Raw genomic sequence first — 115,343 nt, 5'->3', positions numbered from 1 at the left:
ATTTGGTTCGATGCCAGGTACTCATTTCGGGCACCCAGGCCAAAGATTTTGCGGGTATTCCAAACAAAGGGAAAACTTTTAACAGCGATCATATTTTTATTTTTCACCTGAACCGTACCAATAAAATAGATCAAATTGAAATTCAGTGGAACCACGAAGATTTTGTAAAGCAGTTAAGTGCTTGATGTTTCTCCGCGTTTTACTTGCACTCTGAGCTATCATAAAAGTTTTGATCAGGCTAATTGTAAAAGGTTAATAATTAGCCTGATCAAAAAAGTAAATAATTTTTATTTTGTAAGCTGGTCGGTACTGCCCTTATTCTATTACCGCCTTTTTGTTGGTGTTTCCTGCCTGGGTTCTATCTCTATTAATGCCCCAAACAAATATTCTCCTAAGCAGAATATTGCTAAACATAGCTTAAAATATTTCATAATTTCCTCTTGACCATTACCAATTTTCTACCCTCTGTGGGTAAGAATATCTTTTCTTAAACCGGGAATATATAATTTGCTATATTATAATTTTTCTTATAGATTTATACCTTGTTCCGTTTATATTTAGTAATTAAATACTCTTCTGCTTATATTACCTCTTACCGCGGAGTAAGTGCTAAAATATTTTCGGTTTATTAATAGCACACTTTCTCCTATGCATAAAAATTTACTTTTATTACTTCTTACTCTTTTCTTTTCTATTTCCTGTTTAAATGCCCAAACCCAATTAACGGATTTTGCTTCTAAAACAGAGGATAAGAGTTCCAGTCCTGGTGGTTTTATTTCGTATAAAAATCTAATTTTCTTTGAAGCCACCACAGAAGATGCCGGCCGGGAGATTTGGATGAACGATGAAAGCAGTGCCAAACCCAAGCTTTTAAAAGATATTTTTCCGGGAGAGGGCAGCAGCATCCAATATTCTTTTAAACAAAGCGCCGTAGTTTTTAAAGATAAATTGTTTTTTATTGCCAATAACGGCGAAAATGGCAATCAAATATGGTCCTCGGATGGAACGGAGCAAGGAACAAATCAAATTTCGAATCTAAGTAATCTTAATTTTTTAAAACTAACCGTAGCGGGTAATTACATTTTCTTTCTGGTACAAGAAGGCGAATTACTTCAGGTATGGCGCAGCGATGGAACGGCCTCCGGCACCATCATGCTCCAAAAAGATTTACCTATTTGGAATACTCCCACTTTTGAAGGAGAAGCCAATAATTTATTTTTCTTCACTTTTCAGCCCAAAGGAAGTAATAATAGCCGGGTTTGGCGCAGCAATGGTAGCACTACTGGTACCTTTCCCATAACGGAAGAACTGGACGGAAATGGTGCTAATCCAAACGGGTCGGCAGCTCCAACTCAGTATATTGAGTTTAAAAATGAATTATACTTTGTGGTTAGAAGCCCGGTCTTATTCTCTTATCCAACCTCGGTGGGCATTATTAAAACGGATGGTTCAATAGAGAATACAGTACCCATTAAAGCTGTACACGATGCAACTGATCTCCTTAATTTTGCCGATGTATTAAAGGTCAATGATAAGCTCTATTTTTCTTTTTATGATGTTGATTATTTTCGTTTGTTTATTTGGGAATCGGACGGAACTGAAGCAGGAACAAAAAAAATATTTGACCAGTCAGGCGATAAGTACTACGGGATTTCTAATTTAAGCACCGACGGTAAAAATTTAACTTTTATGGGTAAGAGTAGGGGCGGTGAAACAGCATTGCTGAAGTTAAAATTAGATACTTACCAGGTAGAAGAAATAAAAGAAATTGCCACTAACTTAGAAAGACCTTTTATTTATACTGATTATAGTCTTTTTCAAATAAAACAGGTTACAGCCAACCGCTTTGTTTTTTTTACCCCTTCTTTCCCGGTGCAAACCTGGGCTACGGATTTAACTCCGGCCAATACGTTACCTCTTACCAATTTAAAAGATGTACGGAGAGAAATAGTAAATTTTAACCAAAAGATTTACTTTCCTGCTTTCTCCGAAGACGAAGGATTTGAACTTTGGCAATCTGAGCTTGATTTTTCTAATGCTCATTTACTAGCTAATATTAACGCATCTAAGTACGGGTTAGATAATGCCTTTACTGTACTCTTAAACGATAAATTATTCTTTACCGCCGATGATGGAGTTCATGGATTGGAGTTATGGGTGTACAATAAAGTCACCGCCGAAAAGCATTTAGTAAAAGATATTTGGGCAGGAAGTCAATCAGCCGAACCCCGGCAATTAATTGTATTTAATAATCTCCTGTACTTTGTAGCAAATACCGAAGAACATGGTTCCCAACTCTGGCGCAGCGATGGTACCGCAGAAAGCACTAGCAAAATCAGTAGTTTAAATGAAATCTCTAAATTCTCCTACATCAACCAACTTCTTGCTACTCCGGATAAAATTTATTTTAGTGCCCGCGTAAACGATTATTATGTTTTATATGGCAGTGATGGAACCCAAACCGAGCTAATTAAAACTTTTAAAGAAGTTAATTATACTTCCATGAAAGAGATAGTAGCTGCCGGTAAGTTGGTGTATTTTACAATTGAAGGAGGCGGAGAAGACTTATGGCGCAGCGATGGCACTCCAAACGGAACATATAAACTGAAAGATTTAATTTCTATAAATTATTTAACGGCCGTAGAAGACAAAGTTTACTTTGTCGGTAAAGCAGAAAACCAGAAAGAAACGGAATTGTGGTATTCAGATGGTACCCAGACCGGAACTAAGCAAGTAAAGAACATAGGGAAAGGATATTCTTCTAACCCCGCTAATTTAGTCAGCTTTCAAGGGCAAGTAGTATTCACCGCGTACACGACAGAATACGGAAGAGAATATTGGAAATCTGATGGGTCAGCAGAAGGGACAATTTTAATTGCGGATATTAATCCGGGAACTGCCAGTTCAGTTTTAAGTTCTACGGACTATACTCTCTTTCAAGGCGCACTCTACTTTTCGGCAAATGATGGTTCCCATGGAACGGAACTTTGGAAAACGGATGGAACAGGTACGGGCACAATACTTATCCAGGATATTAACGAAGGCGCAACTGGATCGTTTCCGAAGAATTTAGTAAATAATGCTGAGCGTCTGTATTTCCGGGCTTATTCTCCGGCAAACGGAACGGAAATATGGCAAACCGAAGGCACTTCTTCTTCTACCAGGCAAGTGTTTGATTTAAATAGCGGTTCAGCCGGTTCTACTCCTTCTAATCTTACTTTTAGCGAGCAGGACTTGTTTTTCCTGGCAGAGTCCAATCACTCGGGGCGGCAGCTTTGGCTTTATAATAAAGGTATAATTACCGGCTTAGAAGATCCGATTAAAAGTTCAGCTTTGAAATTATACCCGAATCCTACCTCAGATTATCTTTATATTGAAAAAGGAAATTCCCGTTTTGATACTATAAAAATTATTAATACAAAAGGCCAACAGTTACTTACCTTCAAAGATTCTTCCGGAAAACTTAATGTAAAAAGTTTAGAGCCAGGTATTTATTTGTTGGTAGGAGAATCAAAGAAAGAAGTAATAGTGAGAAAGTTTATTAAGCAGTGATCTCCGGAATAGCTCTTACCTAATCAGCACCAGAGTATAGTAAGCTGGAAATCCGAAAACAGGGTTAAATGCCTAAGTGAGTGAAAAAAGTAAATTTATTCCTTATTACCTGGCGTTCTTAATAAAAGATAACCAAACTAAAACCTAAAGCAAAATATAAAGCATTATAGGTTTTAGTACAAAGGTTAAAGAATAGAATTAATACCAGGTAGTAGTTACTAAATACCCTAAGAGTATATTAAAAGAAGCCAATCCGATAGGTATTGAATGCAGAAATATCGGAAACCTGCTGGAACAATAGTTTGATGATGGCTACTTCTTTCACTTTTGTCTTCCTGAAAGGAACTAACCGGCAGAAAAGAAGAACGGCTTGTTGGTAGTAAGGGGGATTACCTGCTATAACTTTCCAGACCACCTTGCGGCAGTCCCTCTAAATTGGTTAGGTCCTTTCAGGATGACGGAAGTAAGTAGAAAAACTGTTCCAAACTACTATTTCCGACAATCCTGTTTTTTGAAACTGCTGGGCTCTCTTGTTATTTTTCTTTTAGCACGCTTCTACTTTCTATCTGGTGGGGTTTAAAGATTCCGTTGTTAGGAAAGCGGCTTGTTCTATTCCCCGAATTAAACGCTGATCACCGGCCAGCCAAACAATATCCCCAAACTGGAATACCGTTGAAGGATCCGGGTTTAAAATTCTTTCGCCGTTTCGTTCAATTCCTACAATTAATCCGTGGGTCCTTTCCCGGATTCCGGACTCCCGGATGGTCATTCCAAAATAAGGAAACTTTTTATCTACAATTAGCTGGCGGAGCCCAACAGATGGTTGTGCTGTTTCTGTATCTTCTTGGGGGGTACTTACTTCAATAAAAGTTTTAAAATGGCTAAGCTGCTCATCGGTTCCTATTACCGTTATTTTATCTCCCGGAAATAATCTTTCCTTACCCGCCGGAACCGGAATGGTAAGCCGGCCTCGGTCGATTTGAGCGATGCTTACTCCAAATTTCTCCCGGATACCGAGTTCAATCAGCGTTTTGCCCACGTAAGTCGATTCGGGGCTAACTACAAAATGAGCTAAGTGCGCATCCCAGGGCAAGAGCTTTTTAGCCGGTTCTTCTGCTTCCCGGGCGTTAAAATTAGTGATAAACCGTTGTTCAATGCGTTCGTAAGTTTTGCGTAACCGTTGCCGGAATAAAGGAAATATAACCCCGATTAAAATAAAGGCCATAAGCAAGGCCACCCGGATAGAGTATAACTGATCCAGCATAAAACCAACCAGCAGCAAAGCCAGAACAATACGGGCTATTTCGAGGGCTACCAACGGTCCGCGGGAGTATTTTTTATCTTGCCACAACCGGGAATAAGCCCGGTTTCTGATTCTTTTTATGGCCAAAGCATAAATAAATGGCCCCATTAACGATAGCGAGATAATAGCGGCCGCCAAGCGCCCCCAAGGTTCTACCGGAATAGCATTGGTAATAAATGGTACCAGAAAATTAGTGGTAAGCAAAATAATACTGATCAACACCACCGAATTAGTAATAATGGGCTGAGCGAAAGAGCGCAAAACTACTTGCCAGTCACTAACACTGCTAATGGTTTGGGCATCGGAACTGTAATTAATCAGGAATTTTTTCCAACTCTCGGGTAATTTTCTTTCTACCCAGTTATAAAAGGGCTCGGAAAAACGGATCAGGAAGGGAGTGGTAAAAGTAGTAATCGCCGAAACGGCAACGGCAATCGGATATAAAAAGTCGCTGGTTACTTTTAGGGTTAAACCTAAGGTAGCAATAATAAAGGAAAATTCTCCGATTTGGGCTAAACTTAACCCGGTTTGAATGGCCTGTTTTAAAGGCTGCCCGGAAGCAAGGGCTCCCAAACCGCTGGTTAAAGCTTTGCCAAAAATAGTAATGAAAGTTATGATAATTACCGGGCCAGCGTATTCCACCAACATTTTAGGGTCAATCAGCATGCCCACAGATACAAAGAATACTGCCCCAAAAAGCTCTTTTACCGACTTCGTTAAATGTTCAATTTTTTCGGCGTAAATGGTTTCGGCCAGAATAGAACCCATAATAAAGGCGCCTAAAGCCGGCGAAAAGCCCGCATTGGTAGCCAGTATAACCATTAACAGGCAAAGCGCCACCGAAATAACCAACAAGGTTTCCTCGTTCATTAACTTCTTGGCTTTTCTTAAAAAAGTAGGAACCAGGTAAATGCCCCCTAAAAACCACACCGAAAGAAAAAAAGCCAGCTTTACTACCGAGTTTAACATAGCAGTTCCGCCAAACTGTTGGGTCACGGCTACCGTGGAAAGTAACACCAGCAATAAAATAGCTACTAAATCTTCTACTACCAGAATACCAAATACAATACTCGCAAACTTTTGACTTTTAACTCCCAACTCATCAAAAGCCCGGATAATAATGGTAGTGGAGGAGATAGATAAAATGCCGCCCAGAAAAACACTGTCCATAAACGACCAATTCAATAACTGCCCGGTAATGTAGCCAAGTAACAGCATACCAACTACTTCGGTTACAGCAGTAATAGTGGCTGTACCACCTACTTTGGCCAGTTTTTTAAAACTGAACTCCAACCCCAGACTGAAGAGAAGAAAAATAACGCCGATCTCGGCCCATATCTGAATAGATTCTACCTCGGCAATAGAAGGAAGATACGGAAAATTAGGGCCAACTAATAAACCCGCAATAATATATCCTAAAACTAAGGGCTGTTTTAACCATTTAAACAGGAGCGTAGTTGCTCCTGCTACTCCTAAAATAAAAGCTAAATCTATTATAAGTTGAGGTACGTGGATCATATAAAAATTTTTTGATTGAAAACAGCTCTGCGAGAAAAAGCTGGCTTAAAGAACTATAGAAAAGAGTGGTTAACCCAAGGTAAGAACAAGGGAAAATAACAAATCAGCGGGGTTAGCGGATAAGGAAGAAAAAGTAAACGCTAAGGAGCGTTTGGTTGAATAGTAATGGTGAAAATTTTGGAAATTAAGCTTTTTCCTGGCGCTCTGGCTGCATATAGAATTAAGTTTAGCTGCTGAGAGATAAAAGAAAAGCCTTGAACGGAATAGCTATTAGCAACAAGCTTGAATGCTGCCACCGGCAACTTAAACGATAGAGGCTGGAGAGGCAAAATAGCTTCCAGGGAGGTTCTCTTTTTAAAAACCTTTAAAGAAACTTTTTGGGTCAGGCTTTTTGCATTTAAGCTATATGCTGCTTTAGCAACTACTTTAGTGGCAGTGGCCGGAGATATAGGCGAGAATGAAACTTGGGTCCGATCTAAAAAAAATAGAAATGCCGCCAGAAAAACTACAACAATCGTTAGATGTCGAAATACGGGACGGATATATTTCGGGGTAGTTTTAAACATTATGAATACAAAGTTAAAATTTTCCTCTACGGTATCAAATGTCGCCCCATTTTAATAAACTTCTGGAAAGGAGCTAAAGCAGAACTTCTTGCCTGGGTGCCTGATTCGGAGCCAAGTCAAGTAACCAGAAGAAGCATAAAGACGGAACAGATTGTAAGCTTGTATAGCCTTAATAATAGGGAATGAAAATTTTTTTAAGGTTGATTATAACAATTAGGATGTTTACACACTTTAATATTTTGCTATTCGATTACTTGGATTCAAATAGCGGGCATTGTAATATTGTGCCGCCTGCAAAATGAATATAACTTTAGACGAGATACAAGCCCCGATTGCCCAGGAAATGCGCGAATTTGAAATTAAATTCCGCCAGTCGATGCGTTCTAAAGTGTTGTTGCTCGATAAGATAATGAGCTACATTGTAAAGCGAAAAGGTAAGCAAATGCGGCCCATGTTTGTTTTCTTTTCGGCTAACTTGTTTGCCGGCGGCATTTCGGATGCTACTTACCGCGGAGCAGCCCTTATTGAATTACTGCATACGGCCACCCTGGTGCACGACGATGTGGTAGACGACGCCAATTACCGGCGCGGCTTTTTTTCGGTAAATGCGCTCTGGAAAAATAAAATTGCCGTTTTAGTAGGTGATTATCTGCTCTCAAAAGGACTGCTCCTTTCGTTGCATAACAATGATTTTGAATTGCTTAAAATTGTTTCGAACGCGGTGCGCGAAATGAGCGAAGGCGAATTATTGCAAATAGAGAAAGCCCGCCGCCTGGATATTACCGAAGAAGTGTATTTTGATATTATCCGGCAAAAAACTGCTTCGCTTATTGCTTCCTGCTGTGCAGTAGGAGCCGCTTCGGCGGGCGCCGACCTTACTCATATCGAGAAAGCCCGTTTATTCGGCGAAAAAGTAGGTATTGCCTTCCAGATTAAAGACGACTTGTTTGATTACGGTACCGCCGAAATTGGCAAACCAGTGGGCATCGATATTAAAGAAAAGAAAATGACCTTGCCGTTGATCTATGCCTTGCAACAAGCAAGTTGGCTTACCAAGCGGCAAATGATTTACAACGTTAAAAACAACAATGGCAAAAGCCAGGTAGTAGCCAAAGTAATTGATTTTGTTAAAAGTTCGGGTGGCCTGGAATACGCTATTTCTCTCATGCACCAGTTTGCCAACGAAGCCCTGGAAATTTTACATACCTTCGAACCTTCCCCTTCCCGAACCTCGCTCGAGCAACTTATCCGGTTCACTATAGAACGCGACAAATAATAAGTAGTGGAAGGACAATAGTCCTCAGAAACAGAATTTTTTTTAACGGGTTTACGGTTTTTTATTTTAAATATTTACTATTTACTGGAAAAATAGAGAGGCATTGTTTATGCGATTTAGTACTAAGTAATTTCAAACCGTGTCAAAAAGATACCATAGGTTTTGCTTGGTAGTAAGTGTTTTCTTTGGAGCCTTTCCAAGTCTCCATGCTTAGGTACTATCTAGTTTGATATTTCAAGTTTGCCTCGTGGCCGGCGGGCCTCGGTTGGCTCTCTCGGGCAGTTTAGCGAACCTTGGCTCACTGCGTTGCGCCATGCTGCTCTGCAGCACCGGAACGCTAAAATGCCCTCAACAGCCAACCTGGTGTCATTGCTGGTAGCTGCTGCTTTTCTTCTACATCTTGTATAATGTAAGAAGTAGAAGAAGGGTTTTAATGGGCGGCTACTAATGATGAGAATTAAACTTTCTGTTCTGCTTCCCCTCTCCTCAGAATCTAATAAATTCGGCTTCATACCATCTAATACTACTAAAAAAGTAAAAGCCGTAGCTAATTGCAAAGACACCAGTTTGGCTGTGGAGCACCTGCTAGGGTTCCGGTGCCGCAGGCATTCCGCAGACGGAGTCGAGGAAAGGAAGGCTAGCGAGGGCGGAAGAGCCAAACGAGGCCCGCCGGCCACGAGGCAAACTGGTTACTTCTAAAATAAGATGGAACCATCACATGGAGGCTTGAAAAGGCTCCAAAGAACAACATTAAAGTCTGTTATAGTAAATACTGCTTACTATTGATATAATATCTCAAAATCAATTTTATATACATGCTATCAAGATTGTAGCGAAGAAGAGTTAACATTTCATTACTTAAATACAAAAGTTTAGCATCTAATATCTTGATACCTGTGTCTCTTTACTTAACTGTATTTAAAACTAAACCGCACTTTCTGCTTAACCGACCGGTAAATAGGTGCTTCTACAAAATTATATAAAGCCGCTGCCAGCACATTAAGGAATAAAAATATAATCAGCTTATTCGTACTTAGATGGAAATACAGAAACTCGTAAAACAAACCGGCGTGTAGTAGGGCAAAAGCGTAAGAATGGCGACCCAATATTTGAAAAATCCAGCTGCTTAGTATCTGGTTAATAAAAGTGTTTTCGGTTAATAAACCATAAAAAAATAGTACAATTGCTGGTGGCAGCAAAAAGTTATTCAGAAGAACAATAAGCGGAATATTGTTGAAAATTGTAATAGCTTGATGGGTAGAAAACGTGATGGCAATTAAAGAAATAAATAATAAAGCCAGACCAACTAACGTAAGGCGCGTAAAAGCCGGTTCTTTTTTCCAGTAGTTATTTTTATAGTAATTAGCCAGCCAGTAACCACAATAAAATTCAAAGCAGCGTCCAAAGAAAGTGTACTCCAGCATAAACTCGGGATGCGGCATAAAGGATTTACTACCTGCTAATTGGGCCAGGTAAACCAAGGCAAAGCCAGCCGCATACAAGCTAATAAGAGTTTGCCTAGCGTACTTCCGAAAACATATAAAAAGTAAGGGTGCCAGTAAATAAAAAATCTCTTCCACTGAAATAGACCACGCCTGACTAATACCGGAAAATTTTTCCTGATTAAAATACCCTTTTAAAAAAGTAAGATTTATAAACCAATGCCAGGCATTAAAATCTTTTTGCCAACAAAGTACCAGAACGGTTAAGATAAGATAAGCTGGGTAAATACGTGCTAAACGTTTTAAGTAAAAAGGCACGAATTGATTCTTTGCAAAAGAAAGAGTTTCCTGGTAGCGGGTTGTAATAACAAAACTACTTAACACATAAAAAACAGCAAGGCTGGAATGCCCCGCCATTTTTATTGTTAAATATAATTCTGGAGGTAAAACGGATTTTCCTAAATCAACGTGGCCGCTAAAAACCAGATAAGCAGCTATAGCCCGGATGCCGGTGAGTGCCGGGAAATAAGCGTTTTTAACCGGAGATTTAACAACAGTTGAAGCCAATCAAGTAGCCGAAGTTTGAGGGTCTTGAATAAAATGACATAAGTATTTTACTCAAAACTCATATTAAAAAATACTACTCATTTACCAGCTTTTCAATGGTCTGGTTAAAATCCTGCACAAACTCATCGTAGTATTTACCTGTGCCTGGTCCCGAAAAACCGGTATGAATTTTCCGGACATCGCCTTTTTTATCGATGAAAATTGTAGTCGGAAATCCTAAAACGTGATTGAGCATGGGTAAAGTTTTGGCAGCTTCGTCTTTGTCGCGGGAACCGGCAATTAGTAAATCGTAACCTACTTGCAAGCGGTCGCGCATTCTTTCTACCCGGGGTTTAGCCTGCTCAAACTCCGGACTTTGTTCGTAAGCCAGTCCAATAATTTCAATACCCCGGTTTTTATTGTTTTCGTAGAATGGTGCCAGGAACTTGGTTTCGTCCATGCAGTTGGGGCACCAGGAGCCGAGTAATTGCACCACTACCACTTTGTTGCGGTATTTCTCGTCGTTGAGCGATACTTTCTGGCCATTTAAATCCGGGAAGGAAAAACTAATTTTGCTGTAGCCTTTTTTCAAATACGTTAAGGTGTCGGCGGCAGGTAACACGGCTTTTTCGTTGCGTACACCCGTCCAGGATGCATAGCCGGATTTACCCGCCCAGTAATCGCCTTTTATTTTGTTGGTATCATCGGGCTTGGCTTTAAATAAGTAAGCGTGCGATCCATCGAAAGTAGAAAGACGCAATTCTTCTTTGTCTACTTCCCCGGCTAAATAGCGATAATCTCCGGTAGTACTCAAGAAAGTGCCTTTTAATTGGTTACCCTGCTGCTCAAAAACGCCAACGGCTTTTTCTTCAGTGCCATCGTCGTATTTAAACAGCACATCCCACTTGCCGGTATAATTATAGGTAGCTGGTTTTGGTTTTTTTGAGAACCGGTAATCTTGCCCTAACTTAGCGCTAAAAGAAACCTGGTAAGGCTCTTCCAGATGATACCGGGTCCATTTGCCTTTCATCCCGTCTTGCTGATCGTTGATATGCGCCTTTAAATCGGCATCAAAAATATGGAGAGGAATTTTAACCGAATCGCCGTCAATGGAAATTTCGTCGAGTAAGATTTTTTCTTCGCCGTTAATTAAATAAGCTACCGTTTTGCCATCTTGCTGTTTTACAACCTGCATTAGAAATGGTAGTTCCTGGTTCGAAATAGTAAGCACAGCCCGCCACATACCAGGTTTTAGAACTTTAGGTTCAGGTTTACAACCAAAGGCAAAAAATAAAATAAGTAATGCGAAGATGTAAGGATATAATTTTAAAGATGCAGAAGATTTCATGCTACAATAATTAAAAAGCAAAAACTATAAGCGAGGCATTTACTGGCCGCAAAAGTAAAAAAGAAAAAATCAGGTTTCTATAAATGTCTACTGATTTACTAGAATTAATCAGCTTATACGGTTTTAACTGAAAATAGGGGAGGTAAAATATTTTAAGTGAGGATTTAGCTTCAAGTATTTAGTTACTAAGTAACTGGACAAAATTAGTTTGATATACTGGATGTCGAGATCAACAAAATATTAGATTGGTACTCTGTTACTTATACCAACAAAAGTCTAATATCTAATATCCAGATACTTGTGGCTCTTTACTTATTATAATAGTACTTTTTATATCGGCCTTGATACATTTGGAAAAATAAAATTGCCATTCCCAAAGCAGCAACAATAAGTAATAATGGGTTTAATAATATTTTACCAAGAGAAATAATATTTACCTGACTATGTTGATTAGCATAATTGAGCAAAACAACAGAACTATTGTACAATATATGACTGCTGATACTTAGCCAGAGGCTTCCCGATAAATAAAATATACCTCCGAATACTACTCCAGCCAGGAACCTGGGCAAGAAACCTTGGAATTGGAAATGCAACAGGCTAAATAGAAAAGCTGTAATAAATACGGCAAGCCAGGGTTTAGGCAGGCATTTATACCATAGTGGCTGCATGGTGCCCCGAAAAAATACTTCCTCACAAAAGGCGGGGATAAGAGAAAAAACAGTCAGGTTTAGCAGAAGTTGTTGCCAACTATCCATTTTAATATATTGCTGAAATTTATTGCTCGCATCTACCTCTTCTTTCTTCATCCAATTAAACAAAGGCATCTGGATGTTCACTTCGGCTAACCAGTTCATCAGAATAATACAACAGCCCATAATAAGAACCGATAGAAGAAAAGACTTAAAACTAAAACCAGTATCTAATCGCCAGTAGCTGGATAGTTTGCCTTGACTGAATACTCTGAAAGCAAGGTATGACGGTATTAAAAAACCAAAAATGGAAATAACAATAAGAGATAATTTAGTGGCCGGACCAGAAGTAAACTTCAGTAATTGCATACTGAAGAAGGAACCAATAACAATAGAGAAACAATAAAAGCTGAATAATAACAGAAGTTGCCTTTTAGAAGATAGGTGTAACATTTAATTGAGGCTTACTGAATCAGGTTTTCTTAGGCTAAAGTTATAATTAAATATGCCTAATCTTAAACAGGTAATTTGACTATTCTTTTAAGTAAAAAACAAATTTAAATTTTAATCTAGCTGGTATTTAAAACAAGAAACTAAATAGAACGTTTTAATAAAGTTAATAAAGTCTAACGTTGTTTCATGAAACAGTTCCTACAAAACATAGAATACTGAATCAAACTATGTTTTTTATTTGTTATGATTTTAAATAGTAAAATAGGTACGGGTTAAATAGTACTTTTATTTGGGGTTATATATATTTGCGCCAATTAAATTGGCATTGGTCCTAAATAAGTTCCGGCCGAGATAAAACAATTTTCACATCAGTAACCAATAATTATAAATATGGCTTTTGATATAGATATGATTAAGGCAGTGTATGCCGGATTAGGGGAGAAGATTGCTGCCGCCCGCCAGGCGGTTGGCCGTCCGCTTACCCAAACTGAAAAAATATTATACGCACACTTACATAATGGCTCAGCTATCCAGGCGTACGAGCGGGGCAAATCGTACGTAGATTTTGCTCCGGACCGGGTAGCCATGCAAGATGCTACCGCTCAAATGGCATTGTTGCAGTTTATGCAGGCGGGCAAACCCAGAGTAGCGGTTCCTTCCTCGGTACATTGCGATCACTTAATTCAGGCTCGGGTAGGAGCGAACGAAGATTTATCTGAAGCTTACACCGAAAACAAAGAAGTATACGATTTCTTAGCCTCTGTATCGAATAAATACGGCATTGGTTTCTGGAAACCAGGTGCTGGTATTATTCACACGGTAGTTCAAGAAAACTATGCTTTCCCGGGCGGAATGATGATTGGTACCGACTCGCACACACCAAATGCCGGTGGGGTAGGTATGATTGCGATTGGCGTGGGTGGCGCTGATGCTGTAGACGTAATGGCCGGTATGGCCTGGGAATTAAAGTTTCCGAAAGTAATTGGAGTAAAACTAACTGGTAAAATGAGCGGTTGGACGGCTCCTAAAGACGTAATTTTAAAAGTGGCCGGTATTCTAACCGTAAAAGGTGGAACTGGAGCCATTGTAGAATATTTTGGCGAAGGCGCCAACAACATTTCTTGTTCCGGTAAATCTACCATTTGTAATATGGGGGCCGAAATTGGAGCAACTACTTCGGTTTTTGGTTACGACAACGAAATGAGAGAATACTTGATTCATACTGATCGGGCAGACGTAGCCGAATTGGCTGACCAAGTGGCCGAACACCTGCGTGCGGATGATGAGGTATATGCAAATCCTGAGACTTTCTACGATCAGTTAATTGAAATTAATTTGAGTGAGTTAGAGCCGCACGTAAACGGTCCTTTCACTCCGGATGCCGCCTGGCCGATTTCTCTTTTCGCAGATGCCGTGCGGGAGCATAACTGGCCTTCTAAATTAGAGGTAGGTTTAATTGGTTCTTGTACCAACTCGTCTTACGAAGATTTAACCCGCGCCGCTTCATTGGCGCAACAAGCCATTGACAAAGGTTTAGCAGTAAACGCCGAATATACTATTACTCCTGGTTCGGAAGTAGTGCGTTACACGGCGGAGCGCGATGGCATTCTGAATACTTTCGCGGAAATAGGAGGAGTAGTATTAGCCAACGCTTGTGGCCCTTGTATTGGTCAGTGGGCGCGTCATACCGATGATCCGAGACGTAAAAACTCTATTATTACTTCTTTCAACCGGAACTTTGCGAAACGGAACGATGGTAACCCGAATACCCACGCTTTTGTGGCTTCGCCGGAAATTGTAACCGCCTTTGCTATTGCCGGAGATTTAACTTTTAACCCACTTACCGATACTTTACCCAATAAAAACGGGGAACAAGTAAAACTCGATGAACCAAAAGGTATTCCTTTCCCGGAAAGAGGTTTTGCGGTAGAAGATGCAGGTTACGTAGCGCCAGCCGACGATTCGAGCAAGGTAGAAGTAGTGGTTGATCCAAATTCAGATCGATTACAGTTATTAGAAGGCTTCACTCCTTGGTCGGGTACCGATTTAAGCGGTTTGCGGTTGTTGATTAAAGCCCAGGGAAAATGTACCACCGACCATATTTCCATGGCTGGTCCTTGGTTAAAATACCGTGGTCACCTGGATAATATTTCCAACAACATGTTAATCGGTGCGATTAATGCGTATAACGGAGAAGCCAATAAGGTAAAAAATCAGCTTACTGGTGCTTACGGCGAAGTTCCTGCCGTAGCGCGGGCTTACAAAGCCGCTGGTATTGGATCGGTAGTTATCGGCGACGAAAACTACGGCGAAGGATCCAGCCGGGAGCACGCTGCGATGGAGCCGCGCCATTTAGGCGTATTGGCCGTACTGGTAAAATCGTTTGCCCGTATTCACGAAACTAACCTGAAAAAGCAAGGTATGCTGGCTTTAACCTTTGCGAACAAAGAAGATTACGACCTGGTTCAGGAAGATGATACCTTGGACATTATAGGTTTAACCGAGTTTGCTCCGGGTAAATCATTGCAGGTAGCATTGCATCACGCTGATGGAACTACCAATACCTTTGAAGTACTCCATACTTACAACGAAGGTCAGATTGCCTGGTTCAAAGCCGGTTCTGCCCTTAACTTGATCCGGTTGCAAGAGCAAAGCGCTCCCGCTCCCATGCAAGGTTAAGAAGTAGTTTAGTAAATTTAGATTTAAAAAGGCTCTCGAAAGAGGGCCTTTTTTGTTTTAAGTGGTTTTCCTTGACTCCGTCTGCGGAATGCTTTCGACATCGGAGGCCTAGCAGGTGCTCGATAACCAAACTGGAATATTGTTGCTTATAGCTAACGTTGATCTTACTTTGGCCGAAAATGAAGCAGGTTAATTAACTTGTCTTCGTTTTACTGTCTTTGTTAACCTTACTAGCGCAAGTCTTAGCAGAGCGAAACTTGTAACTTACAGACAAATGCCAGTCTCCCGACTGGCGGAAACCAGGCCATTTCACGTCAGTCGGGAGACTGACTGGGGTTCTTACGCCCAAGTGACGCTTCGCTTAACACTTGCGCGAGGTGGAGTATTTCATTAAAATAGAAGAGAAATTTACTAATTCTATCATCTAACCCTTTCGTCCCTAATTTCAAGAGCCAGGTAGCTACTGGCAATAATACCAGTTTTGCTGTTTAGGGCCTTTTAGCGTTCCGGTGCGGCAAAGCAGCATGGCGCAGTGTGCAACGAGCCAAGGTTCGCTAAACTGCCCGAAACAGCCAAACGAGGCCCACAGGCCACGAGGCAAACTTGAAATCTCAAACTAGTTAGCACCGAAATCTGGTGACTTGCAAAAACTCCAATGATAAATAGTACTCAAAATCATTTCTAAAATTTATCGTAATACCTCCACCCGGCGGGTAATAAGCCCATCTTGGCCCTGAATCCGTAAATAGTAAATGCCATTAGCCAGATTACGTAAGTCGAAGGCCTGTTTACCATTTTGGTACGTTACTTTATCTAATACCTGCTGGCCAACAACATTCACCAGGCTAATAGTCAGCCCTTGCGTAGCATCAATTCCTTCGGAGATAGCAATTGTTAAAAAATCATAAGTAGGAATAGGATAGACCAGAATATCGCTTTCCTGCCACTGCCGGATGTAGTCCAAATACTTAATCTCCACGGTTTGGGTAAGGGAATCCAGGCAGCCGTATTGATTAGTTACTTGTAAGGTTACCAGATACTTTCCGGGTTGTGTGTATTGAATAGTTGGATTTTGTTCCTGGCTGTAGGTGCCGTTGCCAAAGTTCCAGTTCCATTGTTTGGCACCCACCGTCTGATCTGTAAAATGAACCCGGCCATTTGCACCCGGAAATACCGGATTGGGAGAAAAAGCAAAACGTGCCGGACTATTGGCTGGAACTATTGGCATTGCAGTTAAGGGGCTTTCGTAAAGAGAATCTACGTTGCTGATGTAATAAGTGGTAGCTTGTTGCAAAGGCGGGATGGTAAAACCCGGGCCTGTATTTAATAATTGCTTTCCAGTTGAGTCGGCGTAGAATTTAAAATTTTTTCCACCGGTTGGCCGAATAATTAGAGTTTCGCCTTGGCAAACTGAATCTATTTGTTTTACCAGTACCGGGCCGGATTTTAATAGCTGGTATTTAGCTCGGGCAGCTTGGGCAGTTTCTTTTAAATCGATCAAAGCTTCTGCCCCCAGTATAGCAAAAGCTACGGTGGTGGTTTCCCCGGTAAGTAAATTCGGGAGCACCCCGCCTACTACTTGCGATACATCGTTATTGGAACCCTCGGTATTTTGGTTTTGGCGGGAGGAATTACTTATAACCCTAAATTTTTCGGTGTTACTAAAACCATCAGCTAGGTTAACCGCCTCCGGGCCACTAGCTGGGTTACGGATGGCATAAGTAGTTGGCGGTTGATCTGTGAGTAATGTAATACCCGCGTACACCTCTGGCTTGTCCGGTGTAAAAGTATATCCTGTTCGGGTTACCGAATCCCAAACAGCGGCATTGTTGGTATAATCACCAATATCCCAATCGGCAAATAAGCCGGCGTGCAGGTTGGTTAACGGCTCCGAAGTAGTATTAGTAAGTTGATATTCCAGGATGATGTACGGCGTATTCTGCCAGGCGAAGGCCCGCTGTTTTACTTTTACACCCACTGAACCAACCCTGGGGTATCTATCTTTAAACGCGCCGTATGCTTCCTCGTCGGCGCGTTTACTATTTTCTACAAACCGGATTCCTTGGGTAATGGTAAAATCTTCGTCGGACTCGGGAGGCGTAGTGCGCAGGTGGTCGGATACTTTTTCGGGAGAATTACCTACCAGCAAGCCACCTTCGCTCAGCATTTGGCCAAAATTCTTATAAATCACACTTTCTCCTTGTTTCAGGTTAGCCCCGTTAAACCCAATATTCCCCAGGCTAGTAACGGTTGCATCTAAATCACCGGTTTTTAATGTTACGTAATTTGAATTAAGAAGAAGTGTAAAATACTGGTAGTCCGTATAAGTGCCATCGCTAAAACCATAACGAAAACTTACCTCTTGGTTGGCCGGAATATCTTTGCTGATGAGAACCTGAAATGGTTGCGCGGTATTTGTTTTAGAAGTTAAGCTACCCATTGCCCCGGCACTGTAAGTGCTCCGAATAACAGAAACATAAGGCGACGAAGAAGAAAGGGTAATGATTAAACTTTGAGTGGGCGTTAATACGTTCTCAAATGTTCCAATAATTGGTAAAACGTTGCCCGCATAAATACGCTGATAATCGTAGGTGTTTTCGGTATTTCGGACTGCCTTGGGTTGAGCCGTAGTTAAAGCCTGGTATACGTTTAAGCGGCCATGACCTAGTTTTTCCAGGTAGGTATTGTTGCTGCCAACTGCGTAAATGTTATCGGTCGTTACCCGCAGGTGTTCTGCTACTTGCCGGGCAGTATAATTCGGGAATTTTTTCCGGAGCAGGCCGGCAGCTCCGGCTACCAGAGGGGAGGCCATGGAAGAACCTCCTACCCTCGCATAAGTATTAGTTCCGGTACTACTGGTAGTTGAAATACTTATACCGGGTGCGGTGAGGTCGATGGCGTAGTTAAAGGTTTGACTAGCTACTTTTACATCATTCTGATCTACGCTACTAACCGCTAATACATTTTCGTAAGAAGCGGGGTAAAAAAAAGTTTCTTTAGGCGTATTGCCCGCAGCAGCTACTATTATAGCATTTTTATTAATAACGGCATAGTTAATAACATCCTGCTCAAATTGAGAATAGGGATTTTCTCCGCCCCACGATAAGTTAATTACCTGGCAACCATGATCGGCGGCGTATTTAATGCCCTCATAGCCACCAAAAGAGCCATTTTCATCCGAAGAAAAAACTTTAATTGGTAAATAGCGGCAATTAAATCCAACGCCTGCCATACCAGTATTATTATCGGGGGTACCAGCGGCAATGCCGCTTACAAAAGTACCGTGTCCGCCCGCATTCGCATCATTGTCATTGTCGGCTGTATCCCAACCAGTAAAATTATCAATGTAACCATCGTTATCATTATCTACTCCATCAATTGGATCGGCGTAATTATGCTTTAAATTTTTGATTAAATCTTCGTGGTCCAGACGAGTTCCCGTGTCCAGAATTCCGATAACAATAGTTGAATCACCCTTTTCAGTATCCCAACCCTTGTACGCGTGAATTTGTTTTAAATAATATTGGTTTCCGGTTACGGAATCAGCTAAAGGGTCATTGGGCTGATATAGCACCTCGGGTACATAAACGGGTTCTACCTGATCTACCATGCCGGTGCTGAGCAACATGCGGCGTAGTTGCGGAAAAGAATATTTTAAATTCTGAAATTGAACTTCGTACCATAACGATAAATCAACCTGACCGGGTTTTAAGTTGGAGATAGTAGTGGTTTCGGGAAATTTCGGGCGATACGAAGTAGTTTTTATTTGTGCCAAAACCTGCTGCAAGGAATTAAAGGGCGCACTAGCCTGCCGCTGGGGGGTACCGGTGGAGCGGGAATTGGGTTTTAATTTGATTAATAAGTATTTGGGTTGGGTACGGGCCGTAGTTGTTTCCTGATTAGCGGAACGTAAATTTTGCGCCGAAGAAGCAAACCAGTTTAAACTTAAAACAGAGAAAAAAACGAGAAAACAAAAAGAAAAACGGGTAATCATGTCAGCATAGAAGAATCAGGAATATAAGAAAAAGCCAAAGTTGAAAAAGAATCGTTTAAAACTGGATAATAGCCTGAATTCACGTAAATTTAAGAAAACCGGCCACTCCGAAACAATACGAATTTCAACCGAAAAGTATCTAAAAATGGCTATTATTAACAAAGAAAAAAACCAAACGTTGTTACAGCAAGCCATCCGCGCCCTGCACGAACGTACTTTTTTTGCGGCTTACCCCGAAAACCCTACTCCGGAGGTATACGGCGAAACCGCCGATCTGGAAGGGCGGACTGCCTACGAAGCCTATTTACATAAGCCGTTTACAGAGTTACTGCAACCTAATCCGTCGGATTGGGTGGGGCAGGAGGAGTCGCCTTATTTACAGCAAGCTTTGGGTATTACGTATCCGTTTTTTGAAGCAAACACATTAATAGAACGGGCCGAAAAGGCTTTTCATACCTGGCGAAAAGTAGATCCTGCGGAACGGGCAGTTTTGCTGGTAGAAGCCTTGGAACACGTAAAAAAGCAATTTTTTCAAATTGCTTACGCTACCATGCACACCACCGGTCAATCTTTTTTAATGTCTTTTCAAGCATCCGGGCCACATGCAGCAGATCGGGCTTTAGAAGCAATTGCGGCCGGTTTAGAAGAGCAAACCCGTTTCCCGGCGCAGACTGAGTGGGAAAAGCCTATGGGGAAGTATAGCATAAAGCTGCAAAAAAGTTGGATACCAGTGCCGAAAGGTATTAGTGTGGTTATTGGTTGTTCTACCTTCCCGACCTGGAATACAGTACCGGGTATGTTTGCCAGTCTGGTAACGGGTAATCCGGTAATTATTAAACCGCATCCGAAAGCCGTTTTACCTATTGCGTTGATAGTGGCTCAAGTGCAAAAAGTATTACAGGAACAAAACCTGGATCCAACTATCTGCCAGTTGGCAGTAGATGCCCAAGATAATTTAATTACCAAAGAACTGGCCGAACACCCCAAAGTTAAATTAATTGATTATACCGGTAGCACCACGTTTGGCAATTACCTGGAAAAACTACCCGGTAAAATGGTTTTTACCGAAAAAGCAGGCGTTAATTCGGTTATATTAGATTCAACAACCGATTTAGATAAAGTATTGCAGAATCTGGCTTTTTCAGTCTCCTTGTATTCCGGACAAATGTGTACCGCTCCGCAAAATTTCTTTGTTCCCGAAACCGGAATAAAAGTAAATGGTGAAGTCATTCCTTACGAAGTAGTCACCCAAAAATTGAGCGATGCTATAGAGGGCTTAGTCAATAATCCTAAAGCCGGTCCGCAAATTTTGGGAGCCATTCAGAATGTTGCTACGGAGCAGCGCGTGAAGGATTCGGCGCAAGGCCACGGAAAAGTACTGTTATCTACTTGCAATATTAAAAATCCGGCTTTTACCGATGCCCGGATTTGTAGTCCTGTTTTATACGAGGTTACCTCCGCCGATAAGGATATTTATAACCAGGAGTTGTTTGGCCCTATAGCTTTAATTATTAAAACAAAAAATACAACTGAATCCATTGCTTTAGCCCGGGAATTAGCTGAAACGCAGGGAGCCATTTCGTGCGCCGCTTATACCACCGATCCTGAAATTAAAGAGCAGATAAAAGATGAAATGAGTCTGGCTGGTACACCCGTAAGCTTTAATCTTACCGGCAATATTTACGTGAACCAAAATGCGGGTTTTTCAGATTTTCACGTAACGGGCGGTAATCCGGCGGGTAACGCTTCTTTCACCAACCCCGAATTTGTAATTAAGCGTTTCACCTGGGTAGGTTTCCGGGAGCCCGCTGCTGTTTAGTAGATGCCTTTTACTAAAATCCAAAATACGAAACCCAGGAAAAAGTTTATTGTGTATTCGGCCTTTTAGAACTAAGTAATTGGCCAGAATTAAATTTGGTAGAGTATGATTATTCGCTGTCTTATTCAGGAGGAACCTATTTAACTCAATCAGACCAAAAATTTAGTAAATTATTGATCTAATTGAGTTAAATAGGTTGAATTTTCTTATTAATACTACTTCCTGGGAAAAGCTGCTGCTTAAGTGCCTAGCCTAAAACTTTTCGGTTAAAATTTTCTGCTACTAATCTAACTTAAAAGTTTTTTTAAATTTTGTATGCTGGTGGAAATGCTGGCAAACGGATCGGCAGGCATATCGTGCTCCACAAAAAAGTGCTGCAAACCCGCTAGCTTTGCCTGATCAAAAATGGGTTTAAAATCGATGGTACCGCTGCCTACTGGCTGAATGGTTTGCCGGTCTTGAGTTAAATCTTTTACGTGCCACAAAGGGAAACGCCCCGGATGTTGCTTAAATAAAGCTACCGGATCGTAGCCACCTTTTACTGCCCAGGCTAAATCTAATTCCATTTTTAAGTTATTAGGGTCGGTTTGGGACAGTAGCATATCGTAAGGAACCTGGCCTTCCACTTTTTTGAATTCGGCATCGTGGTTATGGTAGCAAAAGATTAAACCAGCTTTTTTAGCCGCTTCCGCCGATTTATTTAAAACGTCGATGGAAGATTTTATCTCATCTAAAGTGCCAATTGGCGTATTGGCGCAAACCAGGTATTTCACGCCACCAGCCGCTGCTTCGTCGATCAGTTCCTGGTAGTTATCGCGTAAGTTACGCATAGGCGGAATAGAAATAGGTTTGCCATCGGCACCGGTTGGCATTTTAGCACCTGGCGGTAACTTAAAAGGCGCACCTAAAACGTGGTGCGATTGCCAGGTTAATCCTATGTCTTTGGTGAAGGCGGCAAATTCCTGGGGTTTCATGCCGTAATACCCGCCTTTCTTGCTGAAAGCCGATTCAATTTCCTGATAACCTAAGGCGGCTACTTTCTTTAAAATACCTGTTACATCCTGATCGATTACGTTAAATAAAGTAAATAAACCTAAACCAATCGGCCGCATTGCCGCTGAATCAGATAAAAAATTGGCTGATAACTTATTAGCCGTTAGCAAACCACTCAAGGCCATTGCTCCGGTTTGCATTAAAAAATTTCTTCTCTTCATTTATATGATGGTTGTTTGTTATTAGTTGTTCGTTATTGACTTCTATTATTCTGAAATTCGGTTAGAGTATTAAAATTTACTAAAACCCTTAATTCTTCGTTTGACCTACCGCATTTACGGGAGCTTTCGTTTCGTTTTCCTTGGCTTTGAAAATAACATTCGTCACCACAAACAGTGATTGGCCGGCAGGAGCTTTGCTGTTTTTAAAGACAAAATACAAATCTTGCAAATTGGTAGTAGTCGTTAGCGGAACAGTTATAAATTGAGGCGGAGTAGACATAACCGGAGTAGTAGTCGGTACAATTTCTTTGGACGTACCCAGTAACTTTCCCGTTGGCAAATCCTGATGCACCTCGATAATGCCACCGGCCGCATTTACTTGTTCTTTTGGAGCCATTACCACAAAAGTAAGCTCCTGAATACCCGATAAGTCTAATTGCTCAAAGCCAATGTGCGCACCAGAACCCGACACAATTACTAAATCAAGCGGTGGATCGGCTAATTTTAACTTCTGAATACTGTGCGTGAATTTAGCAGAACTGGCTAATACATTCGGGTTGCGTAGTACCCGGGTTTGTTCCGCGGAAATACCTGGTATGCCATTCGCCCCCTGGTCGCGGTAAGAAGCGCGTAAGACATAAACGCCTTTTCCTTTATCAGTAGTGGGTAAAACTGGTGTATAGTTACCCTTAACTGGTAAAGATTTAGTAGCGGTTTTCTCAGTAGCTAAACTCAATACATATTTTACCATCTCCGTAGCATCGTTCAACGCTAACTGCGGATGGGCACTCATGGGAACTTCGCCCCAAACTCCTTTACCACCCGAAATTACTTTTTTCGCCAATCGCTCGGTGGCACCATTATCGTTTTGATATTTTAAGGCTACCTGCTTATAAGCTGGCCCTATAGATTTTTTATCAATACTATGGCAGGCTTTGCAATCGCTGCTTTCCATTAACCGGAGCCCGGTAGCAAATTGCGCGGAACCTTCGGCATCTCGGTGTCCGGGAGCAATTGCCGCCTGGTCAAATCCTTCCGGCAGGTAATCAATGGTAACCGCCACCTGCGCCGGATTAATTTTGCCAGTTGCTAAGCTGCCGTCTTCTTTATCGGTAACTTTTACCTGGTAGGCCAACGGTTTACCCGGAATGAAGAAACTCTTGTTGCCCTGGGTAATATCAAAGGCTAATACCGGCGGGTTGTTACCGGCTTTTATTTCTAAAGATTTGCTGCTCTTTTCCCCTTTGGCGTCGGTTACGGTAAGAGTTGCTTTATAAACTCCCGGCTTAGTAAAGTTTATGGTTGGGTTTGCCTGGGTAAAGGTTTTATAAGTACCGGCAGCAGAAGTAATTTTCCAATTGTATTGCAAGGCATCCTGGTCAAAATCCAGGGTACCTTTCGATGACAAGTTTACAGCTAAAGGTAAAGCTCCGGCCAGTTTGTTGGCGGCTATTTCTACGGCTGGTTTGCGGTTGCCACCGTTGTATTCTATCCGGACTAATCGCGCATCGTCGTTGGCCTGAAACCAGCCGGAACCATATTCCAGCATGTACATATCGCCTTCCGGGCCAAATTCTAAATCAACGGGGTTACTAAATTTATAATTCGGCATAAAACGCTCCATCGACGCGTAATTTCCGGCTTTATCCAAAGTTACGGCCATTATCCAGCCGCGCATCCATTCGTAGATAAATAGTTTTCCGTTGTAATAAGCCGGAAAAGCGCGTTTGGCTTGCGGGAATAAATCCTGATAATAAACGGGCCCGGCCATGGCACTACGGCCACCGGAACCCACTAATGGAAACTCTTTGGAGGCACCGTAGGGGTACCAGATAAAAGCACTCTGTGCGGGAGGGAGTTGATTTAAACCCGTGTTGTTGGGCGAAGTATTCAGGGGCTTGGCGGCTTCAAATTTAGCTCCGGCCTGGTTATTAGTAAAATTAACCTTGCTGTAAGCTTTGTTATTGCCTACAAAATACGGCCAGCCAAAGTTACCCGCTTGGCGCGCTTGCCCTACTTCGTCGTTGCCTTCCGGACCTTGGTCGGAAGGATCGTTGGCATCGGGACCAATTTCGCCCCAATATACGTAACCGGTTTTGCGATCCACGGAAATGCGGTACGGGTTCCGATGGCCCATGGTGTAAATTTCTGGACGGGTTTTTGGCGTACCTTTCGGGAATAAATTGCCGGCCGGAATAGTATAACTGCCATCTGATTCCGGGTGAATACGCAAAATTTTACCCCGCAAATCGTTGGTATTGGCCGAAGATTTTTGCGCATCCCAAGGGCTGCGTTCCGGGCGTTCGTCAATAGGAGCGTAGCTGGTAGCCCGGGGGCTGGTATTATCGCCGGTAGATATGTACAAATTACCTTGGGCGTCAAAAGCCAGGGAGCCGCCGGTATGGCAGCATTGTTCCCGTTGGGTAGGCACTTCCAGCAGCACTTTTTTGGAATCCATTATTAGCTCATCGCCCCGAAGTTCGTAACGGGTTAAAATATTTTTAGCTTCCGAACCAGCCGCGGAGTAATACAGATAAAGCCAATGGTTCTGTTCAAATTGCGGGTCTTGGGTTAAGCCCAGTAAGCCATCTTCGCCTTCCGTTACTTTACCTTCTTTATCGGTGTACTTGGTACTTACCGGAATAGTAGCAATTACTTTAGTTTGATTAGTACCCGGAGAATACATTTTTACTTTACCCCCCCGTTCAATAAATAATACCCGGCCATCTTTTAAAACCGTAAGCTCCATGGGTTCGGCTAACTTTTCGTCGAGTACTACTTTAGTAAAACGGTTTTCTTCCGGCATTTTGGGAGTTCGGACCTGCGTGTAGTTCAAGGTTTTTAGTTTTTCGCCGCCCATGGCGTAGTTAAGGCCCGCAAATAAGTGCTGCAAAAACAAAGGTTCGGAAAAAGAAGCATCGGTATGGCCACCAGCAGTATAAAAAGCTCGTCCGCCGTCAAATTCCTGAAACCATGCCATCGGGTGGTTGTCGCCGTTGGTACCGCCCCGATAGGTTTTCTCATCGATTTTAAGCAATACTTTTATATCCGGGCTGATATTTTTATAGGCGTAGAATTCGTCTTCGCGTTCCCAGTGTTCGGGTAAAAAACTCGTTGCCGGATTAGTTTTATCTACTACCACAAAAGTACCTTTCTGCACGTTATCCGGCATTGGATGATTATCGAACCAAGCACCGGCTAATTTCACGTACCAGGGCCAATCGTACTCGGTATCGGCGGCAGCGTGTACACCCAGATAACCGCCCCCCGCCTGAATGTAGCGCTCAAAATTGTTTTGTTGCTCAGCGTTTAAAACGTCGCCGGTTGTGCTAAGGAAAACTACTGCTTGGTAGCGTTTTAAATTTTCTTCGTTAAATTTACTCGCGTCCTCGGTGGTATCTACTACAAAGTTGTGTTCCCGACCCATTTTCATAAAAGCAGCTTTGCCTGCCCCAATAGAAGAATGCCGGAAAGCAATAGTTTTACTAAAAACCAGTACGCGCGGTGGTTCCTGGTAGAGAGCGAAGGAAACTAATCCGGTTAAGGCTACTAGAAAAAGAAAAATAGCTAAGGATTTTAAACGGTAAAAGTATCTTTTCATGAAGGTGACGTAAGTGCAACAAATAAATAGGGAACCAAAAGCTTTAATTAAAGTAAATCATTCAATATCAATGTGCGTAAACATTACGCAATATACCTAATTATTTAAAAGTGCGTAATTTTTACACATTATTTTTTCATAAGTTTATTTCATGAGTACCGATTCCGACTTTTTAGATTTTATTCATAAAGGCTACGAGCAGCATCTTCCGCATTTATCCATTGATTGTGCCGTTTTTGGGTTTCACGAAAATCAACTCAGGTTGCTGTTAACCAAAGTAATACGCATTAACCAGTGGAGTTTACCGGGTGGTTTTATTCGGCGCGAGGAATCGGTGGATATGGCTGCCCAACGCATTTTGCGGGAAAGAACGGGACTCGATAATATTTATCTGGAACAATTTAAAGTGTTTGGGTCGGCGGACCGCAATAATACCCCCGACACCAAAAAAATAGTAAAATCGGTAGATAATAATATTACTGACGATAATTGGTTATTGCAGCGGATGGTATCGATGGGATATTACGCCCTGGTGGATATTGCAAAAGTTACACCTACGCCGGATACGCTTTCGGAAGAATGCCGCTGGTGGGATTTAACTACTTTACCGCCCTTGCTTTTTGACCACTCCGAAATTGTAAAAGATGCTTTAAAAGCTTTACGGCAGCATTTAGCCAATAAACCCATCGGTTTTAACCTACTACCCGAAAAATTTACCATGACCGAGTTGCGGCGGCTCTACGAAACTATTCTAGGCCGAACGATTGACCGGGGAAACTTCGAAAAGAAAATACTGAAATTAGGAATATTGGACCGGCTGGACGAAGTAAAAAGCAATGTTACCTATAAGGCACCTTTCTTGTACAAATTTAATACGGTTAAATACCAGGAGCTTTTAGAGACTGATGCCGGGTTTGGGTTTTAAATTTTTTAATTGTTATGAGGGGCTTTTTGTGAAGATACAAACGGCGGCACCAGCCATTGTCCATGTTCAGGCGTAAATTATTTGCTTACTTTGGGCATTAGCAATGTGCTTACTGAAATTTTTTGTGTAAGTTCTAGTATATTAAAAAGTTAGGGTTGATTTACAAATAAGTACGAAGAGAAACGCGCCAGAATCTAACTACAAGATAAACTAATCTAAGGCTGGTTCCGGCTGAGTAATTTCGAACGCTATTGCCGGATTTTTAATTTGTAACCAGGCAAAAAGTTCTTTCGCTTGCGCAAGCCTTGCGGGGGGAGGCAATTCTAACTTGTTGCCGTTTGTATAGAGGTTTAGTTTTAAAAACCGGGTAGCATTAGAATAGGATATTTTCTGAAATTCGGAGTATGGAATTTTCTCTGTTTTATTCGAAAATCCTTTCTTTACCAATAAATAAGAGTCATGGAACTCAGCCACCGATTTAAAGTACTTTGTAAAAAATACCAGGATAATAACTTCTATAGCCAGGCTTAGAAACAGGGCCACGCCAAAACCTACAAGTTTTAGCAAAAGCTGGTACGTAAGAAAGCAAACGACAAAAGAGAGGGTAGGAAATTTCCAATCAGCTTGCGAGTATTTGTATAGAGCCATTTAATTAATTTCTGCTTTTTAATGTAAGCTTTAAAGTAATATCCGAATGGCTGGTTTCCAATTTTGAGTAAACAATTTTATTATATTAAAGCCGTAAATTTCAGGGTATTTACCACTAGCAGTTTTTTAACAGGCGGTAATTAACGGATCCAAACAATAGTAATTCCGTTGCCGAATTATTTTACCGTTTTTGAACTCATAAACTTGACGAAAGAAAATCCATTATCCCATTGAACTTCTGGATCCCATTGATGCCATCAAGCAAATTATGGAAGTAAAAGGCTGAAATAACAAAGAATTGGAGCCATTTATTGGGCCTAAATCACGGTTGCCAGAAATATTAAACCGGAAGATATACTTTACCATTCCGCAAATTTACCGACTCCATAAGTGTAAGCTTCCCCGAAATAGTACTAACTCTAGAAGAGAATAATTTAACTTAGAACAGGATTTTGAAGTTATAATTTGATTATAACGGCTACCTCGCTACGGGCTGTTGCTCTGGCTTTTTCCACGCTTCGGCATTTTTAATTTTTAATTGCCGGGAATCAAACTCCGGATTTAAACCAGCATTTTTCTGGGTTTGGTAATCTTTGAGTGCCCGTAATGCTGGTTTCTGCAACAAAAGAATGGCAATGATGTTTAGCCAGGCCATAACGCCTACTCCAATATCACCTAAAGCCCAAGCCGATTCAGCGGTTTTGATCGAACCAAAAAAGGTAGCCCCCAGAATAAATGCCCGCAATAACCCCAGTAGTACTTTAGGAGTGCCTTTCGCCATTAAGTAACTTAAGTTTGTTTCGGCAATATAGTAATAGGCCATAATGGTAGTAAAAGCAAACAATAACAAAGCTATAGCCACAAACCCGCCCCCCAAAGCTGGAAAGTGGGTATTAACGGCTTGCTGGGTATATTCCGACCCAATGGGTATACCAGGAACCTGCTCTACCAGGAAACCACCGGCCGGATTAAGCACGTTATATTGCCCAGTAAACAAGATCATAAAAGCTGTAGCCGTACAGACAAACAACGTATCGACGTACACCGAAAAAGCCTGAACCAGCCCTTGTTCTACCGGGTGACTTACTTCGGCGGCTGCCGCCGCGTGCGGAGCCGTTCCCTGGCCAGCTTCATTTGAATAAATACCCCTTTTTACTCCCCACGAGATGGCCATGCCAAATACTCCGGCAAAAGCCGGTTCCAGATCAAAAGCCGAGCGTATAATCAAAATTAAAACGGCAGGTATTTGGGTGATGTTCATCCCGATGATAATAATAGCCATTAAGATATAAGCGCCCGCCATAAACGGAACAATCCATTCGGCTACTTTCCCAATTCTTTTTACGCCGCCAAAAATAATCAGGGCAAGAACCAGCGTTATTGCCCCGCCTGTAATAGCCGGAGGAACCTCAAAAGCATTTCTTATTCCCAGAGCAATGCTGTTGCTTTGCACCCCAGGTAACAAGAAAACCATGCTTACGATGGTGGCCAAAGCAAAAACCACCGCGTACCACTTCATCCCCAAACCTTTTTCGATATAAAAAGCCGGTCCCCCCCGGTATTGGCCGTCTTTAACCTCTTTATAGATCTGGCCCAGGGTTGCTTCTATAAAAGCGGAGGCACTCCCTAAAAAAGCAATAACCCACATCCAAAAAATAGCTCCCGGTCCACCCATGGCAATAGCGGTAGCTACGCCGGCAATATTACCAGTACCCACCCGGCCAGCAATGGCAATGGAAAATGCTTGAAAAGAACTAACGCCCTTCTGCGAGGATTGATTATTGAAAAGCAAACGAATCATGTCGCGTAAATAACGCACCTGCAAAAACCGGGTGATAACGGAGAAATAAATGCCGGTACCCAGACAAAGTAGAATTAAAGCGTTACTCCAAACAATATTATTAATGTCAGTAATTAATTTTTCCATACTTTAATATAACCCAAATAACAGGTACTAATAAATTAGTTATTGGGCTTTTCGTATTTGCCCCCTTCTTTTTGAAGGCAAGTTAAAAAACTTTACAGGTATTTTGAGTTGCCCTTTCATTTAGTATCTTCTTAGGTGATTAAATAATTATAATTGTGAAGCTAATTGGAGCGAAAACAGGAGAGCGATAAAGTTTATATCTAATCTAAAAATCAGGTAATTAAACCAATAAGCAGAATCGGAAAACTTAAAAAATGATTATCCAGGAAGAAGTTTACCTAATTTGTCGAATGTTAATTATATCCATACCCAGCTTTTAATTTAAAAGCAACTCTTTCTTGAGCTGCCTTTTAAAGATACCGGTAAAGCAAGAAAGACTTAATGCTATCCGGTTTTTCGCCATTTCTTTTTTATTGTTATTCGAGATGAAACCTTTTAAATCTATTTAAATGAATCCTTAATGATTTTTACGATTTAACTAAAACGCTCTGTTTATTATTAATTGCAAACAAAACGTTAAACTTGGGGTATATAATAAAAAATTAAAAAACATCTATTGAAAGCTGCCAGGGCGCATACGGCTGTTTTGCTTTTTACCCGCACTTCTACCGAAGAAGCACGGGCAAAAAAATTTACCCCTAGTACCCGCCGAAACAAAGCCATCATCCGCCAGCTTATTAATCGAACAAAGCTTCTCGTACAGCAGGCCGGGCTCCCCTTAATCGTTATAGATTCAACCAAACAAAAAGGAGAAACCTTTGGCGAACGTCTGCAGCATGCTATTCAGCAAGTAGTTAATGCTGGTTACGAGCAAGTTATTTGTTTAGGCAACGATTCGCCCGGCCTAACACCCGGACTTCTACGCCTAGCGGCCGCTAAATTGCAGCACCAGGATTTTGTTTTTGGTGAGGCGGCGGATGGCGGAGTCTACCTCATTGGTCTGCGGCAGCCAACCCAATTTAAACTTAATTTTACTACCATACCTTGGCAAACCGCTCAGGTATTTCAAGAGTTATGCCGGCAAACCACCTTATTCCGGGTAACAATACTAGAGCCCATCCTGGCCGATGCCGACAATACCGCTGCAATTCTTGCTATTAGTAACACCTGTACCACAAGTCGTTTTTTAATAATTTTGCGGTCGTTGCTTCAATTATGCAAAGCAACTGCTGTAAGTTTTACTCCGTTGTTAGTTGCCGCCCGAATATCAACCCCAGGCTTACGGGCGCCACCCAGGGGAATGTAGCTTCTGGCTTTATTCCTTTGTTCAACTAATTTATTCTATCAACGTGAGAAAACTTTTACTCTTGTTCGGGTATTTTATACCCATGGCCGCTGCTTGGGCGCAGGGCGCTATTGAAGTTACTGTCCTAAATCCTAAACTGGAACCCGTACCGGGGGTATCCTTAACCATAACCAGCGAGGCTATTAGCTTCAGCGCAACCAAAAGCACCAACAGCAAAGGCTCTGTTACCTTCTCGGGCCTCAGCACCGCCGGTACCTATATTATACTTTTTACCGAAAACGAGACGTATAGTGCTGTTTCTTCCGAACCAGTAAGTCTGCGCTCTAACTTTAACCGCACCGTAACCCTAGTACTCCCATTAAAGCAAGAACGGGTTTTAGCGGGTGTTACGGTGTATCCGGATAATACTACCCGCATTAACCGGTACAATGCCGAGGTATCTTCGGAAATGCGCATTGCCGAAATTCGCGAGTTGCCGGTAGAAGGCCGGGATCTTTCCCGGATGCTATTTCGGTTGCCCAATGTTACGCAAGCCACGGGTTTTTTCCCGGAAGCGCCCAATGTGAGTATTAACGGGGCTAATCCCCTTTTTAATAATTATTTGATTGACGGGCTGGATAATAACGAGCAATTTTTGGGTGGCTCCCGCTTTAGTGTTCCAATTGGGTTCGTTCAAAACGTATCGGTGCTTACCAACAACTACTCAGCGGAATTTGGAAATACGGGCAATGGCATCATCAACGTAACATCTAAATCGGGCAGCAACGAACTACAAGGCGAGGCCTTTTTCCTAACCCGGCCTGGCTTTCTGGATGCTTCCTCGCCATACGCGCAGCGCGACCTTTCGGGAAATCAAGTGAAAGATGGTTTTCAGCGGTATCAGGGGGGCTTTGGTGTAGGTGGCGCTATTGTAAAAGGAAAAACTTTTTATTACCTCAATTATGAGCACACCACCGATTTAAAAGATAATATTTTGAGCAGCCCGGCTTTAGGTGTGAATGAAACCATCCGGGGTAAAAATTACTTCAATTATGTTTCCGGTAAATTAGATCATTACTGGAACGACCGTTTTCACTCCACGTTCCGCGTAAATACGGGTATTGTGGGCATTGGTCGCCAGGCCGGTGGTTTAACAGGTGGGTTGAATTTTCCATCTTCGGCGAGCGACCAGGTGCGTAATACGCTGAATTTAGCCAGCACGAATGTGTATACCTCCGGCAATCTTACTTTAACTACGAATGTGCAGTACGCCCGTTTTCGTTGGGATTATGCCGCACCAGATAATCCTACCAGTCCAGATGTAACCATAACCGGACCAACCGGCGAAACAGTGGCCGTGCTGGGGCATCCGGGTTATGCTTTTGAGAGTATCCAGCATACATTACAAGCTCAGCAGAAAGCATCCTGGTCTGTGGGCAGCCATAGTTTTAAAGCCGGAGCCGAAATATTGAGCACGGATCAAGCGCTTTATGGCGGGGGTAATCCAAACGGCAGCTACCGGGTGCAACTCACCCAACCCCAATTAGATAATTTGCGGACGGCGAACCGGGGCTCTGCATTAAGCGTGACGGATATACCCGCGGATGCTTTGGTAACCAACTACTCCGTTGAATTACGCCCCGCTTCTTTCGGTAAACGGCAGAATATCTTTAGTGCTTACCTGGAAGACCAGGTGCAGGCAACCGAGCGGCTGAATCTGAACCTGGGCCTTCGCTACGACTATGATAATCTTTCCCGGGGCGGTAACGCCAAAGGGGACTTTAATAACCTGGCTCCCCGCTTGAGTTTTAATTACCAACTTACGCCCAACAGCACCATTCGGGGTGGTTTTGGCTTATTCTACGATAAAATCCTGTACACTATCTACAGTGATGCCTTGCAACAAAACAACAATTCACCTGATTTTAAACAACAGATTGCCTACTATGTAGCGCAAGGACTGTTACCCGCCGATACGGACGTAGACCGGGTTACCTTTAACGGTAATCTTACGGTAGGGCAAAGCAATAATGCCGGTTTACCTTTTGCTTACCTGCAAGGTCCACCGGCTGAAAATTTTTCCGATCAACGTAATCTGTTCAGCAACGAACGGCGAATCTTAAATCCGAATGGTTATGATAACCCCTTTACACGGCAATTTTCCTTAGGTTACCAATTGCAGGTAGCACCTAATAAGCTCTTTTACGTGGATCTGGTATATAATCAGGGACGTAGCCTGTTCCGGACTGTTAATTTGAACGCCCCGGCAGCCTGGGACTACAACCGCAGCCAGCAAAACGGTATTGCCCGCAGCAGTGCCTGGGCCGATTCTACCCGGGCTCTTCCGATCTACGGTAACTATGCATTAATTAATGGCAACCGGGTAGAAGGTGTGGCGCGCAGTTTGGTAATGACGGAATCAGAAGGTAAAAGCAACTACTACGCCGCCAGTTTTAACTTGCAGAAAGATAAAGCAGATGATAAGTTCTCCTACCGTTTAATCTACACTTTGTCATTCCTGGAAAACAATACCGAGGATATTAATTTCCGGGCCATGGATGCCAACAACTTTCAGGCGGAATGGGGACCGAGCATTAACGACCGGCGCCATGTGATTAATGCTATTTATAATTACTATCCAATTTCCAACTTAACACTAACCTTGGCGGCCTTACTGCAAAGTGGCCAGCCTATTAATCGTATTCCGGATGCTACCCAGTACAGAGTGGTAGATAGCCGGGGCAATTCTCTTATGAATGCTGCCGGCAACCCAACATTTACAAATGATTTAAACGGGGATGGCTCCGCCTTTGGGGATGCCTACGTTGGTAACTCCGATCGTTACCCAGGCGAAGAACGCAATTCTGATCGGTTGCCATGGTCCAACACTTTCGATGCCAGCGTGCAATATTTTGTGCCTTTTGGTACCACTGGCAAAAACGGACTGGAAATTCGGGCGGATGTGTTTAATTTGTTCAACGCCGAAAACCTGAGCGGCTACAGCAATAATGCCACGCAAAGCAACCAGATTCAGGTAGGACCTGCGAGCAGTGGTTTGCTGGTGCGCCGGAATGCGGCTCCTCCCCGCCAGGTACAATTTGGTCTCCGGTACATTTTTTAATATTCGGTTATTTTTCTCTTTTGGAGGGAAAGGTAACGAATACCTTACTTGAAGCGCATGAAATTTAAATACTTTACTACTACTGCCTTATTTCTTTCCTTATTTTTGAGCAGTTGCAACAGCGAAAACAGGCAGCAAAAACAATTGAATATTGCGGAGGAAAGTTGGCCCAACCTAGAGCAAGCTGCTAAGGGTACTACCGTACAAATGATGATGTGGCAAGGGGATCCGCTCATTAATAAGTACATGGAGGATTATGTTAAGCCAAAATTACGGGCTCTGTACAACATCACGCTCGACATTTCTTCTGGCCAAGGAAAAGACATTGTGGGTTTTGCCTTAGCCGAAAAAGAAACCGGAAAAAAAACGAGTGAGATCGACGTGATCTGGATTAATGGCGAAACCTTTTACCAACTGCGTCAGCTGGATGCACTTTATGGTCCGTTTACCGAACGGTTACCCAACAACCAATTGGTGAACTGGCAAAGTTCATTTATTGCCCGCGATTTTCAACAGCCTGTTAAGGGCATGGAAGCGCCTTGGGGAAATGTACAACTAGCTTTTATTTACCATTCCGGTAAAGTAACGCAGCCGCCCGCTTCGTTTAACGCTTTGGAAACTTACATTCAAAATAATCCCGGCACCTTTACTATTCCCAATGAGTTTACCGGCATGACGTTATTAAAATCCTGGATGATAGCCTTAGCCGGTAAAGAAGAACTAGCCGGATCATTTAGTGCCGCCAAGTATACTAAGTACAGCCAACAGCTATGGCAAAAGCTGAACCGCCTCAAACCGTATTTCTGGAAACAAGGGCAGACTTTTCCTGCTACGCTCGCGCAACTGCACCAGCTTTACGCCAACGGAGAAGTAAATTTTACTTTTAGTAATAATGATGCTGAGGTAGACAACAAAATTTTACAAGGTGTTTTTCCGCCGGAATCCCGGGCCTACGTTCCCGAGCCGGGCACTATTCAAAACTCCCACTATCTGGGTATTATGAAAAAAGCGGCTAATGTACCTGGTGCGCTCGTGGTGATTAACTTTCTGCAGTCGCCGGAGGCGCAGTACCAGAAGGCCAGTCCAGCCGTTTGGGGCGATGGTACTATCCTCGCATTCTCCAAACTACCCGATGAATGGCAACAAAAATTTAAAAATATCTCCGCCCGCCGGCAAGCCCCGGATCGTTCCAAAATACAACACCGGGCTTTCGAAGAATTGGCTCCCGAATACATGATCCGTTTGTATGATGATTTCAGAACTAAGGTTATTGAGCAGAACTAAGAAAACCACTGGTTTGTATTGGCGCTTCTTGTTTTTGTTGCTGGCCGTGCTACCCGTTGCTGGAGGTTTAGTTTATGGCTTAGCCAATAGCTTCGGCTTAACCGGTGTGCTGTCTACTGGTTTTACCCTTGAACATTGGCACCAGGTATTGAGCAGCAGTGCTTTGTTGGATTCTTTGGCTTACAGTATTTACATTGCATTGGTAGCTAGTAGTTTGGCAACTGTTTTGGCCTTGTTTTTAGCTTTATATTTTAAAAAAAGTCTGCATCGGGGCGCACTCAGCTATTTATTGTTCCTGCCCTTAACCATTCCGGCCATGATCATGGGTTTCTTAATCTTTGAACTACTTACTAAATCCGGATTGCTGTCCCGGATAGTTTATCAAGCAGGATGGTTAATAGACTTACAGAATTTCCCTAGCCTGGTTCATGACTCCTGGGGTTTTGGAATTATTCTGGCGCATGTATGCATGGAAGTGCCTTTTTTAACGCTGTTATTTCATGCTATTTACCAGGAGCAGGAACTCCATTTACTAAAAGCGGTTTCCGAAAACCTGGGAGCAGAAAAATTTTACTTTCTCCGGCATGTGGCGTTCCCCATCCTTTTAAAAACCGCCGCCCCAAACCTAATGCTTTATTTTATTTTTATTCTGGGCTCTTACGAAATACCCTTGCTCATCGGCAGTCAGCAGCACCAAATGGTAGCCGTGTTGGCCGTACAAAAATTTCAGCGTTTTAACCTGCTCGATATTCCGCAGGGGTATGCCATTAGTGTAGCTTTTACTGGCTTGGTGCTGCTCTTGCTTTTACTATTTTTTAAAAATGTGAGCCGCCATGTTTAGAAAAATATTGCTGTCAACTCTCCTTTCAGCTGTCCTGCTGCCTTACGTGTTCTTCGGAATCTTATCGCTGGGTCAAAAATGGTTTTACCCGGATATTTTGCCGCAACGTTTTACCCTGGATAACTGGCAGCAACTACTGGTTAGGCAAGGAGAACTCCAGGTTGGGTTGTTGCTCTCGCTGGTATTGGGTGTGGGAGTTGCCTTACTATCAACCCTCATGGGCTTTGTGGTTAGTAAAGAAATTGCGTGGGCCAAACATAAAAACCGTTGGTTGCTATTGGCTTACTGGCCATTTGTGTTGGCGCCTGTGGTGCTGGCCATACTGGTACAACGCTTCTTTCTATTCACTAACTTGAGCGGCAAAGTCATTGGCGTATTATTAGGGCAGCTCATGCTGGCTTTTCCGTACGCAGTTATTTTGTTCCAAAGCTTCTGGAACAACCAGGTGCTGCAACTCGAACAACAATCTCTTACCTTAGGCGCTTCAGCGGGCTATACTTTACGGCATATCCTGCTGCCATTGGCCAAACCGCTGCTGCTCATGTGCTTTTTCCAGACTTTCCTGATTTCCTGGTTTGAATATGGTCTGACCCAATTTATTGGTTTAGGTAAAATTAAAACCCTTACCATATTGGTATTTAAATACGTGAACGAAGCCAATATTTTTTATGCCGCTTTGGCTTCCTTGCTCATTATGGTGCCACCCGCCATTTTATTATGGTTTAATAAAAAATTTGTTTTTAAAGGAATGTAATGCTGCAAGTAAACAATCTATTTAAAACGTATGCTAATCATCCGGTGTTGGACCAGGTTTCGCTGGAGCTAGCCCCAGGACAAATTCTAGCGGTACTGGGACGCTCCGGTTGCGGCAAAACCACTTTGCTTAAAGTTATGGCGGGTTTGCTCCCGGCCGAAGCAGGTACCATAAGTTGGGCCGAACAAAACATGGACGCCGTACCCGTTCAGAACCGGGAAATGGTGTACCTATTTCAGGAACCGCTTTTGTTTCCGCACCTCTCGGTTTTTGAGAACCTTGCCTACGGTTTGCGTGTTCGTAAAGAAACTGAAGTTGCTGTGCAGCAAAAGGTGTCGCGTATGTTGGAGGAATTGGAACTACAGGAACACGCTCCGAAAATGCCGCATCAGCTTTCCGGTGGTCAGCGCCAACGGGTTTCTTTTGGACGAGCCATTATATTTTTACCCCGGGTTTTGTTGTTGGATGAGCCCTTTGGTAACCTCGACGCCCAGACCCGTGCTACCATGCAAACTTTGTTTTTACGACTAGCTAAAAAATTTAACATCACGGCTTTGTTTGTAACGCATGATGTAAAAGAAGCTTTACTGGTTGGTGATAGATGGGCGTATATGGCGGCCGGTAAGTTTCAAATGTATGCTTCCAAAGCCTCTTTTATGGATGATCCGGCAACGGGTGTTCGGGAGGAACTAGCCTTTTGGCAGGCTCTGGAACAAAACAATATTTAGTAATCATGACGAAAGATTTTAACCATATCGAATCTGTGTACTGGGTTTTCACCCAATTGTGTAACGACGAATGTGACCATTGTTATAATAATTCCGGACCTAGAGGCGAACGCATTTCGGAAGCGGAATGCATGGCGATCATTCAAAATTTGCCGAACCACATGGACCGCTTGATTCTTTCCGGAGGCGAACCCCTGGCTGATAAAAAACTGCTCTACCAAATTTTAGATCGCCTGCAAGAGCGTTATCAGGGCCGTGTCCAAATTATGCTGCAAACCAACGGAGATCTGCTTAATGAACAAATTTTGGATACTTTACTGGAAAAAGGGGTTACCCGCTTCGATATAGCCAGTATTGACCGTTATCATAAACACGCGGGTGGTCGTTTGATGGAGCTGGCCGATATTTTTGCCAGTCGGGGAGTAAATGGTGATGACCACGACCCCTTGGTTAGCAAGGATACCTACCTCACGCAACATAAAGCTAGTTGGGGTTATTGGGGAGCGACTATTGATATGTGGCTGGGAGGAAACTGGGCGCGCGGGCGGGCCTTCCAAAAAGGCCTTTGGAAAGAAGATCCGGATCATAATTTTTGTGCTATTCTCTCCGGCGGCAAAGGCTTTTTAACCGGTGCCCCGGATATTCCGCAGGAAATATCCATTCAGCTTTGGAAAATTAATCCTTGCTGCCCCGGTACTAAAATTCCTCTAGGGGATGCCCGCACCGAGAAAGTAGCGGATGTTTTGCAGCGGGTTTCTAAATCCGAAATCTGGCAGAAAATAAACGAGGGAAATCCGCTGGGTATGGGAGAAAGTATCGGTATTACGGAAGCACATGCCAAAGCTCGGACAGCTGAACTAAAGAATATTTGCCTCTGGTGCGATGAGTTCTTTGAAAAACATTATCAAGGAGAACAAGTAAATCGCGTTTGCACCAGTTGTCACCAGTAAGCATTTAGTAACACCTTTCCTGTTATTCTTTTTCAACCGTGCCTTATAGACCTCAACTATAACTCTTGAAAGATTGGGTGCGCGTAATTCCGAAAGAAAAGACTTAATCGTATTCTAAATTTACTATTATAGGTTTAACGTTTAAATTGTGCAAGGACAAGTTAATTTCCTGGAGTTCCTGGGAAGATTTACGATTAATTTGCCGAAGTTCCTGAGTCAGATTTCCCGCTTCCTGGAAAGTAGAATGAACAATTTGCCAACTGGATATTACTTGCCGGACAATCAAGAATAAGACCAGCAAAGCCGAAACAACTAAAGGAATCTGGGGAAGAGAAATAATAATAGGCATCCTTAATTCCTTAATTAGAGTTCTTATAAAATCTACGATCGTAGCTATTCTCTGCCACCGTTTTACTAACCGCCGAAATCGTATGCAAATACGGCTGTTGTTCTGTGCTACTCTCCAGATATTGGCAGGTAAACGCACTTCCTTCTTCCCAGGTGTAGCTAGTAGAGGCGTGCTGTTTTTTAACAATTGGTTTTATCGAAATAGAATGGTTTTCTATCGAAGTAAGCGGAGTTGTCCTTTGAGCTGAAATGGTAAAAAGGAGAAAAAGTTGCTTCATAAAAGTAATTTTTCTTAGTAAATATTAAATTAAGCTAATATTTGTTATGGCAAATAAAAAGCCAATTTATGTTAATGTTTGTAGAAGCTGTATTTACTATTTCTTAGTAATTCTTGTATCTCAATAGTATTGCGCAGTAATTTACTATTATTCAATAAATTAAAAGATTAGAATGCGATTAAAAAAATTATTTTTTCCTTAAATGGTTTACTAAATATTTAAAGTAAAATTAGCTTAATCTTATATTTCGTAGAATATTCTTTGGTTATTTAGCTGCTTTGTTTCTGAGAAAAGTAATTTGTCTGACAGCTTATTGTAAATTCTTTTTACGGCGGCCCGGCTTAATGGTATTCGTGTCAGGTTGGGTTCTGATCTGGATGCTAATTACTATCGATTTCATTTTTACCCTTACGCTTATAAAAACAATTCTACTTTCGCTAATTACTTTTAAAATCTTTACTCCTTTAAGACCTGCGTGGTGGCGGGTTGTTTGGTTTCTTTTTTAGCTGTCACTTACTTTTTTCGTCTAGGTTCAGAATAAAGTTTGAGGTAGAACATTTGGGGTAATTTAGATGATACATTTACAACTATTGTAGCTTCTAAAGATGGCGGGTGTTTACTAAATGGTTCCTCCATTACCATTATCAGCCACATAACCTAGATAATTATCTTGCAGACCTAAGAAAAAGGTAGCTTCAAGACGTTCTTTTTCTTAAATTTTCTAAATGAACCCCAAAAAAGTAATTTTTAAATGGGTTTATTTAATTCATTCACTTTTCATAACAATTCAGTAAGCAAAAAGGATAGCCGAGTTTTTTAGCTTCGTTTATCTTTTATCTGGTAAGCAGCGTTTAGAGTTTGTTTTGTGGCAGTCTTTAAAACTTTTTCAACCATTGCTCTGCTTCTTTGTATCCTTCTGCTTGATTATTTACTACTTGTTCTAATAGCTGCTTTGCCTTTTGTTTATCACTTACCTGATTTCGTTGCATGTAAGTTAGAGCTTGTAAGAAAAGGCCGGGATTGTTAGGGGTATTTTTAATATTAGCCAGATTCTCAAATGCCTGCAAAGCTTTATCATATTCTTTAGTTGCCAGGAAAATAAAGCCGCTATATTTTTCAGCCTCACTTAACTCAGGGTGATTTTTGTAGATTTTCTGAAAAAACTTTAAAGCTTTGTTATAATCTTGATTGTTGTAGGCACTGATCCCTAACTGCAGACTGTCCTGAGCGGTGTTTCTTTTCTTTATTTTACCGGCTATGCCAAACTGAAGAGTATCCGCGGGATCACTTTTAGTTTGATTCAGGTGCTGCAAATTCTCTTTAAAGTAAGAATTTGCCAAAACTTGAATATTATTTTTAGGTTGGAAAAAGCCGAAATAAGTAATTAATACTAGAGCAATACTAGCTGCTATTGTAGCTAGTATTTTAAAAACTTTGCCTGCGTAAAGAGGAATTACTTTAGCCGGTTGAGGTGTTTCTAATTCAAAATACTGCTTGTTTAACGATTGCAAGGTACTTTTTAAAGCTTCGTTCTGAACTTTACTTTTTTCCAATAACGGCATCTCTTCCTCAATGGTACGGTACACCTTAAAAGCAAGCGCGAGTTCTTTATCAGAAGCTAAAGCCTCTATAAAACGCACTTTTTCTTCCTCACTCATTTCTCCATCGAGGTAATCTGCTATTTTCTCATAGTAATCATCCATTATTTTACCATTTTAAGGAGTTAAACTGTGAAGATTGTTTCATTAATGCAATTAATTTGGCGATGCACCCTGACTTCTTTTTACGCGCAAAGCCATAACTAACCCGTAGAATTTGTGCTACTTCTTCCATCGATTTACCACTCCAGCTCAAATGCAGTAACTGCTTACAAGCATCGCCTAATTCAGCCACCTTTTCTAATAGTAAAATATGCCGCTGCTCTTGTAAAATATAGTCTTCCGCAAGCTTAAAACTATCTTCTCCTAAGTCAATCTCGCCATCATCTATTATAACAACTAAATGTTTATTTTTTTTCTTATTTAATTCATTAATCCACTTGTTTTTACAAATAAGATATAGAAAAGCATCTAAGGGACACGTTAATTCAAAGTTTTGATTGCTGGCTTTATAGTATAAAGATAATAAAGCATCATTAAAGACATCGGCTGCATCTGCCTCCGTTCCACTATTACGTAGAATCATTCTTTTAATTTTACCCGAAAACTTACTATATAACTCATCCAGCAAGATTCTGTCGTTCTTTAATAAAGCTTCAATATATTTCTGATCAGGATGTTTCATTCTGACCAAAATAAGTAAAGTTTTATCTTTAAAAAAGTATATTGTTATTCACTTCTACTGTATCCTGGGTTATTCATTTAATTTAGAATTATTCTATTTTCTGCCGGGTAAAAGCATTTAGTCCTTCTTTTTATAGTGCTTAATCAGCGCTCTTTCGGATTGTGTTATCTTGTTTACTTGTTCGCATTTTATTCTGATAAATTTTAGTAAGCTTTTATATTAAGCCTTTATATAAAATGCATTAAAGAGCGTGAATTAACTATATTTAATTATAAATCCGGAGTGTTTAGCGTTTGTTACCCAGTACTTTACAGAAAAAGTAAATTTTAAATGCTAGTAGTTTAAGACAGTAAGAGTTGGTTTAAGACAGAATAATCTATGAACTTAAAATTGTACTTCTTCTTCTTTTTCAGGCAATTTGATTTTTAAACAATTTGATGAATCATTAATTTATTTCATAAACTGCGGGTATAAATAACCCAATTAGTTATCCGGCTGTTTTTATCGAACATAAATGCTATTTTATCTTTCGGATAAACCCAATACGCACCAGTAGCACCCGGAAAGGTATAGCCAGGTTCTCCGTATTTGTCTACTACCGTAGAAGCAGGAGTGCCCCGCTTTATTTTTCGGACGGTTTGTTTAAAGTAGTTATCCTGGGTAAAACGAACCAGGTAGTTTCGGGTGGTTGACTGGATAGCTAATTCAAAATGGTCGAGGTGTTCGTTCCACTGTAGGGTAAGGTTAGGGTTTCTACTAATTTTTATCTGTGGGGCTTGAGCGGGCAAGGCAACAATAGCCCGTTCTCCGTCTATTTGTTCCGGCTGATTCCGCGTGAAGTTTGCCGAATTATTTGCCACTTCTTCATCCTTGAACCAATCTCTGATCCAAACAGTTAAACTTGCAGTTAAAGACTCATCTAATTTGTTATATAAGTCTAAATTATATTTAGCCATATAAGCATTTTTGGCTTGGGCCGCTTCAAAATCTTTTTCTGCTTTGTTTAATTGATTGTCTTTGTAATAAGCAATAGCCCGAATAGTATAAGCATCTGCTGGGAGGCGAGCGGGATTTATTTCATTAATTATACCTATGGCAGCTGCCTGGTTTCCTTGTAAAGAATAAATGCAGGCTAAGTTAATATACGACGGGAAATACTGAGGGTCAATGCTTTTTGCTTTCTCGGCGTACTTGCGTGCATCACTCAATAATTCCAGATACTGCTTTTCGCTATTTTCATCTAAAAATTCACGTTGCGGGGAGGCAATCCTGCTTTGCGGATCCAATTCAACCGGATACACAAAGTTAGAATGTTCAGAGTCAGAGAAATATAATAATGCTTGCTGGAGCTTAGCAGCAGCCAGGTTGTTTAAAATTTCCCGGCTAGGAAAACGATTTACTAAATAATCAAAACAAGTAGCGGCCGATCCGTATTCCTGAACCAGGTACAGAAATAACCCGGCTTTAAAAACGGCAACCATTTGTAAAGCCTCTTTTTGCATTTTGTTATAAACAGCTTTTCGGGCTTCTTTCGTTGGGTAACCTTCCAAGCGATCAGAAAGATTAAAATGTTCATACAGCAAATCTAAAACGCGGGGAAACACTCGTCCGGTAGCATAACCAGATAGTTCGCCGTAGAAACACCCGTAAAAATCGGCTTCCGATTCAAAGCGGTTTATTAATTCTTTAGAAACTTTGGTATTGTTCGGACCAATTCCAAATGTGTAAAACCAATCGTGTTTTTCGTAATGGTGGGCCAATTCATGACTTAATAAAACAGCCAAGGCATTGAGCGAATCTTTGCCTAGCTTCGTGCATAAATCATACGCCTCTTCGTCTAACTGGATAATGGGTTGGTTACCGGGTTTGTACAAAGCAATTACTTTGTCTTTATTAAGGCTACGAGCAATAATTTCTAATTCGGGTTTAGGGCGGTTATTGGCAAAAGCATAAGTTAAGCGATCAAAAACCTGGAAAGCAACCTGGTATTTAGAAGAACTTTGTGGTAGCACTACCTGGCAATTTGCTTCGAATGAAAAGCCAATTGTAAGTAATATAATACTAATAGTAAATTTACAAACTCTCCTGAAGCTTGTAAAGCCTTTATTATTTATCAAAAAAGCGCTTGTCCAAGTTTTCATCCGTACTTCAACCTTATCTTTTTGTATGATTTTACTTTACAAGTACTCCTGATTTTTTAAGGTTACCAGAGCAGGAAATGCTTTAAAATTAAAAGTTATTACTAGTATTTTTAATGTTTTTTATATTATATTTCATTGAGCTAGAGTTAAATTACAAGTAAATTTTTGTAAAAGCTACTGTAGCAATGTTTTAATGTGAGTGTTGATTTAACTTAAAGATTTCTTTTCCTTTCATTCCTGATTTTATGATGAAATCTTTACTTCTAACTGCTCTCTTTTTACTAATTTTTACCAGGTTAGTCTCTGCTCAACAACAGCCATTTGAAAATCAAAGCCGATCCGCTAAAAAATGGTACCAGCAAGCATTACGGTTGCAGCAAAAAGGTAATTATACTAGTTCTTTAGTGTTGTTCGAGAAAGCATCTCAGCAATTTAAAAAGCAGCGGCTCTGGCGCAAACATATAGATTGCGATAACGAATTTACTCATAGTTTAATCTTACTGGGCCGGTACAATGAAGCTTTAAAAAAGGCCGGCCAGACGTTACAGGAAAGTTTAACGAACCTAAAAGATACCACTCTGGTGGTAGTACCCTACACCAACCTGGGTACTATTTATTTTGAAAAGGGCGAGTACGATAAAGCTTTAACTTATTATAATAAAGTATTGCAGATTCAGCGTACCTTATTCGGCGATGATCATCTTAAATTAGTAGACTCGTATATTAACTTAGGTAATGTTTATACCAGTAAAGCAGAGTACGATAAGGCCTTAGCCTACTTCCAGAAATCAGTACAAATTCGCCGTTCTTTTCTGGGTAACACCCATCCGGATTTAGCTTATTCTTATTTTCTTATCGGTAATATTTATTTTTATAAAAGGGAGTTTGATAAAGCTCTGGATAACCATCAGAAAGCTTTAAAAAGCCGGCTGGCCCACTTCGGTAAAATTCATCCGGAAGTAGCAAATTCCTATAATAGCTTGGGTAGTGTATATCAGCACAAAGGCGAGTACGATACAGCATTAGAATACCATTTAAAGGCATTACAGATGCGGCGTACTATTTATGGCGAAAAGCATCTTAGAACAGCAGATTCCTACAACAACCTGGGTAGTTTGTACCGGGTTAGAGGGGAGTACACTAAAGCTTTAGAATATCTGCAAAAGGGTTTACAGATTCGGAGAGCCACTTTAAAGGAGAGCCATCATTCTGTTTCAGAATCTTATATTCGATTGGGCAGCCTGTACCAAGTTACGGGGGAATATGAAAAGGCTTTAGAATATCATCAAAAAGCGTTGCAGGGTTTTCTGGCTACATTCGGAAAAGTTCATCCGGCAGTTGCAGATTCTTATAAGGAATTGGGAAATACTTATTTCGATAAAGGCGAGTACGATAAAGCCCTGGAAAATTACCAGCAAACCTTAGAAATTCGGCGGGTGGTGTCCGGCGAAGCACATACCAGCGTAGGTAATTCGTACTACGTAATCGGCAACGTTTACGCCGCGAAAGGAGAGTATGATAAGGCTTTAGAGTATTTCCATAAAGCATTACAAATCCGGGTGGCTGTTCACGGTGAAATGCACCATAATGTAGCAGATTCTTACAACAACCTGGGCAATATTTACCAGGCAAAAGGCGATTATACACTGGCTTTGGAATATCATCAGAAAGCGTTGCTCATCCGGCTCAAAGTTTTAAATGAATCGCACCCGAAAGTAGCAGATTCTTATAATAATTTAGGTAAGTTATATTATGCTAAAAAGGATTACGGAAAGGCTTTAGAATACCATCAGAAGGCAGTAAACACTTATCTTAAGTCTCTAGGCGAATCACATCCCGGGGTGGCGGAAGCCTATAACAATCTGGGCAATATTTACCAGGCACAAGGCGACTATAAATTAGCTTTAGAGTATCATCAGAAAGCCTTGCAAGGTTACCGGAAAACATTTGGAAATGCCCATCCGGGCGTGGCCGATACCTATAATTACCTAGGTAATGTTTACCGCCTTAAAGACGAGCCCAGAAAATCTTTACAATTATTTCAGAAGGCTATAATGGCCAATGTGCCTTCCTTTCAGGATTCTTTAATTTCGCACAATCCTATTCTTGCCGGGCATACTAAACCTTATCTCACTCCCGTAACTTTACTTTTATCGCTGCAGTCGAAGGCAGAAGTATTGGAACATTTATTTAACCAATCGCACGCCATTAAAGATTTAATTCTGGCGCTGCAAACTTCCTGCTCCGCAGATTCTGTAGCTTATAAAATTCAGCAAAATTATACCGGCGAAAACGATAAAGTAGCTTTTACGGCCAGTGCCATGAAGCTATATCAACAGGCATTGCCTTTGTGTTTAAAAGTGTATCAATTAACCAAAGATCAACGCTATTTAGATAAGGCTTTCTACTTTGCAGAACGGGGAAAAGCCAGTGTGCTTACTGCTTCGCTGGCCGAATCAAAAGCTAAAACGTTTGCCGAAATTCCTGATTCCCTGTTACAACAAGATCAACTATTTCGTAGCCAAATGGCTCAGTTCTCGCAGCGTTTGGTGAAGGAACTTGCTAAAGGAAAAGAGGCAGATAGTAGTAAATTAGTGTTCTATCAGAATAACTTGTTTCGGGCGCATCTGCAACAGGAAAAACTGGTAAATCAACTCGAAAAGAAATACCCTAAATTTTATAGCCTCAAATACCAACTGCAAGCAGTAACACCAAAGCAATTGCAAGGGGTGTTAGATGAAAAAACAGCTTTGTTAGACTACGTACTAACAGATACTCTCCTGCAGGTATTTATTATGGGCCGTAAATTTTACAAGGTAGAATCTGTTGTTTTAGATAGCCTTTTTCAGCGGCGGTTAACTGCTTTCCGTGAAAGTATACTTTATAAGGATCATGATTTGCACCAGCAAGTTGCCTACGCCTTATACCAATTATTTATTCCTGCTTCTCTTCCTAAATCTATTAAATCATTAATTATTATTCCGGCAGGGGAGTTAACCACTTTTCCTTTTGAGGCATTGCTCACCAAACCGAGAGAAGTTAAGGAAGATAAACGAAAAGCGTATTTATTAAAAAAATATAACGTTAGTTATGCCTATTCGGCCGGGCTGTTATACGAGCGATTAATTCAAACCCAGGAAACAGAAAATAAACAATTATTGGCGATGGCTCCTGTATTTGAATCCCCTGCCCGGAGTAATCAGCGCGCCAATATCCAAACCAAACTTTTTCACCAGGAGAATTACGAAGAAAGTGAATTAGAAAGAGTAAATAATAGAAATAATATTACCTCTCAGATTATAAATCAGCAATTAGACAATGTAGATATTGAAAGAAATAAAAAATATTATTCGGATGTCCGCAATAATATAATACCAGAAACTTTGCTGCTGGAAGGGAAGTACCCCCGACCTTTACCTGCTTCGGAAAGAGAAGTTAAAAATATTGCTCAACTGTTCCAGGCCAAGGGAGTGCCGGCCAAGGTTTTCCTACATCAACAAGCCAGTGAGAATCAAATAAAAAGCCTGGAAACGGCTCAATATAATTTCATTCATTTAGCTACTCATGGTTTTGTGAACGAAAAGTACCCGGAGCTTTCTGGTTTGGTACTTGCCCCGGACAAAACTGACCAGGAGGATGGAATTTTGTATACCGGAGAAATATACAACTTGCATTTAAAAGCCGATTTGGTTACGCTCTCCGCTTGTGAAACCGGTTTAGGAAAAATTGTTCCGAGCGAAGGGGTTATTGGCTTAACCAGAGCCTTATTGTATGCCGGAGCAAAAAATATAATGGTGTCTGTCTGGAAGGTATCGGATGAGTCTACGGCTGATTTAATGGAAGACTTTTATCGGCAACTACTTTCTGGAAAAAGTAAAGCAAGGGCTTTGCATGCAGCCAAACGTAAAATGCTTAAGCAGGACCGGTATAGCCAGCCGTATTACTGGGCGCCTTTTATTTTAATTGGTAAATAGACCTGTAGACTGGTTGTTGAAAATAATACTCACTTTTGAACACCTTATTTCTTCATCCTTCTACCGCAGTCGTCGTCTGATCTCATCTTCGGTGTAGCGTTCATTTTTCCAGCCTAAAATACGTACCTTCTGGCTTGGGTTGGCATGCGCGAACCATTGGGTAATTATTTCCTTAATTGCGGGGTATTTCCGGTTAAGAGTAGCGTAGTCGGTGGCCTCCATAATTTGCTGGGTGGGTTTAGCTGGTACAGCAATTACTTTGGGGTCGGGCAAGCCGTCGCGCTCCAGCAATAACATACCAATGGGTAAAACTTCTATTACCGTACCACTCGGCTGACTTTCAGATAATACTAAAATATCCATGGCTTGTTCATCGCCGGCTTTTTCGCCGGGTGTTTTAGTAGACGGAATAAACCCAAAATTGCCAGGATAAGGTAAAAATTGAATGGATTGGCCAGTAGTATTGCGAAACTCTTGCGTTTTAGAGTCATATTTTAGTACCTGATTGGTACCGGCAGGTATTTCAACTACAGCTTGTAAGTACTTTTTTTCGGTAAAGGCGGGCAAATTCTCATAATCTGTTTTACAAGCTATTACTCCCAAGGCAAGTACCACCCACCAGCCATAACCAGACCTAAACTGACTCATTGTTTTAAAGTATTACTAATAAATTGAAAAGGATTATAAGCCGCTAAATTTAAAGCAAACCGGATGTTTCGGGTAAAATCTTTGAAGCTAGATGGAATATTATTTTTGTAATTACTACCTACTACCGGAAAATACAATTGTAAAAGTTTACTGCCGCGCAAACTAAGCCCGCTACCATAATAAAATTTAGTTTGTTTATTGGTAAAAATCGGATCGGTACTAAAAGAAGCCAAGCCCAAATCGGCGTAAGTGCTAAAGGGAGTAACTGGTAAATCAGCCGCTACGTTTAGGGTAGTTAACCACCGGTCGGCATAAACGGGCAGGTAGTTTTTAAATGCTCCTTCCCGGTTGTCGGTTTGGTGCACAAATGCCGTAAGCGCGCGGCTCTGCTGCGACCGATCCAGGAAAATACTTTCTTTTTTATAATCCTGGCTGCCGCTCAAACCTAACCAGAACTGCTCATAACCCAAACCTTGTGGCTTATTGCCGAAAAACTTGCCCGCAAAAAATCGGATTTGCCACTTTTTACCTTTTTGATACTCGTGGTCGTACTCTAAAGTTAGCTTACCTAATAGGGGTTTGTTTTGGGTAGTAATGTTCTGATTCACAATAAAAATAGTAGCTTCTGCTTTCGCGGCCAGCCGGGTTACGGCGTTGTTGCTCGATATACGGTATTGCACCGAAGGAATGGTATAAGCAAAAGTATACTCAAAATTAGTTTCCGGCCTATCTAATTCTACCTGTTGAAGCGAACTCACGTGAGTGGAGCTGAAGCGTAACTGATTATCCGGCGCATACCCGCTGCTTTTGGGCCAATTTATAGTAAGAAAAGGCTCATATTTAATAAAACGCTCGAATCGGGAAACCTGAAAGCCCAACGTAGTACTTCCCATATTTTTTCTGGGTAAGATATTTAAGTTGAATGCGCCCATGCCGTTTACCTTGTTTTGCCCGAAACTGTACAGTGGTATAACCGCATAATTTACTTTTTTTTGAATGAGCGAACTGTTATAAACTGCTAAACCCAACATAAATTTATCGTAGGTATTGGCCCCAACTACAGGCAGGTAATACAGCTGTTTGCGGTCGGGTTGTTCTATTCCGGCCAGAAACTGCAATTTGAGTTTTTCCTGTAAAGGAAATGAACCTGTTAATTTATATTGGTTATTGGTGCGGTTTATTTCGGGTACAATATTTTCCGGGTCAATTAAAATTTTACGGGCATCGGCGGCATTCTTAAAAATTAACTTTTGGTCGTGCACCATTGGGCCGGTCCAATGCAGTTCCAGAATTTTGTTGTCCGCATCTACCGCCGCAACGGGTACAGCAACAGGAAAGGCCGACCGGTTTTGGATGGTAACCTGTAAAGTAGAGCCGGAGGTAGTAACATTCGTTACTGCCGCATCAACCGGAGAAGTGGTTTTAATTAAGTTATGAAAAAACCAGTCCAGTTTTTCCCCGCTTTCCTGTTCCAGTACCGCCTGTAAATCTTCGGGGTAAGGATGTCGGAACTGCCACTTCTGAAAATACGCTTGCATGGCTTTATCAAAGCGTTCCTGGCCTAAATAGCCCGCCAAGTATTTAAACAGGATTCCCATTTTTAAATACACAATGGCTCCGTAGTTGGTAGAAGTAAAATTAGCCGAGGGTAACTGTACCGGCTGATCTAAACCCCGGCTCGCTGCCATTTGATATAATAGTAAATTTAAGGTGTTGGCATGCACATTTTCCAGCCCGAACAGACTCCGGAGATTTTTATTCGTTACCAGAAAGGATAACTGACTATAGTTAGGATCTTCTTGCTCGCTTACGCGAAACTCATAATAAGAATTTATTCCTTCGTCCATCCAGGCATAATCCCGTTCATTCGTGGCTAGTATGCCGTAAAACCAGTTATGACCTACTTCGTGCACAATTGCTTCGGGGTCGGTAACGGTTACCATGGGATATTCCATGCCTGAACCAGCACTTAAGGCACCATCTACAGCCGTAGCTTGCTCATACGGGTATTCGCCCACCCACTCAGAGTAATTTTTTACCGCCCGGTTAATATCCTTTAAACTGTTTACCCAGGCCGTAGCATTTTTATTTAAAAAGAGCAGCCAGGTAGTAACCGTGCGATTTGAATTTGGTAAAATTACCTCACTTTTTAAAACGTTAAAACGCTTGTCGGCAAACCAGGCAAAATCATGAATATTAGCTTGAACATACCGTAAGGTTTTGGTTTCGGTAGCCGAAGCAGGAAAAAATAAGTCCTCGGTAAAAGTAGTTTTAGCGGCTGTTTCTGCCGCTAGGGCATCCATCCGAGCCCGTTCTTCGGAATTTTGCAATACACCCGTAGCCCCCACAATGTAATTAGCGGGTAAGGTAATCGCTACCTCAAATTTGCCAAACTCACTGTAAAACTCGCCCTGGTCTAAGTAGGGCATGGGGTGCCAGCCTTTTTTATCGTAAACCGCTGGTTTCGGAAACCACTGTGTTATTTGGTAGGATTGGCCTAAGTGCCCGAACCGCGAAAAAGAGCCCGGAATTTTTACAGTAAACGGAGTAGTAATAACAACCCGCTGACCGGAAAGCAAAGGCTCATTTAAAATAAGCTTGCCAATATCCGGATTTTGTTCGTCGTATTCCAGTTTAGCCGACTGGCCATTAACTTTAAAATCTAAATTAGTAATGTATCCTCTTTCTTCCGGCGCGGCAAAGTAAAAATCTGATTTTTTTAAACGAAGCAATTGCTTGCCCAGGGCTGTTTGGTTGTTTTGGTAAGCGTTCGGCCATAAATGAAAGTAAATAAAGGTTAACTGATCCGGCGAATGGTTACTATATTCTAATTCTTCGGTGGCGGTTAAAGTATGTTTTTGATCGTTGAGGGTTACGTTTATTTTATAGTTTACTTCTTGCTGCCAATAAGCTTGCGCGAAAATTTTTGCTGGAAACAGCAGAAAGAACAACCAAATTAATTTTTTAATCATACACCTAAATTAACGCATCAGGCTCAAAAATGGAGAGAAAGAAGCTATTTATTTGCCTTACTATCTGTGCCAAATTACTCCGTACAAAGTCGCGAGTAGATGCCAACGTTAATATATCTTCCGTTTTTGTACTCATACTCCCGGAAGGTACCTTCGTGCTGAAAGCGAAGTTTTTGGAGTAAAGCCACCGAAGCGTGATTTAAAGTTTCTACGTAAGCTTCCAGACGATGAACGCGTAGTTCGTTAAACCCAAAATCGAGGCAGGCATCAACGGCTTCGTACATTAAGCCTTGATTCCAATAAGCCGGCAAAAGCCAGAAACCTAGCTGCGCCTTACCGTGCTGGCGCGAAATATTGTTAATGCCACAAGCCCCAATTAATTCGGGGTTATTAGCGGTACAAAGTCCCCACCAAATACCCGTTTGCTGTATATACAAGGCATAATACCAATTAATTTGCGCCTGGGTAGCTGCCAAAGAATCATAAGAAACACCGTAGTACTGCACCACTCTTTCGTCGGATAAACCTTTAAATACTTGTTCAATATCGTCTTGGGTTATTTGCCGGAGTACCAGCCGTTTGGTGTAAAGATTAGGAAACATAAAAAGCAAAATGCTTATTTAAATTGAATGTTTAAGAAAGTAAAAGTAAGTTGTTTTAATTGAAGTGTTAATTTTTTAATTTAAGTTAAATAAACGATTGTAAATAAGAAAAGCGGCCATTTGCCGCTTTTCTTATTTACAATCGTTTACCAATTAAAAGCGAAAGAACACTTATTGGTTAATAAAGTAAAAATTTATTTGCTAGGGTAAAGGCTTAATCATTACATCTTTAAAATAAACCTTACTGTCTGGGTCGTGGCCTTGCAAGGCTACCGTACCACTGGAAAGCATTTTACCCCCGGCATTTTTTACGGCTACACTGTCTGGTTCGGTATAATCTACTACAGTCCGGTCGTTTATTTTTATGGTAATGCGTTTGCCTTGCACCTCAATTTGTTCGGTGTACCACTCATTGTCTTTTACAATTTGTTCTTTCACGTCCTGCACGGCGTACAAACTTCCGGTCCGGCGCCAATCGGTGTGGGAGTTATTTACCTGTATTTCGTAGCCTTTAGAGGGCCAGCCGTTTTCCTGGTAAGCCGTATGAATAAACATACCCGAGTTAGAGCCGGGAGTGGTCATTACCTGAGCCTTAAAAATAAAGTTTTTGAATTCGTGATTTTGCACCGGCCCTTCGTAGAATAAGTGGGCCCGCGGTCCGTGTACCACTATACTACCATTCTCTACGCTAAAAGTACTGGGGTTTTCGGCGGCCCGCCAACCATTAAGAGTAGAGCCATCGAACAGACTTATCCAGCCCTTTTTATCATCTTTACTTCCTTTGTTGGCGGTAGTACAGCTAACGATAAAAAAAGCTAACACCCATAGGTTTAAAAATTTCTTCATGTTTTTTGATTATAATGGTTATTGTTTTTGGGAAGTTTCAAGGCTTAGTAAGCGTTAATTTAGGTAAAAGATATATTTGAAAGCACAATTTTTACTATTGCTATAAAGAAAAAGTAAGTTTAAGAAAATAAACCATTCTAATTTATTTCTCTTCTGGCTGCGGCAGATTGCTTACCAAAGTAATAATAAATTCGTGGAGATGCCAGTGCATGTTTTCAATTTCTTTGCTGGTGGCCTCTACGTAAGCTGTTAAGTTATCCGGCGAGACGGGTACCACAAATGCTTCGCCGAAATAAATATGGCCGTCTTCGCGCAATCGTATTTCGGCTTCTTTCACCCAGGGTTTTTGTTTTAAAAAATCTTCAATATGATTAATAATAGGATCGGTTTTTTGATTATCTACTGTTTTGGGAACCTGGTCGATAAGATCAAAAAGTGATTGTTTTAAATTCTTGTAGCCATCGTGGATTATATCTAATGAAATAATGGCTGCCGCAGCGGCATCGGCCCACCACCAGCCCATTCCAATACCGGTAATTCCTAAAATAGCCGCAAAGCCAGTCATCCAGTCGGCTTTTTGCATTTCTGCATCGGTATAAAGATTTTTGGAGTGTAATTTTTTAGCCAGTGGCAATTTGGCTTTACCTAAAAAAACGGCGGGCACCGAACCCCACACCAAGGCTATCATCATCAGGTAACCCAGCCAAATTTGATGACCAAAAATTACCACAGTACCAATCGTTGGCCGATCGCCTTCAATAAGAGTTAAGGAAGAATCTATCACCAGAAAGCTGCCTACCGTAAAAAGCGCCAGCGAACTGCACAAATAGGCAATAGATACAGCTTTATGATAGCCGTACGGAAATTCTTTATTAGCTGGTTTGGCAATAATACGGGCCGATATTAAAAAAGCTATGGAAGGAGTCATGCTAAGCATATCCTCGAACCAGGCGGTTTTCATGGCTTGTGAGTTACCCATTGTAGCAACCATTACCACAATTGTAATAGCCAGATATACTAAGGTCAGCCATTCCAGGCGTTTGGCTTTTTGAAACAAAGGCACCAATTCAGCCGGAAATTCAAATTTTTCAATTGGCTTCATACGAGGCAGGAAGAGCGTTAAGAGATGATTTCTGCTGATGTAAAAAAGATTCCAGAGCTACGATTAAAGCATTTTCTCCTTTAAGCACGGCCATTACGTGCTTTTCTTTTTGTTGTTTTACATAAGGGCGGGTAAAGCTGATTTTTGTTTTCCAGGTGTTTTTATCGGTAAATCCACCAATTACCAGGTGTAATTTTCTTTTTTCTAATTGTTCAAATAAGTCCTGCTCGGTATCATTCACCCAAACAATTTTGGCATCCTGCGTTTTAGCAAATTTTTTTATTAATTCTGCCTCCAAGCCAGTTGGTTCAGCCTTTGTTTTTACAACCCAGGGCGGATTTTCGGTGTATCCAACGAGTAAAGTACCCTTCTTGATTTTTTCCAAAGTTTTATCAGCATCCCTTGGATAGTTATCGCAGGCCGACGTAAATAAAACCATTAACAGGAGTAAGAGAAGTAAACGCATGTAAAATCCGGACGCAAATAAGCTAAGACAACCAGCCGCTATATACAAAATTTTAAGTTAATTAATGAGGATAAATAATGAGTTAACAAACAGCTTTACCAGATACGGATTGTAAATTTTTTATTACCAGCCATTTAAGAAATTAGGTTTGTTTTTAACTTAATCCGTTAACCAGATGGCCAGGAACCTGGTACTAAAAAGATTATTACTTATTTAGAAGTCTACTAAAATACGGACGGAATAAGAAAGAAAGTAAAGCAGCCTTTCTTCTTCAGGATAAGTATACAACAGTATTGCCGAAAATACTTATGATAAAAGCTTATAGAATATTTACAGGCCCGGATGGCCATACGCACGTAGAAACCGGGATAGTATCAGAGCATCACTTAAACGAGGCAGTAGCCATTCGTTTTAAGGAAACACCTGCTCCGGCTACCTACGACTGGCATCCGGCTCCTACTACTCAATACGTACTTACTTTAACGGGTACCCTGGAGTTCGAAACCTATTCCGGCGAAACTTTTATTGTAAAGCCCGGTGAGGTTTTGCTTGCCATGGACACCACAGGTTCCGGCCATAAATGGCGGCTAATAGGGGAGCAGCCCTGGAAAAGAGCTTACGTACTATTTAAAGCAGAAATGGAAGTGAATTTTACTCCGGATGAAAGGATATAAGTAATAGCAAAAGGTTTACTAATACTTTTAAATGGAAGTGAGGCTTTCAGATTTACTAATTCATTAAATTAAAAAGAGGAAGCTATTGCTTCCTCTTTTTAATTTAATGAATTACATATTTACTGGGTTATTTATCTTTTTCGTAGCCAGCTAATTTTATCATCTTATTGTAGTTACCTAACAGTAAAAAGGAAGGTGCCCACTGACCAACAAATAATGCTTCCTCGTCTTTTTTCATAATTTTTAAAGTAGCAGAAACCGCCATAGAGCCTAATGCTGCCCATAAAAATAGATCGGAAGGTAATTTAGAAGTATAATTTTCAATAGCTGAGGCTACTGGTCCTTCTTTATGTTCCGGATTAACGTTATCTGCTTTATTTTTTAAATCGGCTGCTTTGTTTTTTAAATCTTGTGTGTCCATAGTTTTATAGTTTAAAGTTGAGTTACAAGCCTAAAAACGAATTACTGGGGCTATGGTTTAAAAAAAATTACTTACAGCTTAAAAATCTTCAATAATTTAGTTTGTTTTTAATGGTATACTGGCCAGGTACCAGGCAAATTATCTTATTTATTAAAATGATAAAGAAAGGTTATGACACCCGTATAAGCCGGTTTGGGTGAATCCATTATTTCCAGAGTAACTTCTATTTGAGCTTTGGCAATACCCCGCAAATTTTTTAAAGAGAGTAGTTTAGCCTTTAGTCGAACCTGGTTATTTACCATTACCGCTTGGTTAAATCGCAGGTTTTCTATTTCATAATTTACCTGCATTTTTAAATTCTGAATCGTCACAATCTGTCCCCATAAATAAGGTAGCAGTGATACAGTAAGGTAGCCGTGCGCAATGGTACTGCCAAACGGCGATTCTGTTTTGGCCCTTTCGGCATCTAAATGAATCCATTGATAGTCTAAGGTAGCTTCCGCAAATTTCGCAATTTGTTCCTGCGTAATGGTATGATACTCCGAAACGCCTAGTTCTGCCCCTTCGTGTTTCTGAAAATCTTCAAAATTGCCGATTAGTAATTGGTTCATATTATTTCTTTATAAGTAAAGTAGTAAGTTCTAAAATTTATATTCATTCTCAACAGAATAGATTTACACTTATTAGGGTTTATTTTTTTATTTTAAAGGTTTAGTTATTTAGTAAAAAGTAAATCTAAAACTTTATAGTATCCAGAAATTATTAGTAGAACTAGATGTATCCTAAACGGGTTTAATTAGTACGGAATAATATAAAATCAGAACTTAAAATTATGTTGGAATATACCTTGTTTCACTATCTTCCTTTAAGGAGCCAGGTGGAACTGTTAGCCCGGCAAGGTACTGCCTTAGCCCAGCGAAATCATAAAGGTTGGAATATTACTTTATACGAACTTAATAATTATTTTGTAGAGCGCTGGGAAAAAAGTGGCTTAGAAATTATCGGTACTTTTAAAAAATCAGCTAGCCCTCTGTCTATTTTAGAACCCTACCTCGATAATATGGAGGTTCAATCTTTTCTGGATGCTTAAAGATATTTTATTATTAACGGGCAATATACTTTTCTGTTATTTACGCTAAAACCTTAATCTGTTACGTTTATTTCTTTATTTATAAGAGATAAATAAACGCTCCTGCTATTATAATACCTGATATCTTTTAAACTTGCGTTGTAGAACTAGGGTAAGCTTTTTAGGGATTTAAAAGATTTAATTAACCTTAAAAAAGCATCTCATTTTAAATTATTTTAATAGAAAGAAATGAAGCTATTTATTTATACTTCTTTTAATGAAGCCAACCGGAATTTTTTACGGCAAGCAGTACCATCGGATTTAACAATTGTTTTTAGAAACGAATTAGCAAAGGAAGATATCTTGCCCGCTTTTCAAACGGCAGATATAGTAATGGGTAATCCGCCGGTGGCCTGGTTTGAAGAAGCATCACTAAATTTAGTTTTTTGGCAACTAGACTCGGCTGGTTTTGAGCAATATCAATCGGTTAAGGTAAAGGCAACGGTGGCCAATATGGGCGATTTCTTTGCCCGTCCGTGTGCCGAAACCATGGTAGGTGGCATTCTGGCTTTTTACCGGGGCATTCCGGAATTAGTAAAATTGCAGGAGCAAAAGAAATGGCAAGGTAACCAGGTGCGGCCGCACTTAGATTTACTGGGTAATAAAAAAGTAATTATTTTGGGTGCCGGCACTATCGGGCAAACTTGTAAACAAATGCTAACTGGCTTTGGTTGCCAGATTAAAATGACTGCCCGCCAAAATCCGGCCGCCGATATTTTTTCTTTTGAGGATTTATTAAAAGAACTACCTGAGACGGATGTTGTAATAAATACCTTACCTGGTGGGGCAGATAAATATGTTTCCGAAACTTTTATTCAAGCCATGAAAACGGGTAGCTTGTACGCCAGCGTGGGGCGGGGCAGTACCACCGATGAGCAAGCTTTAATTTCAGCTTTACAATCGGGTAAATTAATTGGCGCCGTATTAGATGTTACCGAAGAAGAACCCATTCCGGAAAGTAACCCTTTGTGGGAAATGGAAAATGTACTGCTTACCCAACATACGGGCGGTGGATATTTGGGAGAAGAAGAAGGTAAAGTAAAACAATTGCTCAATAACCTTCCCCGGTATTTACAAGGCGAAGAAGTTCTCTTTCAAGTAAATCTAGCGAAAGGATATTAATGCCCTTAACTCTGTAAATAGAACTTGTTTCGCATTTATAAAAAAGTAAAAGTTTCGCCTAAGGTGGTGCTTTTACCACCTTATAGGAGCTGGCTATGGACTAATTGTTGCGGAAATTACCTGATAATAAATAAACTTCTAAAATGCAAAATAGCTTCACAGATAAGATTAATTTAAAAAGATTGAGTTTACTGTTTTATTGGCCTGAAGCTTCTGATTAAAATACTAATAAGCTTTTATTGACTTATATTAGTAAAAACAAAAAGGCGACCTTAAGGTCGCCTTTCGCATTAATTGGTAGATGTAAAAAAAACAGGAAGTAAAATTTACAATTAACATTAGCAATTTCCCTGCCAGAAACTAAACGTTGTTTAAAACCAAGTAGTTAAAAAAATCCTTAGTTCAAACTCGCCAGGTTTTCAAAAAACAGGAATGTCGGAAATAGAACTTTAATATTATTCCTTTCTAATTACTCCCGCCATCTTAGAAGGATCTAACTAATTTAGATTGACTGCCGCAGGTTAATCGAGAAAGTTATTCATTACATTTAACAAGTAATCTCCCTTACTATCAGCAATCCGTTCTTCTTTTCTGCCGGTTAGTTCCTTCCAGGATGACAAAAGAGAAAGAAATATGTACTACTTAATTCCAGTTCAGGAAAGTTTCGGACAATAATATTGTCAAAACCTATTGGGTTTATATCCCTATTGTTTAACCTTCATTTTAATAGGCAACCGCTAAATTCTATTGGGTATTAATTGTGCCCCATGGTAGTTTAAAATCCAGTAGTACTTTAAATTCATAACAGGTAAGTAATTCCTAATTACTATAAAAGTATTTTAAAAGTTACTTTACTAAATTAGGCTATCCAAGCTAAAAAATATGTGGAGAGAGTTATATATTACATTTTGTTGAACCCTCTGTAAATGAAAGCAAGTTACCCGTTACCCGCAGCAAAAATTGCCGATTTTGTAGAAGATATTCTGGTAATTGAAAACTACAATGTTAAAAGTTCGTTTGTGCTTCCACTATTTGCTAACGGTAAACCAACTTTACTTTTTCAGACTGCCAAAGGAAAAATCAAAAATAACTCTAATTATTTAACCCTTTTTGGGCAAACCATTTTTCCGGAACAAATTACCCTTACCGAGAACTTTACCCTGATTGCTTACTTTTTTAAGCCGTTTGCGTTAACTGCGCTTTTCGGTTTTTCGGCTCAGGAGCTAACCAACAATCCTATTAGCTTAAACCTTTTGCAACAACAAACAACTAAAAACTTACAGGAACAATTACTAAATGCATCGTCGAACAAGGAAATGCTTAACCTCTTAGACGATTTTATTTTTTCGCTTATTACCAAAGTGAAAACCGACACGAAGCTAATACAATATGCCACCCAATTAATCTCTGAAAATCCGGCTAAAGAAATTTTAACAAAAGTGCGGGATGAACTTTGCGTAACCGAAAGAACTTTTCAGCGAATGTTTGAACAAAAAGTAGGGCTTTCGCCGAACCAATACCGACGGGTGGCTCAATTTAATGCAGCGTTTCAACAATTAAATAAACGGCAGTTTAAACTTATTACCGATATTGCCTTTACCCACAACTATGCCGACCAAAGTCATTTTATAAGGGCCTTTAAGGAATTTACGAATCTGACGCCCAAAGAATATCTAAGATTCTAAAGTTTAGCTATTACCGTTAAAATTACTTTTGTCGGTTTTGTTCTATTTTTTCGTTGGCCTCTGTACTAGGTTTGTGGTGTACTTTAAAACTAAATAATCATGACAAATAAAATTTATCCTTGCTTGTGGTTCGACGGACAAGCCCAGGCAGCAGCAAAATTCTACTGCTCTATTTTCCCGAATTCTAAAATTACCGCCGACAATCAAATGGTAGTGACCTTTGAGCTGGACGGGAAAAAATTTATGGGGTTGAATGGAGGTCCTCATTTTAAATTTACAGAAGCAATTTCTTTTGTGGTAAACTGCGAAACGCAGGAAGAAATCGATCATTACTGGACAAAATTAACCGCGGATGGGGGCGAAGAAAGTAACTGCGGTTGGCTGAAAGACAAATATGGGATCTCGTGGCAAATTGTACCAACGGTGTTGCCTAAGTTATTGAGTAATCCGGACAAAGCACAAAAAGTAGTGGAAGCTTATATGAAAATGAAAAAGTTTGATATTCAAACGCTGGAAAATGCCTAAGTAAAAGAAAATCAGGTATAATAGCGCTTTGCAGAAAAAGAGCTGACGTGCTTTAAGTTACGCCAGCTCTTTTTATTGTCCTGCAACTAAGTCTAGGTTCCGAATAAGTTCATCCAACCTACCCGCCATTATCCGTCATCCTGCAAGTATCTAAGTGGTTCAGAGCGACTGCCGGAGCAATTTTAAATAACGTGCGTTCGAGATAAGAAAAGAATACAGCGTTATTTTTCTTTAAGTACGTCATTCTGCAAGGGTGAATTGAAAAGGTGGAAAAATAGTTTTTCTCTACCCAACTCCTGTTTCAGACAATCTTGTTGTCAAAACCTGCTGGATTTATTTTCTTTTAATTAGGCAAGCAAGTTCAGGCGAAGCAGAACTAACATTAGCTCAACTACTAAAACAGGAAGTACAGAAAAATTTAGTCCTTGTTTAATTGTTAAATTATTAATCAGATTAGCACAAACTTTTGACCATTAGCCTAAAATGAACTTACCTGCCGGCTATTTCCAGAACGTGGGTATACTTTTTTAGCGAACGTAGAATCAGAAACAGCAAGGTGCCCAAACCAAAAGTTACTTGCCAGAATCCATCAATCTGAAAACGGTGCTGCACAAAAAAATGACTAGTCATATTGAGCATGGTAAACGAAATGACCATAGCAAATAAGCCATTGTATTCGCGTTTAAGTACGTTACGTAATGAAAAGGGCAGGATAGAAGCTTTCCAACCCGTTAACCGTGGAAAAAAGGCCGGGGTTTGACTTGCCCATTTTTCGTAAGTATTAGGGTAACTGCGGCGTAAAAACTCTTCTTCGGCAAACATGATGCGCTCGTAATACAGCCAATAAGCCAGGGCACAAATTACCACAAACCACCAAATACCAATAAACAGAAACAAACCGAGCCACATTAAAAAATTGCCTAAATACAAAGGGTGGCGCACTACCGAGTATATACCAGTATGATTTAGACATTCGGCAATTTGTTTATCGGTATTGCGGCCAGAAGTACCTTTGGGCGTGTGGCCTACGGTAATAGCCCGGATGATTAAACCTGCGAGGGATACCGTTAAACAGAATGCGCCCCAGGAGGTACTGGTAACGCAGCTGTAGGTTTTCTCCGGATAAAAGTAAAGTAAGGAAATGGCAAACGGGTAAAGTAACATGGGCAACCAGCCTCTTCGCCGGAATAACCAGTTACCGGAACTCTCAAATTCTTCTCTTAATGGCATTCGCTCAAATAAATATTAGCAAGACATACAAGTTAGCTTGCCCAACACAGGTGGTTTTTAAACCTTAAAACTAGGCAAAATACTACATAACTAAACGTAAAGTTTTAAGATTAGCACGTGTGAATACTTAAATTAAATAATAAGAATAATAATTTATTCGAATACCGCAGTCTGTTAAAATTAGTAATCAATGTTAAATTCAGTAGAAATTGTCATTAAAATCGCCATTTTAATCTTAATTGTCCCAGGTGAAAAATTCAAAACTATCAATTCCACCTTTTGGCTTATTTCGTAACTTCCTGCGCTGTTTCAGCTTCTTGGTAAAGCGTTTGCAAATAGGAATAAGTATCAAATTGGGACCGTGTTTCGGTAGCATTTTTAGTCCGAAGGTAGGTATTTTGAATGGTGCGGGCTTTGGTATTATCTTGTAATTGTAATTCTATCAAGTGCCTTACTTCCTGGCGTAAAGCGCCATCAAACAAAGGAAATCCTACTTCTACCCGGCGGCTCAGGTTACGGGTCATCCAATCGGCGGAGGCAATGTACATTTTTTCGTTGCCGGAATTTCCAAAAATATAAATGCGGGAATGTTCCAGGTACCGGTCTACAATACTCCGCACGTGGATATTCTCGCTTAAACCTTTAATGCCGGGGTTTAAGCAACAAATACCCCGCACAATTAAATCAATGCGCACACCGGCCGCACTAGCTTCGTAAAGCTTTAAAATCATGGCTTCGTCTTGTAACGAATTCATTTTCAATATAAGATAGGCCGGCAAGCCTTTTCGGGCATTTTTGATTTCTTTGTTAATTAACTGAACAAACTTTTGGCGCATATTAAAAGGAGCCACCAGTAAGTACCGGAACTGCTTATTGGGGTTGCGGTCCAGTAAAAACTGAAAAACGCTTTCTACTTCTTTCGTCAGGCGAACATCGCTGGTAAATAAACCGTGGTCGGCGTAAATGCGCGATGTTTTTTCGTTAAAATTACCGGTACTTAAATACGCGTAGTTTACGAGGCTATTCTTTTCCTGTCGCGTTACCAGGCACAGTTTACAATGCACTTTATATCCGGGTAAACCCACAATTACGGTGGCACCGGCTTTTTCCAGTTTGCGGGCCCAGTTAATATTCGATTCTTCGTCGAAGCGCGCTTTTACCTCTACTACTACGGTAACTCTTTTTCCGTTCTTGGCGGCTTTTACCAGAGCTTTGGCCACCTCTGATTTATCGGCTACGCGGTATAAAGTAGCGCTTACGGCGGTTACTGCCGGATCAGCGGCGGCTTCGTTTAAAAACTGCAAAACGTAGTCAAACGACTGATATGGGTAATGCAGTAAAAAGTCTTGGTGGTAAATGGCTGCGAGTAAATTTTTACGGCCGTGCAGCTTCGGGTGTGGTAAAGTGGGCTGTGGTGGGTACTTTAAGTGCGATAAATTAAAATCCGGAAAGCCAAAAAAATCGCGGAAATTATGGTAACGACTGCCTATTACTAATTCCTCGTTGGTAATGCCAATGAGCCGGCAAATAATATTCAGCAAAGAGGTGGGCGTTTCGCTGTCGTAGAGCAAACGCGAGGGGTAACCTGTCTCGCGTTTTTTCAGGCTCCGTATTATTTTGCTTAATAAATTTTCCGAAACTTCTTCTTCAATATCCAGTTCCGCATCGCGCGATATTTTAACGGCGTAAGCAGTAGCGGTGTCGTACTCCGGAAATAATTGCGGTAAATCAAAACGGATGACATCGTCCAGGAATAAAACGTAATGCTCGTTGTTTTGGGTAGGTAATTTTACAAAACGGCCGCCGTGTTTCTTGGTCGGTACTTCCAGAATAGCAGTAGCGGGTGGTTGATTGGCTTTAGTAAGCTCAATAAGTAAATAAAGAACCTGGTCTTTCAGAAAAAAGAAATTTTGCTCAGGGGTAAGCAAAACCGGTTGAAGCAAAGGCTGAACTTTATGAGTAAAATAATCGCGTATAAAGGCTTCCTGTTCTGGCCGGATAGTTTTTTCGTCGAGTAAGTAAATTTTTTCGGCGCGTAAGGCGGGCAAAATCCGGTTCCGGAAAGTTTCTCCTAATTCTTCCTGCTGGCGGGCTACTTCGGCTAATACGTGGTCTAATTCTTCGTTGGGGTCTTGCGCTAGTTTTTGCCGGGTACTTTTTTTAAGCTGAATCAGTCTTTTTAGGGTGGCAACGTGCACTTTAAAATACTCATCGAGGTTCGAAGAGAATATAGCCATAAACTGAATGCGCTCCAGTAAAGGTACGGTGGCATCTTTGGCTTCTTGCAATACGCGGTAATTAAAAGCCAGCCAGCTCAGTTCGCGGTTCAGAATTTTCTTATTCTTTTCCATTACAAAAAGGTAGATTGCCTTTTGCGTTACGGAGAAAGTCTACTAAAAAGTTAGAAAAAGAATAAGTTTAGTAAATTATTTGTGGTTTTTTGGGAAATCGTAAAAAAGTAAAGTGGCATTTTCCGGGGTAATTTCTTTCCAGGTAAAGCAGGCAAAACGCAGGCTTACCACGGCTGCGGTGGGCATATCTGTAATATGTTCCGGCGACAACATATTAGCTAAATCAGAAATTTCCGGGTTATGACCTACCAGCAGAATGTTGTCCACGTCGTCCGGAAATTTTTGAATAATGCGGTATAATTCTTCTTTACCGGCACCGTAAATGTTTTCGTCGATTACAATTTGGCTGGTGTCGTATTCTAGTTCTTTGGCCACCAGCGAAGCCGTAGTAAGGGCTCGTACCGCCGAACTGGAAACAATTAAATCCAGAGCAATCTCGCGCGACAATAATTCCCGACCCATTAAAGGAGCATCGTCGCGGCCCCGGTTATTTAAGGGTCGGTCGTGGTCGCTGAGTTCGTCGAAATCCCAACTCGATTTAGCGTGCCGCAATAAGTATAAAGTTTTCATAGAGTAGGCGGTAAAGATCGAAGGAAATGTGCCGGTTAAATTAAAAAAACTTATTTAAATATACTACCCGGAAATACTACCCGGCGCATTATTACCCTTTTACTGTTTGTCCTGCCAAGTAGTTTTCTGGTGCTTTTTATTTTGATTATAGTTTGAATGTTCGGGGTTCCTGTAAATCTAATTGTTGCTGATACTTACGGGCATTGGTAAAGTAAAAATCTATTTTAGGATTCATATTTTAGTAAATAAATGAATCTTTTACCGGGCGGTAGGTGCAAAACTTAGACTTTTAAGCAGCCCCGAAAGCCTCGGGCAGCGTAGTAGGATTCTGCCCCGTTGTGGTACAAGAAAACAGTGTTATACCGACGATCACAAAACAGGGCACCGCCTAGTTTTCGGATTTCCGCCGGAGTTTTTACCCAACTAGAGGTTTTCGTGTCGTATTTTCCTAGTTTTTGCAGTTCCCGGTATTGGTCTTCGGTTAAAAGCTCAATGCCCATGGCAGTTGCTGCATCCAGAGCGTTATTTTTGGGTTTATTTTCTTTTCTGGCCTCCAGCGCTTCGCCGTCGTAACAATAGCTGCGGCGACCAGCAGGGCTTTCCGGAGAACAATCAAAAAAAATAAATTCGCCGGTATTATTATCATAAGCTATCACATCCGGTTCGCCACCGGTGCTTTCCATTTCCTGGAGCGACCACAATTTTTTGGGATTTGTTTTTAGCTTTGTTTGTACTGCGGCCCATTCTATATTTTTATGACGATCCGGGGTTTTCTCAAAACGGGCTTTTAAGGTGCGGAGTAGTTCTTCTTGTTGTTCCGGTAATAACTCTTTTTTAGAATTGTTCATGTTGTTTATATTTTATGTTCTCGCTGTTAAATAGAGGTGTAGCGTATTATTTACTAAATTTTTTATAAGCTGTAAATCGCTGTAGTTTTTAGCACATTAGTTAAATTTCAATTCTTAAATAGTATTTGTGTATTTTAATCAGGAATACTCTGCCATAAATTTTCTATCTGTAGGCCGGAAATACCACGATATTACCGTAAGAAGGAGTAATAATAAGGAAGGAGCTATTTCGTTTAGGGCATTACCGCTGGAAATATGAGAAAATATGGCTCCCGACATGGCAAAGAAAAAGCCGGCATAGGCCCATTCTTTTAGTAATGGAAATTTAGGAAGCAGCACTACAACTACACCCAAAATTTTCCAGATACCCAATAAGGTTAGAAAATAGTTTGGATAGCCCAAATCTAACATAAGAGCTACTTCTTCTTTTGCTTTTAGTAATTGTACGATGCCGGTCGATAACATTCCTAAGGCAAGCCAGAGAGTAGAAACCCAAAAGATTATTTTATTTCGCCTGGTCATGATGAGTAGTTATTTTAGTTGACTTACCACAGTTTGTAATCGGTTATGGGCCATGTTTAAGCCTTGTGCAAAAGGTAAAGACAGCATCTGGTTGCGGTGCGCCACAGATTTATACACTATCTGCATACTCAGTTTGCTAGTGTCCTCGGTGAGTTTTTCAAATTCTAAGAACTCCAACTGCACGGGAAAAGGCGTATTCTCCATCTCAAAGGTGCGGGTGATTTTTTGGTCCGGAACAAACTCATGAATTACTCCATTGGCTTGAAATACCACATTGCCTTGGGCATCTGTGGTTTGGAACTGCCAACTGCCGTGCTTTTTGTTTTCCAGTTTCAGTACTTTGGTTCCCATCCATTGCTCCACCAGGTCGGGCTCCACGTAGGCTTTAAAAAGTAATTCTAAGGGCAAATCAAATTCGCGGGTTATTAGTAAATCTTGTTTGTTGTCGTCGGCGTTTATTTTTGTTTTTAAGCCCATGTTATTCCGGTTGTTTTGATTTATAATTTTTCATGATGGCTTCCAGTTTATTAAACCGGTCGTCCCACATCTGGCGGAAGGGTTCAATAAAGTCGGCTACTTCTTTCATTTTCAGGGGATTTAAATGGTAGTGAATTTCCCGACCAGTTTGCTCTTGTTTCAGCAATTCGCATTCAGTGAGTATTTGCAGGTGCTTGGAAACGGTAGGCCGGGCAGTATCGAAATTCGCTGCAATAGCGCCGGCCGTCATGGATTGCGAAGCCACTAACAGCAGGATAGCCCTTCTGGTTGGGTCGGCAATGGCTTGAAATACATCTCGTCTTAAATTCATTATGTAGTTATTTGGCTACTAATTTAAGTGTAGTTATTTAGCTACGCAATTTTTTTTGCTATTTTTTACTAAATATTTTTGTGAGTCGTTAAGGGTAGTTTTAAGTAATTACAGCCGTTATTTTTCTAAAAACAGGAAAGAACAATTTTATAATGAATTGGCTGAGAGATGTGAGGCTGGAAGGTGCTGGAATATGGGCGGATGAATAGGGTAACTTTAGCTGGAAGAAGCCATTTGTACTAACTCGTTTTCGAGCCGGTCAAAGTTTTCTTCGTTTTTATCTATTACATACGGTTTTATTTTGTTGCATTCGTTTGCTGAGTTAAAAATTTGTTTAAATACAATTTTTGTTTGGTTATCCGCTACCGCTTCAAAGGTGGCTACCACCTGAAAAATGGGTTTAGAAGAGCGGTTCCAGGCTATAAGCGATGGTTTTTCTATTTTTATAAACTCACATTCATTCGGGTAATTTCCTTTTTCGGGACCGTGCATAATAAAACTCCATTTTCCACCGGGGCGTAAGTCAAACTCGTTAAAAGTATTCGTAAATCCGGCGGGTCCCCACCAATTTTTTAAATGGTTTGAGTCCGTCCAGGCGGTAAAAACCAAATCTCTGGAGGCGTTTACAACCCTAGAACTTACAATTTCACAGTCGGGGGTGGTAAGGATAATTTCTGGTGTCATTTGGATAGGTTTTATAGTTTAAATGGCTTGGTCTGTTAAAGTGGATGGTTTTAATGCGCAGGTAACATTTTACAGATTTGTGCTACAGTGAAACGCCAACCTTTACGGTAAATAAAGTAAATTTTAATGGGTAAGATTAAGAACGTTCTGCTGTTAGGGCACAAAAACGATGTTGGCGACAGCTACGGCCCATGATATTAAAAGCAAAACTTCCTTAGTTAGGAGATTTTATTAAAAATTTGCGTTTCATTTAGGGCCAAGTGGTTCTGCAAGCCCAATGAGCAGTCCTTCGGGGCCGCGGATGTAGCAAAGTCGGTAGGAGTCCTCGTACTGAACCACTTCGCCCACGAGCTTAGCGCCCTGCTGGTAGAGACGAGGGAGCAACTCGTCCAGGTTGTCAACGGCGAACATGACGCGTAGGTAGCCGAGAGCATTTACCGGGGCCATCCGGTGATCGGCAACAACGGGCGGGGTGAGAAATCGCGAGATCTCGAGCCGGCTGTGGCCATCGGGCGTAACCATCATCGCGATCTCAACCTGCTGTGAACCCAAGCCAGTAACGCGTCCGGCCCATTCTCCTTCGATTATAGCTTTTCCTTCGAGTTTCAGGCCTATTTCGGTGAAGAAAGAAATAACCTCATCCAAGGATTCCACCACCATGCCGACGTTGTCCTGTAAGTACCCCATTTTTGGGACAGTTTGAATGAGACCATTCTCATTATTATTACTATTACTAGGAAGTGGTAATGTGGTAAACTTGGTGGGCTGATTTTGAGTTCAGGGATAAGTTTTCCATATTTCCACTTCTTTTTTCAAGAGCCATTCCCTTGGGGTCAGATTTCCTAAAGCTTCATGCGGCCTACGGGTATTATATTCTTCTAGCCAATTTTCTGTCAGTTGCCGGACTTCCGCCAGTTCAAAAAACAGATAAGCATCTAATATTTCCCGGCGATAACTGCCGTTAAAGCGTTCGATAAAGCCATTCTGCATGGGTTTACCCGGCTGAATATAATGGATGTTAATTTCTTTTTCTTTACACCAGTTCGTAAAATCAACACTAGTAAACTCCGGGCCATTATCTACCCGGATGGCCGTTGGCTTACCGCGCCAGTCAATCAGCTGCTCCAGAGTGCGAATCACTCTTTTGGCGGCAATTGAAGTTGCTATCTCAATGACCAGTGCTTCCCGGTTACAATCATCTAGCACATTCAAGGTCCGAAACTTATTACCTGATGCTAAGCTATCACTCATAAAATCCATGCTCCAGCTACTGTTAATCTCTACCGGCTGCAGCAATGGTTGCTTTACTCGGGTTGGTAGCCTACGTTTTCCTTTTCTCTTTTTGTTGAACTTTAACAGTTTATAGATCCGGTATACCCGTTTGTGATTCCACGGCTGACCGGCTCTTTTCAGATAAGCTAACAGCTTCCGAAAACCATAAGCTGGATGAGCAGCAGCTAACTCCTGCAAGGCGGTAATCACTTCGGAATCATCTTTACAGCTCTTGTAATAAAATTGAGAACGGGTCAGACCAGTTAAGTGGCAGGCCCTGACAACGGGTAAGTCGTAGTCCGAGATGATTTCTGCAGTCAACTGCTTTTGCTGCCAGAGCCCCAACCTTTTTTTGTGATGACCTCCTTCAGGATAGAGTGATCCAAGCTTAAATCAGCATACATTTTCTTTAATCGGGCATTCTCCTCTTCTAACTCTTTGAGCCGCTTTACATCCGAAGCTTCCATGCCGCCGTATTGGCTCTTCCACCGGTAAAAGGTAGACCGGCTAACTTCTAATTCCCGGCAAATGTCTTCTGTCTTCCGACCCGACTCATTTTCCTGCAGTGCTTTGATAATCTGACTCTCGGTAATCCTTGTCTTTTTCATCTTTTCAGTTTTAAAGTATCCATTTTCTGTCTCCTTTCAAACTGTCCGATTTTTTGGGGTACTTACAGTCCATCCGCAGTAATTTACTTTTCGTCATAGTTCTATCTCGTGATGAATAAAAAGTTATGATCGCTTAATAAAACTGCTCCAATTACCTTTATTTTAAGTGCTCGTGATTATTGGCTGTTAACGGGACGTGGCTATGAGGTGGCGAAGCTGCCTTATAGGCGTTGTTGTGCGTTCGATTTTATTTAAGTAGTTTGTAAACTGAAACTAATTTTCCAGTTAATGCCAAATTTATCCAAACAAATTCCATAATAGGAACCCCAAAATTGCTCAGAAATAGGAAGTTTTACTTTGCCTTCTTTTGAGAACGAATGAAACAACCTATCAGCTTCTTCTTTACTTTCAGTATTAACATAGAGCGAGAAGTATCTAGCTGCACTATTTTCTTGTTCTTTGACATCAATAATGTCGGCTCCCATTAAAATTGTCTCATTACTAATAGGTAGTCCTATATGCATAATATGTTCATCTTTGCAATGCGGAAAATTCTGTCTTGCAACTTCAGGTACATCTTTGTAACGTCCAATGAATTTGAATTCTTTGTTAAAAACAGATTTATAAAAATCAAATGCTTTTTCACAATTCCCATTAAAATATAAATAGGTATTAACTGTTGCCATTAATTTTGTTCTTAAATCTTCTAATTTATATTTAGTGAGTCTACTTTACCTAATGACGCACAACTACCAGCCAATCGGAGTAACTATGCTTATCTGCATTCTATTTTACATCCTTATTCCATATATCCACCCAAATACAACCGACAACCGGAACTCAATCCAGCTATTGGCACTATGAACGGAGTAGCTATTATTAGCTATATTTAGAATGTTTACCTGCTATAAATACTATTTCACCAGCAAAGCATTTCTTGCTTCTTCAATTTAGTAAAAGTTAAGCGAGCTACAGTAGGTATTCGCTGACATTTTATTAGAAATATATTGTTTAAGCCTACGCCACGCATTTAGTAAATTAAAAATTATTTTACCGGCTTCTATTTACCAGGATTGCTGAAAATAACTTAAATTACCTGCTGCATCTACTTTAACTGTACTTTTTCTAAGGGTTTTCGGGAGAGTTTTGGAGGGGGCAGTTAAACAAAACTTTTATAATTTTTACCATTTAAATTAACATGGCAGTTCAGGCAGCAAATATTAATACGAAAGGAGTCGCGCAGAATACGTACGATGCTATTGTTATTGGGTCGGGTATTAGCGGCGGTTGGGCCGCGAAGGAATTGTGCGATAAAGGCTTAAAAACGTTGGTGCTGGAACGCGGCCGTAACGTAGAACATAACAAAGATTACCCTACTGCTACGAAAGACTTGTGGGAGTTTCCGCACCGGGGCAACATGACCCGGCAATTTCTGAAAGATAACCCACTTATTAGTAAAGCTGCCGGCTACGGCGAAGATACCGCCCATTTTTTTATTAAAGACAAAGACCACCCGTATGTGCAGGAAAAGCCGTTCGATTGGATTAGAGGTTACCAGGTGGGTGGTAAATCCTTAACCTGGGGGCGGGCCTGCCAACGCTGGAGTAATTTTGAATTTACCGCCCCGTCCCGCTACGGCTACGGCCTGGATTGGCCTATCCGCTACGAAGACGTAGCTACCTGGTACTCGCACGTCGAGAAATTTGCCGGCGTGTGCGGTAATAAGGATGGGATTGAAGCCATGCCCGACGGGGAGTTTCTACCGCCTTTTGATTTGAACTGCGTGGAAGCGCACGTGCAAAAAACTATTAAAAATTATTTCCCCGACCGCCATTTGGTGCAAGCTCGTTGGGCCCATATAACCAAACCCACCGAAACGCATTTAAAATTAGGACGGGGAAAATGCCAGGCCCGCAATTTATGCATGCGCGGCTGTCCGTACGGCGCGTATTTCAGCTCCGTTTCGGCTACCTTGCCCTGGGCTGCCCGTACCGGTAATTTAACAGTACGCCCGTTTTCGGTGGTGCATTCTGTTTTGTACGACGAGCAGAAAAGCAAAGCCATTGGGGTAAGAGTGATAGATGCGCAAACCAAAGCTACCACCGATTATTTTGCCCGCATTATTTTCGTGAATGCCTCGGCGCTGAACAGCAATTTGATTTTGTTAAACTCTACCTCCAAGCGTTTCCCGAACGGTTTAGGCAACGATAACGGCTTAATGGGCAAATTCGTGGCTTTTCATAATTACCGCGCCAATGTTCACGCCGAAATTCCGGGTTTCGAAGATAAATACTATTTCGGTCGTAATCCTACGGAGCCTATTATTGCCAATTACCGCAACTTGCATAAACAAGATACCGATTACGTGGGTGGTTTTACCACTTTTATGGGCGCGCATCGTACCCGCGGCAATACAGTTGGCTTAACCGATGAAATTGGGGCCGATTACAAAGAAGCTTTATCAATACCCGGCGGGTGGCGCGTGTACATGTACATGCAAGGCGAAACCATTCCGAAAGAAAGTAACCACGTGCGCTTAAGCAAAACCGAAAAAGACCAATGGGGCATTCCATTACTGGTTACCTCGGTAGCCTACGACGATAACGACGAGAAAATGATTAAAGATTTTCTGGCGCAAAGTACGGCTATGATGGAAAAAGCCGGTTGCATTAATATTCAACAACACGACAGCAAACAAGCGCCCGGCCTGGACATTCACGAAATGGGCGGCATCCGCATGGGCCACGATCCCAAAACATCGTTACTGAATAAACACAACCAACTACACCATTGCCAGAATGTTTTCGTGACGGATGGTGCCTGTATGACGAGCACTGGTAACCAGAGTCCGTCTATTTTGTATATGGCCCTTACCGCCCGGGCCGTGAACCACGCCGCAGAAGAAATGAAGAAAGGTAATTTGTAAGTAACCGGTATTTGAAGCAATTCAGTAGTAATTTTTTAAAATTTCATTTTTAATAAAATAATACTGTATAGTAAGAAGTAATTGCTATAGTAGACTTTGATGTTGTTCTTTGGAGCCTGTTTCAGCCTCCATGCTGCGGTGCTAACTTATTTGAGAAGCCTAAGTTTGCCTCATGGCCGGCGGGCCTCGTTTGGCTGTTTCGGGCGGTTTAGCGAACCTTGGCTCACTGCGTTGCGCCATGCTGCTTTGCAGCACCGGAACGCTAAAAGGCCCTCCACAGCCAAACTGGTGTCAGTTGCGAGTAGCTGCTGATATTACTACTACTTATTAACTCCTCCAGTTATTTTATAAAGTTCTGCAAGCTCCCCTCCGATTTTAGGAGGGGTAGGGGTGGTATAAATAGTAACTTAATTTAACTCATCAGCTTACAGAAAATTAGTAATCACTACATTGTTAATTGAAAAAGTCAGTAAAAACAAGAAAGACTTTGGCTACTTGCGACTAACACCAGTTTGGCTGTGGAGCACCTGCTAGGCTTCCGGTGCCGGAGGCATTCCGCCGACGGAGTCGAGGAAAGGAAGGCTAGCGAGTGCGGAAGAGCCAAACGAGGCCCGCCGGCCACGAGGCAAACTTAGCCGGTTCAAACAAGTTAGCACCGCAGCCTGGAGGCTGGAACAGGCTCCAAAGAAAACGCTTATTAGCAAGCAAAATCTATCATAGCTTTTTGATACAATTTGATATAAGTACCAGCAAATGCCCACTTCTTTATGCATTCAAGATTATACTAAAAAGATAGGGCCGGATTTTAATTCATCCAACCCAGGTATGCGTTTTCTCTATTGAGTTGGTAAGGTATTTAGCCGGTAGTTTTTGACGTTTACTAAGGGTAGAGTAGAGTTAAAGGTTGCATTAATTGATTTAATAAATTCATTGGCAATTACGGCCTGCCCCCGAGGGTTGGGATGTACGCCATCCAGAGAGAAATAACCGGCGGGTGGAGCCAGCGTATTTTGCGAAGCATCTAAATTTGCTAAAAATGCATTCATATCTACTAAGGCTAAACGATTATTGCGCCCAGCCACTTCCTGGCGGATTACATCATTAAATTCTTTCACCCGGTTGGTTACTATTTCAGCTTCTGATTGGTCCAGAACAAATTGGGCGGGTATCGGTTCCAGAATTCCCCAACCACCGCGTTGTGCGGTATTGCAGGCATTAATGGGACCTACCAGTAAAGAATCCTGCGGAATTACCAAGGTTAAAAAGTCTTTCGCCGGATCTAAGTGCCTTAAGCCGCTGGCAGTTGTAATAACTGGGTAATTTACTTTTCCTACCTTAAAGTTTACTCCGGCTGCGGCCGAGCCTAAGCGAGCATAACCAGCATTTAAGGCGGCGGCTTGTGCGGCCGACAAATTAAAGGGAATTGCTCCGGCCGAAATAAGTCCGGCTTTAACTAATCCAAAATAAGGAATTTTTACCACATCCGGAATAGTAGCAATTGCTCCTTTGGTGTTATCACCCGTGCCAAGTAAAGCATCCAAAGAGGTTTTCAAGACATAGGCAAACACCCGCGAGTCCGTTAAGTCGTTACTGCTGTAAGTAAGGGGATTTATTCCTGGATCAGGATTGCCGCTGCCGCCGGAAGTAGCATAGGAAAGTACATCGTTGCTGCCGAGCCAATAGGTAAAAAAGGTGCCTTTAGCCGCCGTAGCATCTCCAATTAAACTGGCTGTTTCGGAGGAGGCAAAACGCCAGTAAAAAGGATTACCCTGCGTTGGATTGGCTCCGTACCCATTTACTAAGGCATGAAAACTTTTAGCACCTGGTACTCCAAAATTGTTTATTTCAGCTTTATTACCCGGATAAGGAGCTAAACTTTCGCCGGGAATGGTAGGAGCAGGAGTAAGTCCTAACGTTTTGGTTAAGGCAGAATTAGAGGCACAATCTGGTAGTAAAAACTGTAAACGACCTACCGGAGTAGCTGTGCCGGGCACAAAACTACCGCCAAAACCGGCGCCACCTGCAGCACCATAAGCCGGAAAGTTAAAGGCGGCATTGTTATTAACCAGTTTCATCCGGTCGGCCAATAAAACCGGGTAAGCATTTTGTTGCCCTTCCTGGTAAAGGGCATTATCCATAAAACCAGCCGTAAGAGAGTTTCCAACTGCCACGTATTTACTAAAATCGGCGCTGCCTGCTGTGGGTGGAGTACGTGGATTAGTCGGGTCTTCAGCGGGTTCGGGTGGCGTGTAAGTACAAGAGTAAAAGCTACTGATTAGAACTAGAGCGGGCAAAAGTAACTTTATAAATTTCATTTGATTATTCGCTTTTATTAAGAATAAACTTATTATCAAGGAGATATTTTCCAGGCCTTAATTACTTCAGTAATTCGTCGAAGGTGAGAGATACGTAGTAAACTGCCCCTACTTCCGGTCCGCCATATACCTGGCGGTAATAGTTATTTAAGATGTTAGAACCGCCAATTTTTAGGATCGATTTAATGCGGGTCATCTTGTAATTTATCTGGGCATCCAGGGTGCCGAAGGAAGGAATACGGGCATCGTTAATTCCGGCAATAAAAGTGGATTGCCACACGTAAGCATCTGACCAGCGATAGGCTATACTGAAGCCGGCATTTTTATAAAAATTACGGTTAGCAACTGATACATTAAATTTCCATTCGGGGGTATTAAAACCCGGCGTTTCGTCGGATTCGCGGGTATCACCTAAATCCAGCTTGTTCCAGCTGGTATTACCACTTAGCGTATAGCCTTTTGGAAAAGAGTATGTTAAACCCAGACTAGCCCCCTGGGCAGATACTTGGTGGCGGGCATTGGTGTATAACTGGTAGGGTTGGAACCGACTGGTTGCGATATCAAAAGCAGCTGCTTGTACATTGGTTCTAACATCATTCTGAGGCTGAATAATGGTAGAAGTTAAAATGAAATTCTGATAATTACTGTAATAATAGTTTACATCAAACAGCAACGACTTATTGGCGGTTAAGCCTTTATAACCAATTTCGTAAGCCCGAATCTGCTCTGGTTTCACGTAACCCACGTTAGCTGGTTGCAACAATCCGGCATTTTGTAGCACCGCCCGGGAAGAAGAGGTGCCACCCGCTACATCCGCCGAAACTTTTGCTCCAAAAGCCTGCACCGAAGCCAAAGTAAACGCATTCGATTCCGGGCCATACAAATTTAATCCCTGGCTGGCATTAGGCACGCCCCCTACCAGAATGGCCTGGCCCGCGTTCAGGAATATAAACTGATCCTGCGTAGTTGGGTTCCGAAAGCCGGTTTGGTAAGAAGCTCGGAGGTTATGATTCTCGGCTAAAGTTAATACCGCCGCTGCACGAGGAGTTACTCTACCTTTAAAATTTTCATTTTTATCGTAGCGCAGGGAGCCAGTAATTCTTAACCTATCGCCGAATAAACCTTTAATAGCTTGCAGATAGCCGCCAAATTCGTAGATGGTTATATCATTGCCGGTGGTATCACTAAATACAGTTCCTTCTGAATCCAGGTCGTAGAGCCGGTAATTACCCCCAATTTGTACATCAACAATTTTATGCGTCCATTTACTCAGATCGTACTGGCCTTCGGTGTGATACAATTTGGTATGGTCGATAAAAAGGGCACCTTTCCGAAAATCAGAAGTAGTAGCAATCCGATCTTTTTCTCGGTCAAATTCAGGGTTCCCGGGTAACAGGCGGCCCTGATCGGCAAAGCGGCGCGCTTCGGAGTGGCTACCAGGAGCAAAACCCAAGGAAGCCGCAGCACCCTGGTAAGCACCTGCGTATTCCTGAAACCATTGCTGATCGCTTTTCCAGGTACGGTTTAAATTTAAGGCCAGAAAACGGGAGTCGTACGTATTACCGGCATCTTCGAGGGTAGCATAAGTCCGTAAGAAAAAGTTGGCCCCTTTTAACTCTACTTTGTGCTGCTGTAGGGTAAAATCATTAATGGAATAACGGTTGCCTCCTTGGTAAACAGCGGTTCCTTGCCCAAACTTATATTGATAGATGGCCTCAATTCCTTCGGTTAAGCGATAATTTAAGGCCAAATCGCCTTTTATACTATAGGTATCGTAATCAACCATGTCTTTTTCGTCGTAGCCGGTCCGGGCTACCCGTACGGGGGCTCCGCCAAATCCAATAGGCAAACTGGTTACTGCCTCGTCGCCGTATACGTTTAAAGCATTATAGGCCGGATTATCTTCCCGGTTGTTGCCCAAAGAAGCGCGGGTAAACAAATCAACGTTTTCGGTACTATTGGCGTACCAATCCAGGGCTTTAGAATAAGCCATATTTACTTTAAAGGCAAAGCGGTTATTAAAGGCTTTCGCGTAACGTACCATTCCCTCGTATAATGGGTGCGCCGAAACGGTTGGGTCATTAACGTGGTTTATCCCTATTCGTCCCATAGCGCTGAGGCCTTGAAATTCAAAAGGGCTTTTGCTGGTCATAGAAAGAACCCCGTTAAATGCATTAGGGCCATAGAGTGCCGAAGCAGCCCCTGGCACAATTTCAACACCCTGCACATCCAGGTCAGAGAGGCCCACCATATTGCCAATCGGTATATTCAGGCCAGGCGCCTGGTTATCCATTCCGTCAATATATTGTACAAAGCGCGGATTATTGGTACTCATAAAACCACGCGTATTAATAATTTTAAAGCCCAGGCTGCCGGTTGCCATATCCACGGTTTTTAAATTTTGCAATCCATCATAAAAATTAGCCGCCGGAGTTTCCCGTATAGCCAGTAAATCCATTTTCTCGATACTTACCGGCGATTTAAGAATACTTTCTTCTACCCTCGAAGCCGTTACTACAACTTCCTGGCCCAGAATAGCTTGTTCTACCAGGGCCATAGTAATATCCGAGCGACTGCCGTTAATAGTAAGTTCCTGCGCTTGGTAACCTATATAAGAGATTCCTAGGATAAAGGGCGGATTGGTAGTGGTAGTAAGCGAAAAGCGGCCCTCCTTATCTGTTACAGTGCCAATCACTTTACCTTTCACAAATATGCTCACACCCGATAATGGTTCCTGATTTTTAGCATCCGTGACCATGCCTGCAACCGTTATTCCTGATTGTGCCAGGCCATCCATGTTCGCTTGCGTAAAAAAGGCCAGCAACAACCATACTTTTAGTAAGTTTTTCGACATCGCGTTTGTTGTTAAGGGAAATAAAATACTGAAAGGCAAGAGTTAGTAACTTTAATTTAACACTATAACAATTTTAAAACAATGATTTTGGTTATAATTAATTTAGCGCCTGGGTTAGCTAAAACGTTTTAGCTAAAGCTTAAGAAATTATACCAGTCAGATAATACCTAACCGTAAAAACATTATTCCACAAAGAGTTAAGGTAAAGTATGGGCTTAAATTCTTTGAAATACTTAACGGCGTTTGCTTTTTCTTTGGAGCCTGTTCCAGCCTCCATGTACAGGTTCCATCTTATTTGAACAGCCTAAGTTTGCCTCGTGGCCGGCGGGCCTCGTTTGGCTCTTCCGCACTCGCTAGCCTTCCTTTCCTCGACTCCGTCGGCGGAATGCTTTCAGCACCGGAACCCTAGCAGGTGCTCCACAGCCAAACTGGTGTCAGTTGCCAATAGCCAAAGTCTTTCTTGTCTTTACTTACTTTTTATATTTACAATGTACAGATTACTAATTCTCTGTAAGCTGATGAGTTAAATTAAGTTGCTATTTTTTACCACCCCTGCCCCTCTTAAAATAGGAGGGGAGCTTGCAATATTTTTAAAGTAATTGGAGGAGTTAATAAGTAGTAATATCAGCTGCCACTCGCAAGAAATACCAGTTTGGCTGTTGAGGGCCTTTTAGCGTTCCGGTGCTGCAAAGCAGCATGGCGCAGTGCAACGAGCCAAGGTTCGCTAAACCGCCCGAAACAGCTAAACGAGGCCCGCCGGCCACGAGGCAAACTCAGCCATGTCAAACTAGATAGCACCACCATCTGGAGACTTGAAAAGGCTCCACTGAAAAACCTTTTACTCAACTTTTAAAGCATGGGGTTTATACTATTTAGTATAAGTGAATATAGGAGGTTTACCTATCTGCCCTAAATTGAACTTTATAATGATTCAGGAAAAAGGAGATGAATATTCAAAATTTTGATCCAAAAAGATTTTAAGTGGTTGCCATTGTTCTTCATCCCCCAAAGATGTTTCATTTTTCGGAATTACTATTGCCATACACTACGGAATGGCCCCTTACAGTCTAGCCTATCATTTACGCTCCTGAAGAAAGGAAGAAAGGTCTTCTGTACTTTTTGTTACCAGACAAAAGGATTTTGAAATAAAAACTGATTAGATAACTAAGAAAGCAGCATTTATATTAGCTAGTTTTAATTATTTGGGTAATTTTCTTTAGGTTGATCTCAACTGCTAAAAGCTCCCGCAAAGGCTAATATATAACCAATTATAAATAGTGGAATTAATATACCTACGCCTATACCCACCCACGCAAATCCTCTGCCTCGAAATTTTTCTGAGTTCTTCTTAATGGTACTCAGGCCAATAATACCAAATATGGCCCCCACCAAACCAAATGCAAAAGCTAGAAGAGAGCCAGCAAAAATTGTAATCACAGCCATTAGGCCTAAAATAAAACCAATCATCGCAGAGGCTTGAACCTTCTTGTTAGTTTCAGGTTTCAGTAATTGCTTCTTATTTTTAAATTTTAGTAAATTTTTATTTTTTAATACGTACTTATTCGGCTGCGCGGCGCTTTTCTGTTCCTTTAAGCCGGAGCTAAAAGCAACGGATTTGGGTTTAGGTAAAGTTGCTGGCTCCGGACTAGTGGCCGATGCAGTAAGAACAGGTGAATCATCTGGGCTTAGCCCTGCCTCGGATGGTTGAGATTGAACAGCAACGCTATCCTGGAGATTGGTTGTTTTTTGTACTTTCTGGTATGGGCCAAAGCTGCCGGTGTTTTTAGAGAAATAGAATATTTCTTTAGAGGCACATCCTGCAAATAAAAAAGCAATAAGTAATTGTGCGAGTAGATAAAGATGTTTCCTCATTTTAGGCTCTGGTAGGCAGTTTAACAATAAATTATTTTATCAAATTTTTATCTGGTATTTACTTTTTTCTGGCTTCAATCCGGTAACTAGTAAGTAGATAAGCTTTAAATGAGAAATATAAATTTTAATGAATGGCTACATCAGCGATGTCGTACCTGAAATTGGTGAAAGTATATTGTAAATTACTTTTAGCATTGGTGCCGTAGTTGACCAGCAGCGTAACCGTTATATCCTGATTTGGGAAATAAAACATATCGGCGCTGTAGCCTAAGTCGCGGCCCCGGTGGCCATACCCAAATTCATTTTCTTTAAAATTGCCGTCTATGTAATCTTTAAACAAGCCTAAGCCCAGGTACTTCCGGTTTTCAATTAAATCATCGAAAGTTAGCATGGTGTTAATTGAGCTTTGGCTGAGTAGGGTCTTGTTCCGCAGCAAGGCATCAATAAATTTTTGTAAATCGTACACGGTGCTGTATAAGCCATTTAAACCATTGCCAGTGCCGGTATTATAACTGCTTACATTTACCAGGGTATTGTTATTGTACAAATCAAAATAACCCTGAGCTACCCCGTGACTAGGGAGGGCTTCCTGCCAGTAATAATACGAATCGGAAAGACCTAATTGGTTTAAAATTTTTTCGCGGAGCAAGGCTGCATGGTTGCGCTTGGTAGCTGCTTCTATTACCATAGTGGCCAGTACAGTACTGGTATTCGAATAACCCGACGAAGTGCCCGCCGCAAAAACCGGATCCTGGTTATAGCTAAATTCCAGCAGTTCTTCTTGTTTCCATTTTTTAGTCGGGTAATTTAGTAAAGCCAGATAAAAATTATCATTATTACTAAAATCGTAAATGCCGCTGGTATGGTTTAGTAACTGGCGTAACGTAACTACATCGGCGTTTTTAATATTAGAAGTAATTCCTTCCGGTATCCATTTTGTTATTTTTTCATCTAATTGCAATACGCCTTCTTCCACCAGTTTTAAGGCAAGGGCCGCAATAAATATTTTGGTAAGACTGGCGGTTTTAGATACATGGCAAGGCAAGAGGGGAATATTTTTTTGAATATCAGCTTTGCCGCCGCTGCCTACCCAGGTACCGTTTCCATCCCGGACAAGCACGGCAATACCCGGTAAACCCGCCTGAACATATTTATCTATTACCCCTTGAAATAGGGCGGCTTTCGGGTGATTTACCGTTGAAGGAGGAACGGTACAAACTTGGGTGGGTTCTATTACCGGTTCCTGACAACTCCCCAGTAAAAAGAAAGAAGTAATGAAAAGTATAGTAAGTGTATTTTTCAACATAGTCTCTACGCGTAATCCTTTTCTTATTTATTTCTTTTAAAGAGCGGGTAACTCAAACCCATGTGCAATGCGGTGTTGGGCAGAACCGGTACGTACTGCCTTACAAAAGGAGCCTGTACTAAAAACTGGTAGCGGACAAATATTTCAATAGGCTTTTCCTCGTTTGGGTTAAGCTGGTAGCCTAGCCCCAGTGCAAAAGATCCCATTACCTGCGGCCTTCCCCAGTTTGGTTTTTTTTCGTATTGTCCCTGGTCGTTTCTTTTAAAAACTTGCGTAGCCGAGAAAAGATGAACATACCCAACTCCTATGCCAGTGGCTAAGTTAAATCTTTGCTTAAGCCTTCTCTTATACTCGAATTCTGAATACAACTGCACGGCATGGTGCACGAACCGGTGATAGAGGTAGCCTAGTTTTACCGTTTGAGAAAGTTGATTTTGAGTGCTATGGTTATACCGGAAAGACGTGCCTACCACCAAACCCGGATGCAGATTGGTAAAAATTTCTTTGCTGCGCGTGGGTAAGGCAGTAGCATTCGCCAGAACGGCTACGGTAAGCGGCCGAACCGATTGCGCTATTGTTTCAGAAGTAATTATAAAACTTAGTAAGGTGAGTATTGCTACTTTATATTTTACCATAGCAAATAAAATTTACTTTTACTTATAAAAAATAGTATAATATATAAGATAATTTCCACAAAAGCCAGATAACCTGACTTTTGCGAAAAATAAATTCTGTTAGCGGGTAAAAATTATTTTCTGCTGTTTAACCTGGTTGTCCGTTTGTAATTGCATGAAATACAAGCCGGGTAAATCCTGCGAACCAGGTTTCCATTGTAGTTGGTACTTCTGATTAGCTTGGGCTGTACCCTGGTAAATGAAGGCTACTTCTTTGCCTTGGCTGTTAAATACTTTTACCTGTATGTTTTGGGAAACAGGTAAAGAAAAGTTAAAAGTAATTTTCTCTTTGAATGGATTGGGAAAACTCACCAATGGCTGGTCCGGACTTGGAATGGTTACTAAGGCTGAAGTTGGCTGCTTTTCTGAAATTAATGATTTTTGATTCGCTATTATTACTGGAGTAGATTGGGTTACCCGAAAGTCAGAACTACTGGTTGCTTTACCGCCACCAGTAAGTACTACTTTAATTTTACCGGTAGTGGCACCTTTGGGTACTTCCGCCATTACTAAAAAATCAAAATAACTCCGGACTTTAGCTGCTTTTACTCCGTTAAAATAAACTTCTTTAACTTTTGTTAAATGATTACCTACCAAAAATACACTAGAACCAACTTCGCCATGATCAGGAATAAAAGTGGTAATCTGAGGTTGCTGTACGGTAAAAGAGCGATTACTTAAAACGGTGCCGCCAGCAGTTACAACCGTTATCTGACCCGAACTGGCATTTGCCGGCACCACGGCTTTAATTGTACTTTCATTTATTATTTTAAAATCGGCTTTTTTACCGTTAAAAAGAACAGAGGTGGTAATGCTTAAACCTTCGCCTTTAATGTTAATGGTTTTGCCGGGTAGGCCTTGCTTCGGGGAAAAAGATTCTAATTTAGGAGCCAATGCCTGGTAAACGGCTTTTGCTATAGCGTAAGGATCGGCGGCGGCAAAGTTAGCCAGTACGGCCAAGGTTATTTTTCGTTCCGGTTGATGCACCAGAATAGAGCGGTAACCTACCGCATCGCCGTTGTGGCCCAGGAACATTTCTTTATCGCTGATACGCGGAATTTGCTTTATGCCGTAGCCCAGGTAATTACCATTCATATCGGGGGTGGGAGAAAAGGAGTTCAGCATTAAATTTAAAGTTTCCTTACTGGTAGCCCGGCCGGTAAAGAGGGCCGAACCCCACTCGGCCAGGTCAGCCGCATTCGATACTATACCTCCGCCAGTAAAAGCAAGGGATACAATGGCGGTCATGGGAAAACGGAAAATATTAGTGTAGGCATTCGGGAATAAGGGCTGACCAGTTTGCGCAAATACCGGGTTAAATGGACTAAGATTATCATGAGGAGCCGCTAACTCCCCGCGATTGCCCAAGGGCTCTCTTACTCCCAGGTACATGGATTCTAAGTTTAAAGGTTTGAAAAAACGGTCTCTATAATGTTGTTCTACCGGTTTTTTAGTAATAACTTCTACTAAAGCGCCCAGCACAATGTAGTTGGTACTGGAGTAGCGACGTTCGGTTCCCGGAGCAAAAATCTGATTGGTAAAAGCAATAGCTTCCAATGCTGTCCAGGTTCTGCCGGGTTGGGCGGCTACGCTGATTTGCAGTTGTTGTTCTACAGCATAGTCGGAATAGCCACTTTCATGAGCCAGCAGTTGGTGAATGGTTACCTTACTATTCAATCGGGGATTAATTTGACCAAAGGGCAGATATTTACTGATGGGGTCCTCTAATTTAAATACTCCTTCCTTTACTAACTCTAAAACTAAAGGAGCGGTGAAAGTTTTAGTAACGCTATAGATTTGTGACAGGGTACCTGGTTTAAAAGCCGTACCTCCCGGCAGCAGGTTGTTATCTTTATCAATATTGCGCGCCGCGTAGCCCAAAGCTCCTTGCCATTTAGCCAGGTTCTCGACTTTTACCGCTACCGACATACCACCCACAAAAGGCTTAGCCTTGTCGTTTTGAATTTTATCAAGAGCGGCTTGTAGCCGGGCCTCCATTTTATGCCCTAAACCTTGCCCAAAAGAAGCTAGGTGAGAAAGGGAAAGAATTAGAAAAAATAAGCTGGCAATCCTGAATACAGAGTAAAGATAATTTTTCATAATGCTGAAGTTTTAGGTGAAACATAAATTACAGAGTATGATTTTACTGGTACCAGAGAATGAAATAAGGAGAAACTGCCAGAGCTTAGCTAGTTGCTGATAATATCAGTTTGTGCGATGCATTTCTTCTTCGGCGCTGGTCTTGCGCCGGCGACTCTCTTTGAGCTGTTGGTTACCAAAAGCATAGGTCAGGTTCAGCATGGCCACGCGGGTATCTAGCCTGATTTGAAAATCCTGTGAATAATTGTCCGTCCTAAGTTTTCCGAGTATCTGATTGGTGTGCAACAGGTCCTGTACACTCAGTTTTGCTTTCCATTTTGAACCAAAACCTTTTTGTAGCCCGGCATCCACTGACCCTAGCCAAGGATAGCGAAAAAGGGCATCAACGGCGGGAGTATTTATCCAACCCGTAACTTCCGCCGTCCAACCATTACCTAGGGTAATGGCATTGGAGCCATTAATTCTTCCGGATATTTGCTTCACTTGCAATGGCATATCCAGGTAAGTGTACTGAAACTGGCTATATAGGGCCATCAGGGTAGTTTGCAGGGTCCATCCCTTCCTAACCGTTATTGGTAAACTAAGAGTAAGATTATAAGCCTGCGATTTACCAATGTTTTCCGGAACCCGTTCCATGGTAGTTCCGCTTACGGGCTGCAAAATATATACAACTAGGTCATGGATATAACTGGCGCCCAGGGAGGTAAATACTTTATTATCAAAACCATGTTTAAGCTCCAGCGAATTGGTATACTGGGGCTGAAGAAACGCATTGCCCCGGCTGTACGCGTATGGGTTCAGATACGACCGACCCGGGTTCAGGTTCTGGTAGTTAGGCCGATCGATGCGGTAACTGTACGATAGAGTAAGGGTATGTTTAGCGGAGAGTGTTCGGGAAAGAAAAACGCTGGGAAAAAAATCCAGGTAGTCCCTTTTTACCACATTCTTCAGAGTAATAGAATTACCTTCCGAATGTGTTTGCTCCGTACGTAGTCCCACTTGTATGTCGGTGTTGGCCGCGAGTTTGCCGGATATGCTGGCGTAAGCGGCCTTAATTCGTTCAGTATAGCGAAAATGGTTGGATAAAGTAGAGTCAAGATGAAAGTTGCCGGCTTCTCCGCTATACAAGGTTAAGTCATTGTCAGAACGAACAGAACTGCCTTTAATACCGGCCTCTACTTTCCATTTGCTACCGAAGGAACGATTATAATCTACTTTAAAAGTATGGATATCAATAGCAGTAGGCATTTGGGTGTACAAGCCACTGGGTTCCGATATGGAACTTTCTGTAATTAGCGTTTCAGTATTTAACGAGTTAGTGTAGTCCCGAACGAAATGGCCTAAATCAAAATCAGCGGTTAATTGTCCACCTTCTTCTCCGAAGGTGTGCTGTAGGTTCAGATTAGCCGATTGGTTTGACGAGACATTAGAAATGGTTTTATCGGTTAATGTTTGTAAGTAGTATGGCTCATTTTCTTGTCGCCGAAAAGAAACTTTTGCAGGACTTTCTTCATGATTATAACTCCATAATCCAGTCCAAATTAGCCCAATGATGGTATTCTTACTAATGGTATAATCCAAGCCGGCTTTAGCATTTTGTCCCCGGTTTTTAAATTTTATGTAGGAGTCCTCTTTAATAATATTACGTTGTAACCCGTCCTTCTGAATTCGTTGTAGGTCAAAATCTGCGTAACCACCACCCCGGTTAGCACTATAGTTACCAAAGAGGTTCAGTTTAGGCGTGCGATGGTTTAGTTGCACGCTGCCTTGCTCCCGGTCATAACGCCCGGAACCTGCCCCTAGAGAAACGGAGCCGTTGGTTCCAACATCGGTATTCTTTTTTAACCGAATATCAATAATACCGGAGTTACCAGCGGCATCGTATTTAGCAGAAGGATTGGTAATTAATTCAATCCGGTCGATGTTATCGCTGGGCATGGTACGTAACAGCGCCACCACTTCGGCCATGGCCAAATACGTCTGCCGGCCATCAATCTGCACAATAACCCCTTCTTTGCCCCGGAGCTGCAAATTGTCGTTCTGGCGATCCACGGTTATACCAGGGGCTTTTTCCAGTACTTCCAAAGCGGTGCTGCCACTGCTGATAATGCTGTTGGCAACGTTTACCACCATCCGGTCTATTTTCTGTTCCACAAAAGGCCGTTTGGTGGTAACCGCTACCTCTTTTAAGTTTATAGCAATGGAGTTTAGCGTTAAGATGGGTATAGTGGTTAAACCTTGGTCTACTTTAAAGGTAGCAGAAGTACCGGAGGCGTAACCCACCATATTGGCGGTTATTACGTATTGGCCACTAGGTACTTCTAAAAACTCATAAGCACCTTCCTCATTCGTTAAGGTACCTTTCACTAATTTAGAATCAGGCGCGTTTAGTAAACCAGTACTCACATAAGCTAATCCTTTCCCATTTGAATCCCGGATATATCCTTTTAAGGTACCTTGGGCGTACACTTCACTCCTAAAAAATAAGCTAAGCAGCGTAACCCAGAAAAAGAGGATGCCTTGGCTCCGGTAAGCACTGCTGCTCCTAAGGAGAGTGAAAAAATAATTTTTAATTGTCCGTTTCATAACATCATACTTTTAGTAACTGACCAACACCTGCCGGAAGGCTGCCCCTAAGGTAAGCTTATGCCCAAGTCATGAGGTAGAAGTTTTAACTCAGAAATCTCTGTTTTTAAAGCATGATTGGATTTTATAGAAGAATGATTCAATTTTGCTGGTGAATGGGTAATAGAATGACATATAACCCTGCCGAGCAGTAGATGGGGAAGGCAAATACTTAAAGTTTATTCTCCTGAGTAGTATTCTAGGTAAATACTATAATTAAAAGGAGGAGTATATTACTAGCGGATTAGGGAAGTATTCAATGGTTACTACTCGTTTTGAAAAATCAATGTACAAGCAGTGATCTATTAGTAAAGCTTTTTTAGACTAATAAAGTCTTAAGAAAGGTATAGTTCTATCAATTTTGTGAAAAAGTTATTATCTTTTTTTAATTACATTGAACCTGGAACACCTGGATTAAAAGAGATGTGCTTGTATTCCAGAAAATCATCTAATGCTGTCTCTCCATTTAAACGGCCCATTCCACTTTGCTTATAACCTCCTTCTTCAAACTGAGGAAAAACCTGGGCGAAGGTATTAATCCAAATAGTACCGGCTTGTATGGCTTTCGCAACTCGCCAGGGCCGGTCTATATCGCGGGTCCAGATGCTGGCTGCCAGGCCGTATTCACTGTTGTTTGCTAAGGCAATTGCTTCGGCTTCGGTATCAAAAACCTGTAAAGTAGCCACTGGTCCAAATACTTCTTGCTGCACGATGGGTAATTCTGGGTCAGTTACTTCCAGCAAGGTCGGGCGATAGAAAGCACCTTTAGCCAATTGCCCGTCGGTAATAGGGCCGCCCCGAACAATTGCTTTAGCTCCAGCTGCAAGGGCCTCTTCTACCATCTGATTTACCCGCTGCACATTTGCTTTATCCCGCATGGTACCCATTTCGCTGGAAGGATCGGAAGGAGTACCTATTTTTACTTTGCTCAGCCGCTCGGCCAATCCTTGCCGGATAGAGTCCGCAACTTCTCTTTGTACTAGTATTCTACTACCGGTCATGCAAAACTGGCCGCTAAAAATTGTAATGGCTTTTTCCATTGTAAAAATCGCGGTCATCAAATCGGCATCCTTAAAAACAATCATCGGGGTTTTACCACCTAGTTCCAAGCTAAAACGTTTCAAGTGGGCGGCACCTGCCGCTACAATGGCCCGGCCAGTTTGGGTACTACCAGTAAAACTAATAACCGGAACGTTCGCAGATTGCACCAGGGAACTGGCCGCTTCACTGCCACTCTCGGTAATTACATTAATGGCGCCTTTAGGTAAACCTGGGGTTTCTGAGATAATTTTACAAAGTAGTTCATTCGTTTGGGCGGTTACACCCGGTAACTTTACCACCGTAGTAGTACCGGCCGCCAGAGCTGGAGCCAGGGCTCGCATAGTCAGTGCCACGGGAGCGTTAAAAGGAACGATAATACCTGCCACGCCGACTGCTTCTCGAATGGTAAAAGAAAAGCTGCCGGGTCTTGCTTCGCCGGCACGACCAGCGGTAAAAGTTTTACCGGCCCAGTAACGCAGAAAAGCGGGCGCGGCAAATACTTCCATGCTTGCTTCTGCCACTATTTTACCACTTTCCAAACCTAAAATCTGGATCAAGTCTTTACTTTTTGCTTCTATTTTATCTGCCATAGCCAGCAGAACTTTAGCGCGCCAGGCATGATCTTCCTTCCAGGTAGTTTCCCGGAAAGTTTTTAATGCGGCATTAATGGCTATTTCAGCTTCTTTCTGACCACCATCGGCATACCAACCAATTAGTTCTCCGGTAGCGGGGTTAATGCTTTCTTCGTGTTTTTCAGAATCTAACCAATCCCCACCAATCCAATGCTTCGCTCTATTTTTTAGCTCGTTCTTTGTTTCAATTTTTAACTCTATACCTTTTTCAATTACTTCCATGATTACTTTCTTTTTAATGAAAAATGTTATTTGTTTCCACCCTAAAGATTATATGCTACAGTTAGTCAACTTAAATAACTTGGACTATTAGTATAATTTATGTACCGGGATTTGAGAGTCACCTGGAAACTCAAGATAATTGGACTAAAATCTCGGCCAACTTTTCCGGCATTGAAAAAAATGGCGAATGACTACTGGGAATCTCAATAACTTTTTGACAAGGCATATTTTGCACAATACTTCTTCGGTCTAAATCTTTGGACTCCGTGCAACGAATATAAATCTTAGGAATAATTCCATAACAACTATCAGAAACGGTTATGGGGGTGGCCAGGCCAGCCATAGGTTGCCAACGCAGATTAGTTTTGGCTAAAACAATATCATCCGCGGGACTATCGTGGCAGAAAACCTGCTCCATCATTAGAGGATTTATCAAGCAGGTTTTTTGGTCATCAGAAAAAATAAGATACTCCGATGCCGGATGTTCAATTTTAGAATCAGAGAAGGCCTTACTTGCCTCATTTATTTTTTCAACCTGCGAAAAAATAGATTCTCCATTTTTTAATAAAAAAGCGTCGAGGTATACGAGTTTTTTTACTTTTTCCGGGCCTAATACTTCACTAACCTGCGAAATGATGGCTCCTCCCATGGAATGGCCTACCAGCACCACCTTACCCGTTACGGAATTGGCTGCTTCTTCTACTTTCTTAACATAATCATTTAAAGTAACGTTGGCGGCAGGTGTTGTATCCTGCCCATAACCGGGCAAATCAATTGCTATGACCCGGGAGCCTTTGGCTTCCAGAAGAGGAGCTACCTTGTACCAGCACCAACCACCGTACCAAGCTCCATGCACTAGAATATAGGTTGTGTTAGAAGGTGAAGGAAAAGCCGTAGTCGCCATTGTGGAAAAATTAAAGTGAAATGATAAATACCTTTTTGCTAATTGCTATCAAAGCAAAATTAAAATGTACTCAGGCGGGCTAGTGGTAAAAAAAGGACTTTTTACAAATTAAATGATAGGCTTAATACGGTCCCGATATAAACTATCTGCAAGTCCCAGAATACTTTCCGGCGACTTGCTTTCCAGGAGATGGAATTCGTTAGGTGCCAATCCGGTAAATTCTTTATAATCTTTTACTAGATGCTGGTAATCGTAATATCCACAGGCAATAGCTATACTTAACCAATCTTTTTGAGGGAACCTATTTTTAAAATTAAAGGCCTGATTAAAGCGGATAATTCTGGAGTATGTTTTGGGATTAACCCCTGTTCTTTCCAGAAATTTTCGTTTGAACTGCTTGGTACATAAACAGGATTCTTTAGCCAGCCAATCCACCGAAATATTGCCATCCTTTTGAATCATTTGCCGGCTGATAGCATCCAAGGGAAGATTATCTTTTTTAGCGTTAAGAATTAAACCTTGACAAAAGCTTTCTATAATAGTAAGTAACTCTGTGTAGTTTTTTGCCTGCTGTAATTGCTCAAAGGTAGTATTTATATTTTTATGAAAAATACTGGTAGCATCTAGGTGTTGGTTAGTCAATTCATAAGCAGGTATACCTGTTAGCCGGTAAGTAGCCGTAGGTTGAAATACCACTTGCACATTAATAAAGTTGTTTCCGGTAGTTTGCTCAACAAGAGATGTTCTTTGTCCGGCCAACATTATTGCTGGCTGGCTGCTTTTTCCCTCATCAGGTTTTTGAATAGCAAAAAAGTCACGCAAAAAAAAGTGCAGACACTGTTCAGGTTTGGGAGGATAAGCCTTTAAGGGAATTTTATCAGATTGGGCAAACTCTAAATGCACGATCCGGTAACATTGAACAAACTCTCTCACTGCTGGGCTTGGTAAAAAATCACGTAAGAGCATAGTCGTTAAATCTACATTCTGATTTATTTAAATATACAGAATATGAACAAGTTAGAAGTGTTTCAAAGTGAATTTTCAGGATTTATTTTAGAAATTACTTTTATATTTAAGAACCAAGACGCTTTTTCATTGTTCAATTATACTAGAATCAATTTTGATTTTTCTGATGCAAGATTTTGTAGAAGAATGGTGCATTTTTGCTGATAGGGGGCATAAATAACTAATAGAAATTCTTGCTTGAGGGGAAAAAATTACTAATTTTTAAGACTTGTCTTGTCTGGTAGTATCCACTGATTGCTGATATTCCGAAGGGGCTACCCCGTATAAGTCGCGGAAGCATTTTGTGAAGTAGTTTGGATTACTGAATCCTACCTGGAAGGCTACTTCGCCTATATTTCCCTGGTTTTGTTTTAACAAGTGAGCCGCCCGCTTTAACCGAACCAAACGAATAAACTCTTTCGGCGACTGATCCACAAGGGCATTTAGTTTTCGGTTTAGTTGGGCCCGACTCATGCCTACTTCCCGGCTAAAGGCATCTATATCAAAATCGGCATTGCCTAGGTTTTTCTCCATAATTGTGGTGACTTTTTGTAAAAATCGTTCGTCGGCTGAAGTAATATTCACCTCAGTTGGTTGCACCGAGAAAGAGCGGCTGAACTTTTCGCGCATTTTTTGGCGCTGCTGGATTAAATTTTTTACCCGCAAAAGTAGTTCCTCCGCACTAAATGGTTTAGTGAGGTAATCATCTGCACCTGTTTCTAAACCGCTTATTTTACTTTGAACGTCGGCTTTGGCGGTAAGCAGGATAATTGGAATGTGGCTGGTGCGTTCATCTTCTTTCAATTTCCGACATAGGCTTACCCCATCCAGTTCCGGCATCATCAGGTCGCTAATAATTAAATCCGGTATTGTTTCCAGAGCAATCCGGTAACCTGCTAAGCCATTTTCGGCTTGTTGTATTCTATACTTATCCGACAAAAGTTCAGCGATGAAATGTCTTAAATCAGCATTGTCTTCCACTATCAGAATATTTTGGCTATGATTTACTTTTTTGTCAAATTCTTCTGCTGTTGATTTACCGTTTGTCCTTATAACAGCAGTAAGAGTTGCTGACTCAGATTGCTGTTCGGCTTGTTCTGTTTCGGCCAGAGTAAAAGGAAGCTGGACCGAAAAGGTGCTGCCTTTGCCTTCCGTGCTTTCGGCTACTATTTTACCGCTGTGCAGTTCTACGAGTTCTTTGGCTAAGGCCAGCCCGATGCCGGTGCCTTCGTACTGGCGGGTAGTCGAGCTATCGGCCTGGTAAAAGCGATCAAAGATGCGGGGCAGTTGGGCAGCAGGAACGCCAATGCCGGTATCCTGCACTTTTATATGTAGTATGCAGATTTGCTCTTCTGCCATTTGCACGGTGGCCGTAAAGCTTACTTCTCCTTTAGTCGGGGTAAACTTAGCAGCGTTAGAGAGTAAGTTGTTTATTATTTGTTCCAGCTTTTGGGTATCCATATGCACCCAAATCGGCTGCAAAGGAACAGTATACCGGTAAGTGATTCCTTTGCTTTCGAACAGCGAAGCATAGGAGCCACCTAATACCTTCAGCAAATTACTTAAATTTCCTGGCTGTGGGTGCAGGGTTAGTTTTCCTTCCTCCAGTCGGGAGAGGTCCAGCATCTGATTTACCATTTGCAACAGTAGGTCGGCATTACGGTCGATGATCTGGTAATCGGCTTGCTTTTCTAAATCAGAATTATCCTTTTTTCTAAGTTTTTCTACTACACCCCGGATTAAAGATAGTGGTGTGCGAAACTCGTGGGATATGTTAGCGAAGAAGCGGGATTTAAATTTATTCATTTCTTGCAATTGCTGCCTTTCCTGTTCTTGCCGGATGGTTTTTTCGGAAAGTTCTTGTACTTCCACTAGCTTCGCCTCTAATGATCGGCTAGTAAAGGAAGCTTCAGTAGCCAGATAAATAGAAAGGCTAACCGGCAGACCCAATACAGCTAAATTAAAAGTTAAATGGCCGAGGACTCCATTGGGACCTGCTGGCAATAAACCGAAAATAAAAGCTAAAGCAAGTGGGTACAGAACCAGAAAGGCAATGGCACCATAGTTTACCATCCGAATTCCACTAAATTTTTTCCGGTCCGCCATAAAAGTGATGCGGGCTGACTCCAGGAAAGTTAGAATAGGAAAAAGCATCAAACCAAATAACCATCCTGTTTTGTAAAACCATAAAAACATGGGCAGGGTGAGGCAGAATGCAGTAGAAAGTAGCCAGAAAATAAGGTTTTTTCTTTGCTTAAAAATGGAGTAGGTAGCTAGCAGAAAAAAATAACAACTAGAAGTAAAAAGTAGGAATATAAAAATTAGCAGGTGCATTCTGGTGGTGGCCAACTGCACGTAATGAAAGATAGTACCGGAAAGTAAATAATTTAGCGCATTTAGTGAAGAATAAATAAAAAAATAGAGATTAGCTTTCCTCTGGGGCGAAAAATAGAATAAAACTAGGTGCAATAAGGCTAAAATGAAGAATATACTAGATTTAACATAATCTAAAAAGCTATAATCCAAAAGATCAGTATTACCTCTAATTATTTGAGTTACACCTTCAATTGCCAATAACCTTAACGCAACCGCCCGGTTATACCTCCCAGCAAATACTACATAGGGAATGTCTTTCTGCAAGGAAAAACGCACAGCTAAAACTTGTGGGTGTTCTCCAATAGGGTGTAGTGAAATAAATTCACCAACGGGAGGGTGAACTGCTTGCACTTGTTCCGGCTGAAAACTTATTTTACCATACTTTCCGATTAGCCTCCCATTCAGGTAAATTTCGGATGCACCTGTTTGCTCTACCAATAAAGCCAATGATTCTTTAAATAAGGCACTATCCAGGGTAAACCGGAGCCTAAACCAGCCAATATTATTCTTCCAGAGAACAGGTAAATCGTGAATATCTTGCGTGGGATCAATAGTTTGCCAATTTTGATCGTTCCATACAGGATTGGCCCATTCTGGGTTGTCGCCGGGCATATACTTCCAGCCCTTATCCAGTAATTTTCCTTCTATTGGTAAGTGGTCTATCTGCACCATTGAGTCAGCAACGGTGTATGCCCAGCCCGGGGTATACACCACCAGCAAAAGGAGAAGAACTTTACAAGCACAACACATAAGTATAAGGCTGTTGCTGATTGATTTAAAAGCACGGATTAAAAACAATGGACTGAAAAAGGCGGGAGTCTACTTAATCATGAATTGAAGAGTTATAAACCGGGTTTAAAGGTCAGGGTAAAAATTAAAAAAGTTAACACCCGCAGCATTAGCTGGTAGTTAAATTTAAATGGCAGCTATTCTTAATTAATAATATTATTTGCGTGCCGCACTACCTTCTTCCAGTCCTTACCCCGCTTCATCCAAACTTCGGTAAACCGACGGTTAACGATTTTACCTGCATCTGTCCGGTTGGCATCAGTTGTGGGTACTACCACTTCACTTCCTATTACCACTACGGTATTCTCACCTTCTACGTGAAAGTAGTCGACCTTTTTTTCATAAGACGTGTACTTAATAATATCGGACTTTACCCGTTCCATTACCTTGCGTTTATCAATGAACTGGTTAAAAGGATTGGTTACCACCATGTCATCTGGATAAAATTGTTCCATAGCGGTTGTATCCTGGTGGAGTACTAACTTTAGTTCATAATCCATTAATCGTTTTATCTCGGCAATTATTTTCTGGTTTTTATCAGAAGTAGTATTAATTGCCTGACCGAAGGAATAGTAAACGCTACCACTTGTGAGCAGAAACAGGAGTAACCAATTTTTCATGTATATTTAAATAAGTTAAGTCATATATCTCCGGATGAAGGTTATGGATTTTGATACTAATACCTCATTTTTGATTTAATAAGAGCTATTAGATTTAATAAGAGCTATTATTAGATAAAACAAATCTTCTTAAAGCTTTATAAAATTATTATTAACTACTAGCTTGTAAATGAAAAGGGGAAAAATTTAACTGAATTATAAAGAATTGTTTTCTTGGTATAAATTAAAAAAAACTTTTTATAATACCATATTTAAGAAGAGATTATTTAAAAAATAATGAATAAATAAGGCTAGTGGGGTAATAGTATTTGACTTATGGACTCTACCTGAAAAATTAACTTAGAAAGAGCTGTTATTATGAGTTGCATACTCTTAAATTGTTAACCCAACTACATTCATTAAAAACCTGTAATGAACCGAAGAGAAGCCATATCTGCTGTTGCTTATTTAATGGGAAGCGCGGTTATTGGAGCCGAAGTATTTTTAACCGGCTGCCAGCGTAGCGCCTCAGATGAAACCCTGTCTTTTTCCGAAAATACGGTTGCTTTGCTAGATGAGGTAGCCGAAACTATTTTACCCGGTACTAATTCTTCGCCGGGCGCAAAAGCAGCGCATATTGGTACTTTTATTAAAACCATGGTAATTGATTGCTACGAAGAAAAAGATCAGAAAATTTTTGCGGCAGGTTTAAATAAATTACAGGACGCCAGTAAAGCAGGGTATGATAAAACCTTTATGGATCTGTCGGCGGCCGAGAAACACGCCTTGCTGGTTAATTTAGACAAAGAAGCGAAAAGTTACCAAAAAAGTAAAAAAGAAGACGAGCCCAGTCATTATTTTACTATGCTGAAGCAGCTCACCTTATTGGGCTATTTTACTTCGGAACCCGGGGCCACTAAAGCATTAAATTATCTACCCGTACCGGGTCGTTTTGAAGGTTGTATTCCCTACGAAAAAGGAACAAAAGCCTGGGCGATGTAAGGAAAGAGACACAAGTGGTTAGATAGTAGATGTTAGAATATTAGGCGTTTTAGTAATACTCCCGACATCCAGTATATAAAATTAATCTTGTCCAGTAACTTGAAACGTAGTTTAATTATGATATAAGTACACAAACAATAGCAACAGCTTAAGGTAGGGAAGTTATTTTTTAAGTTTCGCAAAATAGTTTGTGAAGACACAAACGGTGGCAACACGATGAAACCAGAATTTAATCGCCCATCGGCAGTGTCTTCACTGCCTGCTTTTGCCCAATTCTAATTTATAAAAATAAAAAATTCTTACCTTATTCCCTTCGTCAACGAAGAGCTTTTACAAACTACTAAATTCGTTATAGCGCGAGCAGGCCACGCTGGTGATGACGATGATCGTCCGGCTCCTGAAAATTTACTAAATTACTTTTTAAAAAAGCCTTTCATTGTCTTGGCCGAGCGTTTTCTGAATAGTAGTTAACTGCGTGGATGCTTGCTCCTGGAGTTTGCTTTTTTGCCTTAGGTATTTAGTCCTTTTCATTCTTTCGGTATAATTTAAATTTCTTCTTCGGCAGGATTGGAATTGCAATAGAAGTTAACTAATCTGCGCTATTGTTTGGGTAGCTTATCGGCTTGCTCAACAAAAGGCACCTTTCCGTAAACTAATAAATTGTAAACAGAACTATGAACAGAACGAAAGTCGCTATCCTGGGGGCTGGTTTTATTTCCGATATTCATTTAGAGTGTTACCACCGGTTTATTCCGGAGGCCGAAGTAGTAGCCGTTTATGCCCGTAATCCCGAAAAAGCGCAAGCTTTTGCCGAAAAACACCATATTCCGCAATGGTACGATGATTACGAAAAAGCCATTCGGGAATCGGGTTGCGAGGTAGTAGATATTTGTTTACCGAATTTCCTGCACGCCAAAGCTACCCTGATAGCTGCCGACGCTCATAAACATATAATTATAGAAAAACCATTAGCGGTAACCCTGGCAGAGGCCGATGCTATGATTGCGGCTTGTGAGCAAAACGGGGTAAAACTCATGTACGCCGAAGAACTTTGCTTTGCCCCTAAGTACGAGCGGGCCCGGCATTTAGTAAAAGAAGGGGCCGTAGGCGAAATTTACATGCTAAAGCAATCCGAAAAGCACTCCGGTCCGCACTCCGATTGGTTTTACGACGTAAACTTATCCGGCGGTGGCGTATTAATGGACATGGGCTGCCACGCATTGGGCTGGTTCCGGTGGATGCTGGGCAACGCACCGGTAGCCAGCGTGTACGCTACCATGAGCACGGTATTACACAAAGGCCGCACGCAAGGCGAAGATAATTCGGTAGTGATTGTAGAATTTAAAAATGGCGTAACTTGTATAGCCGAAGATAGCTGGGCCAAGCACGGCGGCATGGACGACCGCAGCGAAATTTACGGAACGGGTGGTGTTATTTACGCAGATTTATTTATGGGTAATTCGGCTGTTACCTACAGCAAAAATGGTTATGGCTACGCCATGGAAAAAGCCGATACTACTCAGGGCTGGAGCTTTACCGTTTTCGAAGAAGTTTTTAACCAAGGCTACCCGCACGAATTAAAACATTTTATAGAATGCGTACGCGAAGATAAAACCCCTTTGGTAACCGGCGAAGATGGCCGGGCTGTGTTGGAAATAATTTACGCCGCTTACGCTTCGGCGGGAGCAGGTAAAAAAATAAGTTTACCTTTTACGGCAGATGTTGCCAAACCAATTGACCTCTGGCTAAATAGTTCGATTAATAGTTGGATGTGGTAGAAATTTAATGTTTGAATGGGAGTAGGAGTGAATAGCTGAAACTTCTGGTATTTTTATATCATTCCGGAAGAATCTAGTGAGTTGAAGGCAATAGCCGATCTTTAGTGTAAGGATAAGGGACTGTAGATCAAGCGAGATTGCTTTTCTGATTTCAATTTTATTGCTCTGTTCTCACCAGATTCTTTCCGAATGACCCCAATAAAATTATTGCGTTCCATTTAACTTATTGTAATTTACCAGTCTGTTTTTTTGAATACCTACAAGTTATAACGTAAAACCCACTTACCACTAGCGTGAAAATTATAATTGGAGATAACTACGACAGCATGTCGAAAGCAGTAGCTGAATTTGTTGTGGAATATGTACAGCAGAAACCTACTGCCTTGTTGTGTTTTCCTTCGGGCGAATCGCCGACCGGATTGCTACAGCAATTATTGCAGTACGCCCAGGCCGGCAACGTCGATTTTAGTCAATGCACTTTTATTGGCTTAGACGAGTGGGTAGGCCTGGACGAAACCAACGAAGGCAGTTGCCGCTATTATCTTCAGCAAAACTTATTTGGTCCATTGGGTATTTCTCCGGAAAAAGCCATTGTGTTTAACGGTAAAGCCCCCGATTTAGACCAGGAATGCCAACGAATAAATGCTATTATTCAAAAACACGGTTCCCTGGATATAATGCTGGTAGGAATAGGCATGAACGGGCACATTGGATTAAATGAACCCGGCGTTTCGTTCGATTTGTACGCACACCACATGCCCTTAGCCGAAGTTACCGTAACTGTAGGCCAGAAGTACTTTAAACAACCCACTGCCTTAACCGAGGGTATTACTTTGGGTTTAAAGCATTTTCAGGAAGCCCGGGTTCCTATTTTAATTGCCGCTGGTGCTAAAAAAGCCGCCATTCTGGCCCAAGCGCTGGAAGGGGAAGTTACGAACCAGGTGCCCGCTAGTATTTTACAAACCTTGCCGAATGCACTTGTGTATTTAGATTGGGCTGCTGCCGGTGAGTTGCAGTTTTCGGCGGAGTAAGTTCTCGTTTCAGGCAAATTAAGCAAATTTTATGGGTTTTATCCACCGATAATCAACCCACCTGAACCATGAGCGAGCCAGCGGCTAAATCGTGAATAGCTCTTCGGCGGGGATTAAAAGTAGTAGTTAAAAAAGATAACCACCCCAGGAAAGTTTTTACTAAAAAGCGTCCAATGGCTGGCAGAAAGGATAAATTTTCGTAAGTTTTTTCATCTACTACCCGCATCCGGAAAAGTTGATGCCCTAACGTACCTCCAAAAATGGAAACAAAAAGAGGTTCGTATATAAAGAGCATAAACAGCAACACAAACCCACGTAGCCAGTTAGGAGCTTCTCCCGCATAATCTATTAGTACTCCAGTTAGCATAAATACCAGAATAATAAAAAACAAGTCTACCGAATAACTTAAAAGCCGGCGGCGCAACGAGGGGTAACTCAAAGTAATGGGTTCCATGGTTTTGAGGGTTGGTCTTATAAATTTAAAGATTAATTTTCATTTATTTATTGCTAGAATAGATTTCTGCTGCTCTGTCATTACAATTGATTCTTTCTGCTTAGTAAGCAGGGAAATGAGCAGTAAAATAAAGTAAACCAGTTACGATGGCTGGTAATTTTTGAATTATACCGGAAGTACAGTTGCCTGATCCTGGTTCACTGTACTGCGGGTAATCAGGCTATTCAGTTGGGCATCCAGATTTACTTTTTTTGCCTCCTGGGTTAAGTTCTGTAAAATAACTTTGCCGGTAGCATCGTCTTTTAAACTTTGTAAATACCGGCTCATTAACTGTAAAACCTGATAATCTTTATTTTGCCACTCTGGTTGCTGATACAGGTTTTCTTCTTTTAGTATTTGTTGCAGATGCGATTCCAGACCTTTTGTTTCCGTTTCCTGGTGAATGGCTCGAACTAACTGATCATACAACAACTGATTGGGGATTTTATCTATTTGCTTGGTTATAATTTGCAGCGTTTGTTTATGTTTGCGGGCATTCCGGTAAATAAAAAATGCGCCAATACCTATTAATATAGCTAAACCTCCCGCCCCGTACATTAATCTTTTGGCCTGACTTATTTTTTCATCGGCGGCTTTTTTCACGCTGGTTAGTAGTTTTTGCGTATTCGGGTTAATCTGGTTGGTAAAAAGGCCGCGCGAAACTTTTTGGGCCAGCGAGTCGAGTAAAACGTGCGTTTTTGCTCCCAAAAACTCATCCCGAAAAAGACCGGCTCGTTTAAGCGTAGAATCATTTAGTAATTCATCACGGATTTTTGCCACCAGCAACACCGTTTCTTCTCCTCGGATATTAGCGAGTAAAGCCTTTCCCTGAGCCTGAAAATTTTCGCCGGCTTGGTTTAAAACTTTTTGCAACCAGATTTCGGTGGTGTGGCTCATTAAACTATCCCGAACCCGGATGGTCGTTTGGCCTACTTGTTTGTCTAGCTGTTGGCCGATGGAATCTACTTGTACCCGAATCCGGGCTTGTACGCTGTCGCTTAACAATACTTCGGTAAGCCCCCGGGCGGCACTCCGCGAAAGAGAACGACTGACACTATCCAATTTGCTTTGATTTAACTCTTTCCGAATACCAGCACCCACCTGGCGACCTAAGTGTTGCAAACAACCTTGGGTCAAAAAAGCCAATAACAGTAGCCATAGTACAGGTTTAGCGCGAAATTTCATTTTTTTGAAAGGGTTTGAGTAAGTAATATCTAATTGTAAGAAGTAGTTGCTATCGCAGACTTTGATTTTGTTCTTTGGAGCCTTTCCAAGTCTCCATGTACTGGTGCTATCTAGTTTGACAAGTAACCAGTTTGCCTCATGGCCGGCGGGCCTCGTTTGGCTGTGGAGCACCTGCTATCCTTCCTTTCCTCGACTCCGTCTGCGGAATGCCTCCGGCACCGGAAGCCTAGCAGGTGCTCCACAGCCAAACTGGTGTCATTACATGGTGGCTAAAGCCTTTCTTTTTTTTACTGGCTTTTCCTATTTACTATGTAGTGATTACTAGTTTTCTAAAGCTGATGAGTTAAATTAAGTTACTATTAACTAGAGGAATTAATAAGTAGTAGTAATCAGAGCTACCAGCAACAATTTCCAGTTTGGCTCTTTCGGGCGGTTTAGCGTTCCGGTGCTGCGGGAGCAGCATGGCGCAACGGAGTGAGCCAAGGTTCGCTAAACCGCCCGAAAGAGCCAAAAGAGGCCCGCCGGCCACGAGGCAAACTTAGACAGTTACATTACATCAGCACCTCTAACTGGAGACGGGAACCGGCTCCAAAGAAAAAGTAAATGAGCATAGTAAAAGAATATTTAACCCAACACTTTACTATGATATCAATCGAATAACTTTTATACGATAGTAGATTAAGAATTTCCATTCTTCAACTTATGGAAGGTGCGGGTTGCTTTTATTGGTTAAAGAACAGAGCAATAACCTCTGGCAAGCCGATTATTTAAGATGAAGCTACGCGTATTGCTGGTACAGACTTTTAGTAAAAAATAAACCGAAATCTTTTAAGGCTTGAGCCGTTTCTAAGGGATTAGCAGTATTTAAGGCTTTCATAGTTGTTATTTGAGCGGCAAAATCCTTAGGCTGAATTTTAAGGATGCCTTTGCCAGCTACCGGGCCTTTTTTATCGGAGCCTTCGTAAATAGTAATAAAAAGTGTGGAGGTGTCGGTCCACAAATCAAAGCCAGGGTTGTCGTAAACTTCTTTGTAGCCGTTAAAGTAAAATTTCTGCCCGTCTACGGCATGTAGCTTCATGTTATAATTCATCTTCAAAACCCCACCTGCCAGTTGGTCTTCTTCAAACAAATTAAAAATTCCTTCACTTACTACCAGCGGGTTTTTCGAGAGAGCGGGTACCGTAACAGTGCCTACCATTTTGGCTTCGTGCCGGTCGCTAAGTAACATGCGTTGCAGGTTATCGGAGATAATGGTTAAGGTAAATTCACAAGGCGAATCGGTTTGCTGCCCGAGTTCGAACGCGTGCGTATAATCTTGTTTTTCCCGGGTAGAAAAGTAACCCGTCATTTTTTCGGTGAACTGAATACCTACGGGCTTAATCATTTGCTCTTGCGGACTTACCGCCGGGAAATGATACGGAATAGTTAATTTATAATCCTGAGCTATTAGCTCGCAGCATCTTTCGGCCAGCGCCGAAATAGTAAGTAAAGGGTTCACGCCCACCGAACGCGGAATAATAGCGCCATCCAGTACGTATAAGCCAGGGTGCAATTCAGTACCTTGTTCCCCGGCATACACTTGTCCGGCATGGTTTACTACACCTTTTTCCGCCGATTCGCCCATAACGCAGCCGCCTAATGGATGAACTGTTACTAAATCAAAATTTAAAGCTTTGCTCCACGATGGGTTGGTCAAGTACGTTCCGCCTAAGGCTTTGGTAGCTTCCTGCAATTTATTATTTACCGTTTTAAAAATTGGCTGTTTGCCCACTTCCGGCCAATCTACCCGAATCCGGTCGCCTTCTACCCGCATAGTACCATTCGCATCGTCGTGCGACATTACCAGGTACGTTAGGGTGTTGTTTAACGCCCCGGAGTAAGCACCCATAATAACAGCTTTAATCTTCCGGAATTTTTCTACTAAAAAATCTTTCAGATTTTTATCGGTGTCTTTCCCTAACAGGCGGGCAAAAGAAATAAAGGCCCCCGGCAAAACACCGGCTAAAGCTCCCGGAATAGAACCATCTTCTATTACAAAGCCGTCTTCCAGTTTTTCTTTACCGCGCAAGTCAATTACTCCGCCAATGCAAGGGCCAACAGCTTTTATTTTACCGCCCGGTTTGTTTTTACCGTAACCAATACCATTTATAACACAGTCGTTGTTAAAGCCAAAGCCCAGCACATCGCCGTTGCCCGTAAATCGTTTACCCAGCATGGGCGATAGCGCCAGGCCTCTTTCTTTTGATTTTAGTAAAATTTCGGTGCTGCCCAAACTACCGGCTCCCAGTACTACCATGTCGGCTTTTACAAACAGAAAAGGAGCATCAAATTTTTCGCGTTCGGCATTTTGTAAGCAATAATAAACCAGCCATTTATTATTTACTTTTTCCAGATACTGCACGGCTACCTCGGTAAATATTTGGGCGCGGTGGTTTATTGCATCGGGTAAGTAATTCATTAAGGTGGTGTTTTTGGCTCCATAGTTACAACCGGTTACACAGTCGCCGCACAAGTCGCATTTATGCTGCGATACCCCTACGTGGTTAATATGAGTATGAAAACTTACATTTATGGGCACGAAAGAAAATTTTTCGTGAAGCGCCGAGGCCGCTACTTTCATGGCTTCGGTTTTGGGTAATACGGGGTATCCGTTTTTTCCTTCGGGATAGCACTCGGGCCGCAGCATTTCCCGGGCCCGCTGTACACCCCGCGCTACAGAGTCCAGGTCGTTTCTGATTTCCCGAGGCCAGACTTCATCGTTAAAAACCCGTTTGTCGGGTTCTATACACACATTGGCATTTACCAGAGAAGTACCGCCTAAACCACAACCCACAAAAACATTTATGTCTTTATTCATGTGAAACTCGTACAAAGCCGTTTTAGAGCCCAGGTGTTGTTGCGGTAAATTAAATTGCATTTCCTTAGCCGCCTGCGCTTGGTCTTCGGGAAAATCGCCGGGCTGAAATTCTTTCCCTCTTTCGAGCAAACATACTTTTTTACCCGCGCGGGCTAGTCGCGATGCCGCAATGCTGCCGCCGTATCCGGACCCAATCACTACTACCTCATATTCCGGTTGCATATCCGTTATCGGCGACGACAGGCAGGCCTTTGGTTGCTTTTCCATGGTATTGTAATTTTTATAAAGTGAACCGCATTTGTTTATAGGTTAAAAAATAGTTTTGCAAAGCCCGGCTGGCTTTTCTTTTCGCCCACCAGTTAGGGGTATGGTAAAATTGTAGGCTTTTCCGGAAGTACTTATAATCCGCAGGAGTAATGGTAAAAATAGTAGTAGAAAGCAAGGTGCCGGCGGTACTAGCGCCTTGGTATAAACTAATAGGAATTTGATATTTATGTAACCGGTCAGCGTTTAAATCAACCTGGCCGCGGAGGTAATACTTTTGATCTTCTACTTGAACCTGAAATCCGAATTCAACTTGTTTATTGGTTTGATCGGCATTGTTTTTAGTAAAAAAAGTACCATTGTAGCCATAGCAGAATCTTGATTGCTGGCTTAAATAGATATTCGCTGCTAATTGGTAAGGCTCTTCCGTCTGCATAAAAATAGCTATATCCGGCAGGGTGAGCGATAGATGAATAGTAGTAATTTGGTTGAATAAGTTGCCAGTTAATTTAAATCGCAGCGAAAAACCAACGCCCGGAGATTTCATTTTAGTGGAATGGGGCGAAGGTGCGGCCGGGTTTTTCCTATTGTTCAATAAATAGTTTTTGGCATCGGCGTACCCCAAATCAATAAGCGTGGTGGTGTTTATTTTATTAAAATACAAATCGGTATCTAAGGGGAGGGGATACTCGGGCTTGACGATATGCAGCTGAATTAAATTTTTCTGTCCGTAAGGCGAATCTCCTTTTCTAATCCGGTTATTTAGTTCGTTTAAATAGTCAAATTCCGCGAATAGAGCACCGTTGGCGCTCATCTCAATCATGTGAACGTATTGGTTAAAAGAACCTTTCCGGTATTGGTGTTCATTGCCAATAGCCCAAACGAGCCAGATTTCTTCGGCGCCTCTTTTAATGGCTTCCATCAGGTTGGCATCTTTTATCCAGACAGCATCGATGTACCAGTCGTTGTTAATTTGAACGGCTGGCATAAAAATAGGCAGCGATACGCCCGCTATTAGATGAGAAAGACTTACCTGTTGATGGGGTATGGCTTCATTTATTTTATAAGAATAATTACAAACGTTGAAAGTGCCGGTAATATCTGGCTCGGTGTTTATTTTGGTAATATTTATGCCCAAGTGCGGAAAAACTTTATGCAGCAAACCATCAGCATCACCAAAGGCCATTAACCGGAAAGGATTGAGGTATTCTTTAAACGGAAAATAAGATACAAAATCTTTTATGCGCAGGGTGCGCCAATTCTGGCATATTTGGTCAGTAGTGAGTCCGGATAGCAGCATGGCTACGTTAAAAATTCCCCCGGAAGTGCCGTCGGCATGGTGAAAGCACAGGCCATGTTCTTCAAGCGCTTTTAATACGCCAGCCTGATAAGCCAACCGCATACCGCCACCCGCCAAAATTAAGGAACGTTTTGGCCCTTGGTAACCTGCCGGAACCCGGAACGGTAAGGAATTTGATTTAACCATTATAAGGTAATAATTTGTGGCGGGTGTAAAGGAAAATCAGCAACACACCTGCCATTTCGTAAGTGGCAAAAAAGTAAAATATCCAAAGCGGCGGGCCATCTGCAAAATAAGATAATACCCGCACCAAGGCTCCTAAAAACATAATGCCGGTAAACAACCGGTTAAAAGGAGTTATGGAAAAAATCTCTTTCCGGAATTGAATAGCAAACAAGCCAAACCCAAATTCGAGCAGTCGTAAAAACCGGTATTGCGTTAAAATACTGGCCGCTGTAGTGGCATTTACCTGCTTTACATTAAATTGAAAAAGTAATTCCTGATCTAATCTGGCTGCGCCAAATGCTCCCCAAATACCCGCTAGCAGGAGTAAGCCCACGTAAGTATAGAAGAAGAAATAGGCCAGGAATTTCATGTTTGGGTTTAGTTTTTTACTAATTGGTAATTAACTGTCTTTCTTTGCAGCCTTTTCAGAGCTCCAGTTGGCGGTGCTAACTTGTTTGATTAGTTCGTCGTGTTTGCCCCGGAGCCGGCGAAGTTTATAATCCTATCGCGAGCGTCTTCGCTTGTGATGCTTATCGTCCGGCCTCTGGCCGGTTGAAAACAGTTGCTGATTTGCATTTAAGAAAAACTTATCGGTTCGCCCGGCCAGAGGCCTACCAAATGGGTAGACACGAGCGTGGACGCTCGCGTCAGTTTATTGCCTGCGAACAACCAGCAACCAACAACCAGCAACTACTTTTTCACCAGTTGTTATAATGGTCCAGGTTTCGCCAATAAATAATTAATAATACTCCCGATAATAAATCGAAAGCGGCAATACCTAAGACTATGGCGCTAAATACAGCGTGGTACACTCCTAAACCTACGGCAAGAGCGGCCCCCAATTTTTGCAAGGCACACCAGAAAACGGGGGTAGGATCTTTTCGGCGGCTAGTTAATACTTGCACCAGCAAGCCACCGAATAAAAACATAAACATGCCAATAATGGCAAAAAAGTGCGCACTGGTTTTATCTTGATCGGCCCCCACCAGGTTTAAGATAAAAGGGGCAGCCAGTACCTGGCCTAAGCCACTCAGGATGGTTATCCAGGCAATGAACAAAATAATTTTATAGAGCCATTTTTGCTTTTGCGTAATAGGTGCGGTAGGCAGTTGTTCCAGTATCATAGTTCAGGTATTTAGTAAAAAAATAAGCCATCATGCAAAGCCACTGCGCCGTCCAGAGGCTCACGCGAATCACGTTTAGCCGCATCCATTTTTGCAGAACATCGCGCAGAATATCTTCATTGGTTATACCGGCACTCATTTGCTCGTTGTAAGGAATAATGTAAATGATGGTGAGAGCAGTAGCCATAGTTACGCCGAGTAATACGCCAATAGGATACCACCGCAGGTTGCTTCGCCATTCGGCAATAATCATAATCAGGGAGGCGCCAATCATTACCAAAGTCATGTAGGTGAAAAATTTAGTAGCGGCGGTTACTTGCGGCACAAACTGCAGGTAATAATTAGCGGGAGTGAGCTGGTCGGAAACCGGAAAGGAAAATAAAACCAATGACCAACCGGTGCCCAAATACATGGCGGTACATAAGAATAAAAGAGAATGATTGATTCCTAGTAGTAATTTTTTTGTTTGGTTTATCATAGCACTAAAATTTAAGGTTAAGCTCCAGCTATCTGGGGTTTAGTAACGCGCATCCGGTTAGGATTTTCGAGCCATTCTTCGCCTAAACCTAAATCAATCACACTTTCTAAACCTTCGGGCCCGGTGGTGGGTAATTGCGGATAACTCAAAAACCAACTTTCAAAATAATCGTCGAGCACGCCGGTGGCTTTAGGAATATAGGCGGTAAAGAGCGGCTGGTTTTCTACTTGCAGATTTTTTAAAATGGTGGCTTTAGGGTGATTGCCAAAGGTAACACTGGCTGCGTTTTTCTTATTTAAAGTAATGCTGGCTTTGCCTTTAAAATAGATATAGGATTTCATGAGCATACCCCGGAACTGGCAATAATTAGCGGCTCCCATGTTTATGGGCAGCTTTAAGCCCGACGGACGGTTTACATCCAGCCGCATTACCATTTCTCCTTCTAAATCGTATTGCGCACTAATCAGGTCCAAGCCTTCGATAAAATCCAGGTTGGCCTGGTGCTTGGGCATGCCCCAAATTCCTTTACCGCCTTTTACCGAAATTTCGGTGCTAACGGGTAAATCTAAAATGTACTGCCCGGTTTGGTAAGATTTTATAAATAAAGCCGGCAGCAATTTCGGCGCCGGCCGGGAACCGTGGGTGCAGGCTAAAGCAATGCTGTATTCAATGTATTTACCAATATCGGTTTTCCGGTAATCTACTACGGTAACTAAAAAAACAGCTTTGCCATTTAACAAACGTACCGGATGCACTTCGTTGCCTGGCAATAAAGACCGGGCTATTTCGTAGTTAGCCGGGAATGCGGCCATAATTACCGCCGCATTATCTGAGTTTACCGGTAAAGCATAGGGGATGCCATCTACCCGGGCAAATCTACCGGTCTGCTTTAATAATCTTTTAGGGATAGCCATTGTAATAGTTGTTAGTTATTGGTTGTTCGTTGTTCGATTGTAAAGATTCTGATGGATAGGAGAATAGCATAAATTTTACTTTTACTGATTTCGTTGAGGGTTCAATTGTTTAGTCCATAGTCCATAGTCGATAGTCGACAGACGATAGTCCATAGGTGAAATTTGTTGTTAGTCAGCGTGTTTTAAGTGAACCAATCCGCCATTTTAAAATTGACTAAGCAATAGGGATAAGTTAATTTTAAGTTGACGGATATTGCATTTAGTAATTTTTAATAATCAAATGTTTATAACTGTGGACTGTTGTCTATGGACTATGGACTAATTACTTAAATCTTGTAGCATCAGCGGAAAAACATCGCGGTAAGCTTCTTTTCCCATAAAAATATCCAGGTGACTGTAGCGGGGAATAAGGCGAAGTTTGTGAAAATTGCGCCGGAGGTGGTTGAAGTATTGGTAACTTTTTACCTGACTGGAGGGCAAAAAGCACAAGTTTTGTTCGCCGGCAAAAAACGAGATGCGAGCTTGGGTAGCCGGTTGATTTGCGACATACGAAATTACTTTTTTACTTTTTTCTCCCGTTTCTCCCGCCGATAGCAAATGTCCCGCTCGTACCGACTGTTTCATCTGTTTGTAAAAAGTTAAGGGTACGTGCGCAAATTCCTGCTTTAGCCATTCGTGGGTTTCTTCGTTCAGGTTCTCGTGCCGCCAAAGGGCCGGAAAGCCCGTACCATAAGTAAAACTTACCTGTTTGCACACCTGGTTTTCGCATTCGTGGTGGGTGAGTTTTACCAGAGCATTCAGCATTTTAGCCGTAAGGGTAGGCGCGTGGAGCCCCCATTGTGGGTTCAGGTAAGAAGTAAGTCCGCCCACTACGGGTACCATATAACCTAATTTAAACCGGGAAAAAGGAGGTACTACCGGGTGCAGTGATACCGCATTCGACACAATCGTACTTACCTCGGGTAATAAACCTTGCACCGCCGCCATCATAAAACTGGTAGACCCCTGGCAATGAATAATGGCTTTAATGGTTTTAGCCCCGGTTAATTCTACTATTTTTTTAACCGCCGCCGGATGGTCGTATAAAGCCGCCTGGTCGAGGGTCCATGGGTTAGGGGCAAAGTCGATACTGGCACGCCAGTTTTCCAGCCATACATCGAAACCGGCCTCGGTTAAAAATTCCACAATATTTTGCGGCACCGGAGCCAAAAAAATGCTGGCTCGTACCCCGGCACCGTGTACCAGTAAAACCGGGCCTTTATCGGGTACTTTGGCCGATTTTAAATTAATGAGGTTGCACAAAAAACCATCTGAGGCAGTAAAGGGAATTACTTCTACCTCGTGATTTTTTACCGTGTAATTTTGGCTGTTCATAATAATAGTATTAAAAACCGAAAGCCGTTGCGGGAGCAGGTTATATCCGCAGAATGCAAAAAGATTCTGGTCGCACCAATAAGAATAAATGGATAGCAAGCGCCTAAAATAGAAGTGGGAATCTGTTTTTAGGACTTACCAGGAGAGTAGAAAAAATACTAAAATAAAGGTTGCCTTTTGAATTTTGATACTATTATTTAAAAGCTTGCAAAAGGACAGCGGTAGAAAATAGAATTATACTATCTACTTTTTACGGGTATAGTAAATGTAACTTTTTATTTATAAAACTGCTAAAGGATTATTTGAAAATTTATATGTTAAGACTTAATAATTAGTTGTTTAGCTTTTTTACTTCCAGGCATCCTCAACATCTTCCGGAAACTTATTAAAAATTTCATCGGCCAGTAGAGGCAGGTTACCCAAATCAGCTAATTCTTTAAACCATTCTACATAGCGCAGCATTTGCCGGCGGGTAGAATAAACGGCAAAAGAATCGCGGCCCGCCAGATCCAGAAAATCATAAGTATATTTTATAGCTTGATTCCAGGCATCTTCGGGAGCAGGTTGCACGAGGGAAGAAAGTAAATATAATTCAATTAAGTTGCTGTGCGCCCAAGTGGCCCGGGCACGATCCGGGTTACGTAAATCATATTCCGATAACAGGATAGCCATGGTATGCAGATTTGCTAATTTTTTTTCGGTTTCGGCTTCGTTGTCATCCGGGAAGGCAACTTTGTGCTGGTGGTTAGGGTCGAAATGCAGCTTGTGAAAGAGCAAGGTAAGCGATAGATATTGCACTAAAGCCCAGCTTTGAGAGCGATCAAGCATAAAAGTTTTCCAATAATAATCCTGGGCTTTTTGCAGCAAGTCGAGCGATTCTTTTTTGTTTTGCTGACGGGTTTTATCATCTATGAATGAACTGCGGGAGATGGAAAATAGAATTTCGGCTTGCCGTTTCTCAGTACTCGCCATTAACCCGTAAATTTCTAATTTTTTATCGGGGAGGCGGGTTAACAAACGTTCGAGTTTTTTCTTGGCTTCTTTTATTTTTTCCCAGGCATTGGTTAATAAATTTTTTACATCCTCTTCGTTGCTTTGGTTCGCAGCCGAACTGGGATCGGCCGCCGTGCGTCGGGCCATAATGCGAGCAAAGACCCGCCGGGTAGCTTCGTCGGCGTGATTCATGGCGGCATTAATACTGCGTAAAGCCTGGGCAATTTGCACTTCTGCCAATTGTTGCTCAAAGTTGGGCGGCAGCGATACGTAAGCAGTAAGACTGGCCCAATCGTGTTTATCCTGAAATTGAGCGTAAAGTCGCCGTCGTAAATCGTAGAGCAGCCTCCGCGGGTCCGTACCCCAGAGTAATCCTTCGTACAAACAATCGGTTAAACAAACGGAACCGGCAAAAGTAAGCGGAAACTGACCTGCCACCACCATGGGAATGCCCGATTCGTGCAAGGCATGGGCAATACTGGCTCCCGCTCCCGCTACCGAACCTACATTGCCGCTATCGCAACTGGCAAGCGTTACTACCACCGGCTTGGCTAATCCGCCACTATCGGGCCGTTGAGAAGGGCGTAAAGCGGTGGCCAAACGTGCGCCACTAATGTACTCGGTTTTGTAAGGATCATGGGCATTGTGTAAAGCCAGAAAAAAACGGGTATCGTAGTTTTCGCGGCGTTCTACCCCGTGCGCCAGAATATGAATGTGCGTAAAAGTATTGGTAGCGCATTGTTTTTCTATTTCTTCAACGGAGGCACCCGGCAGGAAAACCAGATGCTCATCAATGCGCTGCCGTTGCGTTTCTTTGTCGTCGGTATCAAAATATTTAACCCAGGGCGTAATTAATCGGCGCAAAGTTAACAAATGCGATTCTACGGGTATTTCTCCCACCTCCGGCGGAGAAGCGGCAATAAAAAGAATGCGGGGTTTTAAAGGCCGTTGCAATTGTTCGCCGGGAACCCGGCGGATTTCGCGGGTTAAGCAAATGGGCATTTGGGGCTGTAATAACAAATGCTGACCAGAGCCGGGCAAACCATTCGGCGACAAAGCCAACTCAAAAGGCAATAAGGCCAGTTCCGAAGCCGAAATAATCAGCCGCAAGTGCGTTAAATTATCATCCGAATCATCGTCTTTACCCGATTCAGCGGTTAAACCGGGAATGTTGCCCAAAATCTCGCCCAGAACCCGGGCGGTATCATTTAATTGAAAAATTCTGGATTCTTCGCCTAATTTATAACCGAGCGCGCTTAATCGGTGCAGGAACTGGTTGTGCTCAAACGGCACGGTAATGGTAACCGCCCCGTGGTTCTCGCACAAAGCCAGATAAGGCGTTAGCGGCGAAAGCAACTGGTTATGGGCCGGACCGTGGCGTAATAGTTCAAGCGTGATGGTGCGCATGGTTTTTAGATTATTTACTTCAACAAATAAGCTTAGAATGGAGTGTTGGTACTTTTGTAAACTAAAAATTAGCAATTATGAATTAGAAATAAAGAAAATTTTATCTCTCTAACTCGATTTACTTTCAGGAATATTACTAAATACCAACTCTCCGGAAGTGTTCAGTTCAACGTGCTGCAATTGGCCTTTAGTTGTTTGCCCTTCTGAAGTAATAACTACTACCGTTAAACGTTGGTTTACGTAGGGTTTCAGAGCCTCCATGGTTCCTGCTTTTAAGGAGTTAAATACCTGCTCAAAAGCAGTTTGGTTTTGCAATACTTCTTTTTTAAGTTGTATTAACTGTACCCAGGTACCACTATTATAGTACCAGCCTTTCTTCTTCTGCCGGGGTAAAGCTCGTTCCAGGTGCGTATGGCCAGCAATAATAAAATCAAAGTTGTCGCCCATTTGCTCGTCTAAGCGGTGGAAGGTTTCATCCTCTGATTTTAAGTCGAAAGTACGATCTTCCTGAAGCTTTTCGAGTGCTTCCCGCAACACCTCACTTCTGTTTTCGCCTCTAATTAATTTTATAATGGCCGAAGAAAAACCCAAAATTTGGTTTCGCAAATCCTGCTCGATTAAGGCTACCGGGTGTACGTTGTTTCGTAGCCTTTCCTCCGTCAGGTTCATTAGCTCGGCTGCGTATTGTTGGTGATCTATTGCATTATTGGTTTTTCCGGTAAGATAGTAGGCATCAGAAGGGTAAATTGCTAGCTGGTCTGTATCCAGTAGGGTAAGTTCTTTTGCTGCTTCTTTTGCTGCCGGGCCTAAAAAACCAGTGGCTATTTTTATTTTATCCCACAAAAGCCGGCGGGCGGTGGCTGCAATAGCACTTAGCTTATCTTGTTGTTCCGGATCCAGGGCCAGAAGAGTAGGAAGTACTGCCTGCGCTTCGGGTTTAAGTAAATCAATAAAAGGAAATTTACTTTTAAGGTTATTCATAATTTGAATTACCAGTTGAGTGCCGGCATTCGGAATCCAGCTTTCTACCGGTCGCCCTTGGGTAATATCCCGACCAATCCGCCGGATAGTTTCGTAATCGGCTACATTCCATTCGTCTACTTCGTTGCCATGTACGCAAAGTACCTGGGCCTTGCCTACGCGGCAAATATAACCCGCTCCTTCAAAAGATAAAGTAATTCTTCCTTGGGCCGCTTCGTTACCCTGAGATAAAATTTGAAGAAAATGCGCCCGCACCCAAGGCAGCGCCAATTCCAAATCATGATTGCCTAAATTAATTATTAAATAGCGATTGGGAGTAGCCACCAAACTTTGTAAGGCATCCCAAATCATTACAAAAGAGGAATCATTCCTAATCCGATCTAATTTATCTAGGGCTCCCTGCGGATCGAAAGTAGAAGCCGGTTTTTCCGCCAGAAAGTCCACTACATCACCGTTTATCAGCAAAGCAATTTTCTTTTCCGGATCTTTTTCCCGCAAAAACAAAATAAATTTTGCTAATTCCTTACCCGCATTAAAAATCTGAAAGCCAGTAGTACCTCCCAAATGCAAATCCGAGATAACGTACAATTCATCGTACTGGGGTAAGTAATCAGACGGAATAGAAATGAAATTTTTCATTTAGGTACATACATCCGGCAAATAAATGCCGAAGGCAATTGAGAAATTTTAGAGTATGTAAAACGAAGAAATAAATAAGTACTTTAACGAAATTAGTTAAGAGTATAAGTGGCTAAAATTAGCTTAAAGTAGAGGAAGGTGATTTTCGCGTCCTTCAGAGGAAACTATTCTGCTATGTAGCCAAATGGTTTTCTCCTGAGTGACAGAATTGTTTAATTTATTTCTGTCCTCGAAATTAATTTATAAAAAAGACTACTTAAGTCTTAATTAATCTAGCAACAAGCAACTAATAACGAACAACTATTTTATACAATTAACCTGGGTTTCCCTTCTTAAATAAAAACTGTTGCATTCCCCTTCTCTTGCCATATAGAGAAGGGGAAAAAATAAAACTTACAATTGCGGAGCCCGCACTAAACCGGCACCAATATCAAAAGGATCGAAGCCGGCCTTTAAACCGGTGCTGTTGCCGGAGCTAATTAAACGGGCAGTTAACTGGGCCGGACTAAAAACGCCGGTACTTTTAATTTTTTCGGCCCAGAGGGCAGCTACTCCCGCTACGTGCGGAGTGGCCATACTGGTGCCGCTCATTAAAGCAAAACCACCGCCCATTTTGGCTGAAAGCACGGCTACTCCCGGTCCGGAAACGGTGGCTCCGGTATTCGAAAACGGCGCCACGGTAAACCCTTCGGGGTCTTCGCCGAGCGCTGCCACGGATATAATACCTTCTGCCACCGCCGGAGGACTGACCGCAATTTCAAAATCCGGATTGGTATCTCTTTGGGTTTCGTTACCTGCTGCGGCTACTACAATGGTTGGTTGAATAAAATTAGCTTTTGCGTTAATAAGGGCTACTAAGCGTTCGAATAACTGCACATTGGTCCGGTAAGCTTCCAGGGCCCGGGAAGTAGCCAGTTCCGTCGGGAAGCCATTATCTTGTAAGCGCTTTACTAAACCCGGAAAGTCCATCCCTAAGAACATGGATATAATATTTGCGCCATTATCTACTGCCCATTGTATGCCGCTTACAATTTGTTCGCTGGAGCCGCCCTGTGAACCTAAAACTTTGCCAATTAAAGCTTTTTCTATGCCGGGAGCCACGCCAATGCGGGTGTTTTCGGTGGTTCTGCCAAAAATAGTTCCGGCGCAATGCGTACCATGTCCGTGCTGGTCGCCGCTGCCTTCACCGGTAAAATCGTTTTGAATAATGCTCACGCCGGCAAAAGCCGGGTGCGAGGCATCAATGCCCGTATCGAGTACGGCTACTACAATACCACTACCAGTAAAAGGAGAAGTATCGGCACCTACCGCTCGTACGCCCCAGGCAATTTCTTGGCCAGTTGGGTCCGTTACATCTTCCACGGCAACGGGTTTAATTAATTTCATGGGTATAGCAGGAGCAATGGCCACTACATCGGCATGGCGGGAGAGAGTAGAAATTTGATTACGCTCAATTTCTTCAATTTCTACGGTAACTCCGGCCGCCAGCGATTCGGCTTCGCGGGCATTTACAAGGCCTCCTCCTAAAAAAAGGTCACGGGTGGCTGGCCGGGCCAAACGTAGAATAATATGTTTTTCTTTCATAGGTTTTAGTTTTGTCTTTTGAAAGATAGAGGCTATTCTGCTGCTACACAATACTGATTTTTCAGTATATTTTAATTTACCGAGGACTAGCCTAAAACTTCAGATTGTAGGGTGCTACTTCTTTTATCAGACTACATAAAAAATATCTATTTTTAAGGTTAAAGTTGATTAAAGTAGGTAAAAAGTAAATTTCTCTAAAAGCAATTAAAGACGAATGATTAATAGGTTCTTCCTCTTAATTTAAGCTTGTTTTAGGAATACTTTCTCTATATTTAAACCTAATTTTAAGATTGCTTTAAACGAAATTATAAAATCATCTGTCATGAATACTCGTCGCGACTTTTTACAAAAGCTTACGCTTTCTGCCGCCGTTATACCTTTTTTGCCTGGTTATAGTCCAAGCAGTTTAACCGACTTTTCCAATCACCCGTATCAGGGCCGGGTGCTGCGGGTAGCCATTCTGGGTTTGGGCAGCTACGGCACCCGGGTAGCCGATGCCATGCAATCTTGCAAAAGAGCTAAACTGGTAGGGGCCATTAGCGGCACGCCTGCTAAACTGAAAGAATGGCAAAGCAAGTACAACATACCCGAAAAAAATTGCTACAACTACGATAATTTCGACCAGATAAAGAATAACAAGGATATTGATGTGGTGTACGTAATTACCCCCAATGCCTTGCACAAGGAACATGTAATTCGGGTGGCGAAAGCGGGCAAACACGCTATTTGCGAAAAACCCTTATCCGTTAATGCCAAAGACGGCCAAGCCATGGTAGATGCCTGCAAGGCGGCTAACGTAAAATTATTGGTAGGTTACCGCATGCACTTTGAGCCAAAAACCCTGGAAGTTATCCGGATGCGGAAAGACGGGGAATTTGGGAAAGTATTGTTTTTTCAGGGATTATCGGGCTTTACTATTGGCGACCCTACCCAATGGCGCTTAAACAAGCAACTGGCTGGCGGCGGTGCCATGATGGATATTGGTATTTACTCTATTAACGGTGCCCGGTACATGATTGGGGAAGAACCTGTTTGGGTAACCGCACAAGAAACCAAAACCAATCCGGAGAAATTTAAAGAAGGCGTAGACGAAACTATTCAGTTCCAGTTAGGCTTTCCGAGCGGGGCAGTCGCCTCTTGCTTGTCGACCTACACCATGAATAACTTAGACAAGTTTTTCCTGAACGGCGAAAAGGGATTTGCCGAAATGCAGCCTTCTACGGGTTACGGACCAATTAAAGGCCGGACGCATAAAGGGGAACTAACGCAACCGCACATGACCCACCAAACCATTCAGATGGACGAAATGGCGGCTATTATTTTTGATAACAAAAAGCCGGTTGTACCCGTGGATGGGGAAGAAGGCGTGCGGGATTTAAAAATAATTGATGCTATATTTTTAGCCGCAAAAACCGGTAAAAAAGTAAGTTTAACGGTGTAAAAGTTTAATTATACGTACTTCCGGAAGTAACTAGTCCGATAAAAATTTACTAAATTTTAAGTCGCTAAGTAAAGAGACAAAGGTATTAAGATATTAGATGTTTGACTTTTGAGTGCATAAGTAGAATTTTAATAATTTTTTACTTTGATCTCAACAGCAAGTATATAAAACTAATTTGTCTGGTACTTAATAGAAAAAGTAGGCTAAGGGAAGATTAAGATAAGAGCAAGATAAAAGAGAGTTAACGGTTAAATAAAAAACGTTAGCTCTCTTTTTCTATTAGGGTGGTTTAACATTTTAGTAAGATACAGGGCCTTATTATAAACTGTGATTTGGCTGTATTTTGTTTAAATCTGCTCTTCTTGATGAGGGTTTCTATAACTCCAATAAATCAAATTTACTCTATAACTTACCAGTATATTTCATTCTCTTACCTGGAAGGCTGCCTGTCGTAAAATTACCTTAATTTGTCGCGATCTACCCCGTTCCATTAGTGTTTTTACTATCATCTTTGTAATAGTTGATAGGTACAAAAAGCAGACGTGGAGCAGCTACCACCCAAAAAACTGGCGCCCCGAAAAGCCAAACGAATAGGAGCTACTTAACAATAATTTATATGGCAGATAATCAAGTTTCCTTGCACAGAGTAATTAAGGCTTCGCCGGAAAAAGTATACCGGGCCTTCACCGAAGCCCTGGCGATTGCAGCCTGGTTACCACCTTACGGTTTTCTTTGTACAGTTCAGGACATGAACGTGCAGGTAGGTGGCACTTTTAAAATGTCGTTTCACAATTTTACTACCGGCAACGGCCATTCCTTTGGCGGAGAATATGTAGAAGTAAAGCCCAATGAATTTTTACAGTACACTGACAGGTTTGACGACCCCAACCTGCCAGGTGTTATGACTACGTCTGTGTGGTTCCAGAAAACATCGGTAGGCACGGAGTTGAAAGTGCTGCAGGAAGGCATACCGGCAGTAATACCAGTTGAAATGTGTTACCTGGGCTGGCAGGAATCGCTGGAAAAGCTAGTTAAGCTGGTAGAGCCTGAAATACCAGATGCCTGATTTACCCTGATTTATTAGATATAACAACGTAAGTTCGGGATAAGCACATTTCTACACGCAAGAAAGATAAAGTTCTATTTCTTCTGGTTCTTGCTTTCTATTTAAGCCCTCCTGTAAGAGTCTAACCAGTAGGTAACCTATAAATTAGATTCTTCTAGAATGACCGAATAAAGTGGATGAGCTTTCTTTTTTATTCTATACTTATCTTTAACTCGTACTTACGTTAAAACAGCAAAGCCGCTGAATTTGCAGTGGCTTTGCTGTTTTAACCAGAAGCAGTGCTATTTATAAGACTTCAATATACCCATCTGTGCCGTGTACGCGAATCTGTTGCCCGTCGCGTATTAATTTGGTCGCATTTTCTACTCCCACCACGGCTGGTAAACCATATTCACGGGCAATAACGGCACCGTGAGTCATTAGTCCGCCAACTTCAGTTACTAAACCTTTAA

General features: G+C 41.7%; 89 protein-coding genes (2 of these 89 only partly in view). 28 read left to right on the top strand and 61 right to left on the bottom strand.

Features of this window, described 5'->3' with window-relative positions; translation table 11 throughout:
- Both HUW48_RS18845 and HUW48_RS18840 read left to right on the top strand, forming a co-directional pair.
- Positions 1-185, top strand: the final stretch of a protein-coding gene (locus HUW48_RS18845) for an ester cyclase (protein WP_182412414.1). 253 nt of this gene lie to the left of the window's left edge; the window shows 185 of its 438 coding nt (coding positions 254-438); its start codon lies off the left edge, out of view; it ends in the stop codon at positions 183-185.
- 463 nt (positions 186-648) lie between these two features.
- Positions 649-3,552, top strand: a complete 2,904-nt coding sequence (locus tag HUW48_RS18840; protein ID WP_182412413.1) for an ELWxxDGT repeat protein — start codon at positions 649-651, stop codon at positions 3,550-3,552.
- Positions 3,553-4,114: 562 nt separating this feature from the next.
- Here the strand turns inward: HUW48_RS18840 and HUW48_RS18835 are convergent.
- Together HUW48_RS18835 and HUW48_RS18830 are read right to left on the bottom strand one after the other, a co-directional pair.
- Positions 4,115-6,373, bottom strand: a complete 2,259-nt coding sequence (locus tag HUW48_RS18835) for a cation:proton antiporter domain-containing protein (protein WP_182412412.1) — start codon at positions 6,371-6,373, stop codon at positions 4,115-4,117.
- Between the two features lie 140 nt (positions 6,374-6,513).
- Positions 6,514-6,939 (bottom strand): hypothetical protein, encoded by a 426-nt coding sequence (locus HUW48_RS18830; RefSeq protein ID WP_182412411.1) that lies wholly within the window; start codon positions 6,937-6,939, stop codon positions 6,514-6,516.
- A gap of 298 nt (positions 6,940-7,237) precedes the next feature.
- Between HUW48_RS18830 and HUW48_RS18825 the strand changes: the two genes are divergently transcribed.
- Both HUW48_RS18825 and HUW48_RS27360 read left to right on the top strand, forming a co-directional pair.
- Positions 7,238-8,215: a polyprenyl synthetase family protein gene (locus HUW48_RS18825; protein WP_182412410.1), complete on the top strand. Its 978-nt coding sequence runs from the start codon at positions 7,238-7,240 to the stop codon at positions 8,213-8,215.
- 247 nt (positions 8,216-8,462) lie between these two features.
- Complete coding sequence (locus HUW48_RS27360; protein ID WP_262891456.1) at positions 8,463-8,594, top strand: hypothetical protein; 132 nt, start codon at positions 8,463-8,465, stop codon at positions 8,592-8,594.
- Positions 8,595-9,123: 529 nt separating this feature from the next.
- Here HUW48_RS27360 and HUW48_RS18820 read toward each other — a convergent pair.
- From HUW48_RS18820 to HUW48_RS18810, 3 genes are all read right to left on the bottom strand, one after another.
- A complete protein-coding gene (locus HUW48_RS18820; protein WP_182412409.1) occupies positions 9,124-10,224 on the bottom strand; it encodes an acyltransferase family protein in 1,101 nt (366 codons plus the stop codon).
- 73 nt (positions 10,225-10,297) lie between these two features.
- Positions 10,298-11,551 (bottom strand): peroxiredoxin family protein, encoded by a 1,254-nt coding sequence (locus tag HUW48_RS18815; RefSeq protein ID WP_182412408.1) that lies wholly within the window; start codon positions 11,549-11,551, stop codon positions 10,298-10,300.
- Positions 11,552-11,859: 308 nt separating this feature from the next.
- Entirely contained in the window at positions 11,860-12,360 is a 501-nt protein-coding gene (locus HUW48_RS18810; RefSeq protein WP_182412407.1) for a CPBP family intramembrane glutamic endopeptidase, read from the bottom strand.
- Between the two features lie 726 nt (positions 12,361-13,086).
- On the opposite strand from HUW48_RS18810, the gene HUW48_RS18805 reads away from it, so the two are divergent.
- Complete coding sequence (locus tag HUW48_RS18805) at positions 13,087-15,375, top strand: aconitate hydratase (RefSeq protein WP_182412406.1); 2,289 nt, start codon at positions 13,087-13,089, stop codon at positions 15,373-15,375.
- Between the two features lie 688 nt (positions 15,376-16,063).
- On the opposite strand, the gene HUW48_RS18800 is transcribed toward HUW48_RS18805, so the two are convergent.
- Entirely contained in the window at positions 16,064-19,369 is a 3,306-nt protein-coding gene (locus tag HUW48_RS18800) for a S8 family serine peptidase (protein ID WP_182412405.1), read from the bottom strand.
- A gap of 40 nt (positions 19,370-19,409) precedes the next feature.
- On the opposite strand from HUW48_RS18800, the gene paaN reads away from it, so the two are divergent.
- Entirely contained in the window at positions 19,410-21,188 is a 1,779-nt protein-coding gene (gene paaN / locus HUW48_RS18795) for a phenylacetic acid degradation protein PaaN (RefSeq protein WP_317173714.1), read from the top strand.
- A 287-nt stretch (positions 21,189-21,475) separates the two neighbouring features.
- Here the strand turns inward: paaN and HUW48_RS18790 are convergent, their stop codons facing one another.
- Positions 21,476-22,402, bottom strand: a complete 927-nt coding sequence (locus HUW48_RS18790; protein ID WP_182412404.1) for a sugar phosphate isomerase/epimerase family protein — start codon at positions 22,400-22,402, stop codon at positions 21,476-21,478.
- Between the two features lie 88 nt (positions 22,403-22,490).
- Positions 22,491-26,003 carry a ThuA domain-containing protein gene (locus HUW48_RS18785; protein ID WP_182412403.1) on the bottom strand — a complete coding sequence of 1,171 codons (3,513 nt, stop codon included), beginning with the start codon at positions 26,001-26,003 and terminating at the stop codon, positions 22,491-22,493.
- Positions 26,004-26,154: 151 nt separating this feature from the next.
- On the opposite strand from HUW48_RS18785, the gene HUW48_RS18780 reads away from it, so the two are divergent.
- A complete protein-coding gene (locus HUW48_RS18780) occupies positions 26,155-26,928 on the top strand; it encodes an NUDIX hydrolase (protein WP_182412402.1) in 774 nt (257 codons plus the stop codon).
- Between the two features lie 210 nt (positions 26,929-27,138).
- Here HUW48_RS18780 and HUW48_RS18775 read toward each other — a convergent pair whose 3' ends face one another.
- On the bottom strand, positions 27,139-27,576 hold the full coding sequence (locus tag HUW48_RS18775) for a hypothetical protein (protein WP_182412401.1): 438 nt from the start codon (positions 27,574-27,576) through the stop codon (positions 27,139-27,141).
- Between the two features lie 478 nt (positions 27,577-28,054).
- Entirely contained in the window at positions 28,055-29,503 is a 1,449-nt protein-coding gene (locus tag HUW48_RS18770; protein WP_182412400.1) for an alanine/glycine:cation symporter family protein, read from the bottom strand.
- Positions 29,504-30,059: 556 nt separating this feature from the next.
- On the opposite strand from HUW48_RS18770, the gene HUW48_RS18765 reads away from it, so the two are divergent.
- From HUW48_RS18765 to HUW48_RS18735, 7 genes are read left to right on the top strand one after another with little or no spacing between them, the layout of a single operon-like run.
- A complete protein-coding gene (locus tag HUW48_RS18765) occupies positions 30,060-30,749 on the top strand; it encodes a TIGR04282 family arsenosugar biosynthesis glycosyltransferase (protein ID WP_182412399.1) in 690 nt (229 codons plus the stop codon).
- A 43-nt stretch (positions 30,750-30,792) separates the two neighbouring features.
- On the top strand, positions 30,793-33,849 hold the full coding sequence (locus HUW48_RS18760) for a TonB-dependent receptor (RefSeq protein WP_246343547.1): 3,057 nt from the start codon (positions 30,793-30,795) through the stop codon (positions 33,847-33,849).
- A gap of 57 nt (positions 33,850-33,906) precedes the next feature.
- Positions 33,907-35,133: an ABC transporter substrate-binding protein gene (locus HUW48_RS18755; RefSeq protein ID WP_182412398.1), complete on the top strand. Its 1,227-nt coding sequence runs from the start codon at positions 33,907-33,909 to the stop codon at positions 35,131-35,133.
- On the top strand, positions 35,120-35,974 hold the full coding sequence (locus tag HUW48_RS18750; protein WP_182412397.1) for an ABC transporter permease subunit: 855 nt from the start codon (positions 35,120-35,122) through the stop codon (positions 35,972-35,974). Before HUW48_RS18755 ends, HUW48_RS18750 begins: the two co-directional genes overlap by 14 nt.
- On the top strand, positions 35,967-36,728 hold the full coding sequence (locus tag HUW48_RS18745; RefSeq protein WP_182412396.1) for an ABC transporter permease: 762 nt from the start codon (positions 35,967-35,969) through the stop codon (positions 36,726-36,728). Before HUW48_RS18750 ends, HUW48_RS18745 begins: the two co-directional genes overlap by 8 nt.
- Complete coding sequence (locus HUW48_RS18740) at positions 36,728-37,456, top strand: ABC transporter ATP-binding protein (RefSeq protein WP_182412395.1); 729 nt, start codon at positions 36,728-36,730, stop codon at positions 37,454-37,456. The genes HUW48_RS18745 and HUW48_RS18740 overlap by 1 nt, the downstream gene beginning before the upstream one ends.
- Positions 37,457-37,461: 5 nt before the next feature.
- The gene (locus HUW48_RS18735) at positions 37,462-38,406 is read left to right on the top strand and encodes a radical SAM protein (protein WP_182412394.1); all 945 of its coding nucleotides are present in this window, start codon (positions 37,462-37,464) and stop codon (positions 38,404-38,406) included.
- A 103-nt stretch (positions 38,407-38,509) separates the two neighbouring features.
- Here HUW48_RS18735 and HUW48_RS18730 read toward each other — a convergent pair whose 3' ends face one another.
- The 5 genes from HUW48_RS18730 to HUW48_RS18710 form a co-directional block, all read right to left on the bottom strand.
- On the bottom strand, positions 38,510-38,755 hold the full coding sequence (locus HUW48_RS18730) for a hypothetical protein (RefSeq protein WP_182412393.1): 246 nt from the start codon (positions 38,753-38,755) through the stop codon (positions 38,510-38,512).
- A gap of 10 nt (positions 38,756-38,765) precedes the next feature.
- Complete coding sequence (locus HUW48_RS18725) at positions 38,766-39,032, bottom strand: hypothetical protein (protein WP_182412392.1); 267 nt, start codon at positions 39,030-39,032, stop codon at positions 38,766-38,768.
- A gap of 875 nt (positions 39,033-39,907) precedes the next feature.
- Positions 39,908-40,735 (bottom strand): zf-HC2 domain-containing protein, encoded by an 828-nt coding sequence (locus HUW48_RS18720; protein WP_182412391.1) that lies wholly within the window; start codon positions 40,733-40,735, stop codon positions 39,908-39,910.
- A gap of 4 nt (positions 40,736-40,739) precedes the next feature.
- Entirely contained in the window at positions 40,740-41,315 is a 576-nt protein-coding gene (locus HUW48_RS18715; protein WP_182412390.1) for an RNA polymerase sigma factor, read from the bottom strand.
- 455 nt (positions 41,316-41,770) lie between these two features.
- Positions 41,771-43,327: a tetratricopeptide repeat protein gene (locus HUW48_RS18710; RefSeq protein ID WP_182412389.1), complete on the bottom strand. Its 1,557-nt coding sequence runs from the start codon at positions 43,325-43,327 to the stop codon at positions 41,771-41,773.
- Positions 43,328-43,701: 374 nt separating this feature from the next.
- Here HUW48_RS18710 and HUW48_RS18705 point away from each other — a divergent pair, with 374 nt between their 5' ends.
- Positions 43,702-47,430 (top strand): CHAT domain-containing protein, encoded by a 3,729-nt coding sequence (locus HUW48_RS18705; RefSeq protein WP_182412388.1) that lies wholly within the window; start codon positions 43,702-43,704, stop codon positions 47,428-47,430.
- Positions 47,431-47,490: 60 nt separating this feature from the next.
- On the opposite strand, the gene HUW48_RS18700 is transcribed toward HUW48_RS18705, so the two are convergent.
- The 6 genes from HUW48_RS18700 to HUW48_RS18675 all read right to left on the bottom strand — a co-directional run bounded on the left by HUW48_RS18700 (position 47,491) and on the right by HUW48_RS18675 (position 54,066).
- Positions 47,491-48,078 carry an inorganic diphosphatase gene (locus HUW48_RS18700; RefSeq protein WP_182412387.1) on the bottom strand — a complete coding sequence of 196 codons (588 nt, stop codon included), beginning with the start codon at positions 48,076-48,078 and terminating at the stop codon, positions 47,491-47,493.
- Positions 48,075-51,050, bottom strand: coding sequence for a M1 family metallopeptidase (locus tag HUW48_RS18695; RefSeq protein WP_182412386.1), 2,976 nt, complete (start codon positions 51,048-51,050; stop codon positions 48,075-48,077). The genes HUW48_RS18700 and HUW48_RS18695 overlap by 4 nt, the downstream gene beginning before the upstream one ends.
- A gap of 74 nt (positions 51,051-51,124) precedes the next feature.
- Positions 51,125-51,652 (bottom strand): GNAT family N-acetyltransferase, encoded by a 528-nt coding sequence (locus HUW48_RS18690; RefSeq protein ID WP_182412385.1) that lies wholly within the window; start codon positions 51,650-51,652, stop codon positions 51,125-51,127.
- 201 nt (positions 51,653-51,853) lie between these two features.
- Positions 51,854-52,498 (bottom strand): 3-keto-disaccharide hydrolase, encoded by a 645-nt coding sequence (locus HUW48_RS18685; protein ID WP_182412384.1) that lies wholly within the window; start codon positions 52,496-52,498, stop codon positions 51,854-51,856.
- 142 nt (positions 52,499-52,640) lie between these two features.
- Positions 52,641-53,600, bottom strand: a complete 960-nt coding sequence (locus tag HUW48_RS18680) for a cation diffusion facilitator family transporter (RefSeq protein WP_182412383.1) — start codon at positions 53,598-53,600, stop codon at positions 52,641-52,643.
- A complete protein-coding gene (locus HUW48_RS18675; protein ID WP_182412382.1) occupies positions 53,587-54,066 on the bottom strand; it encodes a transporter substrate-binding domain-containing protein in 480 nt (159 codons plus the stop codon). The genes HUW48_RS18680 and HUW48_RS18675 overlap by 14 nt, the downstream gene beginning before the upstream one ends.
- Positions 54,067-54,374: 308 nt before the next feature.
- On the opposite strand from HUW48_RS18675, the gene HUW48_RS18670 reads away from it, so the two are divergent.
- The gene (locus tag HUW48_RS18670; protein WP_182412381.1) at positions 54,375-54,740 is read left to right on the top strand and encodes a cupin domain-containing protein; all 366 of its coding nucleotides are present in this window, start codon (positions 54,375-54,377) and stop codon (positions 54,738-54,740) included.
- A gap of 127 nt (positions 54,741-54,867) precedes the next feature.
- On the opposite strand, the gene HUW48_RS18665 is transcribed toward HUW48_RS18670, so the two are convergent.
- The gene (locus HUW48_RS18665; protein WP_182412380.1) at positions 54,868-55,161 is read right to left on the bottom strand and encodes a hypothetical protein; all 294 of its coding nucleotides are present in this window, start codon (positions 55,159-55,161) and stop codon (positions 54,868-54,870) included.
- Positions 55,162-55,304: 143 nt separating this feature from the next.
- On the bottom strand, positions 55,305-55,772 hold the full coding sequence (locus HUW48_RS18660; protein ID WP_182412379.1) for a MaoC family dehydratase: 468 nt from the start codon (positions 55,770-55,772) through the stop codon (positions 55,305-55,307).
- A 221-nt stretch (positions 55,773-55,993) separates the two neighbouring features.
- Between HUW48_RS18660 and HUW48_RS18655 the strand changes: the two genes are divergently transcribed.
- From HUW48_RS18655 to HUW48_RS18640, 4 genes are all read left to right on the top strand, one after another.
- Positions 55,994-56,251, top strand: a complete 258-nt coding sequence (locus HUW48_RS18655) for a hypothetical protein (protein WP_182412378.1) — start codon at positions 55,994-55,996, stop codon at positions 56,249-56,251.
- A gap of 228 nt (positions 56,252-56,479) precedes the next feature.
- Positions 56,480-57,412, top strand: a complete 933-nt coding sequence (locus HUW48_RS18650; RefSeq protein ID WP_182412377.1) for a D-2-hydroxyacid dehydrogenase — start codon at positions 56,480-56,482, stop codon at positions 57,410-57,412.
- Positions 57,413-58,338: 926 nt separating this feature from the next.
- Positions 58,339-59,097 carry an AraC family transcriptional regulator gene (locus HUW48_RS18645; protein ID WP_182412376.1) on the top strand — a complete coding sequence of 253 codons (759 nt, stop codon included), beginning with the start codon at positions 58,339-58,341 and terminating at the stop codon, positions 59,095-59,097.
- Positions 59,098-59,196: 99 nt separating this feature from the next.
- Positions 59,197-59,622 carry a VOC family protein gene (locus HUW48_RS18640; RefSeq protein WP_182412375.1) on the top strand — a complete coding sequence of 142 codons (426 nt, stop codon included), beginning with the start codon at positions 59,197-59,199 and terminating at the stop codon, positions 59,620-59,622.
- Between the two features lie 489 nt (positions 59,623-60,111).
- On the opposite strand, the gene HUW48_RS18635 is transcribed toward HUW48_RS18640, so the two are convergent.
- The 11 genes from HUW48_RS18635 to HUW48_RS18585 form a co-directional block, all read right to left on the bottom strand.
- Positions 60,112-60,852, bottom strand: a complete 741-nt coding sequence (locus tag HUW48_RS18635; protein WP_182412374.1) for a methyltransferase family protein — start codon at positions 60,850-60,852, stop codon at positions 60,112-60,114.
- Positions 60,853-61,136: 284 nt separating this feature from the next.
- Entirely contained in the window at positions 61,137-63,203 is a 2,067-nt protein-coding gene (gene ppk1 / locus HUW48_RS18630; protein WP_182412373.1) for a polyphosphate kinase 1, read from the bottom strand.
- A gap of 75 nt (positions 63,204-63,278) precedes the next feature.
- Complete coding sequence (locus HUW48_RS18625; RefSeq protein WP_182412372.1) at positions 63,279-63,773, bottom strand: SixA phosphatase family protein; 495 nt, start codon at positions 63,771-63,773, stop codon at positions 63,279-63,281.
- Between the two features lie 281 nt (positions 63,774-64,054).
- Positions 64,055-64,621: a DUF4256 domain-containing protein gene (locus HUW48_RS18620; RefSeq protein WP_182412371.1), complete on the bottom strand. Its 567-nt coding sequence runs from the start codon at positions 64,619-64,621 to the stop codon at positions 64,055-64,057.
- Positions 64,622-64,759: 138 nt separating this feature from the next.
- Positions 64,760-65,143, bottom strand: a complete 384-nt coding sequence (locus HUW48_RS18615; RefSeq protein WP_182412370.1) for a DoxX family protein — start codon at positions 65,141-65,143, stop codon at positions 64,760-64,762.
- Between the two features lie 9 nt (positions 65,144-65,152).
- Positions 65,153-65,620, bottom strand: a complete 468-nt coding sequence (locus tag HUW48_RS18610; protein ID WP_182412369.1) for an SRPBCC family protein — start codon at positions 65,618-65,620, stop codon at positions 65,153-65,155.
- 1 nt (position 65,621) lies between these two features.
- Positions 65,622-65,951 (bottom strand): ArsR/SmtB family transcription factor, encoded by a 330-nt coding sequence (locus HUW48_RS18605; protein WP_182412368.1) that lies wholly within the window; start codon positions 65,949-65,951, stop codon positions 65,622-65,624.
- 216 nt (positions 65,952-66,167) lie between these two features.
- Complete coding sequence (locus tag HUW48_RS18600; RefSeq protein WP_182412367.1) at positions 66,168-66,635, bottom strand: SRPBCC family protein; 468 nt, start codon at positions 66,633-66,635, stop codon at positions 66,168-66,170.
- 246 nt (positions 66,636-66,881) lie between these two features.
- The gene (locus tag HUW48_RS18595) at positions 66,882-67,322 is read right to left on the bottom strand and encodes a VOC family protein (RefSeq protein WP_182412366.1); all 441 of its coding nucleotides are present in this window, start codon (positions 67,320-67,322) and stop codon (positions 66,882-66,884) included.
- A 90-nt stretch (positions 67,323-67,412) separates the two neighbouring features.
- Positions 67,413-68,515, bottom strand: a protein-coding gene (locus HUW48_RS18590) for an IS3 family transposase (RefSeq protein WP_220463948.1) whose coding sequence is annotated in 2 segments (ribosomal slippage) — positions 67,413-68,254 and positions 68,254-68,515 — 1,104 coding nt in all. Because the reading frame shifts where the segments join, the coding sequence is not laid out codon by codon here.
- Positions 68,516-68,766: 251 nt separating this feature from the next.
- Complete coding sequence (locus tag HUW48_RS18585) at positions 68,767-69,201, bottom strand: VOC family protein (RefSeq protein ID WP_182412365.1); 435 nt, start codon at positions 69,199-69,201, stop codon at positions 68,767-68,769.
- A 512-nt stretch (positions 69,202-69,713) separates the two neighbouring features.
- Here HUW48_RS18585 and HUW48_RS18580 point away from each other — a divergent pair.
- Together HUW48_RS18580 and HUW48_RS18575 are read left to right on the top strand one after the other, a co-directional pair.
- Entirely contained in the window at positions 69,714-71,441 is a 1,728-nt protein-coding gene (locus HUW48_RS18580; RefSeq protein ID WP_182412364.1) for a GMC oxidoreductase, read from the top strand.
- A gap of 172 nt (positions 71,442-71,613) precedes the next feature.
- Positions 71,614-71,772, top strand: coding sequence for a hypothetical protein (locus tag HUW48_RS18575; protein ID WP_182412363.1), 159 nt, complete (start codon positions 71,614-71,616; stop codon positions 71,770-71,772).
- 505 nt (positions 71,773-72,277) lie between these two features.
- Here the strand turns inward: HUW48_RS18575 and HUW48_RS18570 are convergent.
- The 13 genes from HUW48_RS18570 to HUW48_RS18510 all read right to left on the bottom strand — a co-directional run bounded on the left by HUW48_RS18570 (position 72,278) and on the right by HUW48_RS18510 (position 92,776).
- Entirely contained in the window at positions 72,278-73,756 is a 1,479-nt protein-coding gene (locus tag HUW48_RS18570; RefSeq protein WP_182412362.1) for an SGNH/GDSL hydrolase family protein, read from the bottom strand.
- A 61-nt stretch (positions 73,757-73,817) separates the two neighbouring features.
- A complete protein-coding gene (locus tag HUW48_RS18565) occupies positions 73,818-76,610 on the bottom strand; it encodes a TonB-dependent receptor (RefSeq protein WP_182412361.1) in 2,793 nt (930 codons plus the stop codon).
- A 608-nt stretch (positions 76,611-77,218) separates the two neighbouring features.
- Complete coding sequence (locus HUW48_RS18560; RefSeq protein ID WP_182412360.1) at positions 77,219-77,374, bottom strand: hypothetical protein; 156 nt, start codon at positions 77,372-77,374, stop codon at positions 77,219-77,221.
- A 463-nt stretch (positions 77,375-77,837) separates the two neighbouring features.
- Positions 77,838-78,482, bottom strand: a complete 645-nt coding sequence (locus tag HUW48_RS18555; RefSeq protein WP_182412359.1) for a DUF4190 domain-containing protein — start codon at positions 78,480-78,482, stop codon at positions 77,838-77,840.
- Positions 78,483-78,606: 124 nt separating this feature from the next.
- The gene (locus HUW48_RS18550; RefSeq protein ID WP_182412358.1) at positions 78,607-79,788 is read right to left on the bottom strand and encodes a serine hydrolase domain-containing protein; all 1,182 of its coding nucleotides are present in this window, start codon (positions 79,786-79,788) and stop codon (positions 78,607-78,609) included.
- Positions 79,789-79,811: 23 nt separating this feature from the next.
- Positions 79,812-80,423 carry a hypothetical protein gene (locus HUW48_RS18545; RefSeq protein ID WP_182412357.1) on the bottom strand — a complete coding sequence of 204 codons (612 nt, stop codon included), beginning with the start codon at positions 80,421-80,423 and terminating at the stop codon, positions 79,812-79,814.
- A gap of 99 nt (positions 80,424-80,522) precedes the next feature.
- Positions 80,523-82,562, bottom strand: a complete 2,040-nt coding sequence (locus HUW48_RS18540) for a serine hydrolase (protein ID WP_182412356.1) — start codon at positions 82,560-82,562, stop codon at positions 80,523-80,525.
- A gap of 105 nt (positions 82,563-82,667) precedes the next feature.
- On the bottom strand, positions 82,668-85,148 hold the full coding sequence (locus tag HUW48_RS18535) for a TonB-dependent receptor (protein WP_182412355.1): 2,481 nt from the start codon (positions 85,146-85,148) through the stop codon (positions 82,668-82,670).
- Positions 85,149-85,576: 428 nt separating this feature from the next.
- The gene (locus HUW48_RS18530; protein ID WP_182412354.1) at positions 85,577-87,082 is read right to left on the bottom strand and encodes an aldehyde dehydrogenase family protein; all 1,506 of its coding nucleotides are present in this window, start codon (positions 87,080-87,082) and stop codon (positions 85,577-85,579) included.
- A 130-nt stretch (positions 87,083-87,212) separates the two neighbouring features.
- On the bottom strand, positions 87,213-87,986 hold the full coding sequence (locus HUW48_RS18525) for an alpha/beta fold hydrolase (protein ID WP_182412353.1): 774 nt from the start codon (positions 87,984-87,986) through the stop codon (positions 87,213-87,215).
- 108 nt (positions 87,987-88,094) lie between these two features.
- Positions 88,095-88,952, bottom strand: a complete 858-nt coding sequence (locus HUW48_RS18520) for a helix-turn-helix domain-containing protein (RefSeq protein WP_317173713.1) — start codon at positions 88,950-88,952, stop codon at positions 88,095-88,097.
- Positions 88,953-89,213: 261 nt separating this feature from the next.
- Entirely contained in the window at positions 89,214-92,117 is a 2,904-nt protein-coding gene (locus HUW48_RS18515) for an ATP-binding protein (protein WP_182412351.1), read from the bottom strand.
- Positions 92,118-92,299: 182 nt separating this feature from the next.
- Positions 92,300-92,776, bottom strand: a complete 477-nt coding sequence (locus HUW48_RS18510; RefSeq protein WP_182412350.1) for a nuclear transport factor 2 family protein — start codon at positions 92,774-92,776, stop codon at positions 92,300-92,302.
- A 411-nt stretch (positions 92,777-93,187) separates the two neighbouring features.
- On the opposite strand from HUW48_RS18510, the gene HUW48_RS18505 reads away from it, so the two are divergent.
- The 3 genes from HUW48_RS18505 to HUW48_RS18495 all read left to right on the top strand — a co-directional run bounded on the left by HUW48_RS18505 (position 93,188) and on the right by HUW48_RS18495 (position 96,566).
- Complete coding sequence (locus HUW48_RS18505) at positions 93,188-93,757, top strand: gluconate 2-dehydrogenase subunit 3 family protein (RefSeq protein WP_182412349.1); 570 nt, start codon at positions 93,188-93,190, stop codon at positions 93,755-93,757.
- 674 nt (positions 93,758-94,431) lie between these two features.
- Positions 94,432-95,535, top strand: a complete 1,104-nt coding sequence (locus HUW48_RS18500) for a Gfo/Idh/MocA family protein (protein ID WP_182412348.1) — start codon at positions 94,432-94,434, stop codon at positions 95,533-95,535.
- Between the two features lie 293 nt (positions 95,536-95,828).
- Positions 95,829-96,566 (top strand): glucosamine-6-phosphate deaminase, encoded by a 738-nt coding sequence (locus HUW48_RS18495; protein WP_246343546.1) that lies wholly within the window; start codon positions 95,829-95,831, stop codon positions 96,564-96,566.
- 52 nt (positions 96,567-96,618) lie between these two features.
- On the opposite strand, the gene HUW48_RS18490 is transcribed toward HUW48_RS18495, so the two are convergent.
- The 6 genes from HUW48_RS18490 to HUW48_RS18465 form a co-directional block, all read right to left on the bottom strand.
- Positions 96,619-97,020 (bottom strand): RDD family protein, encoded by a 402-nt coding sequence (locus tag HUW48_RS18490; RefSeq protein WP_182412347.1) that lies wholly within the window; start codon positions 97,018-97,020, stop codon positions 96,619-96,621.
- A gap of 165 nt (positions 97,021-97,185) precedes the next feature.
- Positions 97,186-98,244, bottom strand: coding sequence for a hypothetical protein (locus HUW48_RS18485; protein WP_182412346.1), 1,059 nt, complete (start codon positions 98,242-98,244; stop codon positions 97,186-97,188).
- Positions 98,245-98,587: 343 nt separating this feature from the next.
- A complete protein-coding gene (locus HUW48_RS18480) occupies positions 98,588-98,773 on the bottom strand; it encodes a hypothetical protein (protein ID WP_182412345.1) in 186 nt (61 codons plus the stop codon).
- A gap of 249 nt (positions 98,774-99,022) precedes the next feature.
- Complete coding sequence (locus HUW48_RS18475) at positions 99,023-101,368, bottom strand: GMC family oxidoreductase N-terminal domain-containing protein (protein ID WP_182412344.1); 2,346 nt, start codon at positions 101,366-101,368, stop codon at positions 99,023-99,025.
- Positions 101,369-101,381: 13 nt separating this feature from the next.
- Positions 101,382-102,851 (bottom strand): patatin-like phospholipase family protein, encoded by a 1,470-nt coding sequence (locus HUW48_RS18470; protein WP_182412343.1) that lies wholly within the window; start codon positions 102,849-102,851, stop codon positions 101,382-101,384.
- The gene (locus HUW48_RS18465) at positions 102,844-103,260 is read right to left on the bottom strand and encodes a DUF4345 family protein (protein WP_182412342.1); all 417 of its coding nucleotides are present in this window, start codon (positions 103,258-103,260) and stop codon (positions 102,844-102,846) included. Before HUW48_RS18465 ends, HUW48_RS18470 begins: the two co-directional genes overlap by 8 nt.
- A gap of 182 nt (positions 103,261-103,442) precedes the next feature.
- Between HUW48_RS18465 and HUW48_RS18460 the strand changes: the two genes are divergently transcribed.
- The gene (locus HUW48_RS18460; protein WP_182412341.1) at positions 103,443-103,604 is read left to right on the top strand and encodes a hypothetical protein; all 162 of its coding nucleotides are present in this window, start codon (positions 103,443-103,445) and stop codon (positions 103,602-103,604) included.
- Here the strand turns inward: HUW48_RS18460 and HUW48_RS18455 are convergent.
- The 7 genes from HUW48_RS18455 to HUW48_RS18425 form a co-directional block, all read right to left on the bottom strand.
- On the bottom strand, positions 103,589-104,014 hold the full coding sequence (locus tag HUW48_RS18455) for a patatin (RefSeq protein WP_246343545.1): 426 nt from the start codon (positions 104,012-104,014) through the stop codon (positions 103,589-103,591). The genes HUW48_RS18460 and HUW48_RS18455 overlap by 16 nt on opposite strands.
- Positions 103,956-104,492 (bottom strand): DUF1772 domain-containing protein, encoded by a 537-nt coding sequence (locus tag HUW48_RS18450; RefSeq protein ID WP_182412340.1) that lies wholly within the window; start codon positions 104,490-104,492, stop codon positions 103,956-103,958. Before HUW48_RS18450 ends, HUW48_RS18455 begins: the two co-directional genes overlap by 59 nt.
- Before the next feature lie 17 nt (positions 104,493-104,509).
- Positions 104,510-105,406 (bottom strand): acetoacetate decarboxylase family protein, encoded by an 897-nt coding sequence (locus HUW48_RS18445; protein ID WP_182412339.1) that lies wholly within the window; start codon positions 105,404-105,406, stop codon positions 104,510-104,512.
- 318 nt (positions 105,407-105,724) lie between these two features.
- Entirely contained in the window at positions 105,725-106,780 is a 1,056-nt protein-coding gene (locus tag HUW48_RS18440; protein WP_182412338.1) for an alpha/beta fold hydrolase, read from the bottom strand.
- Positions 106,781-107,128: 348 nt separating this feature from the next.
- Positions 107,129-109,180, bottom strand: a complete 2,052-nt coding sequence (locus HUW48_RS18435) for a CHAT domain-containing protein (protein ID WP_182412337.1) — start codon at positions 109,178-109,180, stop codon at positions 107,129-107,131.
- A gap of 108 nt (positions 109,181-109,288) precedes the next feature.
- Positions 109,289-110,800, bottom strand: coding sequence for a metallophosphoesterase (locus HUW48_RS18430; RefSeq protein WP_182412336.1), 1,512 nt, complete (start codon positions 110,798-110,800; stop codon positions 109,289-109,291).
- A gap of 393 nt (positions 110,801-111,193) precedes the next feature.
- Positions 111,194-112,384, bottom strand: a complete 1,191-nt coding sequence (locus HUW48_RS18425) for a S8 family peptidase (RefSeq protein ID WP_182412335.1) — start codon at positions 112,382-112,384, stop codon at positions 111,194-111,196.
- A gap of 322 nt (positions 112,385-112,706) precedes the next feature.
- Between HUW48_RS18425 and HUW48_RS18420 the strand changes: the two genes are divergently transcribed.
- On the top strand, positions 112,707-113,825 hold the full coding sequence (locus HUW48_RS18420) for a Gfo/Idh/MocA family protein (RefSeq protein WP_182412334.1): 1,119 nt from the start codon (positions 112,707-112,709) through the stop codon (positions 113,823-113,825).
- 616 nt (positions 113,826-114,441) lie between these two features.
- A complete protein-coding gene (locus HUW48_RS18415; RefSeq protein WP_182412333.1) occupies positions 114,442-114,891 on the top strand; it encodes an SRPBCC family protein in 450 nt (149 codons plus the stop codon).
- A 285-nt stretch (positions 114,892-115,176) separates the two neighbouring features.
- Here the strand turns inward: HUW48_RS18415 and ppsA are convergent, their stop codons facing one another.
- On the bottom strand, positions 115,177-115,343 hold the final stretch of the coding sequence (gene ppsA / locus HUW48_RS18410; protein ID WP_182412332.1) for a phosphoenolpyruvate synthase. Its footprint extends 2,458 nt past the window's final position; only the last 167 of its 2,625 coding nucleotides appear in the window; the start codon falls outside the window, past its right edge; it ends in the stop codon at positions 115,177-115,179.

It is taken from the genome of Adhaeribacter radiodurans (assembly GCF_014075995.1).
Taxonomy (GTDB): Bacteria; Bacteroidota; Bacteroidia; order Cytophagales; family Hymenobacteraceae; genus Adhaeribacter; species Adhaeribacter radiodurans.
Note: the sequence above shows the minus strand (reverse complement) of the source record. Positions and strands in the feature narration are given on the sequence as shown.

Excerpts from the sequence above, each read along its gene's own strand:
- HUW48_RS18840 (WP_182412413.1), top strand. The coding sequence starts at position 649 with ATGCATAAAAATTTACTTTTATTACTTCTTACTCTTTTCTTTTCTATT.
- HUW48_RS18835 (WP_182412412.1), bottom strand. The coding sequence starts at position 6,373 with ATGATCCACGTACCTCAACTTATAATAGATTTAGCTTTTATTTTAGGA.
- HUW48_RS18830 (WP_182412411.1), bottom strand. The coding sequence starts at position 6,939 with ATGTTTAAAACTACCCCGAAATATATCCGTCCCGTATTTCGACATCTA.
- HUW48_RS18825 (WP_182412410.1), top strand. The coding sequence starts at position 7,238 with ATGAATATAACTTTAGACGAGATACAAGCCCCGATTGCCCAGGAAATG.
- HUW48_RS18815 (WP_182412408.1), bottom strand. The coding sequence starts at position 11,551 with ATGAAATCTTCTGCATCTTTAAAATTATATCCTTACATCTTCGCATTA.
- HUW48_RS18810 (WP_182412407.1), bottom strand. The coding sequence starts at position 12,360 with ATGAAGAAAGAAGAGGTAGATGCGAGCAATAAATTTCAGCAATATATT.
- HUW48_RS18805 (WP_182412406.1), top strand. The coding sequence starts at position 13,087 with ATGGCTTTTGATATAGATATGATTAAGGCAGTGTATGCCGGATTAGGG.
- HUW48_RS18800 (WP_182412405.1), bottom strand. The coding sequence starts at position 19,369 with ATGATTACCCGTTTTTCTTTTTGTTTTCTCGTTTTTTTCTCTGTTTTA.
- HUW48_RS18790 (WP_182412404.1), bottom strand. The coding sequence starts at position 22,402 with ATGAAGAGAAGAAATTTTTTAATGCAAACCGGAGCAATGGCCTTGAGT.
- HUW48_RS18785 (WP_182412403.1), bottom strand. The coding sequence starts at position 26,003 with ATGAAAAGATACTTTTACCGTTTAAAATCCTTAGCTATTTTTCTTTTT.
- HUW48_RS18780 (WP_182412402.1), top strand. The coding sequence starts at position 26,155 with ATGAGTACCGATTCCGACTTTTTAGATTTTATTCATAAAGGCTACGAG.
- HUW48_RS18775 (WP_182412401.1), bottom strand. The coding sequence starts at position 27,576 with ATGGCTCTATACAAATACTCGCAAGCTGATTGGAAATTTCCTACCCTC.
- HUW48_RS18770 (WP_182412400.1), bottom strand. The coding sequence starts at position 29,503 with ATGGAAAAATTAATTACTGACATTAATAATATTGTTTGGAGTAACGCT.
- HUW48_RS18755 (WP_182412398.1), top strand. The coding sequence starts at position 33,907 with ATGAAATTTAAATACTTTACTACTACTGCCTTATTTCTTTCCTTATTT.
- HUW48_RS18745 (WP_182412396.1), top strand. The coding sequence starts at position 35,967 with ATGTTTAGAAAAATATTGCTGTCAACTCTCCTTTCAGCTGTCCTGCTG.
- HUW48_RS18740 (WP_182412395.1), top strand. The coding sequence starts at position 36,728 with ATGCTGCAAGTAAACAATCTATTTAAAACGTATGCTAATCATCCGGTG.
- HUW48_RS18735 (WP_182412394.1), top strand. The coding sequence starts at position 37,462 with ATGACGAAAGATTTTAACCATATCGAATCTGTGTACTGGGTTTTCACC.
- HUW48_RS18730 (WP_182412393.1), bottom strand. The coding sequence starts at position 38,755 with ATGCCTATTATTATTTCTCTTCCCCAGATTCCTTTAGTTGTTTCGGCT.
- HUW48_RS18725 (WP_182412392.1), bottom strand. The coding sequence starts at position 39,032 with ATGAAGCAACTTTTTCTCCTTTTTACCATTTCAGCTCAAAGGACAACT.
- HUW48_RS18720 (WP_182412391.1), bottom strand. The coding sequence starts at position 40,735 with ATGGATGATTACTATGAGAAAATAGCAGATTACCTCGATGGAGAAATG.
- HUW48_RS18715 (WP_182412390.1), bottom strand. The coding sequence starts at position 41,315 with ATGAAACATCCTGATCAGAAATATATTGAAGCTTTATTAAAGAACGAC.
- HUW48_RS18705 (WP_182412388.1), top strand. The coding sequence starts at position 43,702 with ATGATGAAATCTTTACTTCTAACTGCTCTCTTTTTACTAATTTTTACC.
- HUW48_RS18700 (WP_182412387.1), bottom strand. The coding sequence starts at position 48,078 with ATGAGTCAGTTTAGGTCTGGTTATGGCTGGTGGGTGGTACTTGCCTTG.
- HUW48_RS18695 (WP_182412386.1), bottom strand. The coding sequence starts at position 51,050 with ATGATTAAAAAATTAATTTGGTTGTTCTTTCTGCTGTTTCCAGCAAAA.
- HUW48_RS18690 (WP_182412385.1), bottom strand. The coding sequence starts at position 51,652 with ATGTTTCCTAATCTTTACACCAAACGGCTGGTACTCCGGCAAATAACC.
- HUW48_RS18685 (WP_182412384.1), bottom strand. The coding sequence starts at position 52,498 with ATGAAGAAATTTTTAAACCTATGGGTGTTAGCTTTTTTTATCGTTAGC.
- HUW48_RS18680 (WP_182412383.1), bottom strand. The coding sequence starts at position 53,600 with ATGAAGCCAATTGAAAAATTTGAATTTCCGGCTGAATTGGTGCCTTTG.
- HUW48_RS18675 (WP_182412382.1), bottom strand. The coding sequence starts at position 54,066 with ATGCGTTTACTTCTCTTACTCCTGTTAATGGTTTTATTTACGTCGGCC.
- HUW48_RS18670 (WP_182412381.1), top strand. The coding sequence starts at position 54,375 with ATGATAAAAGCTTATAGAATATTTACAGGCCCGGATGGCCATACGCAC.
- HUW48_RS18665 (WP_182412380.1), bottom strand. The coding sequence starts at position 55,161 with ATGGACACACAAGATTTAAAAAACAAAGCAGCCGATTTAAAAAATAAA.
- HUW48_RS18660 (WP_182412379.1), bottom strand. The coding sequence starts at position 55,772 with ATGAACCAATTACTAATCGGCAATTTTGAAGATTTTCAGAAACACGAA.
- HUW48_RS18655 (WP_182412378.1), top strand. The coding sequence starts at position 55,994 with ATGTTGGAATATACCTTGTTTCACTATCTTCCTTTAAGGAGCCAGGTG.
- HUW48_RS18650 (WP_182412377.1), top strand. The coding sequence starts at position 56,480 with ATGAAGCTATTTATTTATACTTCTTTTAATGAAGCCAACCGGAATTTT.
- HUW48_RS18645 (WP_182412376.1), top strand. The coding sequence starts at position 58,339 with ATGAAAGCAAGTTACCCGTTACCCGCAGCAAAAATTGCCGATTTTGTA.
- HUW48_RS18640 (WP_182412375.1), top strand. The coding sequence starts at position 59,197 with ATGACAAATAAAATTTATCCTTGCTTGTGGTTCGACGGACAAGCCCAG.
- HUW48_RS18635 (WP_182412374.1), bottom strand. The coding sequence starts at position 60,852 with ATGCCATTAAGAGAAGAATTTGAGAGTTCCGGTAACTGGTTATTCCGG.
- ppk1 (WP_182412373.1), bottom strand. The coding sequence starts at position 63,203 with ATGGAAAAGAATAAGAAAATTCTGAACCGCGAACTGAGCTGGCTGGCT.
- HUW48_RS18625 (WP_182412372.1), bottom strand. The coding sequence starts at position 63,773 with ATGAAAACTTTATACTTATTGCGGCACGCTAAATCGAGTTGGGATTTC.
- HUW48_RS18620 (WP_182412371.1), bottom strand. The coding sequence starts at position 64,621 with ATGAACAATTCTAAAAAAGAGTTATTACCGGAACAACAAGAAGAACTA.
- HUW48_RS18615 (WP_182412370.1), bottom strand. The coding sequence starts at position 65,143 with ATGACCAGGCGAAATAAAATAATCTTTTGGGTTTCTACTCTCTGGCTT.
- HUW48_RS18610 (WP_182412369.1), bottom strand. The coding sequence starts at position 65,620 with ATGGGCTTAAAAACAAAAATAAACGCCGACGACAACAAACAAGATTTA.
- HUW48_RS18605 (WP_182412368.1), bottom strand. The coding sequence starts at position 65,951 with ATGAATTTAAGACGAGATGTATTTCAAGCCATTGCCGACCCAACCAGA.
- HUW48_RS18600 (WP_182412367.1), bottom strand. The coding sequence starts at position 66,635 with ATGACACCAGAAATTATCCTTACCACCCCCGACTGTGAAATTGTAAGT.
- HUW48_RS18595 (WP_182412366.1), bottom strand. The coding sequence starts at position 67,322 with ATGGGGTACTTACAGGACAACGTCGGCATGGTGGTGGAATCCTTGGAT.
- HUW48_RS18585 (WP_182412365.1), bottom strand. The coding sequence starts at position 69,201 with ATGGCAACAGTTAATACCTATTTATATTTTAATGGGAATTGTGAAAAA.
- HUW48_RS18580 (WP_182412364.1), top strand. The coding sequence starts at position 69,714 with ATGGCAGTTCAGGCAGCAAATATTAATACGAAAGGAGTCGCGCAGAAT.
- HUW48_RS18575 (WP_182412363.1), top strand. The coding sequence starts at position 71,614 with ATGGCCGGCGGGCCTCGTTTGGCTGTTTCGGGCGGTTTAGCGAACCTT.
- HUW48_RS18570 (WP_182412362.1), bottom strand. The coding sequence starts at position 73,756 with ATGAAATTTATAAAGTTACTTTTGCCCGCTCTAGTTCTAATCAGTAGC.
- HUW48_RS18565 (WP_182412361.1), bottom strand. The coding sequence starts at position 76,610 with ATGTCGAAAAACTTACTAAAAGTATGGTTGTTGCTGGCCTTTTTTACG.
- HUW48_RS18555 (WP_182412359.1), bottom strand. The coding sequence starts at position 78,482 with ATGAGGAAACATCTTTATCTACTCGCACAATTACTTATTGCTTTTTTA.
- HUW48_RS18550 (WP_182412358.1), bottom strand. The coding sequence starts at position 79,788 with ATGTTGAAAAATACACTTACTATACTTTTCATTACTTCTTTCTTTTTA.
- HUW48_RS18545 (WP_182412357.1), bottom strand. The coding sequence starts at position 80,423 with ATGGTAAAATATAAAGTAGCAATACTCACCTTACTAAGTTTTATAATT.
- HUW48_RS18540 (WP_182412356.1), bottom strand. The coding sequence starts at position 82,562 with ATGAAAAATTATCTTTACTCTGTATTCAGGATTGCCAGCTTATTTTTT.
- HUW48_RS18535 (WP_182412355.1), bottom strand. The coding sequence starts at position 85,148 with ATGAAACGGACAATTAAAAATTATTTTTTCACTCTCCTTAGGAGCAGC.
- HUW48_RS18530 (WP_182412354.1), bottom strand. The coding sequence starts at position 87,082 with ATGGAAGTAATTGAAAAAGGTATAGAGTTAAAAATTGAAACAAAGAAC.
- HUW48_RS18525 (WP_182412353.1), bottom strand. The coding sequence starts at position 87,986 with ATGGCGACTACGGCTTTTCCTTCACCTTCTAACACAACCTATATTCTA.
- HUW48_RS18520 (WP_317173713.1), bottom strand. The coding sequence starts at position 88,952 with ATGCTCTTACGTGATTTTTTACCAAGCCCAGCAGTGAGAGAGTTTGTT.
- HUW48_RS18515 (WP_182412351.1), bottom strand. The coding sequence starts at position 92,117 with ATGTGTTGTGCTTGTAAAGTTCTTCTCCTTTTGCTGGTGGTGTATACC.
- HUW48_RS18510 (WP_182412350.1), bottom strand. The coding sequence starts at position 92,776 with ATGAAAAATTGGTTACTCCTGTTTCTGCTCACAAGTGGTAGCGTTTAC.
- HUW48_RS18505 (WP_182412349.1), top strand. The coding sequence starts at position 93,188 with ATGAACCGAAGAGAAGCCATATCTGCTGTTGCTTATTTAATGGGAAGC.
- HUW48_RS18500 (WP_182412348.1), top strand. The coding sequence starts at position 94,432 with ATGAACAGAACGAAAGTCGCTATCCTGGGGGCTGGTTTTATTTCCGAT.
- HUW48_RS18490 (WP_182412347.1), bottom strand. The coding sequence starts at position 97,020 with ATGGAACCCATTACTTTGAGTTACCCCTCGTTGCGCCGCCGGCTTTTA.
- HUW48_RS18485 (WP_182412346.1), bottom strand. The coding sequence starts at position 98,244 with ATGAAATTTCGCGCTAAACCTGTACTATGGCTACTGTTATTGGCTTTT.
- HUW48_RS18475 (WP_182412344.1), bottom strand. The coding sequence starts at position 101,368 with ATGGAAAAGCAACCAAAGGCCTGCCTGTCGTCGCCGATAACGGATATG.
- HUW48_RS18470 (WP_182412343.1), bottom strand. The coding sequence starts at position 102,851 with ATGGTTAAATCAAATTCCTTACCGTTCCGGGTTCCGGCAGGTTACCAA.
- HUW48_RS18465 (WP_182412342.1), bottom strand. The coding sequence starts at position 103,260 with ATGAAATTCCTGGCCTATTTCTTCTTCTATACTTACGTGGGCTTACTC.
- HUW48_RS18455 (WP_246343545.1), bottom strand. The coding sequence starts at position 104,014 with ATGATACTGGAACAACTGCCTACCGCACCTATTACGCAAAAGCAAAAA.
- HUW48_RS18450 (WP_182412340.1), bottom strand. The coding sequence starts at position 104,492 with ATGATAAACCAAACAAAAAAATTACTACTAGGAATCAATCATTCTCTT.
- HUW48_RS18445 (WP_182412339.1), bottom strand. The coding sequence starts at position 105,406 with ATGGCTATCCCTAAAAGATTATTAAAGCAGACCGGTAGATTTGCCCGG.
- HUW48_RS18440 (WP_182412338.1), bottom strand. The coding sequence starts at position 106,780 with ATGAACAGCCAAAATTACACGGTAAAAAATCACGAGGTAGAAGTAATT.
- HUW48_RS18435 (WP_182412337.1), bottom strand. The coding sequence starts at position 109,180 with ATGCGCACCATCACGCTTGAACTATTACGCCACGGTCCGGCCCATAAC.
- HUW48_RS18430 (WP_182412336.1), bottom strand. The coding sequence starts at position 110,800 with ATGAAAAATTTCATTTCTATTCCGTCTGATTACTTACCCCAGTACGAT.
- HUW48_RS18425 (WP_182412335.1), bottom strand. The coding sequence starts at position 112,384 with ATGAAAGAAAAACATATTATTCTACGTTTGGCCCGGCCAGCCACCCGT.
- HUW48_RS18420 (WP_182412334.1), top strand. The coding sequence starts at position 112,707 with ATGAATACTCGTCGCGACTTTTTACAAAAGCTTACGCTTTCTGCCGCC.
- HUW48_RS18415 (WP_182412333.1), top strand. The coding sequence starts at position 114,442 with ATGGCAGATAATCAAGTTTCCTTGCACAGAGTAATTAAGGCTTCGCCG.